Source organism: Acinetobacter sp. Marseille-Q1618 (assembly GCF_902809855.1).
GTDB lineage: Bacteria > Pseudomonadota > Gammaproteobacteria > Pseudomonadales > Moraxellaceae > Acinetobacter.
The window spans coordinates 980,417-1,095,759 of record NZ_CADDWJ010000002.1 but is presented as its reverse complement, the minus strand read 5'-3'; the positions used below and the strand labels follow the sequence as shown (position 1 = coordinate 1,095,759).

The following is a 115,343-nucleotide window of genomic DNA, read 5'->3' as shown; positions in this document are numbered from 1 at the left end:
TGAAACAATATCTCAACTCAGCAAGTCTTTTAACTTTAAGAAAAATGGCATATTAATGAATGAAATCAAGATCAACAATGAATCAGAACATGGCAAAAAATTATTATGAAGACTTAGGAGTTTCTAGAGATGCGACTCCAGACCAAATCAAAAAAGCATATCGAAAATTAGCACGCAAATATCACCCTGATGTCAGCAAAGAAGCTGATGCAGAGGAAAAAATGCAAGCCATCAATGTTGCCTATGACACATTGAGCAATGAAGAAAAGAAAAAGCAATATGATTTTGAGTTAGATCATCCTCAAGGCTTTTCTGGTGGTGGCTTTGGCGGGCAAACAGGTGGACAAGGCTTCGATGGTAGCCAGTTTTATCGTAGCAGCGCTGGCGATCAACAAGACTTTAGCGGCTTTGAAGATTTATTTGGGCGCTTTGGCGGCGGTTTTGGTGGTGGACATCAGCAAGACTTTGGACAGCGTCAGTCTCGTCAACAACGCAGCTTCCGTGGTGAAGATCAACATGCCAGCATAGAAGTCCCGATTAATGTGGCATATGAAGGCTCAACTCAAACCATTACCCTGCAAATTCCAACTTACAATGCTTATGGTGAACCAGAAGTACAACGAAAAACCTTACAGGTTAAAATCCCAAAAGGCATGAAAGAAGGTCAACAAATTCGCTTGTCTAAACAAGGGCAAGCAGGGATTAATGGCGGTGAAAATGGTGATTTATATATTGAAATCCTGTATCAAGACACAGACCGAATTCGTGTAGAAGGTGCAGATGTTTATTACACCGTAAACATTACACCTTGGGAGGCAGCACTTGGACAAAGCGTGGAAATCAATACGCCTGCGGGCAAAGTCCAAGTGAATATTCCTAAAAATGCGAAACAAAACCAGCAATTACGCTTAAAAGATAAAGGTATTCCAAATAAAACTGCGGGACATTTATATCTCGTTTTAAATATTGTATATCCAAAAGCAGATACAGCCCAAGAGCAACAAGCATATCAAGATTATGCCAATGCTTTTCCGAACTTTAAAGCGCGATAAACTTTCGACATCTTAAAGGAGCATACTCATGACAACTATACATTACCGTGAAATTGTCTGTAATGGCTATCAAGACGCTGAGATCGTCGATGAACGATTATGTTTTGATTTAACCCACTTTGCCCAAGCGTGCGGTCAAAGCCCTGAATGGGTACTACAATTATTGGAGTATGATATTTTGGCAGCCCGACCTGAAGATCGTATTCATCAATTCTTTGGTGAAGATGTAACGCGTGCTCGACGTGCCTATCGTTTACAACGTGACTTTGAAGCCAGTTTTTCAGCTGTAGCCATGATGATGGATTTGATTGATGAGGTTCAACAATTACGCAAGCAAGTAAGACATATTCATCATTAATACGATTAATTCATTTCAAATTGTTAAATACAGATGACAGGTTAATCTTTAACCTGTCATGATAGTTCTCTTATACAATCAAAACTGGTGTTAAGAGGTCATCTACCCCTATGAATTCCAAAGTTATTAATAAGAAAATCAAGCATATGTTCCCTGAACATAGCGAACTTGTGAATACACTCAAAGATGAAAATCCACATTTTTCCAAGCTCTTTCAAGAGCATGAAGAACTGGATAAAACCATTACTCATTTAGAGCTTGATCCGATTAATCATATTCATGATGATATTGAAATTTTAAAGCGTAAAAAATTAAAAATTAAAGATGAGCTTTATCTACTTTTACAAAAAGCATCAACGGTTACCGACAAATAGCTTAATCAGGAATTATTTCAATTTTGTGATTTTTTCGACTTCTTTCATGGTTTGCTTAATCGGCTCATAGTCTAAAAACCAAAGGAGATTGACGTGTTGATTTTTATGTTGCTGTGCCAACATATCAATCACACTTCTTTCTCCACGTCCGACCAAATGGCGACGATAAAAATAAACCAATAAAACCACTGTGCAGATCAGCATCGCAGACAACATGATCCAAAAACCCAGCGGACTTTTCAGCCCTGGAATAAACTCAAAGTTCATTCCATAAATTCCAGTCAGTAGCGTGAGTGGCGCAAAAACCGCAGTAATAATCGCTAAAATTCGCATATTTTCATTGGTTTGATTGGCAATCGCAGAAAAATGTAAATCAATTGCTGCTTGGATTGCACTGCTCAAGCGCGCAGTATATTTCTGAATACGTTCTACATGGCTATTTAGATCATCCACACGTACCAACATTAAGTCTTGTTTATCGGCTTTTTTCTTTCCTTTAAGGTGTGAGTAATTGTCCACGATTTCATCACGTAACTCTTGTAGAGCATCGATTTGTTCTTCACATAAGTTCTCAATTTGTTGAAATACCATCATTTCTTGGAACAATTGATGCCATTGCGCAAAACGCCGATTCCCTTGTAATAAGTCTTGCTGCCAATATTCCACACGGCGTGTTAAAGGTTTCCGCAAATCCAAATAACCATCAACCATGCTATTTAACAATCTTAATGTAAGGTCTAAAGGCGTAGAAGGTAATTTTCGAGGCTTGTTTTGCTCATTAAATCCTTTACTCATGATATTCATGATACGGTTCAAATAACTTTCAAAGGCATAATTGCCCTTTTCATGAATACTGATCAGTACTTGCGGTGTAATCACAAAACTTATCGGCGAGGAGGTTAAGCCAAATACACTTTCATGCTGCTCAACTGCTGTCTCACCACTCAAAATATGATCATCTGGTGTAATTAACTTTCTAAAAATTAATAAGTCATAATCTTCCATCGCATCAAATGCACAAGGATGCTCAAGATTTAAAATGTCACGAATATGATATTCATTTAGATAAACATCCGTTAATTCTAAAATTTCTTTTTGCCAAAGTTCACCGCGATTCACCACGTCTTCACGGGTACAATCCACCCATATAAATTGTTGTTCTGCTGCTAGATTTGGTTGATCTTGAATACAAGTCTGTTGTTGTTCTGATGGTTGAAAAAAATAAAAGGTCTGCATAAATCATATTCTCAAACACAATTTTATTTACAAAAAATTGGCGCTATTTTTAGAAAATTAATCTGGAATATCTTACTGTAAATTAAACACTGACTTTATGCTGAATCCAGCATTTTTGTAGAGAAATAACACATGGTGCAACAATTCAAAATACAAGTACTTTGAAATATAGACGAATCCGACACAATCCCATAATATATTTATGGAATAAAGAAAATCTAAACTAAATGCTTGAAGATTTATTCCAGCTAAGTCAGATGCAAGCAGAATAGAACAATATTTTCAAAACCAATGAGGATCCTATGTTTCCAGAATACCGCAGCTTAATCAGTCAACTTAAGCAAAATGATGCACATTTCTCTAAAATTTTTGAAGAGCATAATGAGCTAGATCATGAAATTATTCGCTTAGAACAAAATCCCGTCACTCAAGGTATTGATGAGATTGATGTTTTAAAAAGAAAGAAACTAAAGCTTAAAGAGGAATTATATGAGATTTTACAAAAAGCCGATCAAAATTGATCTTTTCAGTAAATCTTAAAAAATAAAAAGTCCGCATTTAGCGGACTTTTTATTTCACTTAAATATTAAGCTTGTTCGATGTCTTTCATGGTAAGTTTGATACGACCACGGTTATCTACATCTGCAACTTGTACTTTGATTTCCTGACCTTCAGCAAGAACGTCCGATACATTGGCAACACGTTCATTTGAAATTTGAGAAATGTGAAGTAAACCATCAGTACCCGGAAGGATATTTACAAACGCACCAAATTCAACGATACGAATGACTTTACCTGTATAGATTGTACCTGGTTCAACTTCAGCAGTAAGCGCTTGAATTTTAGCAATTGCAGCTTGAGCAGCCGCTTTAGACTCACCAAATACACGCACTGTACCATTATCTTCGATATCAATCGCAGCTTTGGTTTCTTCAGTGATTTGACGAATCGTTGCACCACCTTTACCAATCACATCACGGATTTTGTCTGGGTTAATGCTAATCACTTGGAAGGTTGGCGCATGCATTGAAATTTCAGGGCGCGCACGTGAAATCACTTGGTTCATTGCATTTAAGATGTGCATACGACCTGCATATGCTTGGTTCAATGCAACTTCCATAATCTCTTCAGTGATCCCTTCGATCTTGATATCCATTTGCAGCGCAGTGATCCCGTTTGCAGAACCTGCGACTTTAAAGTCCATATCACCAAGATGATCTTCGTCACCTAAGATGTCAGAAAGAACTGCGAAACGCTCGCCTTCTTTTACAAGACCCATTGCGATACCCGCAACTGGTGCTTTCAGTGGAACACCTGCATCCATAAGAGATAGTGACGCACCACATACAGAAGCCATTGAAGATGACCCGTTAGATTCAGTAATGTCAGACACGATACGAATCACATACGGGAAGCGGTCAGCGGGTGGAAGTACCGCTTGTACACCACGACGTGCCAAACGACCATGACCGATTTCACGACGTTTAGGACCAGATTCACGACCTGTTTCACCTACAGAATATGCAGGGAAGTTGTAATGCAACATAAAGTTGTCAGTTTTTGTACCTGCTAAAGTATCTACCATTAAGGCATCACGTGTATTACCCAAAGTTGTTGTAACCAACGCCTGAGTTTCACCACGTGTAAACAATGCAGAACCGTGTGCACGATCAAGTACACCTGTTTGAATATCTAAAGCACGTACAGTCTTGGTATCACGACCATCAATACGTGGTTTACCTGAAAGGATGTTGTCACGTACTGTACGGTATTTAAGGTCTTCAAATAATTCGTTTACTTCGTCAGCAATACCGGTTTCATCGCCTTCTGGAACAAATTGAGCCAATGCTTCTTCATGTAACGCATCTAATGCTGCATAACGATCATGTTTCACTGCAATGGTATATGCTTCAGAGATTTTCGCTTCAAACGCTTCTTTTAATTTTGCACGTAACTCTTCATTTTTTATTGGTGCAGTCCAAGTCGACTCGGTTGCGCCTGCCGCAGCAGCAAATTCTTTGATTGCTTGAATCGCAATTTGCATTTCGTCATGACCGAAAAGCACAGCACCCAACATTTGGTCTTCTGAAAGTTCCTTCGCCTCAGACTCAACCATCAATACAGCAGATTCTGTACCCGCAACCACTAAGTCTAGATCAGATTGAGCAAGTTGCTCTAAGTTTGGGTTAAGAACGTATTCACCGTTGATTAAACCTACACGTGCACCACCGATTGGGCCACGGAAAGGTGTACCTGCAATTGCAAGTGCAGCAGAGGTACCAAGCATCGCAGCGATATCTGCTTCCATAGTTTTGTCAGAAGACACAACCGTTGCAGTCACTTGAATTTCGTTATAATAACCTTCTGGAAATAATGGACGAATTGGACGGTCAATCAAACGTGAAATCAAAGTTTCAGCTTCAGAAGCACGACCTTCACGCTTACCATAACCACCTGGGATACGACCCGCAGCATATTGTTTTTCTTGATAGTTTACAGTTAACGGGAAGAAGTCTTGACCCGCTTTTGCTGTAGGTTGCGCAACAACAGCAACCAATACAGTTACGCCACCCATGGTGATCAATACTGTATTTGCTTGACGAGCAACACGACCTGTTTCTAATACAACTTGATGTTGACCATATTGGAATTCTTTACGAACGATATTAAACATCGACATATAATTTTCTATCCTAGTTCTTTTAAACAGTTATTCTAGTGGAGACCCCTAAGGTTTGGCATTCACTTCAAAACTCAAAGCAAGGGTAAATGACAAAGCTTAGAAGCCGACCTCACTAGACCATCATTTATAAAACCTACAATTTAGACACGAAGAAGGAGCGAATATTCGCCCCTTCCATTATCTAGCCAAGGCTAGACAGACTTTAGTTTTCATCAGTACAGCATTGGTCATGCAATAATCCGAAAATAAAATTTTAAATCGAATTAACGACGTAAACCTAAAGCAGCAATCAAATCGCTGTAACGTGTAGAATCTTTACCTTTAAGGTAGTCAAGAAGCTTACGACGTTGGTTAACCATACGAATCAAACCACGACGGCTATGATGGTCATGTTTGTGTTCTTTGAAGTGACCTTGTAAGTCATTGATTTGTGCAGTCAATAAAGCTACTTGAACTTCTGGTGAACCTGTGTCGTTTTCAGCACGAGCGAATTTTGCAATGATCTCTGCGCGATCTGCGTTTGTTAAAGCCATTCGATTTCTCCGAGATGCTTAAATTTAAATATTTGATACAAATCAAATTGATTCTTCAAAACCAATTCAACTGCCGTGCATCACTACAGCAGTCGACTATTTTAAAGGAACTACCCTCAGATTGCAAAACTATCCTGAGAATATTTCAACTTGATCACAAAACTCTTGCAAATTTATGACAATCTACAGGCAGTTCGGACACTGACAAGCTCAGAACTGAAAGGCAGACTGACAGTATAGAAAAATAAAATGGAAAAACATTGTGAAAATATTTTCAACCAATACTTGCTATGTGCCGAAAGACCTAAACAGCATCACTCAAGCCAAAGATGAAGTAAATGCTGAACTTGGGGGGATGAGTCCAAAACAAGTGCAAACCATTTGGCGCAGTGTCGAAGCACTTTATAAAACAGGTAATCATCCGCTCATTAGCGTGTGTATTCGACGTCAAGGGCAAATCATGCTGAATCGCAGCATTGGCTATGTCAAAGGAAATACCGCACAAGGCTTAAGTGGAGATGCTACGATTGCAACTCCAGATACCCCGATTTGTTTATTTTCAGCATCAAAGATGGTTACAGCCATGCTGATCCATATGTTGGATGAAACAGGGGAAATAAATCTACTTGATCCAATCAGTTATTACATTCCTGAATACGCACAAAATGGTAAACGTCGCGCCACGATTTTCCATTTACTCTCGCATCGTGGCGGTATTCCACGTATCGAAACAGAAGTCACGCCTGAACTCTTGTTTGACCGTGAACAAATTTTACAACACCTTTGTGCGGCTAAGCCGATCACAGCTGCAGGCACACACTTGGCTTATCATGCGGTAACGGCTGGTTATATTTTAGGTGAATTGATCGAACGGGTCACAGGACAAGATATTCGTCAGTTTTTACATGAACATATCGAAAAACCGATGGGCATGGATTATTTTAATTATGGTCTTAAACCTGAATTTCGTGATCAAGTCGCATTAAATACTGCAACGGGTATGCATCCAAAACTTGGCACTGATTTATATCTTGACCACGTCTTAGGCGGTGGTTTAGAACTTGCAGTCAATGTCACCAATGATCAACGCTTTATGGATACAGTTTGTCCTGCAGGAAATATTTATACCAGTGCTGAGCAAGCCAATCGTTTTTTTGAAATGTTACTCAATGGTGGACAATATAATGGCAAGCAGATCATGAGCCCACAGACGGTATTTAGGGCAACTTTACCGACTTCATCGACCAGTATAGATCGCACTTTACTTGCGCCTATGCGTTATGCACTTGGTCCAATGCTGGGAAGTAATCCTGTGGGTATTTTTGGTCCGTCTACAGGACAAGCATTTGGACATATTGGCTTCTCCAATATTTTATGCTGGGCAGATCCTGAACGAGATATTAGTGTGAGTATTTTAAATACAGGAAAATCCGTCATTGGTACACACTTGCCAACTTTGGCAAATGTACTCATGCAAATCTCTCGACAATGTCCAAAAATCTCTAAAGAACAACGTCGTGGTTTATTTGGTACAGATGCAACTGAAACTGATTTGGTTTAATACTTTAGGTCTTTAATGTTCTTGGGTTTAATAGAACTTATGCTTCTTATCAATGAATTAGGCTCACAGTAGATGTTGCCTCTCTGGCTTAGCCCTTGTAATAAAATATTTTGATTTTTAAGTTATAGTTAAGAAAAAGCCCTTAGATTACTCTAAGGGCTTTTTCATTGCGCTGTAGTTTCGTTATTTTCTGATTTTTGTTGTTTTATTTATTTTTATTCTTATTTCTTTGTTCATTTATAGATGTGTATCCATCCTTGCTTCACTCAACCCAATCTAATCTATGATTTCCCTATAGGCACATCATGCCACACTCAAAATATGATAAAAGTCGCATTTTTCTTATATTTTTGTAAGAAAAAACGTACATTATGTATACTGTGTTGATTTTATGTAAATCAAATAGACATAAAAAAGCCCTGTAGTCTCTCCCAAAACTACAAGGCTTAGCGGCTGTAAGTTTCCTCTTTATGCCCTACTTCATGTAAGTTCGCAGTCTCTCGACTTTAAATTATTGTTATTGTGCGATTTTTGCTTAGTGTTCCTTACCAAGCTCTTTATGTAGTCATCATCTCAAAATCTTTACGATAGCTCTATGCGTCAATATCTTGAATTCATGTAAGCTATTTCTTACAAAAGCTTTTTTATTAAGTAAAAATTAACAATTAATACAAGTTGTTAATTTTTTTAACCAATCCACTTTGTCGCTGTGTAGCAACGGTTAAGGCTTGGTAAAAAGCATTTGCCTGTACCAACAAACTGACTACGGATTTCGCTCGGGTAATCGCAGTATAAAGGAGTTCTTGACTCAATAATTTCTGTGCAGGTGTATCTAAAACCACCATCGTATGTTGAAATTCAGAACCTTGTGATTTATGAATCGTAAGTGCAAATGCCGTCTGAATCGACTTCGGTAAACGTGAAGCCAGTACCCATTTATTTAAACTTGGGAAATACACTTCAAACTGCTCTGCTTGTTGACGATGCTTAAAGCACACCCCAATGTCACCGTTGGATAAACCAAGCTGATAGTCGTTGTAATCCATCATTACAGGACGTCCTACATACCAGTCACCTTGTCGATATAATTGTGGAATAGCTTTAAATAAAGCTTGCTCCATTTCAATATTTACTGCGTTTAAACCCAACTCACCATGTCGTACTGCTGTTAGGATTCTATATTGATCAAAAGCTTGAATAACTTTGTCGATTTTTTCTAATGGCTCAGGATCATAGAAATACGTTTTTAGACTGTCAAAATAGCCCTGAAAACCTAAACTTAATTTTTGATAATAATCTGCATAGGCTGTATTTGGGATCTTTTCAGGTAGATATTCCAACTGAATGACATCTTGCATATCTGCTTTAAGCTCAATGTGTTGAATCTCACTTGCAGCCACAATCTCCTGTTCAAATTGCTGTAAAAGGTGTGGCATCGCGTTGTCTGTAATCGCTTCTTGTTGAATAAATTGTGCAAATTTACCAATCGCAGCATCTTGCTTAAAACGATGTGTCGTCACCAAATTTACTCGGTTATGCTCTAAGGCTGGAACCTGTTGTAAGTCTGCCAAAACCGCCCCTACATCCACAGAAGCCAATTGATTGGCATCTCCCAGTAAAATTAGACGGCAGGACTCAGGAACAGCCTCAAAAAGCATGCTTGCCAAATTTAAATCCAACATCGAAGCTTCATCCACCACGATCACGTCATAAGGCAGTGGTTGTTTTAAATGAAAACGTGGAATGTGCTGATTTCCCAAGCCTAATAATCGGTGAATCGTCACAGGATTAAACATTTCTAAACGCAGTCCAAACTGCTGTAGTTTCGGATCATTTAAGGATTTTTGTAAGGCTTCCCCCATACGCTGCGCTGCTTTACCCGTTGGTGCTGCCATCGCAATACGAATATCTGGCAAAGCTTGATGTAAAACTGCAATAATCCGTGCCAACGTATAGGTTTTTCCTGTCCCTGGTCCGCCTGTGATGATATTAAAAGCATTTTTTGCAACCATATTCAGTGCATTTTTTTGATGTACATCACTTAATAAATCATCAAAATTTTCAGTATTAATGGCTTGTATATTTTGTTGTTTTAAGCGCAAGACTTGCTGCGCTAAACGTTGTTCCAACTGCCAATAACGGTATAAATATAAATACTCATCATCAAAGACAAATGGTGCAACCTGCTGTTGTTGGGCTTGATTTTCTGTAATAAATAATGATTCTAAACCGTGTAAATCTCGATTTTGTTGCTTTAAGCAACTGTCTCCTTGTAAAGAAGCCATCAAAATATCACTGATTAATTTAGATGAATTTTCATGTATTTTTCCATCTTTGAATTGCTCTTTTAAGAGATAATTTGTCCAGTTGCTAACCCATTGAGGTAATTCATTTTCTAAATTTTGACTATTTTCCACACAGTTATCCTCAGAGTTATCTACAAGGTTTTCAACAAATTTATCCACAAGCTAGTGCTTTGTTTATATAGCGATTCATTTAAAATATCATGCAATATTGCTAAGTTTATCCTCAGCAAAATAGCCCAATATTGCATCTAAGCGAAGAATAAACTCTGAGCTTGGTCGCCAATAATGATAGCCTTGTCCCTGTTGCCCATTCATACCTCTTAAATATAAATAACTTGCACCGCCTAAGTGTTGATCAATCTGGTAATTTTCCAATTTAACACTGAGATAACGATGCAGTGCCACCAGATACAACGCCGCTTGTAGCCAATAACTGGCAAAACTCATGCTCTCCTGAATCGCGGTGCTGCTATATTGTTGCTGATCAACACCTAAGTAGTTACTTTTATAATCGGCAATATGAAATTTCTGACCATCATAAAATACAAGGTCAATTTCACCTTTTAAGTAACGTGCAGCGAAAGCGTCTTTAAACTCAGGCATTTGAATATCATATTCAGCAAATAAAGCATGAATCCGTTGAATGGTCAGCACCCGATCTGCCAATGCCAAATGAAATGGAAATTCGGCTAAGCGCTGAGTATGACTGAGTTTTTTAAGTTGAAAATCAGCCAAAATCGGTGTAGCTAAAACATCCAACAACCAATCTTGCATCATCTGAATCAATATAGACTCAATGTCTTTTTCATCTTGTGGCTCAGTAAAGGCTTTTTTATATTTCTCCAGCAATTCATCTTTAAGCTTTTGATCTTCATTGGCAAAACGACGTTTCAGTTCAGTCGCCCATGTCTCTGGATTTTGAAAATCAAGATGTTCAAAAATCTTATGTAAGAATGTTCCTGCGGTTGTTCCCATCGGAAAATTGTCTTTGATCCATGCAATCGGTACAGTTGCTTGCAGAGCTGTTTTAACACGAGGATGGATATAGCTTTCATCTTCTGCAACCGCACTGTTCGGTTCTGTGACAGCCAAAGCATCCTGAATCTGCTGACGAGTCAAATGTTGCGCCAAAGCACTAAAACTGGTTTTAGTTTTAGAGTAAAACCGCATACTTGGAAGCGGAGTTGCTTCGATTGCTTCAAACTTTTCAGTCACTTTGGCTTTAAGTGCGACTGGTCGTTGTGTTAATAAATCTTCTACAATACACCCCACATGTTGAAAAGATTGCGCAGGATGCCCTCGCCAAAATGCCAGACCTGTGCTTGATTTTCCAGCATTGTCTTGCATCATGGCATACACACGATAACTGGCACGAGTCAGCGCCACATACCAAAGACGATGATGCTCCGCCAATGCACGTTCATCATGCTGTTGAATCGCTTCGGGTTTTAAAATATTTTTATCATTCACAGCCACAACACGTTGCTGTTCAAGTTGTCCTGTTTGGGGATTTAAAATTTCTTGGGTAGAAAAATTTAAATTTTTATTGGGTTCACGAAAGTCTTTATCTGCACCCAGTAAAAATACGATTTTAAACTCCAAACCTTTGGACTGGTGAATGGTCATCAGCTGTACGCCTGCATCATTTGACAGTTTACGCTCTAACTCCCATTCTCGCTCCATCGGTGAAGTAAGCTGTTTTAAATACCAATGATAGAGATTTTGTGCGCCTTGATAGCGCTCACTATGCTGGCTCAGAAGTTCAGTTAAATGTCGTAAATTCACCACAACACGTTCATTATCACGGCTTTGTTTAGCAACCAGATTTGTCCACACCTGAAACTTGGTCAAGGCATATTGCCAAGCCGTTAAAAAGCCTTGTTTTAGCCACATCTCACGAATCAGATCAAATTGTTCAATATAGTAACTTAGACCTTCGGCTTTTTGCTCAAGTGTAATCAGTTTTTTTAAGTCAAAGCCCATTAAGCGACTCAGTAAAGCCCGTTTGACTTTGGCTTCATCATAAGGATGCATAATAGCAGTCAATACTGCGCCCACATCTTGAGCCAGTGCGCTACTAAATACACTTTTTTTAGAAGGTCGGTTGGTACGAATCCCCAAAAATTCTAAGGCAGATTGTGCTTTGTCCAGACCATCATGATTTTTAGATAAAATCGCAATATCATTTTCATCTAAAGCCCGATTGCCATTTTTTTCTTGAAAATAAAGTTCACCCTGAGTGGCTTGATTAAGCAAATCCCGAATCTTCCAAGCGACTTGTTCCGCTTCGGTATTTTTATCCTCTAATTGTAGCCAACGTAAAGGCGTAGGATTAATCTGTCCATGATCAATCAAGTCTGGATGTGGGCGACTCCCTGCTTGTACAGGTGTATAAAAAACTTGCTCACCGAAATCGATTTGACGCTGAAACAATGCATCTACGACTTCAACCAAAGGCTGAACGGAACGATGGTTATAGACCAGATTGTAGGCATTTCCATCTTTGCCAAATACGTCTTGATGTGCCTTTAAAAAGGTCAACATATCGCCACCACGGAAACCATAAATCGCTTGTTTACGGTCACCCACCATGATCATACATCCATTTTGCACCCGACTCGGATGGCGCCAAATCTGTGCCAACATATCATCTTGGTCTTGGTTGGTATCTTGGAACTCGTCCACAAGAATCAAGGGATAACGTGCATGAATAAAACTGGCAAAACGCTGCCCTTGTTCACCTTGTAATGACTCAGCAAGCGTACGAATTTGCTGGGCAAAAGTGGTTTCACCTTTTTGTTGAAGCACTTGTGGCAAACGTTTTTTGACTTCACTTGCCAGATGAAATTGCAAATAACTATCTAGTGTGTCCAAGTCACCACTGAGTTGTGACAATGCCTCAACAAATTGTTTTAAGCTTTGGATCACTACATTTTGTTCAAAACTATGCAGAATATCCTCAGAACATTTATTTAAGACTTTTTTGCTGGTTAACTCACTCAATGCTTTTAAAGTATCTGCATGTTGTGCGACAAAGATGCTATAGGCACTTTGTTGACGAATCGCTGCGATCAAACGTGGTAGCTGCTCAGTCAAAAGTGACTGCATTTTGCCGTGATCTCGCCATTTTTTGCCAACAATTTTATGGTGTTGTCCATTTTCCAAATAAAAATCCGACAAACTTTCAATCTGTGTTAAATCCAGTGTCAATAAACCCTGAACTTCCTGATCAAATTGTGAAAGATCAATGTGTGGCTGCTGAATTTCTTGTAATTTGGCTGAGGTGAAATTCAGACTATTTTCCACCACTGCCACATAGGCATCTTGAGATTTGAGTTTTTTATTTAAGATTAAATAATCAATCATATTTTGCGGTTGTTGTTGAATCCATTCTCGCAAAACATCGTGAATGAGTTGAAATGTATAACTTTTTGCATCATCGGTAATTTCGGCACGCTCAATCTTGCCACTTTCAAAAGCAAACTCACGTAACAGTTTTTGGCTAAAGCTATCCAATGTTCCGACAAACAATTCATCTAACTGATCAATCACCAATTTTAGACGTTCACAAGCATAGGCAATTTGTGTCGCAAATGTGACTAGAACTTTGGCAAACAATGGGTCAGTTTCTTGAGCCGCTTTGGCAAGAATCTCTTGTTCTGTCAGGCTACGACACCCATCAAAATAACGATAGGTTTCCTGTAATCTTGCTCGAATACGACTTTTTAACTCTGCTGCGGCTTTACGCGTAAAAGTGGTTGCAATCACTTGATTAGGTAAATATTTTTCAAGGAAAATACGCACCATTAAACTTGAAAGCGTATAAGTTTTGCCTGTCCCTGCGGACGCCTCAATCCAATGTAAACCTGCAAACTGCATATCTGCAATGGGTTGAATGGACACATTTTTATGAGTATTTAATTGGTTTTGCTGTGGTGAAACTGGGTGCATAACTTATTCCTCCACCACATACTGGTATTGATAAATTGGCTGATACAACACATAGGCAAATTGTTCACAGGCATATTTTAATAATGCAGTTGCATCTTGTTCTTGTAAGATAAATTGCCAATCAGAATGTTTTTTACTCCATTCCATATCCTCTAAAGCGAATGGTAAAAATGCATCACTTTTATTCCATTCCTTGAGTAAATCAGGCAAGTTTGCAAGTTGCATTTGAGCTTGCTCATCCTCTAACCACTCCAATGTTTTGCCTTTCTCAGCCAACAATAACAACAATGCCGCAGGCAACACCAAAGGTTCAGATTGTGCATAAGCATATGCTTTAAACCATTCTGCCAAATATGCTTTGGCTTGTTGTGAGCTTACCCCTGTATTGATAATGGTGATATCACTAAACAAAGCGATTCGTTGCAGTTTTGCCGATTGTGCATCGTCCAAATTGAGATAACTCAACCAAAGTAAATATTCGAGCCAAACTTTGGCACGCCGATTTGCGCGTCCACTCGATGCATTTAGGCTGACCCAATGCTGTGCAAATTGCTGAGGGACACTGATATTCATCACGACATCAGCAGAAACACGCCATTGCCGTTGAGTGGTCGCAGTTACACTGTCTACATATTGTTTTAAACGTGCTTTTAAGTTGTCTTGTTCCATGACGCTGATTTGCCAAGCACTGTGCTGGGCTTTACCAATCGGTAATTGATCTTGTAATAAGGCAACTTGCTCTTCGTCAGTGACAGCTTGATTTTCTTGTAAATGCTTTTTTTGTAAATAATCGCGAATTTGATAACGTGCCAATCCATCCAAGACCAAAGGTTCAACTTGTGCAGGCACATCCTGTGACTTTAAGTTTTGCACACCCAAAGTTTTTAAATACAACCTCGCAGGAAATACCATGTCCAGAATCCATTGTCCTGCATCTAAGATGGTCATACTTTCTTGTACCACAGGATAAGGCGTATTCACCCATGCTTCGCGTTGCCCTAAGTTTGATGATTGCTGTAAATATCGGGCAACACTGTACCATTGGTCTTGATAACGCACAGCAGTATTTTCCAAAAAGCCTTGTGGCTCAAAAGGTTGTAATGCATGCACATGATAGAGCGCACGAATATTCTCAGGAATTTCAATGCCATTTATACAGATAAGTTCTGGCATCTTTCCTACGGGCACATTTGGAGCATGACTAATCAAAGCAATATGGCTGATGAGTTCTTGTAAAGCACTAGATGGATCACGTACTTCACCATCATTCACATCAAAGCCATTGTAAAATAGCCATAAACTGTCCTGTGCCAACAGCAAAGTATCTAAAAATGCACCTTGATCATCTTCTAAACGCGAACGATCGCCCAATTGTGGACGTAGTATTTCCATCAAATCAAATGGAATATGTTGGTTGCGTGTTGGAAATTTACCACTGTCCAAATTCAGCATGACCACCAATTTATATGGCAATGGGCGAATTTGCCCAATTTGGCTGAACGTAATATCACCCGTCGGTAAGGTTTGAGCCAATTGTGTCGATAGTGCTGTTTGGATTTCGGCCAACACATAAGGTAAAGGCAAATGAATACCTTTTAAATGATTGGCATCTTGTTGTTGATTACCCAAACGCAAATACGAATGTCGCAGCATTTTATGTTGCAGATTTAGAGCATCAAGTACTACTTTAAGCACTTCAACGCCTGCATCAATGAACTTATAAACCTCTGTGCTTAATAAATTTAACCATTCTTCAACAGTTTTACTTTGCCCCAGTTCATGCTGAACCATCCAATCTCGATGTGCTGCAAAATCTTGGTAAATTTCGATTAAAATACCGATCAGCTCAAAATCACTGGAGAGCACATTTTCAAAACTTAAAGTATCGGCAAAAATTTGATGGGTAGGAATGGCGATACCTAAACTCAAACGATCTAAGGCAAATTTAAAACTAAAACGAAAGTCTTGATCATCCTCAGTTAAGCTTCGTTGTAAATGTGCTGCATCCAAACCTCGTTTAAAACCTGCTTGGATCAAAAGCGCTAACATGCGTTGGGTACTGGCGACATCCAAACCATAACGCAGTTGTGTCGCTTCTAAATTAAGCCAATCTGAAAAATCTTCAACCGTAAAACGCCCTTGTACCCATTCAATACTGCCCAAAACTGCACGCCAAGCATTGTCCACATCCAGCTGAGTGACACCTGCAATTTTTGCAGGCACATGAATGCTGTCCTGATGCGGAATATGTGGAAATACACTACGAATCAACGGCTCTATTTCTTTTAAATTTGGTGCTAAAACCAAAACATCACTTGGACGGCGTGGGTGTTCTTTTGTACTTTGTGAGAGCCAATGAATTAACTGCTCTTTTAAAACTTCCAACTGTCTTAAAGAGGAATGACACACATGGATTTGAATCGAATCATCTTGTGGATCTAAAGCATAAGCATGTGTTTCTGGCTCAAGCAAATACAAAATATCAGATTGTAATTTACTCAATAAATGATGTGGCTCTTCATTCACAAACGCATCGACCCACTGCCCTTCCTCACCCGAAGAAAGCTGTGACAATAATGAGAAATGATCTCGTGCTTGCTTACCAAAACGAGTCAGCAAAGGATGACGTGACTCACGGATTTCAGCATTAAAATTTAAAGTAAATTCATCAAAAAACCGCTGTACATCAGCATCTGTAGCTTTGGGGTTCTTAGCAATAAAGCGTTCTTTTACCCCCAAGTCATAGCGTTTTTTCCAGTTTGGATCGACACTGTCTGCCCAATATTCTTGGGATGGGTTGTAATGTAAAATAATAACATCGAGGTATTGCCCTAAACGTCTTAAAAAATCCAACTGCTGTGGCGGCAAATCCAATAAAGTAAACACCACTACTTTTTTAGGTAAACACTGTAAGGCTTTGTGACGTTGATCAGAATTGTCGAGGATTTCCCAAAACAATTTGTCAATCAACCCCATTTCCACAAAATCATCATGAAAAGTATGTACCCACAACCAACGTTGCCATTGTTCTAGTTCTTGTGCTTGGCTAAGCTGAAATGCAGAAAGCTGTTGATCCGTTTTAAAAAATTGCTGTTCAATGTTCAACCCACGCCCTTGTCCCCATTGTCCCAGCCAATTGCTTGGACAGGTACACAGCTCAGCACACCCACGCTGGCATTGCCCACGATAAATCATGTAGTTACTAAACAGCAAAGACACTTGCTCTGCCACCCAATACAACATGCTTTGTTTTTTGAGCTGTTTTTCTAGACCTTGTTCAAGTTGCGCTGCCGCATCATAAATACGTTGAATAATTGAATGAAGGGGATGCTCTGTAGCTAAGGCATTGTCAGGCGTTTGTATAAACTCTTTTAAAGTCTGGTAAATACGCCATTTCATGATCAAGCGTGGCACGTTGGCTTTACCCACACGGTCATCTTCACCGTTTAAAACCTGTTTATAGGCATACCATTGAAAGCCACGAATCCGTTGATGAAACACAGTATTGGCACTCACACCGCGCTGTTCAGATAGGCGTTGTGTAAGCCATTCTTGTACCGCAGGGGTTGGCACAATAAAATGTTGTGGCTTTAAAACTGAAAATGGGTCATTCGAAGCTGTACTGGCACTTTGTAGAACACCTTGAACCAATATATCAATCGATTGGCTTTGAATAACATGAATCCCCATATTTCCTCATTTTCTTAATGTAAATAAACACAAAATCATAAACTTTCATTACTATACATCTTAAACACAATATGCCATTTTTACAGTATAGTTCGCACGAAAATGTTCTAAAAAACCAAGCGAATCAGCTTTGGGACAAAATATTATAAACAGTTTGATGGAGAGTTACTTTTTATGAAAATCGACAAAATTCCAGATTCAATCGACCCAAGTTTGAACTTAGAAAATATTCGAGAGGAATGTTTAGCATTGGTCAAAAAACGGGCGTATTTTTCAGCAGGTGCTGCTGTGATCCCGATTCCTTTTTTTGATGTGGTGATTGATGTTGGTATTTTATCGCAGCTAATTCCTGAGATTAATGCACGTTTTGGCTTAGCGCCAGATCAAATCAGTGTATATGATCCAAAAACCAAACAAATCCACTGGAATGAATTACGCAAACGTGGTTTTGAGTTCTCAGGTTTAGTGGTGGCACGTACTGCGGTCAAATCATCTTTAAATAATGTGGCGGCAAAAGTCATTACCAAACAAGTGACCAAGTTTATCCCATTAGGTGGATCTCTTGTTGCAGCGAGTTTAGGTTATATCGTGATGAAAAAAGTCGCTGAGGCGCATGTGGAAGAATGTTATAAATTAGCAAAAGGGATTCAAAATAAACAAAAAGAGAAAATTGTGAAATATTCTTAGTAGCTAATAGCAAAATTTATATATTTTGAATCCACCCCAACCCTCCTTTGATAAAGGAGGGCTTTTTTACAGTTTTAAATCAACTCTCTTTAATTTGTTTTAAAATCGCCTTTAGAATCTCAATCCGAGCGGTATATTTATCATTGGTCGAAATCACATGCCAAGGCGCATAAAAAGTATGCGTACGTTGCAACATATCTGCTGCTGCCTTTAAATAATCATCCCAATGACTCCGATTACGCCAATCATCTTCCGTAATTTTAAAACGCTTATGTGGAGTTTCTTCACGTGCTTTAAAACGTGCCTCTTGTTCATCTTTACTGATGGCAAGCCAAAACTTCACGATCACATACTGATTATCGGTTAAATCTTTTTCAAAACGATTAATTTCAGCATAAGCACGTTGCCATTCAACAGGCGATGCAAAACCTTCGATCCGTTCAACTAAAACTCGTCCATACCACGTGCGATCAAAGATCGAAATCTTTTCATCTTCTAACAGCTTCGTCCAAAAACGCCACAAATAAGGTCGTGCCAATTCATATTTTTCTGGGGCTGCAATGGTATAAATACCATATTCACGTGGGTCTAATTTCTTGACAATGCGCTTAATCGCTCCACCTTTCCCTGCTGCATCCATGCCTTCAAAAGTAATAATCACTTTTCGCTCATCAAAACGCATCGCTTCAGCGACTTTTTTAGTGAGTTTCTTTAATTCAGCTTTATATTCATCCTCATCCATTTCTTCAGTAGAAGGCTTGAGTAATTCATTTGGAATTTCAGCTTGTTGCCATTTTTCTTTTACTTGGGTCACATAATTTGGCAGATGTGTTAAATTTTTTAAAATGTATTGAGCAAATTCTTGATCGCGAATTTCCTCGTCTTCACAATCAATGATCAGCCAATCATCGGTAAAACGCTGACGTAGTTTTTGCACATTGTCATATTGTTTTTTATTTCGCCAGTCCAAACCATGTAATTTATGCCAACGTTGATCTTCGGCATCCATTTTGTCTAAACGCTTTTGTAATGACTTCCAAGACAAATCAAACCAAACTTTGATAACATCAACATGATTATTTTTTAAATCTTGTTCAAATGCGTTCATTTGTGCCACATAAGCATCAAACAATGTGTCATCCATTGGTGCAGAAACATGTAAAGCTGTTGATAACAAATCACTGTACCAATTGCCAAACATCACCAAAATCTGCCCTTCCGCAGGAATATAGCGCGCATAAGGCTGCCAAAAAGCGCGATCTTTTTGCATCATGTGAGGAGGATCTGCCTTGACACGTAAATAACGTGGATCTACCCATTCACGCAATTGTTTGACTGCCTCGCCTTTTCCTGCAAGCTCAATCCCACTGACCAAAATCACCAAACTTTTGGCATTTTTCTGTCCTCGGGTATTTTTCAAAGCATATTGGGCTTCAATCAACGCTACGGAAAGTTGATCTGCATCAACCAGTTCACATGAAGATTCATTTTTTTGCATGAATTCAGCTCTTTTCTTATGTTTTCATTATACTTTTTCAAGTTTACAAAGATTTTATGAGGCTGAATACATTTTTTGTATCAGTTTTTATAACGCTTAAATCCCGACAAAGCAGCATAAAACTGTCAAAATAGCGAAACAACTGACTTAATTTCAGTCACCTTCAAGCAATACCGTCATGGTTGTTCAGATAAACTGTGATTATGATTTTGTTAAATATATGGAAATTGAGTTCATTTATGTCAAAACTCGCAGCACTCGACCAACTTTTAGAAGAATATAAACAATTTGATTATCATCAAAATCCTATCCTGAAAAAGCGTCTGCATGAAGCACAAGACTGGCTCAAAGCACGTATTTTAGATACGCATACTGAGTTATTTAATCGCCCAGAAAATAAACTCATGGCAGATTATTTTATTCATCGTTTATATGGTGGGCCTGATTTTGATCCTTTGGCAGTCCAAATTGAGCGCTTACTCAAATATGCGCATAAAGCAGAAAAGATCATTCCTGAAAATGCCATTAAAACGGGTTTAAAGTCGATTGGGCTTGCCGTATTGGCAATGCAATTAGATGAACAAGTTGCCAAACAACTACTCCATGACTACCCTGCCGATCAAACTATTGATGATGAAATGATGCGTTTGACTCTAATCAAACTAGATCAAGCCGAACAACGTCTGCAACAACTCAGTTTACTTGATGATTTAGGCGTTGCCTTGGATAAGTATATGCGTTCATTTTTAATGCATACCGCATTTAAAATGTGTAAAGGCACCGCCCATAAATATAACTTTCAACTGATGTATGAGTTTATTGGTGAAGGCTTTGTGGCAATGAAACCGATGAAATCTGCGGCTGATTTTATTCATGCGTTTACGCTAAAAGAGCGTCAAATTGTCAATAATGTACATTCAGGACAAGCCAATCCGTTTAGAATATGATAAGGTTTTAGCAACTTAATGACGGCATACACGTCATATTTTTGTATATTAATGATTGTGTCTGTTGCCAGACTTTTAAATTTTGCATGATGAACGCTGTAAAAAGTCACAAAATCTGTCATCATGCAAAAATATGACAAAATTTCTTATTTTTGTGTTCAGGAGTGACTCGAATGTCGAATGAAAACCAAAAGCCAACCGCACAAAACGAGTCGGCACAAGACACAGACAAAGTAAGTCCATTTTTAACTGAACCATTACCGCAAGGCGCACCACAAGGTCAGCAGCAATCTTTACAACAACAATTGACCGATACGCCTGTTTCAGGAAGCGTTCCAAAATATAATCTACCTCGTGGTGCAAATACAGGGAATGTCGGTGCAACCACGCATTTCGGTTATCAAACTGTGAGCAGTGAAGACAAAGCTCAAAAAGTAGCGGAAGTTTTCCACTCTGTTGCAAGCAAATACGACATCATGAATGACCTCATGTCATTTGGTATTCACCGTTTATGGAAACGCTTTGCCATCAATATGTCAGGTGTCCGTCGTGGTCAACGTGTCCTTGATATTGCTGGTGGTACAGGTGATTTAGCCAAAGTGTTTAGCCGTGAAGTTGGCCCTACAGGTCATGTCGTGCTTTCAGACATTAACGAATCTATGCTGAATGTTGGACGTGACCGTCTAATTGATGCAGGTTGTACCAATGTCGATTTCGTATTGGCAAATGCAGAAACCCTAGAACCATTTGAAGACAACAGCTTTGACCTTTTAACCATTAGTTTTGGTTTGCGTAATGTGACCGATAAAGATGCCGCATTGGCTGCGATGTATCGTGTACTTAAGCCAGGTGGTCGTTTACTTATTTTAGAGTTTTCAAAACCTGTTTTTGAGCCTTTCTCTAAACTCTATGACTTGTATTCATTCACTGCATTACCGATCATGGGCAAAATCGTGGCGAATGACTCAGAAAGTTATAAATATTTAGCTGAATCTATTCGCATGCATCCAGACCAACGTACCTTAAAAGGCATGATGGAAAATGCAGGTTTCCAAAATACCGATTACCACAACTTAACTGGTGGTATCGTTGCTGTTCACCGTGGTTTTAAACTTTAATAAGGTCAAATAGCCATGTGGTCGATTCTTGCCTTAGGCGCAGTTGAACGATTCATTCATCACCTCATTGATTTGGATGCTATTACTCGCATTCAACTCAATGCGTTGCAAGGTAAATTACTACGCGTTGTGATCAACTCACCACAACTCTCCGTTGATGTATTTTTTGATGAAAATAAAGTTCGGCTTGAGCCAACCGTAACAGGTCAAAGTACAACTCCGTCTATCTTTGAACAGCGTCCTTTTGATCAACAGCATGCGATCAGTGAAGCCACAGCGACATTACACGTAAAGAATGCGGTTGAATTAGTTAAATTACTCATCTCAGATGATATGGGCAATATCCCTTTGCAAGGTGATTATCATTTATTGCAGGATATTCAACGTATTATCCAACAGACTGAGCCTGATTTAGCTGCACACTTAAGTCCGTGGATTGGCCCTACACTTGCTCATGAACTCGCCAAAATCCAGCTTGCACCAAAGCATTTAAAGCGTTCTTTACAAAGTCATTTATTTTTTGCTGAAGACTTTTTAAAAGAAGATACAGGCTTATTTGCACCTCGCTGGCAAATGGATGATCTACAACAAGATACCCGTACACTTAACCAAAATATTGATCGACTTGAAGCAAAAATTCAACAGCTTCAAAGCCAACTCAATCAAGAACAAAATTAGGTAAGAGCATTTATGATTCCGCATATTTCCCGATTACTCGAACTGTGGCGCATAGCAGCTCACTATAGACTCGATACATTGGTTCCTGCGGAAGAATTACCTGAAAAAGCTCGTCATGCTTTGTCGATCATTCGCATGCACCCTGCAGCCTGGTCAAGCAAAGAGAAAAAAAATCCGCTAAAACTAAAAGAAGCTTTAGAGGAAATGGGGCCATTGGCCATCAAACTCGGTCAGTTGCTTTCGACTCGTCGTGATTTGATTCCACCTGAAATTTTACAGCAATTGGTATTATTACAAGATCGAGTAAAACCTTTTAGCGTCGATGTTGCCAAAATCCGTATTGAAGAATCTTTAAAAGCCAATATCAATACCTTATTCGTCCGTTTTGATGAGCAACCTTTGGCTGCTGCATCTATTGCCCAAGTGCATACTGCTGCTTTGCATGATGGACGTGAAGTGGTCGTCAAAGTGACTCGACCTGATATTCGCAGTCAAATTTTACAAGATTTTGAAATTTTAGAATGGCTCGGACATACCCTCGAAAAACGTCTTGAAGCTGCACGTGCTTTTCATTTATCTGAAATTATTCAAGATTATCGTCAAGTGATCTTAAATGAACTTGATTTAACGCTCGAAGCAGATAATACACGACGTATGCGCCATTACTTTACTGGCTCAAGCATGATGTATGTGCCAGAAGTATATATGGACAGCAAAGATGTCATGGTCGCTGAGCGCATTACAGGTGTGCCGATTTCAGATATTGCAACATTTGAAAAATTGGGAATGAATCGTCAAGACCTTGCTGAAAAAGGTCTAACGATTTTCTTTACCCAAGTGTTTCGTGACAACTTTTTCCATGCGGATATGCATCCAGGCAATGTCTTTGTTGAAACGCTCAATCCAAGTCATCCACGTTATATTGCGCTTGACTGTGCCATCATGGGCGAGTTATCGAAACACGATCAGATGACCGTTGCACGCATGTTACTGGCGGTAATGAACAGTGATTTCATGCAGCTTATTCAAATCGTGCATCAAGCTGGCTGGATTCCACCGGGAACGGATCAAGATACTCTAGCTCGTGAAATGCGTCGTACTGTAGGTCCAATGGTGTCAAAACCAATGCATGAATTGGACTTTGCAGGGATTTTGATTCAGGTCATGGATATTGCTCGTCGTTTCCATTTGGAAATTCCACCACAATTGATGTTATTGCTAAAAACCTTAGTGCATGTCGAAGGTCTAGGCACAGATTTATATCCTGAATTGGACATTTGGAAGCTTGCAAAACCGATTCTAACCGAATGGGTTAAAGCGCAAATGAATCCTCAAAAGAACTTAAAAGAATTGGGACAAAAAATTCCGGATTTACTTTTAGGCGCGCAGGATTTTCCAACATTGATGATTGACAGTTTAAATGGTCTAAAAAATCAATCTGCTTGGCATGCTAAACAGTTACATGAATTACAAATGATGCGTTTGGAAGTTGAACATCAACAAAAACGCAGTTGGATATTCGGCAGCATCATGGCGATTTTATTGTCGATTGCGATTATTGCACCGTGGTATATTTCAATTGTATTGATTGTATTGGCAAGTGTTTTAGCGGTTTGGCGAGTTGCAAAGTAAATATTTGATTGAGCATCTTGTTTAAAAGGTGCTCAATACGTTAAGATCAAAAAATAATAAATAACTTTTAAAATAACAATGAAATATAGTTTTTTGTGGGCTACTTATAGACAAAAGAAAAGTACCGCTGTGTGGTTCAGTCTATTTTTTATCATTCCTAGCTTATTTAATATTCTCAATTATTTAGATGGGCATTATCATTTTTTTAATTTTTTCCTCGCTAACCCTAAATCCTCAGTAGGAAGATTACTTGATAGCAATTATTTCTGGCAAACCACTTTATTTAACTTCATTCCATTTTTACTATTAATATTTGTACCGCAAAAAAATCTTATTCGCCTTTTTGATTTTTGGCTCATTCTTGCAACCTTGTATTCTTTAACTAATAGTTGGTATATCAATACTTACTCTATACTTTCCGTTACATATTTCTATTTTATATACCGTGACATTAATAGGAAAAATAAAGAATTAATGGATACCTATATTCAAAACTCTAAAATAATATCCAATGACTCCCAAGTCACCCACTGACACCTCTCGCCATTGCCCTGCCACGCCTCACTCTTAAAATACTGACATCTGTTTGAGTGAGTGAAACCGTGACCCAAATTCTAAAAAAACGCCCTGCTGCATTAACCATTCAGGCAGGCACACTCGCCAAACAACTGATCGAAAAAGAAGGCTTACAAGCACAGCAAGTTGATATGATCCCTGGTGCAGCAGGTGGTCCCAAAGGCATTGGGCTCATGGGTTTAGACCAAGCGATCTTCGGAGATTTACTACAACGTGCTCAACAACGCCGTTTTTTAATCGGATCATCTGTTGGCGCATGGCGTTTTGCTGGAATCATTACGCAAGGTGAAAAACTTGGTCCTGAAAAGCTTGCAGAATTGTATATCGACTTACCCTTTAAAAAAGGCATGAAAATCGCAGATATCGAAAAAATATCACGAGAAATGCTCTACGGCATCTTAGACCAGCAAACGCAGAAACTGGTCACTCATCCTGATTATCATTTGACTATTCTTGCTGCGAAAGCAGAACATATTTTCCAAAGTGATCAAAAGCTTGCATTATATAGTTCCCTTTTGGGTATTATTGGCAGTAACGCCATTTCACGTGATCATTTAAATAAATTTATGCAGCGGGTAATCTGTCAACCTTCAGATTTTCCACAATTTAAAATTCAGGATGATGCCTTTAAAACCCATTATATTCACTTTAATAGCGATAATGTCGCAGATTGGCTTATGGCATCGGGCTCGATTCCCGGTGTTGTTCCTGCGGTAAAAAATATTATAGATGCGCCACAAGGTGCATACCGTGATGGTGGACTGATTGACTACCATATTGACCTGCCATTTGGCAGTAAAGGCATTGTTTTATATCCACATTTTACTAACAGTATCACACCGGGTTGGTTCGACAAAATGTTCAAATCCCGCAAAGCCAATCCGATCAATCAAGCGCGTACTTTACTACTCTCACCTTCACAAAGTTATTTGGAATCATTGCCTTTAGGTCGTCTTCCTGATCGTAAAGATTTTGTTTTAAAAGGTCTTTCGAATAATGAGCGTAAGAGATTATGGCGGCAGTCTGTAGCAGAAAGTCAGCGTTTAGGTGATGAGTTTTTAGAGTTGGTGGAAAAACAGAATTTTGCAGAGGTAATGGTCGATTTATAAATACGAATTGCTTATTACTGAAATCTTGATTAATCTGAAAAAAGAAAAATTGAGATTCCCACCTCGCCATGCTCACAATACATTTAAATGAAAATAACTTTTTAATAAATCAAGAAGAAATTATATTTCCTATTACTATTGAAAAATTAATCTTAGTGCTTAACGCATCGCCCCGAATTATACAAAGTGCATCGAATACTATTTTAGTTTGGGATGAGTTAGGAGTTACAGCTTATGCCAAACTAAATAATCTGATTGATACGATTGAAATTTCATTTGAACTACAGAAGTATGAGAAATGCCCTAAGTCACTATTTAAGGGACAATTTTATTTCAAAGATAAAGACGCTATTTCTTATTTTTTCGCACATCCTGAGTTACGTGTTCCAATATATGAAGGTGATACTCACAAAGCTTTAGTTGCACATAATATTTCTGCATGGTTTTATGGAGATCTTAAGCAACATCAATTAAATGGAATAAGTTTTTCACATTATGAAGCACCACCTACTGCTGAAGCATTGATATTAGATACTCAATTTAGACATCTTGAAAATCTATGGAAAGAATGGATAGATGCTATTGAACAAGTTGTTCCCAAACATAACCGTTACTTCAATTTGAAACACGGCATTCAAAGCCAAGACATTATTGATCTGCAATCTATTCACGATATGGAAATGCCTGACATACTCATTAACTTTTATAAAGTACATAATGTATATTGGGATGCAGTTACTTCAGCATTTCAATTCCATGTAAATAATTGGAATTACGATTTACTATCTTTTCAAGATATTTATAAGCATTGGCAAAATAATATCGAACTCAATACAGAAGAAGACCTTGATACCTCTGATTATCTCAATTATGACCCTCGCACAAAAATAAATGATTATACCAATACACTTTGGATTCCTTTTGCCGAAGGTCGTAATGGTGACTATTTATTAATAGATTTAGATCCGAATGAAAATGGTAATTTTGGTCAAATTATTGAATTACAAAATGAATCATGGGCAAGAAATGTCATTGCAAACTCTTTAGAAGAATTGATTCAAATGACCATAAAACAACTGAAAGAATCACCAAGTGAACATTACCAATTTATTTTAGAAAATGGCTAATTTCCTCCTCTATGAATGCTAAAGACTCGTTTCATTTCGCCATCATCGGGGCAGGTACAGCAGGGCTTGCAACTGCAATCCTACTTGCCCGACAAAATATTCAGGTTACTTTATTTGAAAAAGCCGAAAAACTCGAACCTGTAGGTGCAGGCTTACTTCTGCAACCATCTGGTTTAGCTGTATTTGAACATTTAGATGTATTAAAGGATGCTTTAAAACTTGGAGCGATCGTAACAAGTTTAGAAGGACAACTTGTGAATGGTTTTAAATTGGTCAATAGCCATTATGCACAGGCACATCCTGATTTTTATGGTCTAGGAATTCATCCGGCTACGCTATGCCATGTTCTTGCAAATAAATGCCGTGAATATACCGAATTGATTACTTGGCAAATGAATACCGAGATTCAAAGACTTGAAGAATCCACGCATGAAGTCCGTGTTTATGGCGCAGTAAATAGTGAAGTATTTGATCAGGTTTTTGATTGTGTCATCATTGCCAACGGTGCAAGAAGTGAACTCAGACCTAAACCTTGGGTCAAGATTGATCAAGCTTATCCTTGGGGTGCAAAATGGACGATTGTTCCTGAGTGTTTAGACTTTGACACCCAAATTCTACATCAGTTTTATGATCGTTCTAAAATCATGATGGGAATACTTCCGACAGGTGCTATTCCAACTCAACCCAATCAACGACTTTCCAGTGTTTTTTGGAGTTTACCCACAAATCAATTGGAGAATCTTTTACAAAATAATCAAGCGCGTTCAGCTTGGCTTAAAGAAGTGGCTCAACGTTGGAAGCCTGCTGCGGATTGGTTGGAACACGTGATTGCCAACCCTGAAGAAAAGCAACAGTGGTTATCAGCTAACTATCGTGATGTGGTGATGTCCAAATTTGGTGAAGGTCGTATCGGTGTGATTGGCGATGCAGCACATGCCATGAGTCCTCAACTTGGACAAGGTGCAAATATGGCACTTTTAGATGCATGGGCACTTGGACAAGCCATACAAAATGCAAGACAAAATGAAATTTTGGATTATCCACAGCTTTGGAAAACTTATCACCAACATCGGCAAAATTCGACGGCATTTTATCAGTTTTTAAGTCGTCTACTGACACCACTTTACCAGTCTGATTTGTGGTGGGCAGGTGGATTGCGTGATCTCACATTTGCGTGGATGTATCGTATCCCCTATTTTCGTAAGGAAATGGCAATTACTGTTTCAGGTTTAAAATCTGGAATGTTGAGTCAGATGAAGTATAAGGATATTGCTAAATATAATAAATTGTCCTTATCATAACTTAGTACGTAACATCGTACTAAATAAAAAGAAAGCTTTGCTACCAAATTATGAGTTTTAATTATTATGATTGAAGTGACGATTGTTGAAGGAACTAATGATTACCCTCTAAAAACAGTATATTTTAGAAACACTAAAGGCTGGATAATACGAGAGTCTTTTTATAATCCATCAAATCAACCAATCATTGAAGAAATGGTTGAATTTGATGATAAAAATAAAATTTCTCGTCAGGTTTTGTTTCTTACAACTGATTATAAAATTATTGCTTATCGAAATTTATATCAAGCAGGCGAAAGTGAAAGATCAGATAAAAGATTAGGTTTTACAGATTACAAACTCGTAAATGGTGAGTTTAAAAAAATAAGTTGGATGATCTATGAGCCTGCTTCTAAAGAAAAACCTTTTTCAAAAAGCCTATATTACAATCAAAATGATGAACTTCTTTATTATTATGTTAATGATGATGCAACCTTCACGACAAAGTACTTTGATAAAAATAATCAAATACTCAATGATTTCTATTCTTTCTATAAAGAAAATTTTGACTCACTCGAAACATACGAAACTATCAAAAAGGATTTACTACAACAAGCTCAAGATAAATATTACGATAACCAAGAGAAATAAAATAAACAATTCAGATTATAATTCGATTAAATAATTTTCAAGATTTTTCGCAAATCACTCCAAATCACGTAAACTATAGACCTCTACGTTTCCTACGTAGAGGTCAATTAAATTAATTATCTGGTGAAATTCTATGAATAACTTGCAATGGCTCGATGAAGTAAAATTTAACGAACAAGGACTGATTCCTGCTATTGCACAGCATCATCAAACAGGACGTATTTTGATGGTGGCATGGATGAACCGCGAAGCTCTGCAACTCACCGCAGAGAAAATGCGGGGTGTTTACTTCTCACGTTCACGCAATAAACTGTGGTTTAAAGGCGAAGAATCAGGACATTTTCAAACCGTTTATGAAATCCGTTTAGACTGCGATGCCGATGTGATCGTGTTACAAATTGAACAAGAAGGTGGTATTGCTTGTCATACAGGACGTGAGTCATGCTTCTATCGTAAACTTACGCCAAACGGTTGGGAAATTGTCGATGCCCAACTCAAAGACCCAAATGCGATTTATGCTGATAAAGCCGATCAATCAACAAATCCACATACGATTGCCATGAATGCCTCAGATGCCCAGTCTGAACAAGTTGAAGTCTTAGATTACTTAGGCAAAATGATGGCTGAACGTAAAGCTGCCAATCCTGAATCGTCTTATGTAGCAAAGCTCTACCATAAAGGTTTAAATAAAGTTTTAGAGAAAATCGGCGAAGAATGTATTGAAACAATCATTGCTGCAAAAGATTTTAAATCTGAAGCCAACGAAGACAATAAAAATGATTTAATTTATGAAGTGGCAGATCTTTGGTTTCATACGATTGTGATGCTGGGTTATTTCGATCTCGATCCACAATTGGTACTCAACGAGCTTGCACGCCGTCAAGGTTTATCTGGCTTGGTCGAAAAAGCCAACCGTCAGCACTAAATATTTCCCAATAAAAATAAGCGCATGTTGCGCTTATTTTTCGATTTAATTTTTAAAAATAAAAATCTTAGCGTTTTTGCTCAATCGCTGCACCAGCACCACCGCCGATTGCACCACCGATTGCAGCACCTGTATTGCCACCGAATACACCTTTACCAATCGCAGAACCAATCGCACCACCTACACCACTGTAGGTTGCATTACGGTTTGAACCATTCGATGTTTTACTCCCAACTGCTGCACCTGCACCACCACCAATTGCAGCACCTGTACCACCACCGACATTGTTCCCCACACCACCACCGATTGCACCACCTAATGCAGCCGAAGCAACACGTTTATCATTACTTGACATGTTTTCACAGCCTGCCAACATCAAGGTTGAAAGTGATGCTACTGCCAATACTGTCATTACTTTTTTCATGTCTTTCTCCATCAGTCCTTTTTTAACTGGTTTTATCTTAATCTTATTTCATGAATCGAATCTTAGTGATCTGTTAAAAAACGCAACTTTTCACATATATTTTGTAAAAACAACATAGCATCCCAACATAAAAAAAGACGCCCTAAGGCGTCTTCTTCATTTTAAAAGTATTTAAACTTAGAAAGAATCTTCGTTTAAAGCTTGCGAGAATGCTTGGTCAACTTCAGAGAAATCATTTACAAGCTCATGTTCAGCAGCTTCCGCTTCTTGACGACGACGTTCTAAATGGTAAGCCAAACCTGTACCCGCTGGGATCAAGCGACCTACAACCACGTTTTCTTTCAAGCCACGTAACTCATCTTCTTTACCTGTTACAGCCGCTTCAGTTAACACACGTGTTGTTTCTTGGAACGATGCAGCAGAGATAAACGAGTCTGTAGAAAGCGATGCTTTGGTGATACCCATCAATTGACGTTCAAACTTCGCAGGGAACTTGTTCTGAGCCAAGATTGCTTGGTTCTCTTGAACAACACGGATGTAATCCACTTGCTCACCTTTGATGAAGCTTGTATCACCACCGTCAGTGATATCAACTTTACGCAACATTTGACGTACGATGACTTCAATATGCTTATCGTTGATTTTTACACCTTGTAAACGGTATACGTCTTGAACTTCATTCACGATGTAGTTGGTTAATGCAACTTCACCTTTCAGACGTAAAATGTCATGTGGATTTTGTGGACCATCAGAAATGGTTTCACCACGGTTCACATGCTCACCTTCGAACACATTGATTTGACGCCATTTTGGAATCAATTCTTCATAGATCTCAGAACCATCATCAGGCGTGATCACTAAACGGTTCTTACCTTTGGTTTCTTTACCGAAGCTGACGATACCAGACACTTCTGCAAGGATCGCATGCTCTTTCGGTTTACGTGCTTCGAACAAGTCAGCTACACGTGGAAGACCACCGGTAATATCACGTGTACGTGACGTTTCTTGTGGTACACGACCGATAACGTCACCCACACCAATCGTTTCACCATCACGCACAGTTACGATTGTGTTTTGTGGCAAGAAGTAGAACTGTTCACCGCCATCTGTTGTATCCAACACAATTGCAGGACGTAAATCTTTACCAGATGCAGGACGTGCAGTCACTGGCAAGATTTCAACAGTAGTCATACCTGTTGCATCATCAGTTTTCGAGGTTGCAGTTACACCATCAGCGATTTGGCTGAAACGTGCTTTACCAGCAACTTCTGTAACCAATGGATGAGTATGCGGATCCCAAGTTGCAACGATACCACCACCTTCTACAGCTTCACCATCTTTGATCAAGATGCTTGCACCGTATGGTAGTTTATAACGTTCACGTTCACGACCTAAGTCATCCGCAATACCAATCTCACCTGAACGTGAAACTGATACCAAGTGACCTTTCGCATGTTGTACAGTTTTTACATTATGGAAACGTACTGTACCTTTATTACGCACTTGAACGCTATTTGCAGCAGAAGTTCGGCTCGCAGCACCACCTACGTGGAAGGTACGCATGGTTAACTGGGTACCTGGTTCACCAATCGATTGCGCAGCCATTACACCTACAGACTCACCTGGATTCACCAAGTGACCACGTGCAAGGTCACGACCGTAACATTTCGCACATACACCGAAAGTAGATGCACAGCTCACTACTGAACGCACTTTAACTTCGTCGACACCAGCATCTTCAAGGTATTGAGCAAGTTTTTCATCAATCAATGTATTACGTGGCAAGATAACTTCGTCTGAACCTGCTTTAGTAACATCTTCAGCCGTTACACGACCCAATACACGTTGACTTAACGGCTCAATGACATCACCACCTTGAATGAATGGTGTCATAACAAGACCGTCATAAGTACCACAATCAGGCTCAGTGATCACCAAGTCTTGTGCTACGTCTACTAAACGACGTGTCAAGTAACCAGAGTTCGCAGTTTTAAGTGCGGTATCTGCCAAACCTTTACGTGCACCATGCGTCGAGATGAAGTACTGAAGTACAGTCAAACCTTCACGGAAGTTTGCTTTAATCGGTGTTTCAATGATCGAACCATCTGGTTTCGCCATCAAACCACGCATACCTGCAAGCTGACGAATCTGTGCTGCCGAACCACGGGCACCAGAGTCAGACATCATGTAGATACTGTTGAATGATTTTTGTTTCTCATCTTCACCCTGTTTGTTTTTAACAGTGGTAAATGACAAGTTATCCATCATCGCTTTTGCAACTTGGTCGTTGGTACGCGCCCAAATATCGACCACTTTATTATAACGTTCACCCGCAGTTACAAAACCTTGCTCGAACTGTTGTTCAATTTCGCGAACTTCAGTTTCTGCTTTGTCAATAATTGCTTGTTTTTGTGGTGGAATAACCATGTCTTCCATACCTACAGACACGCCTGAACGTGTTGCTTGACGGAAGCCCAAGTACATCAATTGGTCAGCAAAGATAACGGTATCTTTTAAACCGAGTTTACGGTAGCAAGAGTTAATTAACTTAGAAATGTTCTTTTTGGTCATTTCCACGTTAATTTGTTGGAAATCCATGCCTTCAGGAACAACTTCCCAAAGTAAACAACGACCTGGTGTTGTGTCTACAACAATAGTTTGATGCTCACGATTACCATTTTCATCAATTACAGTTTGATGTACACGTGCTTTAACGCGCGCGTGCAAATCCACTTGACCTGTTGCTAACGCACGGTTTACCTCATGCGTATCCGCAAACACCATGCCTTCACCTTTGGCATTGATTGCATCACGTGTGATGTAATACAAGCCCAAGACCACGTCCTGAGAAGGTACGATGATCGGCTCACCATTTGCAGGTGATAAGATGTTGTTGGTTGACATCATTAACGCACGCGCTTCTAACTGCGCTTCGAGTGTTAATGGTACGTGTACCGCCATTTGGTCACCATCGAAGTCGGCGTTAAACGCAGCACATACGAGTGGGTGAAGACGGATCGCTTTACCTTCGATCAAGGTCGGTTCAAATGCTTGCAGACCTAGACGGTGAAGTGTTGGCGCACGGTTCAACATGATTGGATGTTGACGAATTACAGATGCCAAAACGTCCCAAACTTCTGGTGTTTCACGCTCAACCATTTTCTTCGCAGCTTTAATGGTCGTCGCTTGACCTGAAGCTTGTAGTTTCGCAAAGATAAATGGTTTGAATAATTCAAGCGCCATTTTCTTCGGAAGACCACATTGGTGTAAACGTAATGATGGACCTACTGTAATTACCGAACGACCAGAGTAGTCAACACGCTTACCAAGTAAGTTTTGACGGAAACGACCTTGTTTACCTTTGATCATATCTGCCAAAGATTTAAGCGGACGTTTGTTCGAACCAGTAATTGCACGACCACGACGACCGTTATCTAACAATGCATCTACAGACTCTTGTAACATACGTTTTTCGTTACGTACGATAATGTCTGGTGCTGCAAGGTCAAGAAGACGTTTCAAACGGTTGTTACGGTTGATCACACGACGATACAAATCGTTCAAGTCAGACGTCGCAAAACGACCACCTTCAAGTGGTACAAGTGGACGAAGGTCTGGTGGAAGAACTGGAAGTACAGTTAACACCATCCATTCAGGCTTGTTATTTGAATCGTTGAATGCTTCCATCAATTTCAAACGCTTAGAAGCTTTTTTAAGCTTTGTCTCAGACGTTGTATTTGGAATTTCTTCACGAAGACGAGTAATTTCAGCTTCAAGGTCGATGTCTTTCAACAAGTCTTGAACTGCTTCAGCACCCATTTTTGCGCTGAATTCATCACCGTGTTCTTCTAACGCTGTGAAATATTCTTCATCATTGAGAAGTTGATATTTCTCAAGCGGTGTCATACCCGGATCAGTAACCACATAAGATTCGAAATACAATACACGTTCGATATCACGTAAAGTCATATCTAAAAGCAAGCCAATACGGCTTGGTAATGATTTCAAGAACCAAATATGTGCAACTGGAGATGCAAGCTCAATGTGACCCATACGTTCACGACGAACTTTTGCAGTTGTTACTTCAACGCCACATTTTTCACAAATGACGCCTTTATATTTCATACGCTTGTATTTACCACACAAGCATTCATAATCTTTGACTGGACCAAAAATTTTGGCACAGAATAAACCATCACGTTCTGGTTTGAACGTACGATAGTTAATTGTCTCAGGTTTTTTAACTTCACCATGAGACCATGACTTAATCATTTCTGGTGACGCAAGACCAATACGGATGCGATCAAACTCTACAGGAGCATGACCGTCTGAGTCCGTCTTTTTGCGCATGATATCGAGCAAGTCTTTCAATTTTTTTCTCCGTGTGTTGTGGAGATTTTCACTCTACAACTGGGTCACAAATATTGTTTTTTCACTGAGTAATCCTCCCTCAATCCCTCCTTTTTCTAAGGAGGGAAGCTCCTACCCTTTAGAGTAGAAACTCCCCCTTTCTCAAAGGGGGCTAGGGGGATTAATGGAACTAATTAGTCACCATTTTTCAGTTCAATGTTGATACCTAAAGAACGGATCTCTTTGGTCAATACGTTGAACGATTCAGGCATACCCGGATCCATATAATGGTTACCATCTACAATGTTTTTATAGATGCGAGTACGACCTTCAACGTCATCCGATTTCACAGTGAGCATTTCTTGTAGTGTATAAGCTGCGCCATAAGCTTCAAGTGCCCAAACCTCCATCTCACCGAAACGCTGACCACCAAATTGAGCTTTACCGCCCAATGGCTGCTGCGTTACAAGAGAATAAGAACCTGTAGAACGTGCATGCATCTTGTCGTCAACCAAGTGGTTGAGTTTCAACATGTACATGTAACCTACAGTAACTGGACGGTCAAAACGCTCACCTGTACGACCATCATACAAGACTGTTTGACCTGTACGTGAAATACCACCAAGCTCTAGTAAGTCTTTGATTTGCCCTTCTTCAGCACCATCAAATACAGGTGTCGCTAAAGGTACACCTTTACGCAAGTTACCGGACAATACCAAGATTTCATCATCAGTTAAACTGTCAAGATCTTCTTGCTCGCCGCCCACTTGGTTATAAATCTTGTCTAAGAATTCACGCAACTCAAGAATAGTACGTTGTTCTTGTAGCATCTTGTCAATCTTGTCACCAAGACCTTTCGCTGCCATACCCAAGTGAGTTTCAAGAATCTGACCCACGTTCATACGAGATGGTACACCCAGTGGGTTAAGTACAACATCTACAGGAACACCGTTTGCATCATGTGGCATATCTTCTACAGGCAAGATGTTAGAGACAACACCTTTGTTCCCGTGACGACCCGCCATTTTATCACCCGGTTGGATGCGACGTTTAACAGCCAAGTACACTTTAACAACTTTCAATACACCAGTTGTAAGCTCATCACCTGTAGAAAGTTTGCGTTTTTTCTCAGCAAATTTCTCATCAATTTCAAGGCTCTTCTCTTTTAAGAATACTTGAATTTGGGTTAAACGCTCTGCAACAGCTTCGTCAACAGGCTGAATTTCAAGAAGATCAACAAGCTCTAAACTCGACAATAAATCTTCAGTGATTTTTTGACCACGTTTAGTGGTACCGCCACCATTTGACTCTTGACCATTCAACAAACGAACAATACGTTCACGTGCTGCTTCTTCGAAGATTTTGTATTCTTCTTTCAAGTCCTTACGGTAAGCATCAAGCTGCGCTTTCTCAATCGCTTGAGCACGCTCATCTTTTTCAATGCCGTCACGTGTAAACACTTGAACATCGATAACTGTACCTTTCACACCAGAAGATACACGTAAAGATGAATCTTTTACGTCAGCCGCTTTTTCACCAAAGATTGCACGAAGTAATTTTTCTTCAGGTGTTAATTGTGTTTCGCCTTTCGGTGTAACTTTACCAACAAGGATATCCCCTGCTGTTACTTCTGCACCAATGTAAACAATACCTGATTCATCAAGTTTAGACAGTGCAGCTTCACCTACGTTAGGAATATCGGCAGTGATCTCTTCAGCACCCAATTTCGTATCACGTGCAACACATGACAATTCTTGGATGTGAATCGATGTCAAACGGTCTTCTTGAAGTACACGTTCAGATAATAAGATCGAGTCTTCGTAGTTATAACCATTCCAAGTCATGAATGCGACACGCATATTCTGACCAAGTGCTAATTCACCACCATCAGTTGATGGGCCATCAGCCAATACATCACCACGACCGACTTTATCACCCAAGCTCACAAGAACTTTTTGGTTAATACAGGTGTTTTGGTTTGAACGGGTGTATTTGATCAAGTTGTAGATATCTACACCTGCTTCACCTGCGATCATTTCGTCTTCATTAACACGAATCACCACACGAGAAGCATCAACATATTCAATACGTCCGCCACGTTTTGCGATCACACATACACCAGAGTCGTGTGCTACGTTTGCTTCCATACCTGTACCAACAAGCGGTTTGTCAGCAAGCAAAGTAGGAACTGCCTGACGTTGCATGTTTGAACCCATCAATGCACGGTTGGCATCATCGTGTTCAAGGAATGGAATCAATGATGCTGCTACAGATACAACTTGCTGCGCAGAAACGTCCATATGCGTCACTTTTTCAGGTGGCATACGTACGAAGTCACCTTGATGACGTACAGATACGAACTCTTCTTGTAAGTTACCGTCTTGATCTACAATAGAATCGGCCTGTGCAATGACAGTACCTACTTCTTCAATCGCAGATAAATATTCAACTTCATCTGTTACACGACCATCCACCACTTTACGGTATGGTGTTTCTAAGAAACCGAAATTATTACATTTCGCATAAACAGAAAGTGAGTTGATCAAACCAATATTTGGACCCTCAGGTGTCTCAATTGGACATACACGACCATAATGCGTTTGATGTACGTCACGCACCTCAAAGCCTGCACGCTCACGTGTTAAACCACCAGGCCCAAGCGCTGATACACGACGTTTGTGTGTAATTTCAGACAATGGGTTGTTTTGGTCCATGAACTGAGACAATTGGCTTGAACCAAAGAATTCTTTGATCGCTGCAGCAACTGGTTTTGCATTGATCAAATCTTGTGGTGACAAATTATCAGTTTCAGCTTGGCTTAAACGTTCTTTTACAGCACGCTCAACACGAACAAGACCTACACGGAATTGATTTTCTGTCATTTCACCAACAGAACGCACACGACGGTTACCTAGATGGTCGATATCGTCGACTTCGCCTTTACCGTTACGAATTTCAACCAATGTTTTTAATACATCAGTGATATCTTCGTTCGATAAGATGCCTTCAACTTCACGTGATTTTTGGTCAGTACCGACTTCATATGGACGACCTAAACGACGGTTAAACTTCATACGACCCACTGGCGATAAATCATAACGCTCAGTTGAGAAGAATAAGTTATTGAATAAGTTTTCAGCTGCTTCTTTTGTTGGTGGCTCGCCTGGGCGCATTACTTTGTAGATTTCTACAAGTGCCTCTTCACGACCTGAAGTTGTATCAGCACGTAAAGTATCCGCTACGAATGGACCACGGTCGATATCGTTGGTATACAGTACGTTAAATTGTTTAACACCACCTTCAGCGATTTTTACCATCACTTCATGGCTAAGTACTGTATTTGCAGGAACAACTTCACCATCATGCAAAGTAATGTCTTGTGCAACAATACGCTCGTACAAATATTCATCTGGAACAGGAAGTTTAGTTAAACCCGCTGCTTCCATTTGACGTACATGACGTGCATTAATACGCTTGCCTTGTTCAACGATTGCTTTACCATCATTGTCAAGGATATCAAATTGCGCCATTTCACCACGTAGGCGTTCTGGAACAAGGTCAATTTGATAACTACCCATGTCAAGATATACAGGAACTTTTTCATAGAACATGTCTAGAATTTGTTCATTGGTATAATTCAAGGCACGTAAAACCACAGTCGCAAGCAATTTACGACGACGGTCAATACGAACATAGACAAGGTCTTTGGCATCAAATTCAAAGTCTAACCATGAACCACGGTAAGGAATAATACGTGCTGAATACAACACTTTACCGCTTGAATGTGTTTTACCTTTGTCGTGATCGAAGAATACACCTGGAGAACGGTGTAACTGAGATACGATTACACGCTCAGTACCGTTAATCACAAATGTACCGTTTTCTGTCATGAGTGGCATTTCACCCATGTACACTTCTTGTTCACGAACGTCTTTGATTGATTTCGTTTCACGATCTTTAATGATCAAACGAATTTTTACGCGCATTGGTGCCGCATAAGTTGAGCCACGAAGAATACATTCACGGACATCAAACTCAGGTTTACCAAGGCTATACTCAACGAATTCTAAAGCAGCATTGCCAGAATAACTTTCTATTGGAAACACTGAACGAAATGCGGCTTGGAGACCGATATCTTCGCGGTTTTTTGGAGTTTTGCCATCTTGTAAGAATGTTCTGTACGAGTCGACTTGGATCGCGAGCAGGTACGGAGCATCCATGACTTGGGGCAATTTACCAAAATTCTTACGGATCCGTTTCTTTTCGGTATATGAGTATGCCATCTGGAGTCCTCGGAAAGAAAACTAACCCCGCCTGCAGAACGGATTTAGAAGGAATTACGCAGGTCGATATGACCACCACCTTTTACAAATGCTGCAATTTTCAGTGGTATAAAACGCTTAACAATATTTTTAAAATGGAAAAATATTGTTAAGCGTTTGATTTTGTTTGCTTATTCTTAAAATTGATGAATTTTATATCATTCAATCCAAAATCGAGCCGATTATTGTAACGCAAAAAGGCTGATAGCCCAAGAGCTATCAGCCAATTTGTGGAGTCGATTTTTAAATAATCGACTCCCTAAGCGATTACTTAAGTTTAACTTCAGCACCAGCTTCTTCAAGTTTTTTCTTAAGTTCTTCAGCTTCTTCTTTAGAAACGCCTTCTTTGATTGCAGAAGGAGCGCCTTCAACAAGATCTTTAGCTTCTTTAAGACCAAGACCAGTTGCTTCACGAACTGCTTTAATTACAGCAACTTTGTTAGCACCGAAGCTAGCAAGTTCAACTGTGAATTCTGATTGCTCTTCAGCAGCAGCAGCACCAGCACCTGGAGCAGCAGCTACAGCCACAGCAGCAGCAGATACATTGAATTTTTCTTCGAAAGCAGAAATTAATTCAACAAGTTCAAGAACAGTTTTTTCAGCAACTGCGTTTAGGATTTCTTCGTTAGTTAAAGCCATGAGAGTAACTCCAAATGGATATTGAATGGTGTGTAAAAATGTTTAAGCTTATGCAGCTTCTGACTCGTTTTTCTCTTTGAGCGCTGTAATAAGGCGACCCAATTTCGAAATAGGAGCTTGAAGAACGTTTGCAAGCATAGTAAGCGCTTTTTCTTGGTTTGGAAGATTCGCAATCACGCTAACTTCAGCACCTTGATAAACTTTGCCGTCAAATGCAGCAGCTTTAAGTTCAAATGCTTTGTTCGTTTTAGCGAATTCTTCAAACAAGCGTGCGGCTGCACCCATGTCGTCTTCAGAAGTCGAGAAAGCTAAGATTGTTGGACCAACAAGGTTATCACTCAAGATATTGAACTGAGTGTCTTGAAGCGCACGTTTTGCCAAAGTATTACGTACAACACGTGTAGCAACACCAAGTTTACGCGCTTCAACACGAAGAGCAGTTAATTGCTCAACAGTTAAGCCTTGATAGTCAGCAACAACAGCAGCATACGCAGTTGAAGCAACTTCAGTTACTTCCGCTACGATCTGTTTTTTGTCTTCGATAAGAAGAGCCATTGTAAAACCTCCTAACGGTGATTTATGCACCTACAAAAGATGCACTCCCAATTCGTAAATCTTTCGATTTACACGCGGAGGAGGAACAAATCACACCACCGCGTCTACTCAGACTGGACTTTTAAGAAGTCACTTCGAAAAGCGACCTCGCCTGAGGTCTTTGACGCTGATAAATATTTATTTATCAATTCAAAGTTCGCCTAAGTTCGCAAGTTTTCCGAAATCGATTTTCTTGCGTAAAAATCAAAGCAACGCTTTGATTTTTACTCAGGGCTTTAAAATTCTTTTATATCGTCAAATAAGCCAAAACTTATTTAGAAACGTTTTGTACATCAACTGTAAGACCAGGACCCATCGTTGAGCTCAAAGTGATCTTTTGAATGTAGATACCTTTAGAAGTTGCAGGTTTTGCTTTCTTAAGGTCAGCAACAAGTGCTTCAACGTTTGAACGAACAGCTTCAGCAGTAAAACCTACTTGACCGATCGCAGCATGGATGATACCCGCTTTGTCTACACGGTAACGTGCTTGACCAGCTTTCGCATTTTTAACAGCGTTCGCTACGTCAGGAGTTACAGTACCCACTTTAGGGTTTGGCATTAAGCCACGTGGACCAAGAATCGTACCTAATTTACCCACAACACGCATTGCGTCAGGAGCAGCAATGACTACGTCGAAATCAAGGTTACCCGCTTGGATGCTTTCAGCAAGATCATCAAAACCAACAACGTCCGCACCTTCAGCTTTTGCAGCTTCAGCTGCAGCGCCTTGTGCAAATACAGCAACACGTACAGTTTTACCCGTACCTGCAGGAAGTGTAGTCGCACCACGAACAACTTGGTCAGATTTACGAGGATCAACACCTAGATTTACAGCAATATCCAAAGACTCTTTAAATTTTACTGCAGGAAGGCCGTTAAGAACTGCAACTGCTTCTTCCAAAGTGTAAACTTTGTTTGCTTCAATAGCAGCAACAATGGCTTTTTGACGTTTAGTTAACTTTGCCATGTCTTATAGCTCCACTTCCAAGCCCATAGAACGTGCAGAACCAGCGATGGTACGAACACGTGCGTCTAAATCAGCACCAGTTAAATCTGGTTCTTTAGTAGTCGCAATTTCTTCCAATTGAGCACGAGTCAACTTACCAACTTTGGTTTTGTTCGGTACAGCTGAACCTTTTTGGATACCAGCAGCTTTCTTAAGAAGAATCGCAGCAGGTGGAGTTTTCATGATGAATGTGAACGACTTATCGTTGTACACAGTGATCACGACTGGAATTGGTAGCCCAGCTTCAACTTTTTGTGTCGCAGCATTGAATTCTTTACAGAATGCCATGATGTTCACACCACGTTGACCTAGTGCAGGACCAATCGGTGGAGATGGATTCGCTTTACCAGCTGGAACTTGCAGCTTGATATAGCCGTCAATCTTCTTAGCCATTATCTATTACCTCTGGGTAGTAACGCCGTTAGGCTCCCCATTTTATTCACACAACAAACAACTTGCTGCGATAATAACAATGCCCGATTAAATTGGGCGCTTTGCAACCACCGAGGATTAAATTGTTTTTTCGACTTGGCGAAATTCCAATTCAACTTGCGTTGGTCGATTAAACACGTTAATCGTTAAGGTTAAACGTGATTTATCGTAAATAACTTCTTCCACCACACCCTTAAAGTCTGTGAATGGACCGTCAATAACCAATAATTCTTCGCCTGGCTCAAACATCGTCTTAGGACGTGGTGCCTCACCAGTATTGCGTACACGTGCAAGAATCGCATCAGCTTCTTTTTGCGTAATCGGTGCAGGTTTTTCTGCTGTACCGCCAATGAAACCCAATACTTTTGGACATTCTTTCACGATATGCCAAGTTTCATCATTCATTTCCATTTCAACTAATACATAGCCTGGAAAGAATTTACGCTCTGATTTACGTTTCTTACCATCCTTCATTTCCACTACTTCTTCAGTAGGGACAAGGACTTCACCAAAGCTATCAGCAACAGCGCTACGCTGGATTCGATCATTAAGTGAACGCATCACTTGTTTTTCATAACCAGAATAGGCATGAATAATGTACCAACGTTTCATAGCTCTCTTACCCGATAATAAACTTCATAAACCAACCAATGATGTAGTCAAAACACCACAGAATGATTGCAGCAACTACTACTACCAGCAGGACTTGCCATGAAGTTGTGACTGTTTCATGTTTCGTAGGCCAAGTCACTCGACGTAATTCTAATCGAGCATCTTTCAACAAACGAACAAAGCCTTTGCCTTGATGGGTGGCGTATAATAAACCTAAAGCCACTACGATACAAGCTATAATCACCCCAATACGCACCCAAATACTATTTGCTGGTGCCCAATACGCTGGTAAAAACTGATTTACCAACATTGCACCGACCAATAATACCAATGCGATAATCCATAACACCACATCAAATGGTGTACCAGAACTGACTACTTCAGCAGGGTTATTTCTTTGAGGAATTGGCGCGCCGCCCATTGCGTCACGCGATTTATCATTCGACATTCTTTTACTCGTCGTAGGATTCGCGACTTATTATATGACCAGATCAGTCGGCATCAAGCTTTTTATTTAAAAAATATGGCAGGTCAGGAGGGACTCGAACCCCCAACATTCGGTTTTGGAGACCGACGCTCTACCAATTGAACTACTGACCTATAATACAAACCGAGAATCGCAACCCTCGGTTTGAGCTACAACAATTATGCAGTAACTTTAGAAACTACACCAGCACCTACTGTACGACCACCTTCACGGATCGCAAAACGTAGACCTGGGTCCATTGCGATTGGGTGGATCAATTCTACTGACATTTCAACGTTGTCACCTGGCATTACCATTTCAACGCCTTCTTTCAACTGGATCGCACCAGTTACGTCAGTTGTACGGAAATAGAATTGTGGACGGTAACCGTTAAGGAATGGTGTATGGCGACCACCTTCGTCTTTAGAAAGTACATATACTTCTGCGTCGAATTTAGTGTGTGGTTTGATTGAACCAGGTTTAGCCAATACTTGACCACGTTGTACGTCTTCACGCTTAGTACCACGTAGAAGAATACCACAGTTCTCACCCGCACGACCTTCGTCAAGAAGTTTACGGAACATTTCAACGCCAGTTACAGTTGTTTTAACTGTGTCTTTGATACCTACGATTTCAACTTCTTCGCCTACTTTCACGATACCTGATTCAACACGACCAGTTACTACTGTACCACGACCAGAGATTGAGAATACGTCTTCGATTGGCATTAAGAATGCTTTATCGATTGCACGTTCTGGTTCTGGGATGTAAGTGTCAAGTGCTTCAACAAGTTGAAGAACAGCTGGAACACCGTATTGACCATCTTCACCGTTAAGTGCAGCTAAAGCTGAACCACGGATTACTGGTGTGTCATCGCCTGGGAAGTCATAAGTAGAAAGAAGTTCACGAACTTCCATTTCAACCAATTCGATTAACTCTTCGTCATCAACGATGTCACATTTGTTTAAGAAAACAAGAATGTAAGGTACACCTACTTGGCGAGAAAGAAGGATGTGTTCACGAGTTTGTGGCATAGGACCATCAGTCGCTGAACATACAAGGATCGCACCGTCCATTTGCGCAGCACCAGTGATCATGTTTTTAACATAATCGGCGTGTCCTGGGCAGTCTACGTGAGCATAGTGACGGATTGGAGAATCGTATTCTACGTGAGAAGTATTAATTGTAATACCACGTGCTTTTTCTTCTGGCGCTGAGTCAATTGCAGCGTAGTCTTTTGCTTCACCACCGAAAGTTTTTGCACATACAGTTGCAATCGCAGCAGTTAAAGTTGTTTTACCATGGTCAACGTGACCGATTGTGCCCACGTTTACGTGTGGCTTATTACGTTCAAACTTAGCCTTAGCCATGTTTATTTTCCTCGTTTACGTCGAACACAGTTCTAAATACAACCCATCGACATATTGTCTAAAAACCAGACACCCAATACTTGAAAAGCAGACTAATAAGCCTGCTTTTTAAAAATTTTTGTAGATTTTAATCTACTAAACTGTAATCTGGAGCTCTTATCGAGATTTGAACTCGAGACCTCTCCCTTACCAAGGGAGTGCTCTACCACTGAGCTATAAGAGCAATCTTCTTCGATTGGAGCGGGAGACGAGGGTCGAACTCGCGACATGTAGCTTGGAAGGCTACCGCTCTACCAACTGAGCTACTCCCGCTTAATGTTGGTATAAACCACTTCAATCAAAGTTAATGGTGGTGAGGGAAGGATTCGAACCTTCGAAACTTTCGTGGCAGAGTTACAGTCTGCTCCCTTTGACCGCTCGGGAACCTCACCAATTACACTTACTTTCAGTGTTGAACCTTTACTACTTTATCACAAAACTTTAAGATGGTGCCGGCACACGGATTCGAACTGTGGACCTACTGATTACAAGTCAGTTGCTCTACCAACTGAGCTATGCCGGCGTTTCTTTTGTTTCGTACGTTTCGTATCGGAACGGTGTGCAGTTTAGCAAAAACAAAAATCCTTGCAAGTGTTTTTTTAAAAAAAATTGCGAAAAACCTATAAAATCAATCCATTTGATGATAATTCAACCGCTTTGATCACTGCGCGAGCTTTTATTTGGGTTTCATTCCACTCAGATTCGGGATTTGAGTCATAAACTAAGCCCGCTCCAGCCTGCACATAGACCTTATTTTCACGAATCACACAGGTGCGAATCGCAATCGACATGTCCATTTCACCATGCCAGCCTAAATAACCAACAGCACCACCAAAAATTCCACGTTTTACGGGTTCAACTTCGTCAATAATTTCCATTGCACGGATTTTTGGTGCGCCAGAAAGTGTACCTGCGGGGAAAGTTGCTTTAAAAACATCCAAAGCATCCACATCATCTAATACTTCACCTTGCACATTCGAAACAATATGCATGACATGTGAATAACGTTCGATCACCATTTGATCAGTTACTTGGACTTTACCAATTTTTGAGACACGACCAACGTCATTGCGCCCTAAATCAATCAACATTAAATGTTCTGCAATTTCTTTTTCATCTGAAAGCAAGTCTTGTTCTAATGCCAAATCTTCTTCTTTGGTTTTTCCACGTGGGCGTGTACCTGCAAGCGGCCTTACTGTAGCAATACCACTTTCCAAACGAGATAAAATTTCTGGTGAGGAACCGACAATATGAAAAGGTTGATTATCTTCTAAGGTCTGCCCTTGTACTAAAAACAAATATGGTGATGGATTTAAATGACGCAATGCGCGATACACTTGTAAAGGCTCACCATCGAAGTCCGACACCATTCGATGTCCAGGCACAACTTGCATGACATCACCTGCACGAATGTATTCTTTAACCGTTTCAATTGACTCTAAGAATTTTTCTTTGCCCGTTAAGGATTCAAAATGCGGTGCTGTGTGTTTTTTTGCTTGCAGGCTAATCGGTGTTGCCAGTAAAGCTTCTAGCTCATCTAATTGTTGCTGTGCTTTTGTATATGCTTCTGCATCATGAACATCTGCATGCACAATTAAAAACAAAGTATCTTTTAAGTTATCAAACACGATCACTGTTTTTGACAGCATCATCCATAGGTCTGGTAAACCCACAGGATCAGCTTCAGGAACATTTTTTAGACGTGGCTCGATATAGCGTACTGAGTCATACCCAAAGTAACCCACCAAACCACCTGTAAACTGTGGCAATGCTGGCATTAAGTCATGTGACGGTACTTTAAATTGTGCTTGAAAATCTCGAATATATTGAAATGGGTCTGCGCATGCTTGTTGGCTCAATTCACCATTGGCATATTGAATAGTCAACTGACCTGCATTGCAAGAGAACACAGTTGATTCACCCAAGCCAATGATCGAGTAACGTGCCCAGTTTTCCCCACCCTCCACAGACTCGAATAAATATGCTTGCTGATGGTCTTTAAGTCGTGCAAAAACTGATAATGGTGTATCTGTATCTGCTAAACGCTGACGATAGACAGGAATTAAGTTATAGCCTGCTGCTTTTAATTGCTCAAATTGATTATATGTGGTCATCAGGAAATTCTCTTTTTCGATTTTACTAAGTTGATTGAAATATGGATCATTCTTAGTGTCGCCATCGAAAAACTTTTTTACTGTTCATTCCTCTTTCCTTTTCATCAATTTATTTTGCAGCTTATTTTTGCAGGGAGTCACACGCTTTTAAGCTAATAATTCCATCACATCATCAATCACTTGTTGTGGCTGACACAACTGAATATCTTCACCATGATTATAGCCATAGCTGAGAACAACACAATCAACCTGCGCACGGCGTGCAGCCTCTACATCATTGCTTGAATCACCGATCATTAAGGTTTTTTCAGCCGATGATTGATAGTGCGCTATACAGTAGTTCAACTGTATCGGATCAGGTTTACGTTGATCAAAACGATCTCCTCCAATCACATCTACAAAGTAGTGATCCATCTTTAATATTTCTAAAATTTTTCGTGCAGGCTGTTCAGGCTTATTGGTCACACAAATCAGTTTCTTATTATTTTGTATTCCCCATTGTAAAAATTCTAAAACGCCATGAAATGGCTGGGTATCCACACATGGATCAGCATTATAAATCTCTAAAAAAGTAGCCAATAATTGCTGCTGCAAATCAGGATCAACTTTCCCTTTTAAGTAGCGTAAAGTGCTTTCACAAAATAATGCAGTCCCTTTACCAATCCAAATACGCACTTGCGCTTCTGTGACTAAAGGCAGTCCTAAGCGCTCTAAACTCAGATTCATTGCTCGGTATAAGTCAAAGGCAGAGTCAACCAACGTGCCATCCAAATCAAATAAAATAAGTTCTCGTTGATCCAACTTTGCAACATTCATACTTTACATCCAATGATCACTGATAAAACAAAGGCATGCGATTGCATGCCTTGATTGTAAATCGAAAACAAGGCTTATTTAAAAAATAGCCAAGCCATCACTGCTAAAATAACCAAAGCAATGATGGTGATTAAACCGATTTTTGCATTTTTTTGCGTTTCAGCTTCTTTCTCTACACAAACATCAGGTGTTTTAATATCACATGCTTCTGGTGTGCTTGGCGCATGAATATCAACATCCTTCGGAATTGGCGCAGGTTTTGGTACACCGATATTGGTCGGCATACCATCACGAGATAATTGAACATTTTCATCTCGTGCAGAGAGCTCAGGCATACCTTGCTCATTCATTTGTTGTGCGGCTGTCTTTTCCACAACTTTTGGCTCAATTTCTGAAGTTGCAATTGCTTCTACAGGTTGTACAATTTCTTCTACAACGTCCGGCACAACCACAGGTGTCACCTGTTCAGTAGCAATCTCTGCTTGTACAGTAGGTGCATAGACATGAAATTTTAAACTAGCAAATTGAACAATATCATTGTCTTTTAATAGTTTTTGATCATCAACACGCATATCATTTACAAATGTGCCATTTGATGATTTTAAATCTTGAACCCAAAGTGCATCATCTTTTACTAAAAAAGCAGCATGTCGGCGAGAGACTTCAGCCGATTGCAATTGAATTTCTGCATCTTGATGACGACCCACTAACATATCTTTGTCAATGAGTAATTCTTTGCCTTCAAGTTCTGCGCTAATTGCCTTTAATTTCCAAGTCATGATGATCTTCTCATTCTGATTCAAAAACATATTAACATGTGAAATTCAGTTTTTAATAGTGCCCACCACCGTACATCACACTGAATCCCACATCATTTCTACATAAAAAATAAGTTAGGCTAGAATTTAATTCACCTTTTGCTGCTGAATTTGCGACTGATCTTCTGCCACAGGCGTTGTCACAGCTTGATTTTTACCACCAGAAGGTACTTGTTGATAATTTTGTGGCGTAGGCTGCACAATCTTCGGCTGAGTTTGTGAATTAGAGGTTAATGGCAAACGCTGTTGATAGACATCTTCAACATGAGCAGGCAGTTTGGCAAAATTTCCATCTTTATCCATTGCCAATTGCAAACCATACGCTTGATCATAACGTTGCTGCGTTAAACGACGCATATCGTTATTGTCATCCACGATGGTTGGGTGAATAAAAATCAATAAATTACGTTTTTTATTGTTGTTATTGTCTGATCTAAATAAACGCCCTAAACCCGGGATCGCCCCCAAGAAAGGTACAGACTGGCGACCTAATGTCGTGTCATCTGAAATTAAACCGCCCAAAACGACTGTTTGTCCATGATCCGCCAATACTGTGGTCTTAATCGCACGCTTACTAGTAACCAAATCTGCTGCTTGACCACGATTATTTTTAACATCAGAAACCTCTTGCTCAACCGCAAGACGCACCGAACCACCCTCACCAATTTGTGGCGTTACTTTTAAGGTAATCCCGACATCTTTACGTTCAATTGAGGTATAAGGGTTTGCAGTACCCCCCGTTGTACTCACCGAACCTGTAACAAAAGGAACATTTTCACCCACCACAATATAAGCTTCTTCGTTGTCCATAGTCACAATAGAAGGAGTAGATAACAAATTAGACTTGGTCTTTTCTTTTAAAGCTTGAATCATCGCACCATAGAGTTTGCGTGAGCCATTTGCACCTTCTTTGTAGTCGCCAAGCACTAAAGATGTTCCTGCACCACCTTTTCCATTATCTAGCAAAGCAGCCCCAATACCCGCAGCACCTCCGGCTGCATAGCCTGCTGCGAGCTTAGCCAAACTTGAGCCTGCATTAGAGAAGTTAATCAAGCCTACACCTGTACTTAAATCTCCCATCGCCCACTGCACACCGAGTTGATCAGTATCACTTCCTTCAATTTCTATAATCGCAGCCTCAATCAGAACTTGTTGACGGCGCGCATCCAACTGTTGAATTGCAGCATCAATTTCACGCATGAGTTGTGGCTCAGCTTTTACGATCAACGCGTTTTGGGTACTGTCCGCAATAATACTGACGCCATTGGCATTAAAACTACTGATATTGTTTTGGTTATTATTCGAAGAATTACTATTTAAATTAATTGATGAACCTGTAGCACTTGAACCACTACTAGATGTATTACTGATTGAAGAGCCACTACTACTGCTATTGGTTAAGCTACTCATTGAAGTATTGCTTGTGCCATTATTATTGTTAGTGCTGGAATTTACTGCTTGACCTGTGACCAAACCTTGTAAAATTTCAGATAAATTTTTTGCATTGGCATATTTTAATTTAAATACTTTTAATCCGCCTAAACGATCCGCTGAAGGCACATCCAACATCTCTACCATATGACGTAAGCGTTTACGTGAGGTTGGATCACCTTTTAAGATAATGCGATTGGTACGTTTATCCGCAATAATTCGCACTCGAGAACCTGCAAAATCTTTTGAAGCGCCTGTGGCTGCCATAGAATCGAGTAAAGTAATAATTTCCTCTGCTTGGCTAGACTGCAAAGTAATTGCTTCAATATCATTTTGTCCCGTACCATCTAAGTTACGGATAATGGTCTCAATTTGATAAATATTACTAGCACGATCTGAAACGATTAGGGCATTGGTACCTTGAATCGCTGCCATATGTGCAAACTGTGGCATTAAAGGACGTAGTGCAGGAATCAAATCATTGGGATTGGTATTTTCAAGCCAAATCACCCGTGTCACGATCTGATCGCCACGTGCATTATTACGTGGATCATACTGCACACTTGAGTTACGGATATTGCTGTCTGGAATCAAGCGAATGGTATTGCCTGAAGGCACAGCGACCACACCATTGACATTCAACACACCTAAAAATAAGTCATAGACTTCGTTTTTATTTAATGGCTTGTTTGAAATCACAGTCACATTACCACGCACACGAGGATCAACCGCAAAGTTCTTACCGGTGATGTCCGCAACTTCATTAATAAAAGCGGTTAAGTCCGCATCACGTAAGTTGATTTTCCACGTTTGTGCATAGCTTGCCGTACTGATAACCGTCATTAAAGGAGCAGCAGCCACGAGAGCCCAGACTGGTCGATGATTCAAAAAAGCCATAACTTATTATCTTTCCTAGTTCTATTTGTAGTTCTGATCACTTACAAACTTTGCTGAATGGTCATCACCTGATCACCACGCTTAATTTCGATTCGTACTTTGCCATCACGCTTTGCTTGTTCTAGCAGTTGTACATCACTTTGTCCTTGACCTACAGGCTGCCCATTTAAAGAAATAATGCGATCACCCGATCTTAAGCCTAATTTATTACGGAGTGCTGAAGGAGTTTGGTCTGTAACTTCATACCCCTGCCCGCCTTGCGTATTGACACCCATATTTTTTAAATATTGATCTTTGTCTTGATTCATTTTCTCAATTGCTTGCGTCAATGCATTTTGGCTATTACTTGGCGAAGGCTCTTGAGTAGGCTGCGCTTCTTGTTGTAGAGGAGCAACGCCTGATGAACCTGCTTGATTTGGCTCAATAGGCTGGTATAAATTGCCCAAGCTATTAAATTTCAATTCACGTGTTGCACCGCTGGCTTGTCGTAAAATGACCCGATCCCAATACACTTCTGATAATTGATAGCCACTATTTTCAATATCTTGCCCCACCACAAAACGGTCAGCCACTTCATTCACCTTGATCACGGCAGAAGAATTGCGGCTTGGATAGCCCACCACAACCCCTTGCAGCTGCATAGGAATACTTTCATCTGCTTGTGCTTGATTTTTATTGGCTTCATAAAACAGCGCAAAACTTGAAATATTAGGAACTTGTGGTTGTTGCGCACCCAACTGTACGGTTTCAGGTTGCATCACTTGTGGTGGTGCAATTGTCCACCAAAACATGGCTGCTAATTTCCAACACAAAGCCAAAATAAGCAACAGTAAAACCACAGGCGCAAGATGATCTAGTTTTTTCCAAGAAATGTGTTCAAATTGTTGTTTAATATTCATCGTTATACCCCACCTTGCAATAAGGGTTGACGACTACTAATCACATAAGTATCTAAACCTGCTTTACCATCATAAGACGGAACATTAAGCAAAAAACGCTGTGTTAATTGAACATCTAACATCATGCTTGGATCAAGCGTCAGATTAACCATTTTCTGGCTACGTTGATCTTGGATATCAAAAATAAGTTTTCCAGCTTCATCTTTCAACTGACCATTCAGTGACGGCATATTCATGCGATCTTGACGTTGTGCATAGGTGTAAATCAGCTCACCGCCTGCCCATTGTAATTGTCCATCACTGTCACTAAAACCTGTGTCTTTTTTAAATTTAAAACTTACGTCTTTCAGTTGAATGGCATTGCTGGGCCATTGCCAATCTACAATAGTTTTTAGCGTTTCAGGGGCAATTTGCCCTGTCATATTTTTAATCGTAACCCGCTTCCCTAAACCATACGCAGCCACACCTTTAAGTTGTGTTTGTCCGCTATGAATTTCAATATTTGCACCCGCACGCAATAAAATCAAATCCAAAGGACGCGTGCGCCAAGTGATTGAGCCGCGTAAATTACCTTTATGCCAATCTGCTTGACCTTGCCAAATATTACCGCTGACGTTTTGTAGGCTTTGATTATTTTTATAAAATTTTGAGATTAACCATGTCGCTGGAACTTGCAATAATACAAAAACAAAAAAGGCAATGATGCCAATCATCCACCAAGTTAACTGTTTTGATTTTTTATTCATCTAGCCATACCAACATATTCATTTATTCTTCCATGCAAGATGATGCCCTAGCTACACATTATGCATAATTTTTGAATATCTCCAATTCACTCTTATAAAAAAACCAAGCAGATTTGCTTGGTTTTTGGATTTTATGGGGATTGAATGACATTAAGATGAAGATTAGATCAAGAAATCTTCTAATTTTGCACCTTTTTCGATTTCAGCAACTAACCAACGCGGTTGTTTACCACGCCCTGTCCATGTTTCTGAAGCGTCATTTTTATTACGATAACGTGGCTCTACTGCTTTACGTGTGGTTTTTTTACGTTTATGTGAGCCATACTCGATAAATTGCTCTAAAGTTAAACCTGCGGATTCAGCAATTTCTAAAATTTTATTATACGCATCTTCAATTTTTTGATCTTTTTTTGATTCAATCAATGCTTCTGCTTGTGCTGTTAAACGCTCTAACTCTTCTACTGAAAGATTACTAATATCCGGCATCATATTAACTCCATAGTCAATGTAATAATTATTCGAAATAATTCTTGGTTATAATATTTTTAATAATATTAATTAGCAATACTTAACCACAGCGATACTCACATAAATAAACAAAAAAAGAATATAGCCATTTTTTATAAAAGCCACCATTAACACTTAATATTTTAAAATATCTAGGTTTTATTTAAGCAAATTTTAATATTGATGATTTAAATAAAATATAAACCAACTTAAATTTCACACATAAACTAAAAAAATATTCTATTTTAAATGATTTCCAACCTGACTTTCTAAAACGATTATTTTCTGTCTCAAGCTTTCAGGAATCGCCATTTTCTTCATGTCCACTTTATCCACAAAGACCACCACAGCCTCACCTTCTGCAATGATTTGCTGTTGTTGTTCACTATATAAAACATAATGCATACGAATCGCACTATTTCGCATTTCATCTGTTCGTGTATATATTTTTAAATGATCTGGATAAAAAACAGGCTTTAAATATTTACATTGACTTGAAGCAACAACGGTTAGAGTTTCTTCAGCAAATACATTTAAGGCATCAAAATATTCAATTCTTGCACTTTCAATATAACGATAATATTGCACATTATTCACATGACCAAATGCATCCATATCGCCCCATGCGACTTTTTGCTTATAAATAACGGGATAATGTGATAGTTCAATCATGAATTGTCCTTAAATTTTAAATTTAACAAAATTTGCATCATTTTCAAAAATTGAATTTAACTGTAAAATCAGTGTTTCATCGCCTTTTAAAGTCGATTTAATCCTTAAATAATTCATCAGAATATCGTCTGGATATAAAGACAATAATTGTTCAGCTTGCTCAGTTTTTCCTGTTGCATTATAGATATGCCATTTGGCAAAAGCAAAAACAGGAATACCTAAATATTTTTTCTCTAGAGCATCAATTTGCTGCTCAATATATTCATAATCTGGGTTTTGACGCAATAAATGTTGTTGGAACAATAAATAAAATACATCTTGATCAAATTTTTCATTTAATAAATGCAAAGCTAGATTTTGATGTTGCTGCCCCATTTCAGGATAACGGGTTAATAATTTTAACCAGAGCACTTTGATTGCATAAGGCAACTGCTCTAAAGAAGGCTCTATATTTAAATAGCGCTGCTGAATAAGCTCATTTTCTTCCAAACTTGCATTTTCAATTTGAGATAATAATTCAGTCAACCACTGTTGTTTGGTTTCTAAACTTAATAACTTTCCAAATTGAGTAGAATGTAAATACTGAAATGGATACTGAATAGCAAAATCGCCCCATAATGCTTGTAGTTTATGTGCATATGCATCACTGACTTGATTTAACCAAGGGGAGAGTTGATGCCCATTTAAAAATTCTAAATGGGTAAGTGCTTGCTGGGCTTGATTTTGTGCCAAATGAATTTCTATACGTTGTATTTCTGCTAACTCAAACGCAGCGGTTGAGCTTTGCTCAAGTGTTTTTAATGCTGCTGCATAATCTTGCTGTCTAAACAAAAGTCGAGCCTGAACGATTTGTTTTAATAAAGCCGACTGATTAAATATCGTTTCAATAAAATCTTGTTTATCGCGTTCACCTTCTAATAACCAGACTACACCCAATTGCTCATAAGGATGTAATCGACTAAAACTCAAGGCATTTTCAATTTTACGGCGCTCTCGATTAACATAACGTTTAATCAAATACCAAGTGCTATGTGCAATAAAACTTAAAATAAGAAAGAAAAATACCACCATCCAAATATTGGTTTGGATTTGTATCGCGTGCCAATAAATATAAATATAACCCGCACCTGCGGAATAGCTAAGTAAACTCAGCAATGCCAAAATAATTAAAGCAATAAATCCATACACTAGAACAATTTGCTTCATCTACTCACCCCAATACCGTGGCTGTATTGAGTTTAGGTACTGTCAAAATTGGCATTTGCTGTATTTTGATTAACTGTTGTTTGAGCTTTTGACTTTTAGCATCAGGTAACAGGTCTAATTGTTGAATCACCAGTTTTAACATATTTTGATATTCAACATATTCACCACGCAGTAACGCTTGCTGTGCCAAAATAATTCTCAACTGACTTTCCTTTAAAATCAGTCTGCGATTCACCAATTCTGGAGCTTGTTGATCTACCCGTTGAACTTGAAACCAGCGTTGCCAGAAATGTTCAGCATTGGGTTTGGCAGGACTTAAATTTGGATGTTGAATTTCACTGTGAATATCTTGGTCTAATTGATGTAGCGCATTATTTAACTGTTGCTGTTGTTCTTGACGTGCTTGACTAAACTTTTGAATACTTTGTATATCTTGTTGAATCGCTTGATGCAAACTTCCTTTAAGTGATTCTGCTAAATTGTATTTATCAAGATTTTGATTTAGCAAAACCAATTGTTCTAAAGCAAAAATAAACTGCTGTTGCTGCAAGGCAAATTTCACCAACTCTAATTGTTGCTTAATGACGGTCGAGGCTTGAATAGTTTGAGTTTCAGGCTGTTTAGGCACACTACTATTTTGCGTATTTTTAGCAGGTGTTGCTTTGTTGGTTGAAGGATCTCGTTGTAACGCCACCACCTGATCATTTAATGTGGCATTTTTTTGCTCACTTTGATGCAAACTATTTTGAATCTCTGTGAGTTGTTTGGATACATGATAAAAGTCATAGCTAAGTTTAATCAGCCATGCCATCGCTATAAAAAATAAGAGATAGATAAACTTTTTCATACATTCCTTTGCAATTGCTGGATTTGCTGCAACACCGTACTGGCTTTTAAATTATCAAGGATGCTGATATTAAAACACATCCCTGCATTTTTCTTATATTCTTGCAAAATTTGATACAAACGTTCACCCAATACCAAATAATGACATTGCTGAACCAAGGTTAAATTAGATACATTTAAATCTAACCAGTTTAACCAGCTTGCCTCACTACTGATACAGACTACATAAGGCACACAAAAATCAGGCAATATGGATAACATCTCGACATATTTTTCCGATGTTGTTGCTGGTAAATGGCGCTCATATAAAACAAAGTTTAATACTTCAATCTGACGACTTTGGCAGTGTTGCATCATAAACTGACGTCCACCCTCACCACGCCAAAATGCTATTTTTTTTAGATTTTCTCGATTTTCAAAAATACTCAGCCCTAACATGCCTTCTGAAGTTTCCACACTAGGAACTAAACTTTCAATCTGATATTTTTTTAAGGCTTGTGCTGTCGTTTGCCCCACAGCAATCCATTCAATATGCTCTAATTGTGCTAGATGCAAGCCACTTTGTTGTAAATACTGCATGCCAATTTCAACAGCAGTTGGACTCACCACCACAATCACATCAGTATCAAATAACTGTTGATACAATATTTGCAATTCTGGTGAGAAAGAACGAGCAGACAACGCCAATAAAGGCAGCTCAACAACTGTTAACCCTGTTTGTGCCAGACATTGGGTTAATGCCTGAGCACGGTCAGTCGGTCGAGTATTTATAAATAACATTAATCTTGATGATACAGTGCTTTGAGTAAATCACCCGCACCCAATGTAAGCAATGCTTTACCTAGTTGCACACCTATTTGCTCAGCTTGATCTTCGGGTCCTTGAACTTGTTGTACCAATAATGTTTGACCATCAGGACTACCGACACGTCCTTCGAGCTGAATGGTTTGCTCATCTAAAGTTGCATAACCTGCGATCGGCACTTGGCAACCACCTTCTAAATATGCATTGAAAGCACGTTCTGCACGCACACAGACATTGGTTTCATGATGCATTAAAGGCAGGATCAAATCCAAAACCTCTTGATCATCACTACGGCACTCTAAGCCTAAAGCGCCTTGTCCTACCGCAGGCAAACTTATTTCAGGTGCAAGTGTATGACGAATACGCTCATGTAAACCTAAGCGTTTTAAGCCTGAACTGGCTAAAATAATGGCATCATATTGTCCTGCATCCAGCTTTGATAAACGTGTACCAACATTACCACGTAGATCAATCACTTCTAAATCTGGACGTTGTTTTAAGACCTGACATTTACGGCGTAAACTTGACGTACCGAGCTTTGCACCGTGTGGTAAATCTTCAAATTTTGCATACTGATTTGACACAAAAGCATCAAATGGGTCTTCTCGCTCACAGATCACTGCAAGCTCTAAGCCTTCAGGCAATTGCATTGGTACATCTTTCATCGAATGCACAGCCAAATCGGCACGCCCATCCAGTAGTGCTGCTTCTAACTCTTTAACAAATAAACCTTTTCCACCAATTTTTGCCAATGGTGTATCTAAAATTTTATCGCCCTGCGTCACAAAGGTCACCAACTCCACAGAAATGTGCGGATGAAGTGCCTCCAATCGGTCACGAATGTATTCAGCTTGCCACATCGCAAGCGGACTTTGTCTGGTCGCTATTTTCAGGGTTTTCATCATTTCAGCTTTGCCAAAGGTTTAAACACTCTAAACTTAACGTCCTGCTCTAAAAATGCAAGTAAATTATGTGAGAAAGTATAAAGCAAAGACATTATAGATTTTGCATACGCTCTCTTAAACTTGGTAAATGTCGGCGACTTACTGCTAATTTTTCGCCCAATTCACGACAGCGGACTTGGTACTGACCAGAAGCCACCATTTCCAAACCATCTAAATAATCTAAAGAAATTAAAGCATTACGATGGATACGAATAAATTTATCAGCAAACTCCTGCTCTAAATCTTTTAAAGTTTCATCGATAAGCACACTGCCATTTTTGTGGCGCACAGTGACATATTTTTGATCCGCTAAAAAATAATAAATATTTTCAATGGGTATCAACTCCAGACCACGATAAGTTTTTGCAGCAATTTGCTGTCTTTGCACTTTTTCTTCCATGAGTTCTTTTTTTTCTAAGTTAGTTATTTGGGCTTGAGTTAACTTGGTTAAACTCTCCAATACTGCGTTTAAATCGTCTTTCGCGATTGGTTTTAACAAATATCCTTTTGCTTGAGATTGAATCGCCTGTAACGCATGCTCGTCATAAGCTGTGCAAAAAATAATTGCAGGCATAGGGTCAAGTTGACTTAAATGTTTAGCACACTCCAAGCCATCCATTTCTGGCATTTGGATATCCAACAAAACCACATCGGGTGCATATTGCGCTGCGAGTTCCAATGCTTGCTGACCATGTTGCGCAGTTGCAACCACATGATGCCCCAATTGCGATACTAACCGTGACAATCGCTCAATTGCTAGAGGCTCATCATCACAAATTAGGATGTCCATTTTCCCTCCTTTTACATCATCATTATTTTAATGTATTCATCACGAATTGTATTACTTATATTGATATTGCATAACTGTGGTAAAGCGTCCATTTCCTGCAAAATTTCGAAATTGAACAGAATCCCCAAAGTGCGCATGTAAGCGCTGTTTTACATTTTCCAATGCAATACCATGTCCTTCTCTCAAATTCATTCTATCCTGTATAAATGGGTTAGTAATGACTATAGTGACTTGATTTTGCAATATTTCAACCAGTATCCCGATTTTTGCATTGATATGCTTCTTCTCAACACCATGAAAAATACTGTTTTCAACCAGCGGTTGTAGGGTTAGCAAAGGAATTTTGACTTTGTGCAACAGTTCAGGTTGTTGAATATTCCATTCGACATTTAAACGATCTCCCAGTCGAATTTGTTCAATCCCAATATATTTTTTAGATAATTCAATTTCTTCTGCCAAAGTCACCAGTTTTAACTCTTGGAAACTGACTCGAAATAATTTCGACAAATCAATCAGCATTTGCTCAGCTTTATCAGGATCAATGCTAATTAAACTCACCACACTGTTTAAGCTGTTAAATAAAAAATGTGGGTGAATACGTGCTTGCATGGCTTGTACACGCGCATTTAATTCACTATTTTGTTGTTTAAACCATTGTCCACGCATATAGATATAACGCAGACAAAACGCCCCCAAGAGTGCGCCATAACTCAAATGTAAAATGACATTTTCAAAAGCAATATCACTGTTTAATTGACTTAATGAAAAATGCCCACCCCAATGTAATACAATATTTAAAACAACTGTGGTCACCCAAACAATCAGCTCAAGCAAAACAAAACCAAATATTGCGGCTTGAACATCACTCATTTTTTTTAGTTTATGTTGAAAAAAGTCAATCCATGCCGTAAATGCCAATAACACCCAATTAATATATAAAATATATTGCAGCACATGATTTAACTGTAAATTTGACCATGACTGTGCTTCAGCCAATGCCAATAGCAAAGCCAAGACATTACTGCCAATAAAAAGCTCAACAAAATATTGCCATTGGCTGATTTTGCTAAAAAAATGTGAGCGATTTTGAGCATTTTGCATATTTAAACCAGTTTCATGTTACTGCGTTACGGAAAATAAGCTTGAATTTGCTATACTCTTTTCCAGTTCTACTGCTTTTTAAATGAGCCGACATGACCACATCTTCTAATTCCTCAAATCCGTCACAAACCCAAACTTCGGGTATGTGGGGCGGTCGTTTTTCTGAAGCAACTGATGCTTTTGTTGCTGAATTTACAGCATCTGTGCAATTTGACCAACGCTTTTATAAACAAGATATTGCAGGTTCGATTGCCCATGCTACGATGCTTGCGAAAGTTGGCGTTTTAACAGAACAAGAACGTGATGACATTATCAATGGTTTAAATACCATTAAAGCTGAAATTGAAGCAGGTCAGTTTGAATGGCGCATCGACCTTGAAGATGTGCATATGAATATCGAATCTCGTTTAACCCAACGTATTGGTATTACAGGTAAAAAACTCCATACAGGACGTAGCCGCAATGACCAAGTTGCAACCGATATTCGTCTATATGTTCGTGATGAAATTGATGAAATTTTAAAATTATTAGAAAAGTTACAAAAAGGTATTTTGGCTTTAGCGGCAAAAAATACCGATACTATTATGCCAGGTTTCACCCATTTACAAACTGCTCAGCCTGTGACGTTTGGTCATCATTTGATGGCATGGTTTGAAATGTTAGTACGGGATTCTGAACGTTTAATTGACTGTCGTAAACGCACCAACCGCATGCCGTTAGGATCTGCTGCACTTGCAGGAACTACCTACCCGATTGACCGTGCTTATACCGCTGAACTATTAGGCTTTGAAGCGGTTACAGAAAACTCACTTGATGCGGTTTCTGATCGTGATTTTGGTATTGAATTTAATGCTGCTGCATCTTTAATTATGATGCATTTATCACGCATGTCAGAAGAAATGATTTTGTGGACATCGGCACAGTTTAAATTTGTTAATATTCCTGATCGTTTCTGTACTGGTTCATCGATCATGCCACAAAAGAAAAACCCAGATGTGCCTGAGTTGATCCGTGGTAAAACAGGTCGTGTTTATGGTAATCTAATGAGCTTATTGACGCTTATGAAAGGTCAACCGCTTGCTTATAATAAAGATAACCAAGAAGACAAAGAGCCTTTGTTTGATGCAATCGATACTGTTCGTGGTTCTCTTATGGCTTTTGCGGACATGATCCCAGCGCTAGTTCCAAATATTGAAATCATGCGTGAGGCAGCGCTTCGTGGCTTCTCTACTGCGACAGACTTAGCCGATTACTTGGTTAAAAATGGCGTTGCATTCCGTGATGCGCACGAAATCGTAGGTAAAGCAGTTGCTTTAGGTGTACAAGAAGCTAAAGATTTATCGGAACTGACCCTAGAACAACTGCAACAATTTTCAGACTTAATCCAAGCGGATGTCTTTGAAAAAGCATTAACTTTAGAAGCCTCAGTGAATGCACGTAACCACATTGGCGGAACTGCACCTGCACAGGTTGCTGCGGCAATTGAACGTGCCTATGCACGTTTAGAAAAACTTTACGCTTAATCTTCTTAATTCAATCTGGAGTATTGATATGTCTCGACAAGTATTTTGCCGTAAATATCAAAAAGAAATGGAAGCTTTAGATTTTGCACCATTCCCAGGTGCAAAAGGTCAAGAGTTATTTGACACGGTGTCTAAACAAGCTTGGCAAGAATGGCTGAAACATCAAACAACTTTAATTAATGAAAAGCGCTTGAATGTATTTGAAGCTGATGCGAAAAAATTTCTTGAAGAACAGCGTGAGAAATTCTTTAACAATGATGAATCATTGGAAAAGGCTGAAGGCCTAAAGCCTGAGGCGTGATGAAGCGGAGCACTGCTCCGCCACGCCGCAAGACGAGAAACTATGCTTCGAGTGTAATTTTAAAAGTGCTGCTCTAAAAATTACGCAAGACAAAGACGAAGTCTGCGTAGTATTTGATTGAAACGTAAAAGTTTTAAAGGTACTGCTCCACCCGAACGCAAGGCGAGAAGCTATGCTTCGAGTGTAATTTTAAAAGCACTGCTCTAAAAATTACGCAAGACAAACACCGAAGGTGTACGTAGGCTTTAATCTAAAAAGAATCTCCATAATTGGGGATTCTTGTTTATATGTTGCCTTAATTTTTCTGCAAGACAAACGAAACGTTTAGTTTCTGACTTTGAAATCAATCTAAAAAGACCACCTTAAGGAAAGTCTTTTTATTCCTGTTATTTCCCTAAGATTAACGCTTTAACACCTAAATACGTTAAAATTTGTTATTCAATTCTATAATTTGGCTGTATGGAAAACTTAACTGCTTAAAAAAACTCAAAAAATATTAGAATAACAATATAATTTATTATATAATCTAACTACATAGTGATTTTAATGATGCTAATTACATGCTGAAATGCAATTTTACATTCAACACACACGAGTCATCATGATTGTTGCATAGTTTTTTCGTATTATAACTACATCAGCTAATGAAACTATTGTTCCCCCAAGGCAATAAACATTAGACAAATATTCTCCAGAATATTTCTGTTTTCTTTCCTAGATTTCCCCCCAAAGATCTAGGAATTTTTTTGTCTAAAATTTTCTATTTCTAAGCCACTTCTCATTTAAACAACATAAAAAAAGCCTTAGTATTCACTAAGGCTCTTGTACACAGGTACAAAACTGAAATTTTATTTCCCTTGTACTTTTTCTTCAATTTCTTCAATGTTGGTATGGCGCACATCCAATCCTTTTGCCATATAAATCACTTGCTCTGAAATATTTCGAGCATGATCCCCAATACGCTCTAAAGAACGTAATACCCACATTACATTGATTACACGAGAAATATGACGTGGATCTTCGATCATATAAGTCATTAAAGTGCGTGTTGCTGACTGGTATTCACGGTCAATATCAGCATCAGCAAGCAAAACTTTTAGGGCTTGTTCTGCATCAATACGTGCAAATGCATCCAAAGCATCATGAATCATCACACGCACTTGATTTCCGATATGACGGGTTTCCATATAACCGCGTGGTGACTCACCTTCTTCACATAAGGTTTGGGCAATACGTGCAATTTTTGCTGCTTCATCCCCAATACGCTCTAAGTCGGTATTGGCTTTACTCATCGCAATCACCATGCGTAAATCAATTGCAGCAGGATGACGACGTGCCAAAATCAACGTTAAAGCTTCATCAATTTCACGTTCAAACTGATTTACGGCATTGTCTTGAAATTGTACATCAATGGCAAGATTCGCATTGGTATCCAATAAAGCATGAATTGCATTCGCAACTTGTTGTTCAACCAATCCACCCATTGTCATAAATTTTGTATTTACAGCCTGTAAATCTTCATTAAATTGTGAAGAAATATGGTGTCCTAATGCAGGATTATTTGGGCTCAAAGTGTTTACTCCACAACAAGTGAAATGGCGTGATAAAGAAATTGGCATATTTAAGCATACTTATTATGAAGTTTTGATGACAGATTTTAATTATCGATATAAATACTCACGATATGATAATGAAACCGATTACTCATCCAACTCAATTCAGGATACAAAAATTACTTATTTTCTAAACACTATTATTCTTTAATTTCAAAATTACTTTAATTCTAATAATAAGTTATATTTTTCATATAAATACATTTACTCTTGTAGCGTATAATTTATTTATCGTTCAAATTTAATGCGATGTAACGCATTTACGCCATAAAGCTACAAAAGATTGCATACCTTGATGCCGTTTTAAGTGAAAATACCCTTAGTAAAAATCTCCCCCTTTTATCTCAAATGATCGCATGAATTTAAATTTATTCAATAATCTAAAGTCACTGAGTATCATTGTCAGCGTTTGTGCTGTGCTTTCGGCATGCCAAAAACCTGAACCTGAGATCGTTGCAGAAACCCAAACAGCACCTAAACCTGAAAATGTTCAACCTGATCTGACCTTAATTTGTGAGAATTTAAAAAAAGAAATGTTGGCAATGACGCCACAACGTACAACTTTGGCCATCGAACAAGTTAATCAAGACATTCGTTTATGTTTACCTTTAATGGAATGGGCTGAGCAAAAGCAGCTTATGGATTTGTCCAATCAAATGTATAAGCAGTTTTTAACGATTGAGCGCACTCCTTTAGAACAAATGGCCTTTGAAAATTATGCCTTAGATAAATCTGAATATCCTACGATTCAGCAGAGCCATTTTGAGCAACTCAATATTCGCGATCAATATCTGATTCGCCATCAAGGTCAGGCATATATCGAATTGGTAGATCAAGGACCAAAGAAAATATTTTATCGCCGCCATCCTCAGTATTTAGCTAAGGTTTTTGCACCTTATCTGCCCGAAGCAGAAAAAGTTTTTATTGAACAATTGGCATTACAAAACAGTCAACCTTTATTGCAAAATCAAAAATTGAACATCAATCCCAATGAAATTGTACAGCGAGCAATTTTTTGGGAAAGCTATATTAAAAATTATCCAAACAGTAGCTATATCAAAGATGCAAAATATCTAGAACAAACTTATCGTGCTTTACTGTTTAAAGGCACTGAGAACTCACCAACGTCTGTTCAGTATATTGATCAAAATGACATTTCAGCCTCAGTTTGGCTAGAAATTGAGGCTTTAGCGCAACAAAATGACAGCAGCTTAGCCAAACAAGCCAACCAATTTATTCAATATGTCAACATGACACCTGAACAACGCTTAGCACAGATTCCTTTGCCTGCATCTCAGCTCGAAAAAATCAAGCATGATCCGCATCAATTGGCTGTGGCGCAGTTAAATCAATTTTTAAATTTAAAAAATGTGAATGTAAACGCTCAAAATCGAGATTGTTTTAGCGACTCTATTTGCAATACCCATCCTAGTTAATATGCCTGCACTCCTCTTTTTATCATTCCATTTTAAAATATTGCTGATTATTCAACGGGTTTAATACTTGGAATTGGCATAGCGATACGTTAGGTAAAAATTTCCCTTAAAGTGATTGCTATAAATTATTTTTCAAAATAGCATGACTTTAATAGATGAATACATGCGCTTGGAAAATGAAAATGGCAAATACATTGCGTTTAGTCTACGTATTAGCAGCAGCTTGTGTATTGCCTGCATGTCAAAAAACTGAAAATCATACCACAAAGACTGAAACCCACGCGCAAAAGCCAACAATCACAACAAATCCTACCCAAGAAAATGCCCAACTCAAATGTCAAGGCATTGATTTAAAAATGAAAGCGCTGGAAAATAAATTTGCTCCAGCTAAGCTCATGGAGTTAAATCAATTATTAAAAACTTGTATTCCCCATGTTGCTTTAGAAAAACGCTATCAATGGATTCAAGACAGTGAACAAGTCTATGACAATTTATTGGCGAAATCTTCTATCGAAGTTTATCAATATATGACCGATACGACTGGTGATCGTGAAGAGCTAAAACCCGACACAAAAAAAGCCTTATACACAAAACTCAAACCTGAAGAGCAATATTTAGTAGATCATGCCAAAGCATTGTATTTAGAGAAATATTATGTTGGTGAGGGTGAATATACTTTTGTGCAGCATCCGCAATATTATGTTGATCTTTTTGTCCCTTATCTTGAAAAAGCAGATCAGATTTATTTCAAACAACTTCGCAAAGAATATACAGGTTCAAATTATATTTTAGATGCAGGACTTGCGATTAGCTTTGATGAACTCGTACAACGTTTAATGTTTTGGGAAAATTATCTACAGCACTATCCCAAAGCCCACTATAACCCACAAGTAAAAGCACTGGTTTCGAGCTATCGAGATGATTTATTTCATGGACATGAAAATACTCGGACACTTTGGTTTGATCATGACAAAATTGCGGATCATGATGCATTAAAAGCCATTGAAAAACTTGCGACCAGCCATTCATCTAGCAGCCAAACAGCACAGAAGTTTTTAAAACTGATTCAAACCAGCGAAGCACAATGGCAGCAACTGCCGCAACCTTCTGAACAAAATGATGATTATGATACTCCAGAGCAACAGCTGATTCGGACACAAAGAGCCCAGCTACAAGAGAAAATTCAAAATGCTGTTGATCAGCTATTAAAAACTAAAGCTTAAAATAAAATACTTTGGCGGATTTTGACTTAAAGTAATTTGATACAACATTCAGCACTATTTCAGTCTGTTCATGTTAGTATCTGTATATCGCTTGACGGAGCGCGAGTAATTTCTCGCTGAGATTAGATCAATTTTGCATCTCCTTGCCAAAATTTAAATCTAAGTACCGTTGAACCTGATCAGGTTAAGACCTGCGTAGGAATCAAGCATCTAAAAACCTCAGCCTTCGTTTATCTATGATTTGGATTATTTTATTTCATATCCATATAGATCAACTGCCACGTTTTTGGTCGTGCTTGATTCGTTGATGTCATTCATAAGGATCATTGAAATGAACCAATTAACGAATCTTTCTTCCCAAGAAATTTCAGCTCAACATGAGCAAGATGCCAAAGATCTCACTCGAATTTTACCTGCATCAAAAAAAGTCTACATCCAAGGCTCTCGCCCAGATATCCAAGTCCCAATGCGTGAAATTAAACTGACAGATACTCCAACAGGTTTAGGCGGTGAAAAAAATCTACCTCTTTGGGTCTATGACACGTCTGGGGTTTATACCGATCCCAATGTACAGATTGATTTAAATCAAGGCTTACCCAATGTCCGAGAAACATGGATTGCGGAGCGTGCAGACACTGAACGCTTGGACACTTTAAGCTCGGCTTTTGGTCAAGAACGCTTAAAAGATATTCGCACTGCTGAAATCCGTTTTGCACACATCCAAAAACCTCGTCGTGCCAAATCAGGAAAAAATGTCACACAGATGCATTATGCCAAACAAGGCATTATCACCCCTGAAATGGAATACATTGCGATTCGTGAAAACCAACGTCAACGTGAAGGCGTAGACATGCGTCAACATGCAGGACAAAACTTTGGTGCACGCAACTTGATGGAAATCACGCCTGAGTTTGTGCGTAAAGAAGTCGCTGAAGGTCGTGCGATTATTCCAGCCAACATTAACCATCCTGAATGTGAACCGATGATCATTGGGCGTAATTTCTTAGTCAAAATTAATGCCAATATCGGTAACTCAGCACTCGGTTCATCTATTGATGAAGAAGTGGCAAAAATGACATGGGCAACCCGTTGGGGTGCAGACACTATCATGGATTTGTCGACAGGTAAAAATATTCATGAAACCCGTGAATGGATTATCCGTAACTCTCCTGTGCCAATCGGAACTGTGCCTATTTATCAAGCACTTGAAAAAGTTGATGGTGTGGCAGAAGATTTAACTTGGGAAATTTTCAAAGACACTTTGATTGAACAAGCCGAACAAGGTGTGGACTATTTTACCATCCATGCAGGCGTGTTACTGCGTTATGTACCTTTAACTGCAAATCGTTTAACAGGCATTGTTTCTCGTGGTGGTTCAATCATGGCCCAATGGTGTTTGGCACATCATGAAGAAAATTTCCTCTATACGCATTTTGATGAAATCTGCGAAATCATGAAAGCTTATGATGTGTCGTTTAGCTTAGGTGATGGTTTACGTCCAGGTTGTATCCAAGATGCCAATGATGAGGCTCAATTTTCTGAGTTACGCACTTTGGGTGAGTTGACCCATCGTGCTTGGGAACATGATGTACAAGTAATGATCGAAGGGCCTGGACATGTGCCTATGCATATGATCAAGGAAAATATGGACTTACAACTTGAAGTTTGCAAAGAAGCCCCTTTCTATACGCTTGGACCGCTCACTACAGACATTGCACCAGGTTATGACCATATTACTTCGGCAATTGGTGCAGCCATGATTGGTTGGTATGGGACAGCTATGCTGTGCTATGTCACGCCAAAAGAGCATTTAGGTTTACCCAATAAGAAAGATGTCAAAGATGGCATTATTACTTATAAAATCGCTGCACATGCTGCAGACCTTGCCAAAGGTCATCCAGGTGCGCAAGTACGTGATAATGCACTTTCCAAAGCCCGTTTCGAGTTCCGTTGGGAAGATCAATTTAACCTGAGTCTTGATCCTGATACTGCTCGCAGCATGCACGATGAAACCATGCCAAAAGAAGCCCATAAATCAGCGCATTTTTGCTCAATGTGTGGACCTAAGTTTTGTTCAATGAAGATTACGCAAAATGTGCGCGATTATGCACAAAATCAAAATAAAGTTGAGCAAAATACTCAAGTTAATCCTGAGGTTGAAGCAGGTCTCGCTGCCATGAAAACCGCTTATCAAGAACATGGGCAAAAGTTGTACCATAAAGTTTAAATTCAGTTAAAAAATGATTTGTCTTTAATCAATTCTCCGTTAGGATGGAACGACTATGTTTCATCCTAACCCTGATTCATGAATATTATCCAACACGCAACTTATTCACACCAAGATGTCGAAGTTCAGTCACGTAAAATTCTTTATTCTGGCTTTATTCAGGTCGAAAAAGTCAGCTTAAGACATCGTTTATTTAATCAAACTGAATATACCTCAGTCATTCAGCGGGAACTCATCCAGCGCAAACAAGCTGCAGGTGTATTGATTTATAGTGACTTACAACAAAAGTTTGCTTTGATTGAACAGTTTCGTGTAGGTGCTGTAGATGATGCGATCTCACCTTGGCAACTCGAAGTGATCGCTGGGGTATTAGATGGTGATGAATCACCTGAAAGCTGTGTTCGTAGAGAAAGTTTAGAAGAATCAGGCTGCGAGCTTAAACAGTTACAGCATATTTTTAGTTTTTATCCATCCGCTGGTGCATGTGATGAGATTTTTCATTTATATACCGCACAAGCCATTTTACCAGAAACAGGGGGAGTATTTGGTGTTGCTGATGAAGGTGAAAATATCCAATTACACATTTTAGAGTATGCAGTTTTGGATGAGTTACTTGCAGGTTCACGTTTACGCAATGCCCCCATTATTATTGCGTTGCAGTGGCTAAAACAGCATATTGCATCGCTAGATATTACTTAGGAGATCACCATGTCAGCCCATCAGGTTATCTCAAATCTTAACAATCCTATTATTATTCAGATTTCAGACACCCATCTCATGACTGACCCAAATGACAGTTTTATTGGAATCAATCCCGAGCAAAACTTTCATGCCGTTATCACACAAATATTACAAGAACATTCACATATTGATGCGATTTTGCATACAGGTGATGTTGCACAGCAAGCAACTGTTGAAACTTATCAACGTTATCAAAGCTATATGCAAAGCCTAGGTATTCCTTTTTTTCAAATTCCAGGCAATCATGATGATTTGGCTTTATTTCCTTTTTTAAATCCTCATCCAGAGCCGACTGTGGTGGATTTAGGTGACTGGTGCTTAATTTTGCTAAATAGTGCAGTAAAGCATCAAGTTGATGGTTGGATTCAGTCTGAACAATTGATCCATTTAGAAAAAATCCTCAATACTGTTCAAGATAAATTTGTGATTTTGGCATGCCATCACCATCCATTTGAAATGAAGTCACAGTGGATTGATCAACATAAACTTAAAAATACCGAACAACTGACCCTTCTTTTGTCACAATTTACAAATATTAAAGCCGTATTGTTTGGGCATGTACATCAAGAATCAAAAGTACTTTGGGAAAATATTGCATTTTTATCGGTACCTGCAACATGTGCTCAATTTAAACCGCGTAGTGATGACTTTGCTTTAGATGATCTTGCACCTGGTTACCGTTATTTACATTTAAAATCCGATGGGCAAATTGAGACTGCTGTTTATCGCCTAAAAGACTATAATCAAAGTATAAATAGCGAAATTTCAGGTTATTAGCTTTTCATTTTAGTTGTTTTGCTTTAAGTTATTCCTCCTCTAAGGAAGTTTGAGCACAAAATTGAAAACTTCACTGCTTTCATCTTTGTGAAAAAGTCTATATGATGACGACCCCCGATAGCAGCATTCTATCGGTAGCGATAAAAATACTTGCATATCACCATATTTTTTACGTATAAACATACGTATATGATGAGGAATGCCCTTTATGGCGAATGACAACCAAAATCCAGTCTTGGACGAACAAACTGATGTTTTAGACGAAAAGTCTGTAAAACGTGTACGTAAAACCAAGCCAAAAGCAACTGAAGGCGGTAGCACTGCAAGCCTTTTTGGTATTGAGCCTTATCAGCCTAAGAAAAATGAAGAATACATGTCTGAGGGACAACTTGAGCATTTCCGCAGCATTCTACAAGCGTGGAAAGCAGAGCTCATGTCTGAAGTGGATCGTACTTTAAACACCATGCAAGATGAGTCTTCTTCTCTGCCTGATGTAAATGACCGTGCAACGCAAGAAGAAGAGTTTGCAATTGAATTACGTACACGTGACCGTGAACGTAAATTGATTCGTAAAATCGAGCAATCAATCGAAGCAATCAAAAATGATGACTATGGTTTCTGTGAAACTTGTGGTATCGAAATTGGTTTACGTCGTTTGGAAGCACGTCCAACTGCAACTTTATGTATCGACTGTAAAACGCTTGCTGAGATCAAAGAGAAGCAAAATAACGGTTAATACTGTGTTATCTAAAAATCCTCCCCTCTTGCGAGGGGATCCCTCTCATCCTTTATTAAAGGAGAGGGATAAAAGGAAGGCATACTCAGGTCGGTTTGCGCCATCGCCAACCGGCCCTTTGCATTTTGGCTCTTTAATTACTGCAGTTGCCAGTTATTGTGATGCCAAAGCACACCACGGTCAGTGGATCGTACGGATCGAAGATACTGATCTTCCTCGAATCTATCCCAATAGCGAACAACATATTCTTGACTGCTTAGATGCTTTTGAGCTTGAATCCGATGTTGAGATCATTTATCAAAAAGATCGTTTAGACATTTACCACGATGTCATTCAACAACTCAAACAAAAAAATCTCGTCTATGCCTGTGAATGTACCCGAAAAATATTGGGTTCAAATCATATCTATTCAGGCACTTGTCGAAATAAAGCTTTAAATTTTGAAAATCAAGCCATTCGTGTAAAAGTCACAGATCAAAACATTTGCTTTCATGATCGTTTGCAAGGACTACACTGTGCCAACTTACACCATGCGCTTGGTGACTTTGTACTCAAACGTAGAGATGGTATTATTAATTATCAGCTCGCTGTAGTGGTTGATGATTATTTGCAAGGCATAACGCATGTCGTGCGTGGCGCAGACCTTCTAGATAATACTGAACGACAAATTTGGCTCGGAGAGTTACTGGGTTATCCTCAACTGAGTTATATGCATCTTCCACTTGCTATGAATGATCAAGGGCAAAAACTCTCTAAGCAAAACTTAGCACATGCGCTTGATATTCAATATGCGCCACAACTGCTTAGACAAGCGATTTTAGCACTGGGGCAACTCCCTGTAGATCTAGATCAGCCACATAAAATGTTGGTTCAGGCAGTCGCGCAATGGGATATTCAACGTATTCCCAAAGGTACACAGATTCAAGGGACTTTTCAGTAACATGGATTAACTGGTTTTAATCAAGAACAATCCATTATATTGATCGTATCTTGTTTTTATTTGAGCATTTTTATGTTGTTTATTTTTGGAATATCACCGAAAACTGTTAAAACGGATCAAGGGCAATTTGTCTGCCCGATTTGTAAAACGCGCAGTGCTTATGAAATTAAAACGCAGCGTAATTATTTTTCATTATTTTTTATTAAACTTTTTCCAGTATCCAAACCAAGAGAAAGTGCTGTGGTATGTTTAAATTGTGGTACGCATATGCCAAAAATGGTGCTAAACCATTAAGTCATCGCACCATTTTTAAAGCAAAGTTTAAGTAAAAATTTAAAAACTCGATTGTTCTCGCGCAGGATTTGTCTGCTGTGTTGTGGCATCAATTTTTAACATTAAACTGATCATCACCGCACACATAATCAAAGATGACCCCCCATAACTAATAAATGGCAAGGTAAGACCTTTGGTAGGTAACATGCCCATGTTCATGCCTGCATTGACCAAAATCTGCAATAAGAAAATGATGCTAATCCCATACGCCAAATAACCCGCACGTAGATATTGATGTTTCAGGGCACGATGCGCAATACGGATACAACAAAACAGCATACCAAACGATAAAACCAAAACTGTGGCAATACCAAAGAAACCAAACTCTTCACCTAAAATTGCCAACATAAAGTCAGTATGTGCTTCAGGTAAATACGACATTTTTTGGATACTGTGTCCTAAACCAACCCCAGTCCATTCCCCTCGACCAAATGCCATCAAGGCATTGGAAAGCTGATAACCTGTACCTAATGGGTCTGCCCAAGGGTTAGAAAATGACATTAGTCGTTCATAACGATAAGGCTCAAAGATAATCAGGAACACAAATGCGCCAACAATCGCACCAAAAGCAATCCCGAATTGGATTAATGGTGCACCCGCCAAAAAGAATACACCAAGCATCGACACCGCAATCACCACCGTTGCCCCTAAATCTGGCTCAGCGATAATTAAACCTACAGTGAGGAGCATGATGATCCCTAAACGAATCAAGCCTTTAATGTTGTTTCTCACTTCTTCAGCACGACGTACCACATAATCAGCGGTAAAAATTGCCATCATCACTTTAGCAATCTCTGTGGCTTGCAAACTAAAGCCACCGATACTGATCCATCGGGTTGAACCATTCACCTCTCGTCCAACCACTAATACGGCAAGTAACAATGCAATCGTAATCAGCCATAAGGGAAAAGTGTTGTTAAACCAAACATTCAGTGAGACACGATATACACAAAGTGCAGCCACTGCTGCGACCACAATCGAAATCGCATGACGAATCACATAATGAAACGGTGCTTCATGCATCCGCTCTGCATAAGGCATAGATGCCGAAGCGACCATCACTGTACCAATACACAACAATGAAATGACGCAGAAAATAAGTACATTTCGAGGTGTAATTTCGGTTGGAAGTTTAGGAGTCCAACGTTCAAATACCTCAGTAATTTTACTGACCGTTGTCTGAGCTAACCCAGCCATACTGTTATCCTTATGATTTTTTTAGTTTAGTGCATTTACAAATTCTACAAAGCGATGACCACGCTCAGGATAACCTGTAAACATATCAAAACTAGCACATGCAGGCGAGAGTAAAACCACATCATGTGCATGGGTATTTTGTTGGCACAATTCTACAGCTTCTTGTAAAGACTCGGCATGTAAAAGTGTTGTAGTTCCTTCAATGGCTTTCTCGATGATTGAACGATCTTCACCGATCAATACAGCAACTTTGGCATATTGGGTTAAAGAGTCACGTAAAGCAGTAAAATCTTGCCCTTTACCCTGCCCACCTAAAATAATGGCTACTTTTCCCTTTTGCGCTTCAATCGCAGCGCCTAAACCATCCAGTGCCGCCAAAGTCGCACCAATATTGGTACCTTTTGAATCGTTATAATAACGAACATCCTGCACTTCTTTGACAAATTCACAGCGATGTTCTAAACCTTTAAAAGTTTTCAATGTTTCAAGCATGGTGTCTATTGGTAAACCAATCGCTTCCCCCAATGCCAAACATGCCAAAGCATTTGCGACATTATGTGTACCTTGAATGTACATATCAGCACTTTTCAATAAACGCTCACGACCACGTGCGAGCCAAATCGTGCCATCATTGTCTTTTAAAATACCGTATTGATTAAGGTCAGGCGCATTTAAACCAAAACTTTGCATGGGTGTTACATCAGGTACAAGTGGACGTGTCAAAGCATCATCACGATTAAACACTACTTTTTTCACGCCTTGGAAAATACGATGTTTTGCAGCATGATAACCAAACATATCGCCATGACGATCTAAATGGTCTTCACTCATGTTTAACACCACAGCCACTTCAGCATTTAAGTTTGAGGTTGTTTCGAGCTGAAAACTTGAAAGTTCAAGAATATATACATCAGGATCATCATGGGTCAGATCTAAAGCTGGACGTCCTAAATTCCCTCCGACTGCAACTTTTACTCCTGCATCTTGCGCCATTAAACCAATCAAGGTCGTGACTGTACTTTTAGCATTTGAACCTGTAATGGCTACAATCGGCTTATCGGTTACACGGCGCAAAACCTGTATTTCACTAATTACAGGAATACCTTTGGCAATTGCAGCTTGGATTTCAGGGAGTTTCGGATCAAGCCCCGGACTGATCACAATTTCTTCGGCTTGTAATAATAATTCTTGATCAAAATGCCCAAAACTGGTTTGTACTTCGTTTGGAATCTTGTCATGTCCCGGTGGTACCTCACGTGAGTCAGTTACTGCAACACGATAGCCATGTTCATGTAAAAAATTAACCGCTGAAACACCAGAAATACCTAGTCCAGCAACGACTTTTAAGCCACCACGTTGAATTAACATTATTGTCCCACTCGAAGTAAATTTTGAAACTTGCAAAATGTTAGCACTTTGCCGATTTGAAAGCTTTTTCTGTTTGAGATTTCTTGAAATTATTTTGTGTCAGTGCGTAAAAAAACAGTCATATAAAACAAAAAGCCACTCTACGATCAGAATGGCTTTCTAGAAAATTTAACTTTTTATTTCCATTTAACCGCTTGGACTTCCACTTTTTTCGGTGCTTCAGGTTCACTACTCGAACATCCACAACCGCCGCCACAACCACTTAACATGGCTGGCTGTAACCAATTGGCTAAACGTGTCCAACCTTTGGCTCTGCACGCCTGAGAAAGCCACATAAACACTTTATATGCTGTTTTTGGAAATACTTTTTTAAATACAAAAATAGTACTCCAAATCACCAAAGCTGTAATAATCAATAACTCAACCATTTCAAGCTCCTTATTCGCTTATAAGCCGAAATAACGTGTCGCAATTTGGTAAGTAAGAAATGACATTAAATACGCCAAACCAAACAAATAAACCGTCATTCCAAACACAGTTCTTAATGAACCTGTTTCACGTTTTACTGTTGCCAAAGTTGCCAAACAATGTGGTGCATAGATAAACCATACCAGCAAGGATAAGCCTGTTGCCAATGACCAGCTTAAATCACCTGTAGTAATCAAACTTTCTAAGCCTTTTGCCACTGCATCTTCATCAGTTACTGACAAGGCATATACCACACCTAATGACGACACCAATACTTCACGTGCTGCCATTGCAGGAATCAATGCAATACAAATTTGCCAATTAAAACCGAGTGGCGCAAAAATCGGTTGCATGACATGTCCTAACATCCCTGCAAATGAATAATCAATCGCAGGTAAAGTACCTCCCTCTGGCGGTTGTGGGAAAGTACACAAGAACCAAAGTAAAATGGACAAGGCAAAGATAATGCCACCGACACGTTTTAAGAAAATCTTGGCACGATCAAGCAGCCCGATCCAAACACTTTGCAGATCAGGGAAACGATAGCTTGGCAACTCCATGAGTAAAGCATGTTGTGATTTGTCTTTTTGGAAAAACTTCAGCACAGTTGCAACCAGCAATGCACTGACAATTCCTGCCATATACAAGCCAAACAACACCAAACCTTGTAGATTTAAAAATCCCCACACTGTCGTTGAGGGAATAAAAGCAGCAATCAACAACGCATACACAGGTAAGCGCGCTGAACAAGTCATCAAAGGTGCAACCAAAATCGTAACTAAACGATCTCGTGGGTCTTGAATACTGCGTGTTGCCATAATCCCAGGCACAGCACAAGCAAAACTAGAAAGTAAAGGAATAAATGCACGACCACTTAGCCCCGCTTTAAACATAAGTTTATCAAGCAAGAAAGCCGCTCGTGGTAAATAACCAGACTCTTCTAAGACTAAGATAAAGAAGAATAAAATCAAAATTTGTGGCAAGAACACCACCACACCACCAGCACCAGCAATCACACCATCCACAACCAAACTATTTAGTAATGGCTGTGAAATAACTTGCCCAACTGTTTCACCTAACCAACCAAAGAAAGCTTCGATCCAGTCCATAAATGGTGCTGCCCAAGCAAATACCGCTTGGAACACGATGAACATCATCACAGCAAGCGTGATCAAACCCCATACAGGATGTAAAAAAATCTTATCCAGCTTATCAGTGCGTTTGTCTTCATGATCTACAAAAATCACCACATCTTTTAAGATTTGCGTGACTTTCTCATGATTACTTCCTGTTAAATTAACATCACTTAACTCGGTACTTGGCTTACGAAACTTTTCTTGATCCAGTGCCGCCATCAGGTTTTCAATTCCTGCATTACGCACTGCGACCGTTTCCACCACAGGAATACCCAAACGCTGAGATAACTTTTCAGTATTGATTTGCATACCACGACGACGGGCTTCGTCCATCATGTTCAGCACAAGTAAAATGGGTTTGCCTTGTTCAATGACTTCCAAGACCAAGCCCAAATGTAGTTTTAAGTTAGTGGCATCGACCACACACAAAAAAGCATCTTGTGCTTGCTCTTCGGCAATTTTACCCAATACTACGTCACGGGTAATTGCTTCATCGGGACTGGTTGCATCTAAACTATAAGTACCTGGCAAATCCAATACACGTACCGCACGCCCAGAAGGTAAATTAAAACTACCGACCTTACGTTCTACTGTTACACCTGCATAGTTCGCCACTTTTTGACGTGTACCTGTCAGATGGTTAAATAAAGACGTTTTACCGCAGTTAGGATTTCCCACCAAAGCAATACGTAAAGTTTCGCTCATGCGGGAACTCCTTCAGTGTTTAAGTCAATTTCAACTTTTTCCGCTTCAACTTTACGCAGCGCAAAACGCGTAAAACCAATTTGAATAAGGATAGGGTCACCACCAAAAATACCTTTGGTAATTACTTGCACAGTTGTGCCTGGCACAAATCCCAAGGTTTCTAAACGACTCGCAACGAGATCGGTTTGACTTGTATTATCAGCCAATGTTCGATTGACCTTAGTGATAATAGCAGTCTGCTTTACTTTCAATTCTGACAAACGCACTGCAATTGACCCTAAAAAGAAACTGGTATTTAAATTAATTATACATACAAATGAGAATAATTACCAAGTAAGGTTTGATTACAATTCTCATTCTCTACACATATTCGACTTCTTGATTTTTTTGGTCTACATTGCCTCAATAGATGAAAAATTTAGTTCATATTAATCATGCTCAATAAAAAACCACGTACGCCTGCTGCTGTCACCATTCCAGAAAAATTGAGTTTTTTAAATGGTTATAAAGACTATTTAATTGCACAAACCGTGAGCCCACATACACGCAATGCGTATCTGTCCGACCTGATCCAGTGCAGTGAGTGTTCTAAACACTACCTACCAGAATGGTCACATGATGATATTTCCGATGTGATGATTGCGTTAACCAAACAAGGTAAAAGCCCACGCTCTATAGCCCGTTGTCTTTCAGCATTACGTTCATTTTATAAATTTTTACGTGAACAAAAAATCCGCTTAGATAACCCCATGGTGGCGCATAAAACCCCAAAGTTAGGACGCGCATTGCCTAAAGATTTATCTGAACATGATGTCGAAGCATTGATTCAGGCACCTGATTTAAGTACAGCCTTAGGCTTACGTGATCGAGCAATGCTAGAAGTGCTGTATGCTTGCGGTTTACGGGTCAGTGAGTTGCTCAATTTACGTTTAGATTTGATTAATTTAAAGCAAGGTTATTTAAGAATTTTAGGGAAAGGTAATAAAGAACGTTTGGTTCCTTTAGGACAAGTGGCTTGTGAATGGGTCGAGCAATATTTAACAGATGCACGTCCACAATTGTATAAATCCTCGACTGATTATTTATTTTTAACCCAACATGGCGGCATCATGAGCCGACAAAACTTTTGGTATGCGATTAAACGCTATGCCTTGCAAGCCAATATTCAAACGGAGCTTTCACCTCACACCTTAAGACATGCTTTTGCCACACATTTACTCAATCATGGTGCAGACTTGCGTGTGGTACAGATGTTACTTGGACACAGTGATTTATCCACCACACAAATTTATACACATGTGGCACAGGTACGCTTACAACAACTACATGCACAACATCATCCACGAGCATAATCACTTAACAATGAGGGCAATGTGGATATCGTTCATTTAGTACCCTTAATCAAGTTTTAAAGTACAAGTGATAATTTTTTGCTATGCTTAGTGATTCAAAATATATTTTCAAAAATCATGCAGAACAACCCAAAGAGTGATTTATGCAATTAAAACGTTCGAAATTGATGCTGGCGTGTATGCTCGCAAGTGGACTTGCTCTGAGTGCTTGTTCAAAATCTCCTGATACAAAAAAAGATGACACTTTAACGGCGACAGCACCTGCAACAGGTGAAGCATCGAATTTGACTGAACGTAATGCACAGCAACGCCTCATCCAAACCTTACAAGGGCATTTAAAGAAAGCCAATATTGATGCCAAAATTTTAGATGTTAAACCCACTGAAATGCCAAATTTATATTGGGTCAGTTTAGAGGGTATGAGCTCAGTTTATGCCACAGGTGATGGAAAATATTTAATCCAAGGTGATGTGATTCGCTTAGGCGATAAACAACTCAGCAGTATTGGTGACTCACTTCAAGCTGCCGAAAATAAAAAACATTTAGCACAATTAAAAACAGAAGATCTATTGGTCTACCCTGCCAAAGGCAAAACCAAACACGTGATTTATGTCTTTACAGATGCAAGTTGTCCATACTGTCACAAACTGCATGAACAAATTCCTGAGATTAATGCCAAAGGCATCGAGGTGCGTTATATCGCTTGGCCACGTGGTGAACAATTTATGCCTGCGATGGAAAGTGTCTGGTGTAGCCCCAACCGCCAAGAAGCTTTTGATCAAGCGATCGCAGGTGCACAACTTCCACCTGCAACTTGCCAAAACCCTGTACGTGCCCAATACGATCTAGGTTTGAAAATGGGTGTGAATGGTACACCAGCGATTTACAATGCAGACGGTGAACATATTGGTGCCTATATGACTGCAGATGAGTTAGCTACTCGCCTCAAATAACCAATATTTATAAGTTAATTTACTATTTTTTATAGCAAAATATAAAGATGCGCCAACCTCTAGAGTCTGGCGCATTTTTTAGCTATGATCTAATCCGAATAAAATTTTTTATATATTTTGGAGTGTGACGTGAAACCAGTACGTCTGGCAATACTCGGTCTAGGAACCGTAGGTGGTGGAGCCCTTAAACTATTACAAGAAAACGCTGCTGAAATTAGACGTCGCACCGGTCGAGAAATTGAAATTACCCACGTAGGCACACGCCGTCCACGTCCTGATTTAAATTTACCTGCAAGTGTGAAGCAAAGCGCTGATCTACTCGACATCGTGCGTCAACCTGATGTCGATGTTGTTGTAGAGGTGATGGGCGGTATTCACCCTGCTTATGAAGTGATTATGGAAGCCATCAAACATGGCAAACAAGTTGTAACAGCAAACAAAGCATTGCTCGCTGAACACGGCAATGAACTGTTTAAAGCTGCAGATGATCACCACGTCCAAATCGCCTATGAAGCTGCGGTTGCAGGTGGTATTCCGATTATTAAAGTCATCCGTGAAGGTTTGGCTGCCAACAAAATCGAATGGCTTGCAGGCATTATCAATGGTACAGGTAACTTTATCCTGACTGAAATGAGTGAAAAAGGTCGTGCCTTTGCAGATGTTTTAAAAGAAGCACAAGAATTGGGTTATGCTGAAGCAGATCCAACTTTTGACGTTGAAGGCATTGATGCTGCACATAAGCTAACAATTTTAGCGTCATGTGCATTTGGTATCCCATTACAGTTTGATAAAGTCTATACCGAAGGCATTACCAAAGTGACTGCACAAGATGTCAAATACGCAGCAGAATTAGGCTATAACATCAAACACTTAGGTATTGCGCGTCGCACGCCAAAAGGCATCGAGTTAAGAGTACATCCAACCTTGATTCCAGAAGAAGAATTGATTGCTAATGTCAATGGCGTGAAAAATGCAGTCCTTGTCCAAGCCAATGCAGTTGGTCCAACGCTGTATTATGGTGCGGGTGCGGGTGCGGGTCCGACAGCCTCTGCTGTGGTTGCGGATGTGGTTGATATCGTTCGTGACATTATTTATACAGAAGATGGCTCAGGTACGATTCCTCAACTGGCATTTGAAGCACTTTCAGATTTGCCAATCTTAGAAAGTGATGAAATGACAACAGGTTATTACATCCGTATCAATGCCGAAGACCAAACTGGTGTACTGGCAGATGTCACCACGATTTTAAGTCGTGCAGGCATTAGCATTGATGCCATTATGCAACAGCCTCGCTTGAAGGATTTGATTCCTATTGTGATTTTAACCGATCCAGTGGTTGAATCGAAAATGAACGAAGCTTTATCTCAAATACAAGCTTTACCTGTGATTCATGGCGAAATCGTAAGAATTCGTTTAGAATTGCTTGATAACTAATCGGGTTTTAAATTTTCCTAAAGCTCCTCTTATCGCAAGAGGAGTGATTATGCAAATAAATTCATTGAAAATGCGTAACTTAGGGAAATTACCAAATATCACTATTTGCTCTACACAACACTTGGAACACCCTCATGTCTAATGCAAATCGCTATACAGGACTTGTTGATCGCTATCGTGACCGCTTACCAGTATCTAAAACTACACGTGCTATCTCGTTAAATGAAGGTAATACACCACTCATTAAACTGGACAATATTCCACGTTTGATCGGTAAAAATGTTGAAATCTATGTGAAGTATGAGGGCTTAAACCCGACTGGTTCATTTAAAGACCGTGGTATGACCATGGCTGTAACGAAAGCTGTAGAAGAAGGCTCTAAAGCAATTATCTGTGCATCTACAGGGAACACATCGGCGGCGGCGGCGGCTTATGCTGCACGTGCAGGCATCAAAGCGTTTGTTTTAATCCCAGAGGGCAAAATTGCTATGGGTAAAATGGCGCAGTCAATGATGTACGGTGCTGTGACTTTACAAATTCACGGTAACTTTGATGATGGTATGCGCCTTGTTAAAGAAGTTGCAGATCAAGCACCTGTAACGATTGTAAACTCAATCAACCCTTACCGTTTGCAAGGTCAAAAAACCATCGCTTACGAAATCGTAGAAGCTTTAGGTCGTGCGCCTGATTATCACTGTCTACCTGTAGGTAATGCAGGAAACATTACTGCACACTGGATGGGTTATACTGAAGCTGTTGCTGACCAACCTGCTGAAGAATTTGAGCAAGTGGTTTATGACGCTGAAACGGATAAGTTCACAGGTCCAAACCCGGAAGGTCGTCCAATCATGGTGGGTTACCAAGCATCTGGTGCTGCACCATTCTTACGTGGTGGCCCTGTAGAGAACCCTGAAACTGTTGCAACTGCGATCCGTATCGGTAATCCACAAAGCTTTAACCATGCTAAAGCTGTGGTACGTGATTCAAACGGTTGGTTTGATGAATTGACTGATGCTGAAATCTTAGAAGCACAACGTTTACTTTCTATGTATGAAGGTGTATTCGTTGAACCTGCTTCTGCTGCATCTATCGGTGGTGCGATCCGTGATATTAAAGCAGGTAAAATTGCTGAAGGTTCTGTGATCGTATGTACTGTAACAGGTAACGGCTTGAAAGATCCTGATACTGCAATCAAACAATGTGAAGATGCAGTGATGTTATCTATTGATGCTGAACTCAACCAAGTTCGTGATTCTATTCTTTCAAATATGTAAAATTTGAATGGATGTAAAAGACCTGCCAAGTGCAGGTTTTTTATTGCAAAATCCAAATAATAAAAAAGCTCCTTGTGCGGAGCTTTTTACATTTTTAAGTTTTAAATACGTTTCGGTAAATTACTCACCCAATTCAATAAATTGGTTGCATCATTGGTACGTGATTGCGAAGTGCTTGCACCCAATAAGACCACAACCGCAGGACGACTATTTACAGTTGTATGCATCACTACACAACGACCTGCTTCATTAATATATCCTGTTTTAGAAATATTAATGTTCCAGCCACCATTACGTACCATGGCATTGGTATTGTTTGATTTTAATACACGATAACCCAAGTTAAAGTCGTAATGTGCAGTCGTTGAGAACTGACGAATCAAACCATACTGAGAAGATGCACTCACTAAAATACCAAGATCACGTGCTGAGGAAACATTACGCGGGTCTAAACCTGTGGACTCTGTGTAATAAGTTGAATGCATCCCGAGTTGACGCGCTTTTGCATTCATCGCTGCGACAAAAGCAGGACGACCACCTGGATAAGTACGTGCTAAGGCTGCTGCCGCTGGATTTTCAGATTTCATAAGTGCGAGTAATAACATCTCAGCACGATTCATGGTATCGCCAACTTTTAAAGTTGAGCTAGAGTTTTTACCACCCGCACCAGCAAAATCGATAGATTGCAAGGTAATATCTTCAGACATATTTAAACGTGCATCCGCAGTCACGACCGCAGTCATCAGCTTAGTAATCGAAGCAATTGGTAATGCAGTATTGGTATTTTTACTGTATAACACCTCACCTGTATTGGCATCCATCACCAAAGCAGCACGAGCACTAACAGAAGGCTGGTTCAGATAACGATTGGTATCTGTGATTTGAACTGATCGCTGAACGGGGGCAACGTTTGTTGTAGAATAGGATTTGCTAGGAGGAGTCGATAGATAAGTAACAGAACCTGGTGGAGATGGCTCTTCACCCTCGCTGCTGATCGAAACATCACCATTTAACAATTGGCTTGCATCGTCAGTTGACCAGCTCATAGAAGCACGTTGTGTCCCCCCTGAGGCATTCATCACAAGATCTGCGAAACTTGCTGAACTCAAACTGAGTAGCACTGCGGCAGACAGGGCATGCATTAACGTTTTTTTAGACTTTTTCACGGTAACTTACTCATTCAGGGAGGCTTTTTGCGCTATTGCTTATTGCCTCAATTATGACTTACATTTATGCCTAAACATGACTAATATTGAAGAAACAAATTAGTGACGTCATTGTGCATAAATATTTAAGAAAGATTACGACTAGCATTGCTAATTTTGTTATGGCTTTGCAAGTACTTTTTGCTTTGTGTAACAAAAAAGTTGCTTTTTGCAAAATATAAGGAGGTCTTAGTGATCACGGTTTTAGTGGTAGATGACCATGAATTAGTCCGCACGGGTATTTGTCGCATGCTTGAAGATCAGTCAGATATTCAAGTGATTGGACAAGCTGAATCTGGTGAGGAAGCAATTGCTATCGTTCGTCAGCAACATCCTAATGTAGTGTTATTGGATGTCAATATGCCAGGTATTGGGGGTGTGGAAACAACTCGCCGTTTACTACAAACCGCACCAGAAACGAAAGTCCTTGCAGTGAGTGGTTTAGCAGAAGAACCTTATCCTTCATTATTATTAAAAGCTGGCGCACGTGGTTATATTACCAAAGGTGCACCAATTTCTGAGATGGTGCGTGCGATTAACAAAGTGATGCAAGGTGGTAAATATTTCAGTGCGGATATTGCCGAACAACTTGCAAGCTCTTATTTATCAGACAATCAAAGCTCGCCTTTTGATGCTTTGTCTGAACGTGAAATGCAAGTTGCGATGATGGTGGTCAATTGTATTAGTGCGCAAGAAATTTCAGACAAACTTTTTGTCAGTGTTAAAACCGTCAATACCTATCGTTATCGTATTTTTGAAAAATTAGGCATTGATAGCGATGTTAAATTGACCCATTTAGCCATACGCTATGGGCTGATCAAACCATAAAATTGCATGAAAATGAATACAACGTGGCCTACGGCAGCAACAACCCCCTTACAACAAACTATTTATCGTCTAGGCACATTGTATTCAGTTTATCGACTTACTTTAGCGGTATGTCTGCTTCTTATTTTTGTCTTAACTGCCGAACACAATACACTCAATTATCCCCACAGTTCTTTATATTTTGATAGTTTAGCAATTTTTGTAGTTGCTAGTTTTGCTCAACTACTTCTCCTTAAATTTTTTACTAAATTTATTTCTGAACAACTCTTTGCTATTTTTTTAGTTGATATTTTATTTTTAAGTACCCTGACTTTTGCTCTGGGTGGACCCAGCCTATCCATTAGTCTACTGTTTGTGATTATGGTTTTTTCTGCCAATTTTTTACTCAAAAAAAATGAAGCTTTAATTGTTACTTTAATTTCTGTTATTGCGGTGATTTATCAGCAATTTGTCGGTAGTTTTTTTGATGTTTCTAATTTAAACAATATCAGTAACAGCGCCTTACTGGCTTTTTTATTTTTTATTGTTTATGGGATTGGGCAAATTTCAATTCAACGCTTTAGAGTGCTTGAAACCATTAACTCTTTGCAGTCGCTAGAGTTATTAAAATTACAAAATATTAACCGTTATATTTTAGAGCAAATTGAACTGGGTTATTTGGTGCTAGATGAGAATTATCGAATTGTAGTGTCGAATCCAGCAGCTTGCTCCTTGCTTGGTATTGCCCCACTCTATGCCTATGCGCATGAGCAATATTCTTTAATTAAATTTCAAAAAGAGCTGTATGAAGTTTTGCAAAACAAGCCTTTAGAAGAAGGGCAACGCTTTCAATTTAAGTCCAGTCAAAGCCATTATACTGTAGACATTCGAGTCCAAAAGCTGATCGTGCCGCATCAAGCTTTGACTTTGCTTACACTAGAGGATTCACAAAAAATTAATCAAAAAGTACAACAGTTAAAACTGGCTTCTTTAGGACAACTTTCTGCCAGTATTGCGCATGAAATTCGTAATCCTTTAGCAGCAATCGCTCAAGCCAATGAACTTAGCTTAGATGCAGAGCCAGAGCAAAGACTCATGCTCAATCAAATGATTGATAAACAAAGTCATCGAATCAATCACATTATCCAACAAACTCTAGATATGGCAAAAAATAAAAAAACCTGCATGTCAGATATTCATTTGGATGTATTCTTTAAAGATTTATTTAACAATGACTTAAATGATGTAAAAGATAAAATTGCCTTAAGTCTTAGCCAGCCTTTTGTTATTCGCTTCGATGACTCGCAATTGAGACAAGTTTTAATTAATCTCATACGAAATGCACTCCACCATAATGCACCTGACGTTGATTTTATCCAAATTCTAGTACATGCAGAGGCTCAACATCTGTATATTGATGTGATAGACTTCGGTGAAGGGATTGCGCGACAAAATCTTGCACAACTCTTTCAACCCTTTTTCACCACGGAAATTAATGGAACAGGATTGGGTTTATATTTATCACAGAGTATTTGTGAAGCAAATCAAGCAAAATTGATTTATATAGAGCAAAAACAAAAAGGGGCATGCTTCAGAATTGAGTGCCTATTGAAAACTTAATTTAGGTTATTGGGGATATGACCACAAAACAGCCATTAGTTCTACTGGTAGATGATGAACATGACTTGTGCGTACTGATGCAAATGACATTGGCACGAATGGGAATCAAAACCCATATTGCACATCATCTACAACAAGCAAAACTGTTCTTTAGTGAACACAAATACAATGCATGTATTACTGATCTCAATCTTCCTGATGGAAGTGGCTTAGATTTGGTTAAACACGTCACGCAAAATTATCCTAAAGTTCCTATAGCGGTACTTACCGCTTATGGCAACATGGAAATTGCGATTGCCTCACTCAAAGCAGGTGCTTTTGATTTTGTCAATAAACCGATTAATCAACAGCATTTACACCAACTACTGACCAAAGCTTTGCACGTACCTTTGGTCGATTATAGTGAAGAGAATTTGCAACTTGAGCATCAACTTTTAGTAGGCGAGTCTAAACCTATGCTGAAGTTGAAAGATACCATTAAAAAAGTAGCTCGCTCTCAAGCGCCTGTTTTTATTTCTGGTGAATCAGGCACAGGCAAAGAAGTGGTTGCTCACTTGATCCACAAACTCAGTAACCGCAGTGACAGTCCTTTTGTGGTGATTAATTGTGGCGCAATCTCTGAAGAGCTCATCGAAAGAGAATTATTTGGCTATGTTAGCCACAGCTTTGCAGGCGCAACTCAAGATAAATTGGGGCTGATCCAATCTGCCAATGGGGGCTGTTTATTCTTAGATGAAATTGCTGAGCTTTCCTTAACCACACAAAGTAAATTATTACGCGCCTTACAAGAAAAGAAAATTCGCCCATTAGGGTCTGAACAAGAAATTGATGTAGATTTTCGAATCATTAGCGCCACCAATCAAAACCTTGAAGAACGTGTTCAACAAGGTAAGTTCAGACAAGATTTGTTTTTCCGCATTCATGTCATGGACTTGCATTTACCGCCTTTGCGTGAACGTGGCAAAGACATCCTACTACTTGCAGAGCATTTTATAAAAAACATTTGTTTAGAATGGGATATTCCAAGCAAAGAATTAGCCGAAGAAAGTAAGCGTTTTTTACAAACCCAAAGCTATGCTGGAAATGTACGTGAACTACGCAATATGATTGAACGGGCCATTACCTTATGTGACGGTCAGATTATTGGCTTAGAACATTTACAATATTCGCAAAAACGTAATTTTAATACCGCTCCAGTAGAAGCACCTTTAAACTCAGAAACCCTTGCTAATGCGCAAGAAACCTCTAATCAAATTCCCTCTGAAGGCTTAGAACAGTTCTTAGAAAAAGTTGAAAAAGAAGTTTTATTAAATGCCTTAAATCAAACACATTGGAATAGAACCTTAGCCGCAAAAAAACTTGGCATGACCTTCCGTTCTTTGCGTTATCGGTTGAAAAAGTTTGGCTTAGACAGTGAGGATGATTAAGTTTTAACTCACGATGCTTTAATTAACGATGTTTCAATAAAAGTTCAGACACATTATTTAAATATGTGTCTTCTTTCATTTCCAAAGGCCACACATATTCTTGATTTGGTGCAATTCCAGAGCCATCAATCATACTGCCTTTCGGTGTGAAATAATGCGATACCGTCATTTGCAAAGCTGCGCCATTTGGTAATGGGAATAATTTTTGTACTACACCTTTACCATAACTTTTCTCACCGATTACCCAAGCACGTTGATGTTCTTTCATCGCTGCAGTAAATACCTCAGCCGCAGATGCTGAACGATTATTAATTAAAATTCCCATTTTAACGTTAGGAAATTCATTGCCTGGCAATGCTTGGAATTGTTGATTACCCTCTGAACGGCTTTTAGTGGAAACAATCGTGCCTTGATTTAAAAATAAATCAGCTGTTTCTACCGCTGCAGACAACAATCCACCGGGGTTATTACGCAAATCAATCAGCACAGCTTTTAACCGTGTCGTGTCATATTCTTCAAGAAGGCGCTTCACTTCATTGGCTGTGTCTTGCTGAAAAACTTTAACTTTTAAAACTAAGACTTGATTATGCAACATCACAGGTTCGATATCTGCAATTTCTAATTTTTTGTTGCGTAATAAAGTAATGGCAGGACTTTTGGGATTGAGTTGCAACTGGAAACTTGAACCGATTGAACCATGCAATAAGTCTTCCACCTGTTCGGCATTTAGATTTTTTAGTTCTTGATTATCGATTTTAAAAACACTAAAACCATTTTTAATGCCTTGTTTGGCAATATCGGTATTTTCTTTTAAGTTGCTAATTTGCCATTGATGTGTATGTGAATCAAAAATCAGTTTGAAATCAACCGTGGCCAAATCAGCCTCGGTATATTGAATCAATTGCTTATATTCTTCAGCACTAAGATAACGTGAGTAACGATCTAAACCACTGACCAAACCTTTGATTGCTTGTAAAAACAAAAAATCATCAGGCTTTTCCTGTACATAATTGTCTTTAACAATGCCATAAATTTGCACAAATTGTTCAATGGACTCGATCGGCACTTCTGCAGTGCTTTGTTCCATTTCATCATCAAAATCAAGCACTGCGGATCGCTCCGCAGCCCAAAGTGACTGGCTTGTACTTGCAAGTAAAGCGCTTAAAACAACACCATATTTCCAAGTTTGAGCCATGCACTTACCTTCTTTATTGATCTTATGTTTAGTGATGTTATGAATTTAACGTAATCAGATTACGTCCTTGCATTTCTTTTGGTGCAGGAATATTCATGAGATGTAATAGTGTTGGCGCAACATCCGCCAATACGCCACCTTCTGCAATCGTTGCAGCAGTCGGCCCGACATAAATAAATGGTACAAGTTCAGTGGTATGTTGTGTATGTACTTGTCCACTGACATAGTCTTGCATTTGTTCCACATTACCATGATCGGCAGTAATGAGCATGTGACCATGTTTTGCCATCACTGCTTCATACAAACGACCTAAGCCAGTATCGACAGCTTCAACGGCTTTCACCGCAGCATCAAATACCCCTGTATGACCAACCATATCACCATTGGCGTAATTCACCACCAATAAGTCATATTCACCTGAATTAATCGCAGCCACCAATTGCTCTGTCACTTCTGGCGCACTCATTTCAGGTTGTAGATCATAAGTTGCCACTTTTGGTGAAGGAATCAAAATACGTTTTTCACCTGGATATTCATCTTCACGCCCACCACTAAAGAAGAATGTCACATGAGCATATTTTTCAGTTTCAGCAATACGTAATTGGGTTTTACCAAGTGAAGATAAATATTCACCGATTGAATTTTTTAATTCTTCTGGCATATACGCCACAGGTGCATCAATGGTTGCTTGGTAGCGAGTCAACATCACATATTTAGATAGATTTGGTACAACTTTACGCTCAAAGCCTGCAAAGTCTTTTTCAACAAAAGCTTTGGTAATTTCACGGGCACGGTCTGCACGGAAATTCATAAATACCACGCTGTCACCATCAGAAATCTTGGCAATCTCACCAATACGTGTTGCTTTGACAAACTCGTCATTTTCATTGGCTTCATACGCTTGTTCTAAGCCTTCAACCGCAGAGTTTACAACACGAACAGCCTCACCTTCAGTCATTAAACGATACGCTTGCTCAACACGATCCCAGCGATTGTCACGATCCATGGCGAAATAGCGTCCAATCATCGTTGCGATACGACCTTGATTTGGATACTGAACAAATAACGCATCTAATTTTTCAAGTGAAGGTTGAGCGCTACGTGGTGGTGTATCACGACCATCAAGGAACGCATGCAAATACACCGTTGCACCACGTTTTAGTGCAAGTTCACACATTGCGACAATATGATCTTCATGAGAATGTACGCCACCTTGTGACAATAAGCCCATGATATGTACAGCACCACCCACAGCTTTGGCTTTTTCTACTGCATCAACAAGCACTTCATGTTCAAAGAAATCACCCGTACGAATATCTTTGGTAATACGAGTAAAGTCCTGATACAGCACACGACCTGCACCCAAGTTCATATGACCGACTTCAGAGTTACCCATTTGCCCATCAGGCAGACCGACATCTTCACCTGAACCAGAAATTAAACTATGCGGATGCTTTTCTTGCATCATGGTTAGATTTGGCGTTTTTGCTGCTAAAAACGCATTATCCTCGACCGCTTCACGATGACCCACACCATCCATGATCACAAGAACGTGAGGGATTTTGCCAGCAGTTGCATCCGTCATGATTTACACTCTTTTCTGTTTACAAATTCATCGGCATATCTTACCTTTTTTTTAGATAAGACTCTATTCTTCAAAATTGCTAATTTAAATCATGATCATCTAAGATTTGACTTAAATCATCATTCATTAGTTCATATTTTTTTAACAACAACTCAATGGTTGTCTGCGTAAAATGATGTGCATGAGGTAAATGCTGAGCTTTAGGTCCAGCAACATTTAATTCAACAATTTTATTTTTAATCACAAAAGCATAAATTTTTTCTGCGGCTCTTTCAGTTGATAACTCAACAGCATCAATAAGTACATAAGGTTTATTTTGACGAATGCACTCCAATAAAGTCAGTTCAGTACCACCTTTAGGAAATATATAGTCAAAATAGATAATCACCGTTGCATCACTGTCTATAACATTTTGTTTTGTGCGTTTTCGATAGCCACTATTTGGCAAAACTTTTACAGGATATTGATCAGGAATAACCCCATCATCTGCCATCCTATTTTCAGGACACCATCCGCCACATGCAACATTCATTGCAAGTGCAGCATCTAAAGCCCCTCGATCAACACCTGTTTGCCCACCAGAAATTATCTTTAATGACATTTAAATCACCTGATGTGTATTCGGATTAAAAATCATCTTGCTCGATACAACAAATAACTACCTACGCCAAACATCAGTACAATTGGCACAAATACAAACCATGCTGGGGATGGCGAATACACTAAACTTGCATAGCCTAAAAAATCTTGAATGTAATAGAAACCCAGCCCAACAAATAAAGCAATCACTAAACGAAAGCCCATCGACTGTTGACGTAATGGTCCAAAAATAAAAGAACACGCAATCAACACCAGCGCTAATAAAGCAAATGGCGAACCAACATTTTGCCAAAATGCCAATAAATACGTTTTCGGCACTTGGCTATATTGATCCATATAACGCATAAAACTCACCAACTGACTCGGTGCTAAATCTTCAGGATCAATCGTCACCATATGCACATATTTAGGTTGCAATGCCAAAGCTAAATTATGCTGGCTGTCTTGATTCACTGTTGCTCGTCCATCCTCTTGAAGGCTAACTTGTGTAGCTTGGGTCAAATTCCATTGCCCATTTTTGACAAAATTACCTTGCTCCGCATTTAACACGGATTGCATACGATAATTTTGATCAAAATCGACCACTTGCACCTGTTTCAGATTGCCTTTAGAGTTGGCATAGTCAATATAAATAAAGCGTTGTCCTTCACGTGACCAATAGCCTTTGACTTCACCTAAAGCTGCCACACTCTTTTTACTTTTAATACTTTTGGCTTGTTCATTGGTATACGGCACAACAAATTGACTGAGTACAAAGGACAAGACCACCAACAACATCGCAGAACGCATCACCCAACCGACAATACGCCACAGACTGATTCCTGACGCTCGCATCACGATCAGCTCACTGTTCGATGCCAAAGTCCCCAAACCGAGAACTGCACCAATCAAAGCAGAAATGGGTAAAATTTCATAGAGATATTTCGGTGCGCCCCACAATACATATTGCAACGCATTCCAAGCACTATAACCTTCTTTTAAATCACCCAATTCACCTAAATACGTGAATAAGATTTGTAACACAGACAATACCGCGGTTGCACCCAACATCGCGAGTGCTGTTGTATTGACCACATGCTTGGCGACAATTTTACGTGCTAACATTATGATTTCACTCGCTGAATTTGTTTCTTAATCTTAGGTGCTAATTTCTGCTTACGAGAAAATAGCGCAGCAGCAATCGCATAGAATAACAACACCGCTGGATATGCCCACATCCCGATTTCATCTTTACTGATTCGAGTTTTAATCGCCATCAGTGCTACGATCAGACTGGCAAAAATAAGCAGCGCAGGGAAAAGTTTTAGGTAACGTCCTTGACGTGGACTCACTTCAGACAAGGCTGTTGCTAACATAACCGCCACAATCATGCTAAATGGTACAAAGATGCGCCAACCCAATTCACTGCTTACTACAGGATCGTCTCTATTTTTTAATAACTGAGAAAATGGTAAGGCTTCTACATCAGCACTTTCAAACTTGGCTTCTTTGTCATTTTCCAAACGTAAACGATAGGACTGGAACTCAGCTTGGGTATATTTCGGTGTGCCTGGATAAATTTCATAACGACGCCCTTGTAATAAATCTACGACATTGGCGGTATCATCTGCAACTTCGACCCGAGTCGCCTCTTTTGCCAAAATCATGACATCAGGCTTCCCTGCTTTTTCTGCACGTTGATAAAAGAAAATGTCTTTTAAATTCTTACGGTCATCCGACAATGACCCTGCATAAATTGTGTACGGACCTGAGGAAATAAATTCTTTGGGTCGCACCAAATCAAAACCTGTTCGTACCGCTTGTGTGGACACTAATTTTTCATATTCACGAATTCCCCAAGGCGACATCCAAATCATTAACACACTTTGTACTGCCAAATACACTACGGTAAGCGGAATCAGTAAGCGTGATAATTGGATTTTACTCACGCCACTGCCGTTGAGTACCGCCATTTCATGATCAACATAAAGACGACCAAACACCAGCATTAAACCAATAAAAAATCCAAGAGGAAGAATTAAAGTCAAAAACTCAGGTAAACGGTAACCAATGATGCTAAATAGAATCGTGGCATCTAAGCGCCCTTGAGCTGCGACACCAAAATACTTGATCAAACGCCCACCCATCATGATCAGGGTGAGCAATGCAACAACAACCAAAGATGTTGAAACAACTTGTTTGACGAGATAACGTCTTATAATCAAGGGAATCTTCCAAAGTGAGTTGGGGGAATATCGTTTAAGTATTTTACCCGAATGTTAAAAATATAAAACCACATTGAAATTCTATCATTGGTAGTGATTCAATGGTTTAATGTTTTAAAACGTGTTTAAAAGGCATATAGATCGCATATGAAACTAAGTTTAAATACTGCACCATCCAACAGTAGCACAAGCCAAGCACTTTTTATTTTGGCAAGTACTGATAATTTAGCAGAACTAAAATCCAATTATCAAATCAATGATTTAGACAATTTAATCGCAGCAACGCAATTTAAAGCTGGCCTAGCTGAAACCCTGCCTTTGCTCGGTCAAATTGCGCAAAATCCACATAGTATGTTAGTGGGTATTGATAAAGCTGCTGAATTAAAAGCTGCAAAATTAGCAAAAATCGCACAAATCATTATCAAAGCGTCACAAAAAAAATTCAGACAAATCAGTATTGATATTTCCGCTTTGCCAAATGAGTTGCACTATCTATTTGCATTGAGTTTGACACAAGCGGCTTATGGTTACGATGAATTCAAAAGCAAAAAAAATGACTTTATCTTAGAACAAATTGAATTAATTACTGCATCAACAAGCTTAGATGCTGCACAAATCAGTTTGATCGAAGCAGTCCAACAAGGTCAAAACTTTGCACGTGACTTAGGTAACTGCCCTGCAAATATTTGCTTCCCTGAATATTTAGCGGAACAAGCCCGTGCTTTAGCTGCTGAATTCCCTGATGTTTTAAAAGTGACGGTGCTTGAAGAACAACAATTGGCGGATTTGGGCATGCATTCATTCCTTGCAGTGAGCAAAGGTTCAGAACGTCCGGGTCGTGTAATTACGCTTGAATATAAAGCCAATCCTGATCAAGCACCTGTGGTCTTAGTGGGTAAAGGAATTACCTTTGATACAGGCGGTATTTCACTCAAGCCGGGCGTAGGCATGGATGAAATGAAGTTCGATATGTGTGGTGCAGCCTCTGTATTAGGAACATTACGTGCTTTATGTGAAGCAAATTTACCCATCCATGTGGTTGGTACGATTGCTGCTGCTGAAAATATGCCATCAGGTCATGCAACTCGTCCGGGCGATATTGTAACCACAATGAGCGGGCAAACCGTTGAAATTTTAAATACCGATGCTGAAGGTCGTTTGGTACTCTGTGACACACTGACCTATGTGAAACGCTTTAATCCTGCGGTGGTGATCGATATCGCAACGCTTACAGGCGCATGTGTAGTTGCACTCGGTAAAGTGTTGAGTGGTTTATTTACGCCAGATGATGAGCTGGCACAAGAAATCAATATTGCTGGTGAAGAAAGCTTTGACCGTGTATGGCGCTTACCTGTCATTGATGATTATCAAGAAATGTTGGACTCAAACTTCGCCGACATTGGTAATATCAGTGGTGCAGGCCCACAAGCAGGCGCAATTTTAGCCGCATGTTTCTTAGAACGTTTCACCCGTGAATATCGTTGGGCACATTTAGATATCGCAGGAACAGCATGGTTATCTGGTGCAGCCAAAGGCTCAACAGGTCGTCCAGTGCCGTTGCTCATGCAATTCATTGCCAATCGTGCCAAAGCCAATGGCTAAAATTAGCTTTTATCTGTTTGAAAAAAGCCCAGAACGACGAGTGCAAAGCACTTGTCGTCTCTGCCGTAAAATTTCAAAGCAACATGCAAAAATCTGGATTCATTGCCCTGATGTAGACACACAACAGCAACTTGATGACTTATTATGGGAGTTTGACCCAAGTAGTTTCCTTGCACATGGCATTGATCAAGAGACTGCGCCGATCTGTATTTCTGCCGATTTACCCCACTCATCTGAGTGGATTGTGTTTAATTTTAACAATCAAGCACTTGAACAAGCAGCACAATTTAGTCACATTATTGAAATCGTTGAAAATGATGAGTCTGCCAAACAACTCGGTCGTGAGAAATATAAAGCATACCGACGTTTAGGTTTATCACCTCAAACATTTAAACTTTGAAATCAGTCTTTTCAAATCTCAAAAAGGAGATGCGTGGTGGCATTAAATGTAGGTCAAGATTTTAAAAAGCGTTGGCTGGATACGCCTGAGGCTGTTCGCCAAACCTATTTAGATGATCTCAATCGCATCTGCGATTTATTAACACCCGAATCCAATCTCCAAGCATGGATGGACAATGACAAGCGTGCTATGCAAGTGGCACAGCTTAAAGTTGAACAAGCCTATGCCGATCTCAAAGCACAATTAATCGAAGCAGCACGCCTACGAAAACAATTGGCTTTAGAAAAATCTTTGGCTGAAAAACGTGCACAACAACAACAATATAATCAACAGCTTTTAGATGATGAAGTACGTCAATTTCAACAACAAACTGTATCTCTTGCAGCAATGCATGAAGACATTCAGAGTGAAATTATAGAATATACTGCCCGCTATACTGAAAATCCGAAAACCCCTGCAACAGATTATGCCAACAACTATTTTAAGGTTGCAGATCATCAAATCATGTCTGAACTTGAAAGTGTACGCTTACGTTTAGAACTTGAAGCGGAAACTTTTATTGAACAAGCAGTTCAAGACTTTAGAGCAAAACTCAAAGCGGCTTCAGATGAGGAAATTAAATACATTCTCAAAAACACCCAGTTTTCAGACACCTCAGAATGACTGGAGTAGTCATAATTTAAAGTTAAAATGTCATAAAACTGACATATAAATGTCACACCATAGTCATGTCTTAAATATCTTCATGATAAAAGAACAGTTTTGAAAATTCTAAACTGAATAACTAGGAAAAAATGAATATGTTAAATAAAATCTTTGAGCAAATTGCAGTGCTTGATGCTGGTGAAAAGTGGACAGTTTCCGCTCAAGATTTACTAATCAGTCGTGCAGATTTTCATTCTATTTTTGTGTATTTACTACGTGAAACTGAAAAAGGTCTTTTTTCAATTGACCAGCAAAATCCAAAAAATCCATGGTTTGAACGAACAACTTTAACCATTATCAAAAATTAATTTTTATTTTTGACCAAGTTCAATACAATACCAAACAATAAAAATTTTATAATATATTTTTGGAATGATTTTTTGCTCCCAATCATAAATTGAGACGCGGAAAGGTCATCCACAGTTGTTTGAGGCAGGATTACTAATGATTGATAATGTTTTTGCAATACATCAATCAATTTATGGTATTTGTCGAGTTCTGTGGTGAGGAGCAACGCTCCGCAAGGTGGTTTTCTTGCGCAGTTTCACTGCTCATTTTGCCGAAACAAAAGTAGGTCGAGCCGAAGGCTAGTCTCTAAATACAAACTTTAAATGCAAGACTCCGTCGAAAACAAACCACTTATATTATGTTATTTTTCAAGAATGGTATAAATATTGGGCTTGGTTATATTTTATCTGCTTAAATTACAACACATCTATGGTATATGAAATTAAATTTCCTGTGCCATAACCGATCCCTAACAGTAAGCCAATCCAAATAATCCCACCCACTACATTGAAAAACATAAAATTACTCATTTTCATACGCCCAGCCCCTGCGGCAAAAGGCGCAAATGAACGTACAAAAGGAATAAAACGCGCCATCATAATGGTCTTACCACCATGTTTCAAAAAATAGGCATTGGTTTTTTCAATATATTCTGGTTTGAAAATTTTAGGATGCTTTTTAAAAAACCGAAAACCGAGCGCTCGCCCTGTATAGTAATTGACGATATAACCAAAAATAGACGCTATTATCAGCAAGATACCCATATAGCTTAGATGTACCGCTTCTGCTGTTGAGCACAAAGCACCAATGGCAATAAGCAAACTATCACCTGGTAAAAAGAACATAAATACAGAACCTGTTTCTGCAAAAATGATCAAAAATAAAATGGCATAAATCCACAAACCATACTGATCTAGCAATACAGGCAATAATTGTTCTATGTGCATTAAAAAGTCAATCAATAGAAAACTCTCTGCTAAGTGATCCACGAACATACTCATTGCAAGCACTGAGCAAAAATCAAAACAGCCTAAAAGTAGGCTGTAAAATACTAGTGTAAGCGAAATTTATTTCAAAAAACCATTTTGTGCTAAAAATTCCATACTCAGTTTTGACTCAGTTTTGACTTCGGCCGCTTTATCACCGAGCAATAATCGCTCAATATAACGTGCTAAAATATCCACTTCCAAGTTAACTTTTGTACCAACTTTCCATGTACCAATATTGGTGCGTTCTGCGGTATGTGGAATCAAATTTAAACTCAAAATATTTCCACGTAAGTGATTGATGGTTAAGCTAATACCATCCACTGTGATTGAACCCTTTTCTGCTAAATATTTTGCAATTTCAACAGGTGCTGTCACTTCAAAATAGAGCGAACGCGCATCACTACGCACTACAGTAATTTCGCCAACAACATCGACATGCCCACTGACGATATGTCCACCAAAACGTGTGGTCGGCAACATGGCTTTTTCGACATTTACCACTTGTCCGACTTTCCAATCTGCCAAAGTCGAACGATTTAAGCTCTCACGTGAAACATCCGCAGCGTACCAATTTTCTCCCCAATCAATCACGGTGAGACAAATACCATTGGTGGCAATCGAATCCCCTAAATGCACATCAGACATATCTAAGTCGGTATGAATACGCAAACGTACATCACCGCCTACGCTTTGTAAACTTTCTACTTTACCTAAACTTTCAATAATGCCTGTAAACATATTTCACCTTTAATTTGGGTTACAGTACTATTCTAAGCAAGAATGTTAGGTAATTCGATCTTTTCTTTGCAACTATTCTTGCTAAGCGTTGATTTAAAATATTTATAAGACTGTAGCAATTTAACAATCTACACTTACTTTACCTACTTTTTAAATGCTAACCATTGATTTCTCAACACAAAAAAAAGATGCTGTTTTCCAGCATCTCTTTGTTTCACCTTACCACAAATCTAACTGCGTACTGACCCCAGAAGTATCTACTCCGCCCAATTCAGCAAAATGATACAATTGACTGAGAAGCTGACGCAGTGGTGGGCCAGATTTGGCATGTGTATCAGTAATGACAATAAATTCTAAAACACGTGCACGCTCAGACTGACGTTGTTTACTCACCCGATAACGCGGTACATCTTGGGTCAATAAGGTCACTTTGCCACGTTTTAAATTGGCTTCAAGTAAGTCTTTTGCCTCAATATTACCGTCAGTAGAATAACTGGTTAAAATATAACGTGCGTTAATAGTCGACAATAATTTCTCATAAGCTTCTTGAGCATGTTTTGAAGAGTTATAAGGACTAGGGCGCTCTTTACGCCAAGCACGGTCAATACCACTCTTAAAACCTTTGGTGTCTGGTGTTGGTAAATCGACCTGATCCCATAAAGTTAAAGAGTTTAAAACATGATAATTACTGCTATACGCATGTTGATTATAAGGTGGATCAAGATAGGCAACATCTACCTCAAAACCACTCATTTGATTGGCTAAATGTTGTGCATCGACACACCACATTTCTGCCATTGGTGTATTTTGTTTTGCATCTGCACCGATTTCACAAAAACGACTTGGCATAAGCCACAGCAAAGATTCGATACGTTCCAATGCTGACTGCGTACGTCCGCCCCAACCATGATGGAAACTTTTAAATACTCCACTGGTATTACTGACAAAACTTGCTGAATAAAGTAATGGCGCAAGTAAGGCACTCATTTCCACATCATCAATTGCGCCTTGCGCTTGCCATGTCGCAATTTGCTGGCGAATGGCATCTATCCGCATGCCGTTACGACGTTTGAAGAATAAACGGTCACGACTCGGATCATAAACTTCATCATTTCTCGGACAAAGATTATGCGTCACCCAGCCTTTTACTTCAGGCAAGCGGTTTAAATAATCAATGGCTTTTTGATAACCGCCTAATTCTTTAAATGCAGGTGCATCAGTACACGCTAAAATTGCATGATTCAATGCATGACTGTAAGGCTCCCAATCATTGGCGATCACACGATAACCATTTTGTCGGGCCAAACGAGATACCACGCCACTGCCTGCAAAAAAATCAGCAAAGATCGGTGCACGTTTGCTTTTACGATGCAACGTTCCTGTTTGCTCAAGCGCTTCTAAAATCAGATGCAACAATCGGCGCTTATTACCCAAATAGGGCACAAGCTGATTGAAAAGATATTCATCCGTCGTACGAGCAGCGTGGCGACGTTTGTGATATACCGAAGAAGTCTCTGAATTCATACTGACTCTTGCAAAGGGGTTAATCTTAAACGGATGTCTTGACCAAGTTGGGTCACATCCTCAAGCTTAAAGCGGAGTTGTTGTGCCATCTGTTCAAAGTTTGCATTGAACATGGCGCGTGCGGATTGACCTAAAAATGTCGGTGCAACATAACTGATGATTTCATCTACCAAGTTTTCTTGTAAAAATGCCGTAGAGAGTGTTGCACCAGCTTCGATCATCACATCATAGATTTGAAAATCTTTGAGAGTCTTGAGTAAGTCTGCTAAAGATTGAATCTCTAACTGTACCACACCTAATTGTGCAAGCTCCTGACGAAAAGGTCCCATGACCATCAGCGTTTCAGGATGTTTAAGGATCTGCGCATCTAAAGGTAAACGCCCTTGACGATCTAAAATTACCCGTTGTGGTTGCACAATGTCCACAAGGTTGACATCTGTTAACTGACGTACATTCAGTTGTGGATTATCAGCTAAAACTGTTTCAATTCCTGTAACCACAGCCCCTGAAATTGCTCGCCAATGTTGCACATCTTGACGCGCTTCTGCACCTGTAATCCATTTTGATTCACCTGATGCCATTGCTGTACGACCATCTAAACTCGAAGCAACTTTTAAACGCACATAGGGCATACCTGTTGCCATCGCTTTTAAAAAGCCTTTATTTAGCGCTGCTGCATCTGCTTCACACACGCCTAATTCAACCTCTATGCCTGCATCTTTTAAAATTTGCACACCCTTTCCTGCCACCAAAGGATTGGGATCTGAACATGCCACCACTACTTTTGCCACACCTGCTTCGACCAAACCTTTGGCACAAGGTGGTGTGCGCCCGTAGTGTGCGCAGGGCTCTAGAGTCACATAAGCAGTTGCACCTTTCGCCAGTTGTCCTGCTTCACGTAGGGCAAAGACTTCTGCATGTGGCTGCCCTGCCCTTGGATGAAAACCTGTTCCTACGACTTTTCCATCTTTGACAATGACACAACCAACATTTGGATTTGGACGTGTGGAATATTGACCATGTTGCGCAAGCGCAATGGCTTGTTGCATCCAATATTGATGCTGTGCATATTGCTCAGAAGAAGTAAGGCTCATAATTTTCTCAGACATTGACCATCAATCTTGCTTTTCTTGATCTCGATGTTGCATCAGTTCAATTTGACGACGAAATGCTTCAACGTCTTGGAAATCTTGATACACCGAGGCAAAACGTACATAAGCGACATGATCGAGTGCAAATAAAGACTGCATGACGATTTCCCCAATGGTACGTGAACGTACATCACGCTCCCCCAATCGGCGAATTTTTAGTTGAATATCACTGAGCACCGTTTCAATCTGTTCTTGAGTTACAGGACGCTTTTGCAAAGCATGCATCAGTGAACGACGCAATTTTGACTCATCAAAAGGCTCACTTTTACCATCCGATTTATTTACTCGTGGCATCACGACTTCATATGTTTCAAAAGTGGTAAAACGTTCTGCACATTTAATACATTCACGACGTCGACGAATCTGACACCCTTCGGCTGCCAAACGTGAGTCGATCACTTTACTGTCTGCGGCGTTGCAAAATGGACAATGCATATGAGTTAAATAGAGCACATTTGAAAGATTTGTTTTAGTGTATCAAAAAAACTGATTGTTGTTGAGTTTTACGCAATATATAGAAAAAAAACAGCCCAATTGGGCTGTTTTACACAATATATAGTACTGCTTTGGATAAAACTCTATTTTAAACCTTATTCGATACGTTCGCCATGTTGACTTAAATCCAAGCCCATACGTTCATCATCTGTACCAACACGGATGCCGATCACCACATCAATAACTTTCAAGATGATAAAAGTCATCACTGCTGAGTAAATGATAGTCGCTAAGACACCTTCAACTTGCACCCAAAGTTGATGCATCATACTGGTTGGTGCGTTATCGCCCATGATAAACTCACTTGCAAATACTGCAGTTAAGATCGCACCAACGATACCACCTACACCATGCAAACCGAAGGCATCCAAAGAGTCGTCTGCTTTGAGTAAGCGTTTTAAACCTGAGATTCCCCAGAAACATACCACACCACCGATCAAGCCCATGATCAAAGCGCCACTCACAGTTACAAAACCTGCTGCAGGCGTGATCACGACTAAACCTGCTACTGCGCCCGATGCTGCACCCAATACAGATGCTTTACCACGAACCAGTTTTTCAACCAACAACCATGACAGTGCTGCTGCCGCTGCGGCAACTTGTGTTGTCACCAAAGCATAAGCTGCTGAACCATTTGCACCTAATGCAGAACCACCATTGAAACCAAACCAACCGATCCAAATCAAACTTGCACCAAGTACAGTTAAAGTCAAGTTGTGTGGTGCCATTGATTCTTTACCGAGCCCGATACGTTTGCCGAGTAAATATGCAGTCACTAAACCTGCCACACCTGAGTTGATATGCACCACTGTACCGCCTGCAAAATCAAGTGCGCCATCATTCATTAACCAACCACCACCCCATACCCAGTGGGCAATCGGAGCATAAACGATCACGACCCATACGGTAATAAATGCAATATAAGCCCCAAATTTCATACGTTCAGCGATAGAACCGCTGATGATCGCCACCGTAATAATGGCAAAAGTCATTTGGAAAATTACAAAGAGAATTTCAGGAATAGAGCCACTCAGTGCATCGGTTGTGATGCCTGAAAGCATGACTTTGTCTAAGTTACCAATAAAAGCATTACCACCACTAAATGCTAAGGTGTAGCCAACCACAACCCATACAATACTGACAATCGCAGCAGCCAGTAAACTATGCGCCATAGTACTTAGGACATTTTTTTTACGAACCATTCCGCCATAGAACAATGCCAAACCTGGAATGGTCATGAGTAGAACTAAAGCTGTTGAAATAAGAACCCAAGCAGTGTCGCCTGTATTTAAAGTTGGTTCTTCTTCTGTCGTTACCGCAACTTCGGTAGGAGTAATATTTTCAGTTGTTGTGACAGATGTAGATGGAGCAGCATTTGATTCAGCAACTGCTGTAGCAGTGGGTTCAGTTACGCTTTCTTCAGCCCACGCAACTGATCCACCAAGGAGTGCGCCAGACAGGCTGAGCGCAAGTAGCATTTTTTTCATTCGTATCCCCCAACCAAGTTTTTTTCTGAGTTATGTGTTACTCAGCAAACTTCATGCCAAATTAAACAGCATCCGCACCAGTTTCACCTGTACGAATACGAATGACTTGCTCTAGATTAGTGACAAAAATTTTCCCATCACCAATTTTTCCAGTGCTTGCAACACGTGTGATTGATTCAATTACTGCATCCACCATGTCATCGCTGATTGCAATTTCAATTTTTACTTTTGGTAAAAAATCAACGACATATTCAGCACCACGATAAAGTTCAGTATGACCTTTTTGGCGACCAAAACCTTTCACTTCAGTGACGGTGATCCCTTGAACGCCAATTTCAGACAATGCTTCACGGACATCGTCTAATTTGAATGGTTTTACAATTGCTGTTACGAGTTTCATGTTGTTTTCCTTCGGCTTTTCTCACCAGTAAGGTTTTATGTTCAATTTTCATGCCAAGATGTCTTAACGGTTGGGGGTGTTAAGCCACTTTGGATGAAATCGCCTTATTGCCTATTTTATACATTTTCTCGTCACTTTCGCTTTAAAAATTTTATATTTGTGATTGATTTTTTGTATTTTATTATTAATTCATCCGATGCAGTTGTGTTAACACTAGGGTCTATTACAAAGCAATGTTAAACTAAGCCGATTCTTCAAATTTTTGGACATTGCCATGATTGAAACACTATTACAAGCAATTTTGGAACAGGTTGATCACCCCAAGAAAGATTTAGAGCATAATTTACGTGCCTTACTCAATGAAGCAGTGACAAAAATGGATTTAGTGTCCCAAGATGAACTTGAACGCCAAAAAACTGCACTACAAAATGCCAATATCCGTTTGGCTGAGTTGCAAACCCAAGTGAAAACCCTAGAAGCACTGATTCAAAAGTAAAATTAGGCATTTTTGCACAAAAAAAGTGCATAAAAATAATAAAACGATTAAAAATAAAGCAAACTGGAATAATAAAATGTCTTTTGCAAAAATTTATACCCGAGGTTTACTCGGGTTACATGCCCCACAAATCGAAGTTGAAGTGCATGTCAGTGCAGGGCTACCCTCTCTTACCATTGTTGGCTTGGCTGAAGCAGCAGTAAGAGAAAGTAAAGATCGGGTGCGCTCTGCTATTATTAACAGTGGTTTTCAATTTCCTACCAAGCGTTTAACCATCAATTTAGCGCCTGCAGATTTACCCAAAGATGGTTCACGTTTGGACTTGCCAATCGCTATGGGCATTTTAATTGCAACAGGGCAAATTCCCGAAGGTCATAGCGATAATTTTGAATTTATTGGGGAATTGGCACTCGATGGACATCTAAGACCGACCACAGGCACATTAACCATTGCGATGGCATGCCAACAGGCTCAACATCGCTTAATGCTTCCCAAAGAAAATGCCGAAGAAGCTGCACAACTTCCAGATATTGAGGTATTTGCAGCCTCTCATTTAAAACAAGTCTGTGAGCATTTTACAGAAACTCAAAAAATTGCAGCTACTGAAAATGTCAGTTCTATCTTGCAACAACACTATAAGTTTGATTTGGCAGATGTGAAAGGGCAAATTCGTCCACGTCGTGCTTTGGAAATTGCAGCAGCAGGTGGACATTCGATTTTATTTAAAGGACCGCCCGGTACAGGCAAAACTTTATTAGCCTCACGTTTACCGAGTATTTTACCACCGTTAAATCATCAAGAGAATTTGGCTGTAGCGAGTATTTATTCCATCGCCAATTTACAGCACCATTTTGGACAACGCCCTTTTCGTGCCCCACATCATACCGCTTCCGCAATTGCTTTGGTCGGTGGTGGCTCTCATCCCAAACCCGGTGAAATCACTTTGGCACATTTGGGTGTGTTATTTTTGGATGAGTTGCCTGAGTTTGACCGCAAAGTTTTGGAGGTGTTACGCCAACCTTTGGAATCCAGAGAAATTGTCATCTCTAGAGCTTCACGGCAAATTACCTTTCCTGCCGATTTTCAACTTATTGCAGCTATGAATCCTTGTCCGTGTGGTTATGCGTTTAATCAAGACAGTCGTTGCCAATGTTCAACTGAAGCAATTAAGCGCTATCAAAATCGTATTTCAGGACCATTATTAGACCGTATTGATTTACATATTGATGTGCCACCTTTAAAAGCACAAGAGTTACAAAGTACAGGAAATGTCGAAAACTCAGCGACCGTCCGAGAACGGGTGCTGCAAGCGTATCATTTTCAAATCCAACGACAAGGGGTCAGTAATCAAAGCCTGTCACCACAACAACTTGAAGCACATGCACAACTCAATCAAGCCTCTAAAAATATGTTAGAAATCGCCCAACAACGTTTAAACTTATCGGCACGCGCTTACCATCGTATTTTAAGAGTTGCGCGTAGTATTGCCGATTTATCCCAAAGTGCTGATATTGAAACCGCGCATTTAAGTGAAGCGTTGTCTTATCGTCAACAAGAAATTTAAATACAACAAGCAACTTTAAAGTTTAAATATAGACATAAAAAATCCCTCCTATTGTGTAAGGAGGGATATGGAGAAGATATTTTTATGTGACACTTTTTTAAGATGCCTTTTTTATTTTTTGTTATTAGAATGCTTTGGTTAAAGTAAACACTGCACCTGTTTCTAAACCACGTTCTGTTTCATGGTCTAAACCATCTGTATCAATATTTGTACCTACAGCAGCCAATTCAGCACTCAAACCTTGTACAGATTTAAAGGCATAATTCACACCCACCTTCCAGTCGACATAATCATCTTTGCCATCTGCTAAAACAGCTTTATCCATGGTGGTATAGCCTACATTTGCCAAAGCGCCAAAACCTGTATCTGCAATCGGTGCAGAGTATCCCACATTTACATTCCAGCTTTTACCACCTACATCTGCCCAGTCGTCAGTATAGTTGACATTGGTCAGTAAACTACTGCCTTTCACTCCGACATCCGCAATGGTCAATTTAATATAACCTTCAGTCCAGTTAAAATCCTCTGTTGCACTTGGATAGTTGTAGACCACCGCCCCAATATCCAAAGTCGGTTTAAAGTTATCTGAAATATTTAAAGGAATTAAAATACCTACCGATGGGTCAAGCTCTAAATGTGGCTCAGATGCACCAAAATTTACATTTGAACCAAACGCACTAAAATACAAACCTGTTTCATGTGCCAAAGTAAAACTCGCTTGTACAGCAGGGTCTGACAAAGTTTGCGTCATCCCACGAAAGCGATAATCGCTGGTTACTGCAGCATTACCTGAAAAGCTTAAACCTAATTTTGACAATGTCGTATCTTCTGCCATAGCCATGCTTGTGCTTAGTGCCAAAATCCCGAATGCTAAAAATTTAGTGGTAAATTGCATGTCTAGTACTCCCCCATCACTCGATGTTTATTTTGCTTAGATTTGTTAACTCATTTGATATTTAGCAATTGCTATGCCAACCTGATTCAAAAGGCGTTATTTATTTTTATAAATTTAAATAAAATGATTGTTTTCAAAAATTTAAAACAATTAAAAATATAAAATTGAGGCCATCACTGAGTAATCTTATATTTTGAAGATTCATTTGTAATATTCATATTCAGCATAAACAATTCATGGAGTATTTATAAAAATGTGTAAGTGATTAGGAGGAAATATTTAATTTTTATATTTAAATTACAATTACTTATAAATTTTAAAGCTTAGTTTTTAAATATTGATTTAAAATTCCCCCTAAAAGTAAAAAAACTGTCACATTTTTAAGCATAATTTAATTTTTCAGTTCTATAGCGCATAAAAAAAGTGCATTTCCGTTGAGAAATACACTTAATCCAACTATTTTAAAATTTAAACTTCAAATAATAAATCTGCTTAGAAATGATAATTTAAACCAAAAACCACATGATTATCAAAGTCTTCACCTAAACGATCTTCACCACCTAACACATAGTCCAATGATGCAACGACACCAGAATCAGCAAGGCTTTTACTCAGCCCAATACGTGCTTCATTAAAAGCAAAGTCTTCTGTTGTTTGAATGATGTCATCATCACGACTACTGTTGTAAACAGAACCGCCCACCGAAGCATTTAAAATAAAGTTTTTAGGCAATGGATGGTTATAAGCGGCACTTAAGTACACATCACCAGCATTACCAAAAGAAGCATCTGCAAGTAGCACAGAGGCAGCCAAAGTAACTTCTTTATAGGCAAGTTCACCCAACACATCAAAAGCAGTAGTTTTACGTTTATGCTCATCCGCATAAACCGTACCACCATTTTGATAAATATATGCTGTAGCTTGTAAGTTATAGCTTAAGTCTGTGTTGATTTCATCCCCATAGGAGATATAAAGATCGTGTTCAAAGCCATGTGAACGATTTTCATCTGTTGCATCATAATCAAGCGTTGAGCCCCAATATCCGACACTGACTCCACTTTTATGGGCATATTCTAGACCTGCCTGTAATGCGACATCATCATTTTCGACCCCGCCCCGATAAATATATTTCGATACTGCACCAAAATCGCCAGATAAAACACCATTTGAAGTTACAAGTGCGGTATTTTCAGCATAGATTGAAGTAGAAACAAAGCAGAGTAATGGCAAAGCCATCATGTTTTTTAATGAAAATATTGTCATTTTTGTTGAACATGTACACAGGGAGAAAGAGAGCAAAATTCTACTGCTTTTTTTACAACTTTTGGTAAATTATTGAATAATATTTTGATTAAAAGCTATACAGGGCTTAGTCTTAAGAAAAAAACCAGAATAAGAATCACTCTCTAAAAAATAACAAAAAAATTGTTACAAATACTAGTTTTTTTGTAAATAAAATATACAATTCATACAGTTTAAATATTTTGAAACAAATACAGTAAGAGGCAAGCCGAATGCTAACCCCACAAAAACTTACATTAGCAGTGCTCATTCAGGCTGCTCTTCTTTCTTCTGCTTATGCAAGCGAGCAAAGCGAAGCGAAAGGATTTATCGAAGATGCTGAAGGATCAGTTTTATTCCGTACTGGTTTTATTCATCGTGATAAGAAAAATGGCATAGACGATCAAAGCTCTTATGCACAATCTGCAATTGTAGAATTAAACTCTGGCTTCACCCAAGGTGTTGTTGGTTTTGGCGTAGGTGTATTGGGCGATGGCTCAATCAAACTAGGTTCAAACAACAATGCTGGCAACCAAATGATCCCTTTACATAATGATGGTTCTGCATATGACCATTGGGGTCGTGGTGGTGGAAATGTAAAAGCACGTTTCTCAAATACCACTGCTGTTTATGGTACACAAGTACTTGACCTACCTGTACTTGCAAGTAACACTGGTCGTATGGTACCTGAGTATTTCGAAGGTACCTTAGTTACAAGTCGTGAGATCAAAGGCTTAGAATTAACCGCTGGTAAATTCACTAAAAATCAAATGTCTGACCAAATCAACAGCGATGGCAATGAATTAGATAGTGCGATCGTTTGGGGTGCAAAATACAAGTTTGATGATCAACTCAGTGCAGCTTATTTTGGTATAGATTCTAAAGATGCTTTAGAACGTCATTATGTCAATGCCAACTACAAACTTCCTCTTGCAGACAAAAGCTCTTTAACATTTGACTTTAGTGGTTATCATACTGAGTGGGATAAAGAGGCAAATACTTATTCTTCAACGCTTGGCAATGAAAACGTTGATGGTCGTAGCAATAATATTTGGGCATTATCAAGTACGTATAACCAAGGACCACATACTGTAATGTTGGCTTACCAACAAAATACAGGTAACACGGGTTATGACTACAACATGAATGCTGATGGTTTCCAAAGTATTTATTTACCGAATTCATATTTGTCTGACTTCATTGGCAACCATGAAAAATCAGCACAATTGCAATATAACTTAGACTTCGGTGGTTATGGCGTATCTGGTTTAAATTGGACAACTGCATTTGTTTATGGTTGGGATATTAAAACCAATGGTGTAGATGATGCACAAGAACGTGAATTCTTTAACCAAATAAAATATACCGTTCAAAATGGTTTTGCTAAAGATGCTAGCTTACGTGTACGTCACTCTTACTACCGTGCAAGCGATGCTTACCAAGACACTTACATTGGTGACACCAATGAATGGCGTTTATTCTTAGATATCCCTGTTAAATTATTTTAATTTTTAGCTCTCTAAAATACTGAACCCACATTTCGATGTGGGTTTTTTTATCACTGCATAATTTGATGTCACCATGTATTTTTCAATAAAAACCATTTGTTAATTCAAATAGTTTTCTTTGGATAACATCAATACTTTATGACTGAGCTTTTAAAATATGCACCGTCACAGTACGCCCTGCCACGAAAGCCAAAGAATCATGCGGTACGTCATCCAATACAATTTTAACAGGCACACGTTGCGCTAAACGCACCCAACTAAAAGTTGGATTTACATTGGCCAATAAACCTGATGATGTTGTGCGTTCACGATCTTCAATCCCTGACGCAATCCCTTGCACATGACCTTTATACTTTACTGAATCACCCATTAACTGTACGGAAGCAGGATCACCCAAATGAATCTTATTTAACTTAGTTTCTTCAAAATATCCCACAACGTACAATTGCTTACGATCAAGCAATGCAGCAACCGCTTGCCCAACTTTGACATAATTGCCTGCACGCATATCAAAGTTGGATAATGTACCATCGGCTGGTGCGACCACTTCAGCACGATGCATATTCAACTCAGCCAAATGTAAATTACTGGTGGATGCTTCAATCAATGCCTTTTGTTGTTTAATATTGGCTTGTGCTTGTTGAATCGCCGCTTGAAGTTGCTGATGCTCTGCATGAGATTGATCACGTACTGCAAACATTTGATCTTGTTCTTGTTTCGAAATCGCCCCATCCATTAAATCAGAATAACGGCGCGCATTTTTATCCGCAAGCTGAATATTGGCTTGTGATTTCACTAAATTGGCTTGTGCTTGCGCAAGTCCTGCTTCTGCCTCTGCTAAGCCTGATTTGGCTTTGGCTAAGTCTGATTTGGCTTGCTCGACATCTAAAGTTTGACGTGCAAGATCGATTTTAAATAAAGGCTGTCCTTTTTTTACCGTCTGATTGTCTTGTACTAAAACTTCAGTAACCAAACCTGCAATATCAGAAGACACCTGAATCACATCTCCACGTATACGCCCATCACGTGTCCAAGGCTCGGCATTGTAATAATTCCAAATATGTCTTGCACATAAAATAGCGACAATAACCACTATCGCCAAAGAAATAGGTCGTATTATTTTACGCAGATCAAACGTTTTCATTTCAGTTATCCAATCATCAAATTTTAACACACTGTTTCGCCAACAATTTTGAGCAGAACTCAATCTCTCCTTTGTTTATTCAATAACTTAAATAAACAACCAATGAATGAGCCACAATAAAATCAAATACACACCGAGATTAAAAATACTCGGTAATGCAATCCAGTCCTGTTCAATCAAACGGTCTGTACCCAAACACACCACTCGCCATACGCCATACGCCAACACCGCTTGGATAAGAAAAATAGGAACATAAACACCATAAACATTCAGTTCTCCCATTTTTACGCTCCAACTAAAATTGCTGAATTTTCAGTAGTTATCATTGGGATATGACAAATACTATTTCGAATATTATTAATAGAAATTTCAATACGATGTCGTATGTCTTCATCACCTAAACTTTGAGCTTGATGAAGGATTTGATCTAACTGTCGCACGATAGAGGTCAATAGTTGCTGATCATTTTGACCTTTTTCTTTTAAACCAAACCATTGATTTAAATATTTTTGTAGTTGAAAAATTGAAGCAACTACAGGCGACTCTGTAGAGAGTTTTTTAACCAACTCTTGTAGGCGTGTCAGGTCTATCACAGCGCTTGATTCAATCAAAGCAGCATTAATTTCTGCACTTAGGTGTTCAGATTGCACCTGCTTGGTATTTAATACCCCGATACGATCCAACATACTCCGTAGATGAATCCGAAAGCCAATTCCATAATCCATCCAAATGGTTTCTCGTATAGCTTTATAGTGCAATGCCAAAATCCGTTGCACGGTCATATCAGGCGACATAGCACGTACCATATGCACCACACAAATCGAAATAATTGGACCAATAATGGTTCCGAGGGAAAAGTCCAATACCAAGTTGGGATCCATAAAATAATGGTTTTGAACATTCGATCCCATCACTGTGCCCATAATCAAAGGCAAACCAAAACCATTTAAAGGCGGATGTAAAAACAACAACAAACAGAACATTAAAAATGGTGCAAAAACCAATACCAATTCAAAAAATGAACCGACCTGTGGAAATATGCCGAAGGCATAGATAAAAACAAATACCGCTGCCACCGTTGTCGCTTGAATAAACATTTTCAAGGCAGGCACAGGATTATCTAAAAATGTCAAAATACAGGCACTGATTGCTGCCATCTCCGCCATCATGAAGCCATATTTCCAACCGCTTAAAATCCAAAAAGCACAAGCAATGAGAATAGTAAGAAAAGCAGAAATACCACCACGAATTGCCACGCCATAATCACGATGTAAACTCGGATAAGTGGTCGTCAGGCTGACTACAGACTCAGGTAAGGTTGTTTGTCCATTTTGAATGTATTGCCAAATTAAACGCACCGTTTGCACATTTTGGATACAGTGACGAATGTCCATTTTCAAACTCCCCAAAACAATACGTTGCTCTGCTTTGGCATGTTTCACAATTTCATCAAATGCTTGATCAAAATCTGCTGGCAGATGTTTTAATTGATCTTGCTGAATCGTATGGTGAGCATCTAAGAAAGCATCCACCTGTTGATGAAAACGCTGTAAATATTGGCGATATCCCAAATCAATTTCATCGAGTTGCTTAATCCGTTCAGACATCGCCACCAAGTTTGCAAGCAACATGGTCATTTGATGTAGTAACTCTTGCAAAGGCTTGGTCATCCCCTTAAGTTTTGATTTTTCATAACTTAAGTGAATCGCCATGGTGTGAATATCGGTTGTATCACGGGTAATACTTGCCAATAACTGAGTATAGTTATCCTGATGCTTCGGATCTGACAAAATTGCATCAAAAACGCTTTTGATGTCTTTTAGACTTTTGCTGACCCGCATTTCCACCACAGGGCCAATATTCATGGGGAAAATCGTTGTAGTGACTACAGCACTACACACGACGCCTAGAGAAATTTCTAAGAAACGCCCAAGCGCCATGTCAAAGATTGAAACAGTTTCAATATAAAAAACTGCATTAAAACAAATAATAACAGCGGTGTAGCCTGCCAACATCGTAATATAACTACGTGGTGTACGATCTAACAAAGATATATACAAACACAGCGCCACCCAGCTCGCCAAAACAAAACTAAATAACCACGGTGTATTAATCAGATAAGGCGTAACAGCGACAGCAAAACATGCCCCACCTAAAGTACCCAAAATCCGATAAATACTTTTTGAGGCAGTCATACCTGAATAAGGGTTAGCAATCACAAAGACCGTACCCATCGCCCACATCGGATAACTTAAGTTCAATGAGAATGCGATATATAGAGCCAGCATTGCTGCAATAAAGGTTTTAGTTGCAAAAATCCAATCTAATTTATTGGGTCTAAAAGCCAATAACTGTCGAATAAATAACATCGTCATCCTTTATTTACTAAATGCCAGTGAATACACCTCCCTACGTTTTGTATCGGCCACTCAAGCACCGCTCTATAAAGCCGAGATCATGAGCCTAAATAAGCAAAACGATAAGGTTGAATTACGAGGAGGGAAAAATATGCGCTACACCATGATCAATATTTAATTAAACACAAAATTCATGATGAGATATTTTTAAAGTTATTTTTTCAAAAAAAATATATTTAGTCAATAAAAATATCTTATAGTGATAATATAATGATTAATTATTAGTAAATTTATCCAAATACCTTGCCTTTATGCATAAACTGCATTTTTCTTATATTTTCAAAAAAAGCAGTTGAGTGCGGTAAATAACAATGCATACTTTTGGCTAAATTTGTGATGATTTTCTAAATCAGATCGTTTTATGATGAAATTCAATTTTTTTTCATTTTTTTTTGTTATAAAGTAACATGATAAATTTTCTTTTTTGGTCTATAGGTACTAAGTAGGTAATCAATGGCGCTTTCAAGTTTTGGTAAAATTCTCACCGTATTGGATTTATTCTCGGTGTCACGCCCAGTGATTAATGTTGATGTCATTTGTCAAGAATTAAACCTATCAAAACCAACAAGTTATAGATATTTAAAAGAACTGGTTTCAGCAGATATTTTACAGCGCTTGAGTGGCACATCAGGGGACTACACCTTAGGTCCTAAAATTGCAGTGATGGATTATATTTCCAGAACTACTGATCCTTTAGTCCAAATCAGCAAACCCTTTATGCAGGAAATTTCTGAACGTACCGAACTATGCTGCCTACTGACCCAACTCAATGATCATTATTGTATTGATGTGCATCATGAAGTGTACCGTGATGAAACCTTATTAACCTATGGTCGTGGTTGTCCACGTCCTGTCTATATGGGTTCATCGCCAAAAGCGATTATGGCGCATTTATCAAAGCATCATATTCAAAATTACTATGCACGTTTTCAGGCACAACTCGCTGAAGTCGGCTTTGCCGAGAGCGAAGATATTTTCATTCAAAAAATGAAGAAAATCAAAAAACAAGGTTACTATTTTTCTCAAGGTGAACTTGATCCAAATGTGTCTGGTTTGTCGATTCCAATTAAGTTTTCAAGCAAAGAAGCGCCTTTGGCTTTAACTGTTTTAGCCTCTAAAAATCGCTTTGATTTTTTAAATTTGCAAAAGTTAATTGAAACTTTACAAGACTCGGCTGAACAAATCGAGAAACGCTATCAAGCCTTGTCTGAAAATGATCAATTGTCTGAATTAAACCCCACACCGAAACATTTTCAAGTCAACATTTAAGGTGTGAGTTGATAATCGAAAGAAATTTTACAATTTATAAGATTGTAAAATCAATCTAATTCTCATACTATGATTCTGTTCTCCAGCAGTTTATAAAGTTAGCGAAATTATTTTTACGGAAATAATTCGCACTCAGAGGAATGCCAGTTGATGTGTAATTAACTGGCATTTTTTATGTCTGTACTAAAAACTATATGCCTTGAGAATGTCGTAATTTACCTTGTAGACTTTGAAAATAAATTTTGGGTAATTGGCGATTTAGATAATTTGGTAAATAATTCCAACAAGCAATAACAACACTGTCTATAAAATTTTCGGAAAATACAGCTCATGAATATTTTGATTGTCCATGCTCATCCTGAGCCGCTTTCTTTTACCAATTCGCTAAAAACGACTGCCATTGAAGAATTACAAAAACTTGGACATGACGTTGAAGTTTCTGATTTATACGCCATGAATTTCAACCCTGTGGCATCTGCTGCGGATTTTATTGAACGTGGTAATCCTGATTATTTAAATTATGCTTTAGAACAGCGTCATGCCAGTAAACATCATGTTTTGGTAAATGACATTCAAACTGAAATTGAAAAAGTTCAAAAAGCAGATCTGTTGATTTTAAATTTCCCTATGTATTGGATGTCGATGCCTGCCCTGTTGAAAGGTTGGATTGATCGTGTATTTGTGTCAGGCATTTTTTATGGCGGTAAACGTTTTTATAATCATGGCGGCATGGCTGGCAAAAAAGCGATGCTATGCTTCACATTAGGTGGACGTGATCATATGTTTGGAGAAACTGCGATTCATGGTGCCATGGACAATATTTTGATTCCAATCCAACGGGGGACTTTGGCTTATGTCGGTTATGAAGTATTGCCCGCTTTTATTGCCTATCATGTGCCATATATTTCTGAGGAAGCCCGTGAGCAAATGTTGCGAGATTATCGTCAGCATTTACAAAATCTTGAAAATCTACAGCCGATTGAATTTCCAACTTTAGAGCAGTTTGATGATAAGCTTTATCCATTAACCAGAGCTTAACTTCTTTTTCTAACTATTTAATTTTAAAAAAAATCAATGCCATTGAAGCAACATGGATGTTGCTAGGGCTTAGGATTGATAACACTTTCAAAAATGTCTTGGATTTGCTCAAAATATTAATCGGAAATTATCAAGAAAATTTAGGGTTGAATGATTTCATTCACAATTCAAAACATTGTAGATGCTTGTGACAAAATACGTTCACAATTAGACTAAAACACATCCCAATAAAAACAAGTGTCTATGAACCTTTGGCAATTATTTGAAAAATTACGTCCTTTTGTCAGACCTTATCGTTGGTTAGTCGTTGCTACTCTAATTTTGACGCTGATTGGCTCACTCACCGCTCAGGTGAATGCCCTAACTTTGCAATATGCAGTTGATAGCATCAATAAATTAGTTGAAGCAGGACAAGGGCTTAATGCAGGCTGGCATATCCTTATCACCATCACAGTGATTTTATTGGGCAAAGAAATTATTAGTGCAATTGTGCAGTTTGGACAAAAATTTTATGGTGAAAAGCTGCGAATTTTAGTGTCGCAAGATTTGGCACAAGGCATTATTGAAAAATTCCTGACTTATCGTTTGGCTTTTTTTAACGATGATAATAACCAAGCAGGTAAATTACAGACCCGTATTGACCGCGGTATAGGTTCACTAACACGTTTGGTGCAAATCTTTTTTATTGATATTTTACCGTTATTTACCAGTGCGATTGTGGCATTGGGGCTAATGTACTATGCCAACTTTTGGGTCGGCTTGGTCGCAACAGCGATTGTGCCGATTTACTTTTGGCTGACCTATAAACAAGCCCAAAAACTTGGTGGCTGGCGTAGAAACTTACGTGATGGTCGAGAAAAGAAAAGTCAGGGAATTTTAGGTATTATCAACTCGATTACCGTGATTAAGTCGTTTAACCGTGAGTCGATCGAGGCAGAAAAACAGCTTAAACTACAAAAAGAACTGACTGAAAACCAAATGCATACCCGTCAGACCAGTTTTATATTTGACGGTTTAAAAACTTTTATTGAGCAAATTGGTATTGTACTGATCATTATTCTGACCGCTTATTTTGTTTTGGATGGGCAAATGAGTATCGGCATGATCATGTACCATGTGCTGTTATTTAATAATGTATCTGCGCCGATTCGTTCGTTACATCGTATTTATGATGAGGTGAACGATGCGATGATTTATTCCGAAAGCTTCTTCAAAATCTTGGAAGCTGATCATGAAATTGAATCCAGTGGTTCATTGAAACCACAAATTCAAGGCAAGTTTTCTTTGGAAAATGTCAATTTCAGTTATCCAAACAGACATCAAGCTTTGCATAATATTAATATGAATATTCAACCCAATAAAATCACCGCCTTGGTTGGTTTATCGGGTGCGGGCAAGTCAACGCTAATCAGTTTACTGGATAAGTTTTATGTACCTGAATCGGGTTGTATTCGTCTTGATGGTATTGATTTAGAAGATATTGATACCCAATACTTACGTGATCATATCGGTTTGGTACTACAAAAAAATCATATTTTCCAAGGCTCTATTTTTGACAATATCCGTTATGGTAAAATCGATGCAACACTTGAAGATGTGATGCAAGCAGCCAAAAAAGCCTCGATTCATGATCAGATTTTAAAGCTTCCACATGCTTATGATGCAGATGCCCTGATGTTATCAGGTGGACAACAGCAACGGATTGCATTGGCTCGTATGTTTTTGAAAAACCCACCGATTATTTTCCTTGATGAACCGACTGCAAGTTTAGATGCAATTGCGGCTGAGCAAATTAAGCAAAGTTTGGATGAGATCAAACAAGGACGTACAGTGATTATTATTTCACATAGTTTGTCGCAGATTATTGATGCTGATTATACTTATGTCATGAAAGAAGGACATATTGCAGAACATGGCGAGCATGATGATTTGTATCATCAAGATGGTGCTTATAAAGAAATTTTTGATGCGATGGCAAAGAGTTTAAATATCGAAAAAATTGCCAAAACTTTTGAAGATGATGCTGAAGAGGAAACGCATAGTTGATGTACTGCAATTAACTGATATTTTCAAATAAAACCACGCACTACCACATAATTAAAAAGCCCTTATTTCTAGGAATAAGGGCTTTTTTGAATCTTTGTATATCAAGGTTGTTTTAAATACGGCCAAGCTGCTTTTAAGTAAATAAACATCGACCACAAAGTTAGAATGACTGCGGTATACAATAATGCATAAGCAACCAATTCAAGTGGTTGCCAATTCAATAAAAACACCGTAATCGCAATCATTTGAAAGGCCGTTTTATATTTACCCACCGTTGAAACAGCAACATTGGTACGTGCACCTAATTCTGCCATCCACTCACGCAGGGCAGATACGGTTATTTCACGCGAAATAATCACAATCGCAGCAAATGCCATCGCAATACTCGGTTTCCATTGCACCAAAACGATTAAAGCTGCGGCAACCATCAACTTATCTGCCACTGGATCTAAAAAACGTCCAAATGCAGAAGTTTGATTTAAAGTTCTTGCCAGATAGCCATCAAACCAATCTGTGACTGCTGCAATCACAAAAATTGCGGTAAGAATAACATGACGTGTCATGCTACCCTCGTGCCCACCGACCCCAATCGCAGGTGGCCAATATGCAATCAACAAAAAAACTGGAATTAACGCAATACGTGCCAGCGTCAAGATATTTGGAATATTCAGGATACGACCTGTAGTCATAGACACCGCCAGTAAGTCCC

At 39.2% G+C, this 115,343-nt stretch carries 98 protein-coding genes, 5 tRNA genes and 1 riboswitch; of the genes, 42 read left to right on the top strand and 61 right to left on the bottom strand.

What is annotated here, in order from left to right; translation table 11 throughout:
- The first annotated feature begins 89 nt into the window (after positions 1-89).
- From HUS24_RS12305 to HUS24_RS12295, 3 genes are all read left to right on the top strand, one after another.
- Positions 90-1,052, top strand: coding sequence for a DnaJ C-terminal domain-containing protein (locus tag HUS24_RS12305; RefSeq protein WP_173912267.1), 963 nt, complete (start codon positions 90-92; stop codon positions 1,050-1,052).
- 28 nt (positions 1,053-1,080) lie between these two features.
- Positions 1,081-1,410: a chaperone modulator CbpM gene (locus HUS24_RS12300; protein ID WP_065994024.1), complete on the top strand. Its 330-nt coding sequence runs from the start codon at positions 1,081-1,083 to the stop codon at positions 1,408-1,410.
- Between the two features lie 110 nt (positions 1,411-1,520).
- Positions 1,521-1,784, top strand: a complete 264-nt coding sequence (locus tag HUS24_RS12295) for a YdcH family protein (protein WP_173912266.1) — start codon at positions 1,521-1,523, stop codon at positions 1,782-1,784.
- Between the two features lie 12 nt (positions 1,785-1,796).
- On the opposite strand, the gene HUS24_RS12290 is transcribed toward HUS24_RS12295, so the two are convergent.
- Positions 1,797-3,020 (bottom strand): magnesium transporter CorA family protein, encoded by a 1,224-nt coding sequence (locus HUS24_RS12290; RefSeq protein ID WP_173912265.1) that lies wholly within the window; start codon positions 3,018-3,020, stop codon positions 1,797-1,799.
- Positions 3,021-3,322: 302 nt separating this feature from the next.
- Between HUS24_RS12290 and HUS24_RS12285 the strand changes: the two genes are divergently transcribed.
- Complete coding sequence (locus HUS24_RS12285; RefSeq protein ID WP_173912264.1) at positions 3,323-3,541, top strand: YdcH family protein; 219 nt, start codon at positions 3,323-3,325, stop codon at positions 3,539-3,541.
- Between the two features lie 65 nt (positions 3,542-3,606).
- Here HUS24_RS12285 and pnp read toward each other — a convergent pair whose 3' ends face one another.
- Both pnp and rpsO read right to left on the bottom strand, forming a co-directional pair.
- Entirely contained in the window at positions 3,607-5,694 is a 2,088-nt protein-coding gene (gene pnp, locus HUS24_RS12280) for a polyribonucleotide nucleotidyltransferase (protein WP_173912568.1), read from the bottom strand.
- A gap of 272 nt (positions 5,695-5,966) precedes the next feature.
- Entirely contained in the window at positions 5,967-6,236 is a 270-nt protein-coding gene (gene rpsO / locus HUS24_RS12275) for a 30S ribosomal protein S15 (protein WP_065994019.1), read from the bottom strand.
- A gap of 262 nt (positions 6,237-6,498) precedes the next feature.
- Here rpsO and HUS24_RS12270 point away from each other — a divergent pair, with 262 nt between their 5' ends.
- Complete coding sequence (locus HUS24_RS12270) at positions 6,499-7,797, top strand: serine hydrolase (RefSeq protein ID WP_173912263.1); 1,299 nt, start codon at positions 6,499-6,501, stop codon at positions 7,795-7,797.
- 665 nt (positions 7,798-8,462) lie between these two features.
- On the opposite strand, the gene recD is transcribed toward HUS24_RS12270, so the two are convergent.
- The 3 genes from recD to HUS24_RS12255 form a co-directional block, all read right to left on the bottom strand.
- Complete coding sequence (gene recD / locus HUS24_RS12265) at positions 8,463-10,214, bottom strand: exodeoxyribonuclease V subunit alpha (protein WP_173912262.1); 1,752 nt, start codon at positions 10,212-10,214, stop codon at positions 8,463-8,465.
- A gap of 87 nt (positions 10,215-10,301) precedes the next feature.
- A complete protein-coding gene (locus HUS24_RS12260) occupies positions 10,302-14,054 on the bottom strand; it encodes a UvrD-helicase domain-containing protein (protein ID WP_173912261.1) in 3,753 nt (1,250 codons plus the stop codon).
- 3 nt (positions 14,055-14,057) lie between these two features.
- On the bottom strand, positions 14,058-17,744 hold the full coding sequence (locus tag HUS24_RS12255) for an exodeoxyribonuclease V subunit gamma (protein ID WP_173912260.1): 3,687 nt from the start codon (positions 17,742-17,744) through the stop codon (positions 14,058-14,060).
- Positions 17,745-17,918: 174 nt separating this feature from the next.
- Here HUS24_RS12255 and HUS24_RS12250 point away from each other — a divergent pair, with 174 nt between their 5' ends.
- Positions 17,919-18,431 (top strand): hypothetical protein, encoded by a 513-nt coding sequence (locus HUS24_RS12250; protein ID WP_065994015.1) that lies wholly within the window; start codon positions 17,919-17,921, stop codon positions 18,429-18,431.
- A gap of 79 nt (positions 18,432-18,510) precedes the next feature.
- On the opposite strand, the gene HUS24_RS12245 is transcribed toward HUS24_RS12250, so the two are convergent.
- Positions 18,511-19,929 (bottom strand): phosphate--AMP phosphotransferase, encoded by a 1,419-nt coding sequence (locus HUS24_RS12245; RefSeq protein WP_173912259.1) that lies wholly within the window; start codon positions 19,927-19,929, stop codon positions 18,511-18,513.
- Between the two features lie 239 nt (positions 19,930-20,168).
- Here HUS24_RS12245 and HUS24_RS12240 point away from each other — a divergent pair, with 239 nt between their 5' ends.
- The 9 genes from HUS24_RS12240 to hisIE all read left to right on the top strand — a co-directional run bounded on the left by HUS24_RS12240 (position 20,169) and on the right by hisIE (position 29,972).
- A complete protein-coding gene (locus HUS24_RS12240; protein WP_173912258.1) occupies positions 20,169-20,876 on the top strand; it encodes a hypothetical protein in 708 nt (235 codons plus the stop codon).
- Between the two features lie 173 nt (positions 20,877-21,049).
- Entirely contained in the window at positions 21,050-21,994 is a 945-nt protein-coding gene (gene ubiE / locus HUS24_RS12235; protein WP_173912257.1) for a bifunctional demethylmenaquinone methyltransferase/2-methoxy-6-polyprenyl-1,4-benzoquinol methylase UbiE, read from the top strand.
- A 15-nt stretch (positions 21,995-22,009) separates the two neighbouring features.
- On the top strand, positions 22,010-22,672 hold the full coding sequence (locus HUS24_RS12230) for an SCP2 domain-containing protein (RefSeq protein WP_173912256.1): 663 nt from the start codon (positions 22,010-22,012) through the stop codon (positions 22,670-22,672).
- A gap of 12 nt (positions 22,673-22,684) precedes the next feature.
- The gene (locus HUS24_RS12225) at positions 22,685-24,304 is read left to right on the top strand and encodes an AarF/ABC1/UbiB kinase family protein (RefSeq protein WP_173912255.1); all 1,620 of its coding nucleotides are present in this window, start codon (positions 22,685-22,687) and stop codon (positions 24,302-24,304) included.
- A 602-nt stretch (positions 24,305-24,906) separates the two neighbouring features.
- Positions 24,907-25,989, top strand: a complete 1,083-nt coding sequence (locus HUS24_RS12220; RefSeq protein WP_173912254.1) for a patatin-like phospholipase family protein — start codon at positions 24,907-24,909, stop codon at positions 25,987-25,989.
- Positions 25,990-26,057: 68 nt separating this feature from the next.
- Positions 26,058-27,116, top strand: coding sequence for an SMI1/KNR4 family protein (locus tag HUS24_RS12215; protein ID WP_173912253.1), 1,059 nt, complete (start codon positions 26,058-26,060; stop codon positions 27,114-27,116).
- 11 nt (positions 27,117-27,127) lie between these two features.
- Complete coding sequence (locus tag HUS24_RS12210; protein ID WP_173912252.1) at positions 27,128-28,417, top strand: NAD(P)/FAD-dependent oxidoreductase; 1,290 nt, start codon at positions 27,128-27,130, stop codon at positions 28,415-28,417.
- A 66-nt stretch (positions 28,418-28,483) separates the two neighbouring features.
- Positions 28,484-29,047, top strand: a complete 564-nt coding sequence (locus HUS24_RS12205; protein ID WP_173912251.1) for a hypothetical protein — start codon at positions 28,484-28,486, stop codon at positions 29,045-29,047.
- A gap of 133 nt (positions 29,048-29,180) precedes the next feature.
- Positions 29,181-29,972 (top strand): bifunctional phosphoribosyl-AMP cyclohydrolase/phosphoribosyl-ATP diphosphatase HisIE, encoded by a 792-nt coding sequence (gene hisIE / locus HUS24_RS12200; protein WP_173912250.1) that lies wholly within the window; start codon positions 29,181-29,183, stop codon positions 29,970-29,972.
- Between the two features lie 67 nt (positions 29,973-30,039).
- Here hisIE and HUS24_RS12195 read toward each other — a convergent pair whose 3' ends face one another.
- The 29 genes from HUS24_RS12195 to HUS24_RS12055 form a co-directional block, all read right to left on the bottom strand.
- On the bottom strand, positions 30,040-30,396 hold the full coding sequence (locus tag HUS24_RS12195; protein ID WP_065994002.1) for a DNA transfer protein p32: 357 nt from the start codon (positions 30,394-30,396) through the stop codon (positions 30,040-30,042).
- Between the two features lie 177 nt (positions 30,397-30,573).
- The gene (rpoC, locus tag HUS24_RS12190) at positions 30,574-34,767 is read right to left on the bottom strand and encodes a DNA-directed RNA polymerase subunit beta' (RefSeq protein ID WP_173912249.1); all 4,194 of its coding nucleotides are present in this window, start codon (positions 34,765-34,767) and stop codon (positions 30,574-30,576) included.
- Between the two features lie 173 nt (positions 34,768-34,940).
- Positions 34,941-39,029, bottom strand: coding sequence for a DNA-directed RNA polymerase subunit beta (rpoB, locus tag HUS24_RS12185; protein WP_173912248.1), 4,089 nt, complete (start codon positions 39,027-39,029; stop codon positions 34,941-34,943).
- Between the two features lie 306 nt (positions 39,030-39,335).
- Positions 39,336-39,707 carry a 50S ribosomal protein L7/L12 gene (rplL, locus tag HUS24_RS12180; RefSeq protein ID WP_065993999.1) on the bottom strand — a complete coding sequence of 124 codons (372 nt, stop codon included), beginning with the start codon at positions 39,705-39,707 and terminating at the stop codon, positions 39,336-39,338.
- A 48-nt stretch (positions 39,708-39,755) separates the two neighbouring features.
- A complete protein-coding gene (gene rplJ, locus HUS24_RS12175; protein WP_065993998.1) occupies positions 39,756-40,262 on the bottom strand; it encodes a 50S ribosomal protein L10 in 507 nt (168 codons plus the stop codon).
- 310 nt (positions 40,263-40,572) lie between these two features.
- Entirely contained in the window at positions 40,573-41,268 is a 696-nt protein-coding gene (gene rplA / locus HUS24_RS12170; RefSeq protein WP_173912247.1) for a 50S ribosomal protein L1, read from the bottom strand.
- A 3-nt stretch (positions 41,269-41,271) separates the two neighbouring features.
- Positions 41,272-41,700 (bottom strand): 50S ribosomal protein L11, encoded by a 429-nt coding sequence (gene rplK / locus HUS24_RS12165; RefSeq protein WP_004868049.1) that lies wholly within the window; start codon positions 41,698-41,700, stop codon positions 41,272-41,274.
- Positions 41,701-41,817: 117 nt separating this feature from the next.
- Positions 41,818-42,351 (bottom strand): transcription termination/antitermination protein NusG, encoded by a 534-nt coding sequence (gene nusG / locus HUS24_RS12160; protein ID WP_065993996.1) that lies wholly within the window; start codon positions 42,349-42,351, stop codon positions 41,818-41,820.
- Positions 42,352-42,358: 7 nt separating this feature from the next.
- Positions 42,359-42,799 carry a preprotein translocase subunit SecE gene (secE, locus tag HUS24_RS12155; RefSeq protein ID WP_173912246.1) on the bottom strand — a complete coding sequence of 147 codons (441 nt, stop codon included), beginning with the start codon at positions 42,797-42,799 and terminating at the stop codon, positions 42,359-42,361.
- Between the two features lie 76 nt (positions 42,800-42,875).
- A tRNA-Trp gene (locus tag HUS24_RS12150) sits at positions 42,876-42,951 on the bottom strand.
- A 45-nt stretch (positions 42,952-42,996) separates the two neighbouring features.
- Positions 42,997-44,187: an elongation factor Tu gene (tuf, locus tag HUS24_RS12145; protein WP_173912245.1), complete on the bottom strand. Its 1,191-nt coding sequence runs from the start codon at positions 44,185-44,187 to the stop codon at positions 42,997-42,999.
- Between the two features lie 148 nt (positions 44,188-44,335).
- Positions 44,336-44,410, bottom strand: a tRNA-Thr gene (locus HUS24_RS12140).
- A 13-nt stretch (positions 44,411-44,423) separates the two neighbouring features.
- Positions 44,424-44,499 (bottom strand) — tRNA-Gly (locus HUS24_RS12135).
- Positions 44,500-44,534: 35 nt separating this feature from the next.
- Positions 44,535-44,618, bottom strand: a tRNA-Tyr gene (locus HUS24_RS12130).
- A 55-nt stretch (positions 44,619-44,673) separates the two neighbouring features.
- Positions 44,674-44,749: transfer RNA gene (locus HUS24_RS12125), tRNA-Thr, on the bottom strand.
- A 97-nt stretch (positions 44,750-44,846) separates the two neighbouring features.
- Positions 44,847-46,340 carry an anthranilate synthase component I gene (gene trpE, locus HUS24_RS12120; RefSeq protein WP_173912244.1) on the bottom strand — a complete coding sequence of 498 codons (1,494 nt, stop codon included), beginning with the start codon at positions 46,338-46,340 and terminating at the stop codon, positions 44,847-44,849.
- A 147-nt stretch (positions 46,341-46,487) separates the two neighbouring features.
- On the bottom strand, positions 46,488-47,156 hold the full coding sequence (locus HUS24_RS12115) for an HAD-IA family hydrolase (protein WP_173912243.1): 669 nt from the start codon (positions 47,154-47,156) through the stop codon (positions 46,488-46,490).
- 74 nt (positions 47,157-47,230) lie between these two features.
- Positions 47,231-47,935, bottom strand: a complete 705-nt coding sequence (locus tag HUS24_RS12110; RefSeq protein ID WP_173912242.1) for an FHA domain-containing protein — start codon at positions 47,933-47,935, stop codon at positions 47,231-47,233.
- 126 nt (positions 47,936-48,061) lie between these two features.
- Positions 48,062-50,302, bottom strand: a complete 2,241-nt coding sequence (gene gspD / locus HUS24_RS12105; RefSeq protein ID WP_173912241.1) for a type II secretion system secretin GspD — start codon at positions 50,300-50,302, stop codon at positions 48,062-48,064.
- Between the two features lie 41 nt (positions 50,303-50,343).
- On the bottom strand, positions 50,344-51,201 hold the full coding sequence (locus tag HUS24_RS12100; protein WP_173912240.1) for a type II secretion system protein N: 858 nt from the start codon (positions 51,199-51,201) through the stop codon (positions 50,344-50,346).
- Between the two features lie 2 nt (positions 51,202-51,203).
- On the bottom strand, positions 51,204-51,947 hold the full coding sequence (gene gspN / locus HUS24_RS12095) for a type II secretion system protein N (protein WP_173912239.1): 744 nt from the start codon (positions 51,945-51,947) through the stop codon (positions 51,204-51,206).
- Between the two features lie 162 nt (positions 51,948-52,109).
- Positions 52,110-52,436 (bottom strand): H-NS family nucleoid-associated regulatory protein, encoded by a 327-nt coding sequence (locus HUS24_RS12090; protein ID WP_173912238.1) that lies wholly within the window; start codon positions 52,434-52,436, stop codon positions 52,110-52,112.
- A 258-nt stretch (positions 52,437-52,694) separates the two neighbouring features.
- Complete coding sequence (locus tag HUS24_RS12085) at positions 52,695-53,126, bottom strand: thioesterase family protein (RefSeq protein WP_173912237.1); 432 nt, start codon at positions 53,124-53,126, stop codon at positions 52,695-52,697.
- Positions 53,127-53,135: 9 nt separating this feature from the next.
- Positions 53,136-54,332, bottom strand: a complete 1,197-nt coding sequence (locus HUS24_RS12080) for a heme biosynthesis protein HemY (protein WP_173912236.1) — start codon at positions 54,330-54,332, stop codon at positions 53,136-53,138.
- A gap of 4 nt (positions 54,333-54,336) precedes the next feature.
- Positions 54,337-55,179: a hypothetical protein gene (locus HUS24_RS12075; protein ID WP_173912235.1), complete on the bottom strand. Its 843-nt coding sequence runs from the start codon at positions 55,177-55,179 to the stop codon at positions 54,337-54,339.
- On the bottom strand, positions 55,176-55,958 hold the full coding sequence (locus tag HUS24_RS12070; RefSeq protein ID WP_173912234.1) for a uroporphyrinogen-III synthase: 783 nt from the start codon (positions 55,956-55,958) through the stop codon (positions 55,176-55,178). Before HUS24_RS12070 ends, HUS24_RS12075 begins: the two co-directional genes overlap by 4 nt.
- The gene (gene hemC / locus HUS24_RS12065; protein ID WP_173912567.1) at positions 55,958-56,884 is read right to left on the bottom strand and encodes a hydroxymethylbilane synthase; all 927 of its coding nucleotides are present in this window, start codon (positions 56,882-56,884) and stop codon (positions 55,958-55,960) included. The genes HUS24_RS12070 and hemC overlap by 1 nt, the downstream gene beginning before the upstream one ends.
- Before the next feature lie 94 nt (positions 56,885-56,978).
- Positions 56,979-57,716: a LytTR family DNA-binding domain-containing protein gene (locus HUS24_RS12060; RefSeq protein WP_173912233.1), complete on the bottom strand. Its 738-nt coding sequence runs from the start codon at positions 57,714-57,716 to the stop codon at positions 56,979-56,981.
- Between the two features lie 51 nt (positions 57,717-57,767).
- Complete coding sequence (locus HUS24_RS12055) at positions 57,768-58,817, bottom strand: sensor histidine kinase (RefSeq protein ID WP_254433855.1); 1,050 nt, start codon at positions 58,815-58,817, stop codon at positions 57,768-57,770.
- Between the two features lie 92 nt (positions 58,818-58,909).
- Here HUS24_RS12055 and argH point away from each other — a divergent pair, with 92 nt between their 5' ends.
- Both argH and HUS24_RS12045 read left to right on the top strand, forming a co-directional pair.
- Positions 58,910-60,340, top strand: coding sequence for an argininosuccinate lyase (gene argH, locus HUS24_RS12050; RefSeq protein WP_173912232.1), 1,431 nt, complete (start codon positions 58,910-58,912; stop codon positions 60,338-60,340).
- Between the two features lie 28 nt (positions 60,341-60,368).
- The gene (locus tag HUS24_RS12045; RefSeq protein WP_173912231.1) at positions 60,369-60,641 is read left to right on the top strand and encodes an oxidative damage protection protein; all 273 of its coding nucleotides are present in this window, start codon (positions 60,369-60,371) and stop codon (positions 60,639-60,641) included.
- Positions 60,642-61,489: 848 nt separating this feature from the next.
- Here the strand turns inward: HUS24_RS12045 and phoU are convergent.
- Positions 61,490-62,212, bottom strand: a complete 723-nt coding sequence (phoU, locus tag HUS24_RS12040) for a phosphate signaling complex protein PhoU (protein WP_173912230.1) — start codon at positions 62,210-62,212, stop codon at positions 61,490-61,492.
- Positions 62,213-62,610: 398 nt separating this feature from the next.
- On the opposite strand from phoU, the gene HUS24_RS12035 reads away from it, so the two are divergent.
- From HUS24_RS12035 to HUS24_RS12000, 8 genes are all read left to right on the top strand, one after another.
- Positions 62,611-63,690: a hypothetical protein gene (locus HUS24_RS12035; protein WP_173912229.1), complete on the top strand. Its 1,080-nt coding sequence runs from the start codon at positions 62,611-62,613 to the stop codon at positions 63,688-63,690.
- Between the two features lie 182 nt (positions 63,691-63,872).
- Positions 63,873-64,913: a hypothetical protein gene (locus HUS24_RS12030; RefSeq protein ID WP_173912228.1), complete on the top strand. Its 1,041-nt coding sequence runs from the start codon at positions 63,873-63,875 to the stop codon at positions 64,911-64,913.
- Between the two features lie 85 nt (positions 64,914-64,998).
- Positions 64,999-65,132: riboswitch (TPP riboswitch) on the top strand.
- A 112-nt stretch (positions 65,133-65,244) separates the two neighbouring features.
- Positions 65,245-67,140: a phosphomethylpyrimidine synthase ThiC gene (gene thiC / locus HUS24_RS12025; protein WP_173912227.1), complete on the top strand. Its 1,896-nt coding sequence runs from the start codon at positions 65,245-65,247 to the stop codon at positions 67,138-67,140.
- 78 nt (positions 67,141-67,218) lie between these two features.
- Complete coding sequence (locus HUS24_RS12020) at positions 67,219-67,839, top strand: NUDIX domain-containing protein (protein WP_173912226.1); 621 nt, start codon at positions 67,219-67,221, stop codon at positions 67,837-67,839.
- A 9-nt stretch (positions 67,840-67,848) separates the two neighbouring features.
- A complete protein-coding gene (cpdA, locus tag HUS24_RS12015; RefSeq protein WP_173912225.1) occupies positions 67,849-68,658 on the top strand; it encodes a 3',5'-cyclic-AMP phosphodiesterase in 810 nt (269 codons plus the stop codon).
- 208 nt (positions 68,659-68,866) lie between these two features.
- Entirely contained in the window at positions 68,867-69,394 is a 528-nt protein-coding gene (gene dksA / locus HUS24_RS12010) for an RNA polymerase-binding protein DksA (RefSeq protein WP_065995149.1), read from the top strand.
- Between the two features lie 28 nt (positions 69,395-69,422).
- The gene (gene gluQRS, locus HUS24_RS12005; protein WP_254433867.1) at positions 69,423-70,334 is read left to right on the top strand and encodes a tRNA glutamyl-Q(34) synthetase GluQRS; all 912 of its coding nucleotides are present in this window, start codon (positions 69,423-69,425) and stop codon (positions 70,332-70,334) included.
- 72 nt (positions 70,335-70,406) lie between these two features.
- Positions 70,407-70,628, top strand: coding sequence for a zinc-ribbon domain-containing protein (locus HUS24_RS12000; protein ID WP_173912224.1), 222 nt, complete (start codon positions 70,407-70,409; stop codon positions 70,626-70,628).
- A gap of 39 nt (positions 70,629-70,667) precedes the next feature.
- Here HUS24_RS12000 and ftsW read toward each other — a convergent pair whose 3' ends face one another.
- The 5 genes from ftsW to HUS24_RS11975 form a co-directional block, all read right to left on the bottom strand.
- Positions 70,668-71,864: a putative lipid II flippase FtsW gene (gene ftsW / locus HUS24_RS11995; protein WP_173912223.1), complete on the bottom strand. Its 1,197-nt coding sequence runs from the start codon at positions 71,862-71,864 to the stop codon at positions 70,668-70,670.
- A 21-nt stretch (positions 71,865-71,885) separates the two neighbouring features.
- Positions 71,886-73,232: a UDP-N-acetylmuramoyl-L-alanine--D-glutamate ligase gene (gene murD / locus HUS24_RS11990; protein WP_173912222.1), complete on the bottom strand. Its 1,347-nt coding sequence runs from the start codon at positions 73,230-73,232 to the stop codon at positions 71,886-71,888.
- A gap of 176 nt (positions 73,233-73,408) precedes the next feature.
- Positions 73,409-73,660 (bottom strand): DUF6587 family protein, encoded by a 252-nt coding sequence (locus tag HUS24_RS11985; RefSeq protein ID WP_173912221.1) that lies wholly within the window; start codon positions 73,658-73,660, stop codon positions 73,409-73,411.
- A gap of 18 nt (positions 73,661-73,678) precedes the next feature.
- Complete coding sequence (gene feoB / locus HUS24_RS11980) at positions 73,679-75,541, bottom strand: ferrous iron transport protein B (protein WP_173912220.1); 1,863 nt, start codon at positions 75,539-75,541, stop codon at positions 73,679-73,681.
- The gene (locus HUS24_RS11975; RefSeq protein ID WP_173912219.1) at positions 75,538-75,807 is read right to left on the bottom strand and encodes a FeoA family protein; all 270 of its coding nucleotides are present in this window, start codon (positions 75,805-75,807) and stop codon (positions 75,538-75,540) included. Before HUS24_RS11975 ends, feoB begins: the two co-directional genes overlap by 4 nt.
- A 168-nt stretch (positions 75,808-75,975) precedes the next feature.
- Between HUS24_RS11975 and xerD the strand changes: the two genes are divergently transcribed.
- The 4 genes from xerD to thrC all read left to right on the top strand — a co-directional run bounded on the left by xerD (position 75,976) and on the right by thrC (position 80,554).
- Positions 75,976-76,893, top strand: a complete 918-nt coding sequence (xerD, locus tag HUS24_RS11970) for a site-specific tyrosine recombinase XerD (RefSeq protein WP_173912218.1) — start codon at positions 75,976-75,978, stop codon at positions 76,891-76,893.
- A 143-nt stretch (positions 76,894-77,036) separates the two neighbouring features.
- The gene (locus HUS24_RS11965) at positions 77,037-77,846 is read left to right on the top strand and encodes a DsbC family protein (RefSeq protein ID WP_173912217.1); all 810 of its coding nucleotides are present in this window, start codon (positions 77,037-77,039) and stop codon (positions 77,844-77,846) included.
- 129 nt (positions 77,847-77,975) lie between these two features.
- A complete protein-coding gene (locus tag HUS24_RS11960) occupies positions 77,976-79,280 on the top strand; it encodes a homoserine dehydrogenase (RefSeq protein WP_173912216.1) in 1,305 nt (434 codons plus the stop codon).
- Between the two features lie 134 nt (positions 79,281-79,414).
- Positions 79,415-80,554: a threonine synthase gene (gene thrC, locus HUS24_RS11955; RefSeq protein ID WP_173912215.1), complete on the top strand. Its 1,140-nt coding sequence runs from the start codon at positions 79,415-79,417 to the stop codon at positions 80,552-80,554.
- Positions 80,555-80,655: 101 nt separating this feature from the next.
- Here the strand turns inward: thrC and HUS24_RS11950 are convergent, their stop codons facing one another.
- Complete coding sequence (locus HUS24_RS11950; protein ID WP_173912214.1) at positions 80,656-81,720, bottom strand: serine hydrolase; 1,065 nt, start codon at positions 81,718-81,720, stop codon at positions 80,656-80,658.
- Between the two features lie 231 nt (positions 81,721-81,951).
- Between HUS24_RS11950 and HUS24_RS11945 the strand changes: the two genes are divergently transcribed.
- The 3 genes from HUS24_RS11945 to HUS24_RS11935 are packed head-to-tail and all read left to right on the top strand — an operon-like array spanning position 81,952 to position 85,613.
- Positions 81,952-82,587 carry a response regulator gene (locus HUS24_RS11945; RefSeq protein ID WP_065995136.1) on the top strand — a complete coding sequence of 212 codons (636 nt, stop codon included), beginning with the start codon at positions 81,952-81,954 and terminating at the stop codon, positions 82,585-82,587.
- Between the two features lie 12 nt (positions 82,588-82,599).
- On the top strand, positions 82,600-84,186 hold the full coding sequence (locus HUS24_RS11940; protein ID WP_173912213.1) for an ATP-binding protein: 1,587 nt from the start codon (positions 82,600-82,602) through the stop codon (positions 84,184-84,186).
- Positions 84,187-84,203: 17 nt separating this feature from the next.
- Positions 84,204-85,613 (top strand): sigma-54 dependent transcriptional regulator, encoded by a 1,410-nt coding sequence (locus tag HUS24_RS11935; RefSeq protein ID WP_173912212.1) that lies wholly within the window; start codon positions 84,204-84,206, stop codon positions 85,611-85,613.
- 22 nt (positions 85,614-85,635) lie between these two features.
- Here HUS24_RS11935 and HUS24_RS11930 read toward each other — a convergent pair whose 3' ends face one another.
- The 5 genes from HUS24_RS11930 to lptF form a co-directional block, all read right to left on the bottom strand.
- Positions 85,636-86,808: a S41 family peptidase gene (locus HUS24_RS11930; protein WP_173912211.1), complete on the bottom strand. Its 1,173-nt coding sequence runs from the start codon at positions 86,806-86,808 to the stop codon at positions 85,636-85,638.
- A gap of 37 nt (positions 86,809-86,845) precedes the next feature.
- Positions 86,846-88,393, bottom strand: coding sequence for a 2,3-bisphosphoglycerate-independent phosphoglycerate mutase (gene gpmI / locus HUS24_RS11925; protein ID WP_173912210.1), 1,548 nt, complete (start codon positions 88,391-88,393; stop codon positions 86,846-86,848).
- Positions 88,394-88,472: 79 nt separating this feature from the next.
- A complete protein-coding gene (locus tag HUS24_RS11920; protein WP_173912209.1) occupies positions 88,473-88,994 on the bottom strand; it encodes a putative molybdenum carrier protein in 522 nt (173 codons plus the stop codon).
- Between the two features lie 32 nt (positions 88,995-89,026).
- Positions 89,027-90,097: an LPS export ABC transporter permease LptG gene (gene lptG / locus HUS24_RS11915; RefSeq protein ID WP_173912208.1), complete on the bottom strand. Its 1,071-nt coding sequence runs from the start codon at positions 90,095-90,097 to the stop codon at positions 89,027-89,029.
- The gene (lptF, locus tag HUS24_RS11910; RefSeq protein ID WP_173912207.1) at positions 90,097-91,197 is read right to left on the bottom strand and encodes an LPS export ABC transporter permease LptF; all 1,101 of its coding nucleotides are present in this window, start codon (positions 91,195-91,197) and stop codon (positions 90,097-90,099) included. The genes lptG and lptF overlap by 1 nt, the downstream gene beginning before the upstream one ends.
- A gap of 147 nt (positions 91,198-91,344) precedes the next feature.
- On the opposite strand from lptF, the gene HUS24_RS11905 reads away from it, so the two are divergent.
- The 4 genes from HUS24_RS11905 to HUS24_RS11890 all read left to right on the top strand — a co-directional run bounded on the left by HUS24_RS11905 (position 91,345) and on the right by HUS24_RS11890 (position 94,212).
- Positions 91,345-92,799 carry a leucyl aminopeptidase gene (locus tag HUS24_RS11905; RefSeq protein ID WP_173912206.1) on the top strand — a complete coding sequence of 485 codons (1,455 nt, stop codon included), beginning with the start codon at positions 91,345-91,347 and terminating at the stop codon, positions 92,797-92,799.
- A complete protein-coding gene (locus HUS24_RS11900; protein ID WP_173912205.1) occupies positions 92,792-93,199 on the top strand; it encodes a DNA polymerase III subunit chi in 408 nt (135 codons plus the stop codon). The genes HUS24_RS11905 and HUS24_RS11900 overlap by 8 nt, the downstream gene beginning before the upstream one ends.
- Positions 93,200-93,235: 36 nt before the next feature.
- A complete protein-coding gene (locus tag HUS24_RS11895) occupies positions 93,236-93,862 on the top strand; it encodes a hypothetical protein (RefSeq protein WP_173912204.1) in 627 nt (208 codons plus the stop codon).
- A 131-nt stretch (positions 93,863-93,993) separates the two neighbouring features.
- A complete protein-coding gene (locus tag HUS24_RS11890; protein WP_173912203.1) occupies positions 93,994-94,212 on the top strand; it encodes a hypothetical protein in 219 nt (72 codons plus the stop codon).
- Between the two features lie 396 nt (positions 94,213-94,608).
- Here the strand turns inward: HUS24_RS11890 and HUS24_RS11885 are convergent, their stop codons facing one another.
- The 7 genes from HUS24_RS11885 to glnK all read right to left on the bottom strand — a co-directional run bounded on the left by HUS24_RS11885 (position 94,609) and on the right by glnK (position 100,976).
- Positions 94,609-95,154, bottom strand: coding sequence for a VTT domain-containing protein (locus tag HUS24_RS11885; protein ID WP_173912564.1), 546 nt, complete (start codon positions 95,152-95,154; stop codon positions 94,609-94,611).
- A 105-nt stretch (positions 95,155-95,259) separates the two neighbouring features.
- Positions 95,260-95,919 (bottom strand): riboflavin synthase, encoded by a 660-nt coding sequence (locus tag HUS24_RS11880; RefSeq protein WP_173912202.1) that lies wholly within the window; start codon positions 95,917-95,919, stop codon positions 95,260-95,262.
- 219 nt (positions 95,920-96,138) lie between these two features.
- Positions 96,139-97,443: a DNA adenine methylase gene (locus HUS24_RS11875; RefSeq protein ID WP_173912201.1), complete on the bottom strand. Its 1,305-nt coding sequence runs from the start codon at positions 97,441-97,443 to the stop codon at positions 96,139-96,141.
- A complete protein-coding gene (gene ribD / locus HUS24_RS11870) occupies positions 97,440-98,537 on the bottom strand; it encodes a bifunctional diaminohydroxyphosphoribosylaminopyrimidine deaminase/5-amino-6-(5-phosphoribosylamino)uracil reductase RibD (protein WP_173912563.1) in 1,098 nt (365 codons plus the stop codon). Before ribD ends, HUS24_RS11875 begins: the two co-directional genes overlap by 4 nt.
- 21 nt (positions 98,538-98,558) lie before the next feature.
- Positions 98,559-99,029, bottom strand: coding sequence for a transcriptional regulator NrdR (gene nrdR / locus HUS24_RS11865; RefSeq protein ID WP_065995122.1), 471 nt, complete (start codon positions 99,027-99,029; stop codon positions 98,559-98,561).
- A gap of 155 nt (positions 99,030-99,184) precedes the next feature.
- The gene (locus HUS24_RS11860) at positions 99,185-100,576 is read right to left on the bottom strand and encodes an ammonium transporter (RefSeq protein ID WP_173912200.1); all 1,392 of its coding nucleotides are present in this window, start codon (positions 100,574-100,576) and stop codon (positions 99,185-99,187) included.
- Between the two features lie 61 nt (positions 100,577-100,637).
- A complete protein-coding gene (glnK, locus tag HUS24_RS11855; protein ID WP_122900455.1) occupies positions 100,638-100,976 on the bottom strand; it encodes a P-II family nitrogen regulator in 339 nt (112 codons plus the stop codon).
- Between the two features lie 274 nt (positions 100,977-101,250).
- Between glnK and HUS24_RS11850 the strand changes: the two genes are divergently transcribed.
- Positions 101,251-101,472 (top strand): accessory factor UbiK family protein, encoded by a 222-nt coding sequence (locus HUS24_RS11850; RefSeq protein ID WP_173912199.1) that lies wholly within the window; start codon positions 101,251-101,253, stop codon positions 101,470-101,472.
- Between the two features lie 76 nt (positions 101,473-101,548).
- Positions 101,549-103,036, top strand: a complete 1,488-nt coding sequence (locus HUS24_RS11845; RefSeq protein WP_173912198.1) for a YifB family Mg chelatase-like AAA ATPase — start codon at positions 101,549-101,551, stop codon at positions 103,034-103,036.
- 124 nt (positions 103,037-103,160) lie between these two features.
- On the opposite strand, the gene HUS24_RS11840 is transcribed toward HUS24_RS11845, so the two are convergent.
- Positions 103,161-103,931 carry a TorF family putative porin gene (locus HUS24_RS11840; protein ID WP_173912197.1) on the bottom strand — a complete coding sequence of 257 codons (771 nt, stop codon included), beginning with the start codon at positions 103,929-103,931 and terminating at the stop codon, positions 103,161-103,163.
- A 492-nt stretch (positions 103,932-104,423) separates the two neighbouring features.
- Complete coding sequence (locus HUS24_RS11835) at positions 104,424-105,194, bottom strand: TorF family putative porin (protein WP_173912196.1); 771 nt, start codon at positions 105,192-105,194, stop codon at positions 104,424-104,426.
- Positions 105,195-105,445: 251 nt separating this feature from the next.
- Between HUS24_RS11835 and HUS24_RS11830 the strand changes: the two genes are divergently transcribed.
- The gene (locus HUS24_RS11830; protein ID WP_173912195.1) at positions 105,446-106,720 is read left to right on the top strand and encodes an OprD family outer membrane porin; all 1,275 of its coding nucleotides are present in this window, start codon (positions 105,446-105,448) and stop codon (positions 106,718-106,720) included.
- Between the two features lie 136 nt (positions 106,721-106,856).
- Here HUS24_RS11830 and HUS24_RS11825 read toward each other — a convergent pair whose 3' ends face one another.
- From HUS24_RS11825 to HUS24_RS11815, 3 genes are all read right to left on the bottom strand, one after another.
- Positions 106,857-107,864 carry an HlyD family secretion protein gene (locus HUS24_RS11825; protein ID WP_173912194.1) on the bottom strand — a complete coding sequence of 336 codons (1,008 nt, stop codon included), beginning with the start codon at positions 107,862-107,864 and terminating at the stop codon, positions 106,857-106,859.
- Between the two features lie 87 nt (positions 107,865-107,951).
- Complete coding sequence (locus HUS24_RS11820) at positions 107,952-108,146, bottom strand: DUF1656 domain-containing protein (RefSeq protein ID WP_173912193.1); 195 nt, start codon at positions 108,144-108,146, stop codon at positions 107,952-107,954.
- Positions 108,147-108,148: 2 nt separating this feature from the next.
- Positions 108,149-110,233, bottom strand: a complete 2,085-nt coding sequence (locus tag HUS24_RS11815; protein ID WP_173912562.1) for an FUSC family protein — start codon at positions 110,231-110,233, stop codon at positions 108,149-108,151.
- A gap of 501 nt (positions 110,234-110,734) precedes the next feature.
- Here HUS24_RS11815 and HUS24_RS11810 point away from each other — a divergent pair.
- The 3 genes from HUS24_RS11810 to HUS24_RS11800 all read left to right on the top strand — a co-directional run bounded on the left by HUS24_RS11810 (position 110,735) and on the right by HUS24_RS11800 (position 114,634).
- Positions 110,735-111,550 carry an IclR family transcriptional regulator gene (locus HUS24_RS11810; RefSeq protein WP_173912192.1) on the top strand — a complete coding sequence of 272 codons (816 nt, stop codon included), beginning with the start codon at positions 110,735-110,737 and terminating at the stop codon, positions 111,548-111,550.
- Between the two features lie 330 nt (positions 111,551-111,880).
- The gene (locus tag HUS24_RS11805) at positions 111,881-112,588 is read left to right on the top strand and encodes an NAD(P)H-dependent oxidoreductase (RefSeq protein WP_173912191.1); all 708 of its coding nucleotides are present in this window, start codon (positions 111,881-111,883) and stop codon (positions 112,586-112,588) included.
- Positions 112,589-112,831: 243 nt separating this feature from the next.
- A complete protein-coding gene (locus HUS24_RS11800) occupies positions 112,832-114,634 on the top strand; it encodes an ABC transporter ATP-binding protein (RefSeq protein ID WP_173912190.1) in 1,803 nt (600 codons plus the stop codon).
- A gap of 101 nt (positions 114,635-114,735) precedes the next feature.
- On the opposite strand, the gene pgsA is transcribed toward HUS24_RS11800, so the two are convergent.
- The gene (pgsA, locus tag HUS24_RS11795) at positions 114,736-115,323 is read right to left on the bottom strand and encodes a CDP-diacylglycerol--glycerol-3-phosphate 3-phosphatidyltransferase (RefSeq protein WP_173912189.1); all 588 of its coding nucleotides are present in this window, start codon (positions 115,321-115,323) and stop codon (positions 114,736-114,738) included.
- Between the last annotated feature and the right edge of the window lie 20 nt (positions 115,324-115,343).

Excerpts from the sequence above, each read along its gene's own strand:
- rplK (WP_004868049.1), bottom strand. The coding sequence starts at position 41,700 with ATGGCTAAGAAGATTGACGGCTATATCAAGCTGCAAGTTCCAGCTGGT.
- secE (WP_173912246.1), bottom strand. The coding sequence starts at position 42,799 with ATGTCGAATGATAAATCGCGTGACGCAATGGGCGGCGCGCCAATTCCT.
- thrC (WP_173912215.1), top strand. The coding sequence starts at position 79,415 with ATGTCTAATGCAAATCGCTATACAGGACTTGTTGATCGCTATCGTGAC.
- xerD (WP_173912218.1), top strand. The coding sequence starts at position 75,976 with ATGCTCAATAAAAAACCACGTACGCCTGCTGCTGTCACCATTCCAGAA.
- HUS24_RS11940 (WP_173912213.1), top strand. The coding sequence starts at position 82,600 with ATGAATACAACGTGGCCTACGGCAGCAACAACCCCCTTACAACAAACT.
- HUS24_RS11850 (WP_173912199.1), top strand. The coding sequence starts at position 101,251 with ATGATTGAAACACTATTACAAGCAATTTTGGAACAGGTTGATCACCCC.
- HUS24_RS11820 (WP_173912193.1), bottom strand. The coding sequence starts at position 108,146 with ATGGGAGAACTGAATGTTTATGGTGTTTATGTTCCTATTTTTCTTATC.
- pnp (WP_173912568.1), bottom strand. The coding sequence starts at position 5,694 with ATGTTTAATATCGTTCGTAAAGAATTCCAATATGGTCAACATCAAGTT.
- HUS24_RS11875 (WP_173912201.1), bottom strand. The coding sequence starts at position 97,443 with ATGAATTCAGAGACTTCTTCGGTATATCACAAACGTCGCCACGCTGCT.
- HUS24_RS12030 (WP_173912228.1), top strand. The coding sequence starts at position 63,873 with ATGGCAAATACATTGCGTTTAGTCTACGTATTAGCAGCAGCTTGTGTA.
- HUS24_RS12305 (WP_173912267.1), top strand. The coding sequence starts at position 90 with ATGGCAAAAAATTATTATGAAGACTTAGGAGTTTCTAGAGATGCGACT.
- HUS24_RS11845 (WP_173912198.1), top strand. The coding sequence starts at position 101,549 with ATGTCTTTTGCAAAAATTTATACCCGAGGTTTACTCGGGTTACATGCC.
- cpdA (WP_173912225.1), top strand. The coding sequence starts at position 67,849 with ATGTCAGCCCATCAGGTTATCTCAAATCTTAACAATCCTATTATTATT.
- HUS24_RS11905 (WP_173912206.1), top strand. The coding sequence starts at position 91,345 with ATGAAACTAAGTTTAAATACTGCACCATCCAACAGTAGCACAAGCCAA.
- rplJ (WP_065993998.1), bottom strand. The coding sequence starts at position 40,262 with ATGGCTCTTCTTATCGAAGACAAAAAACAGATCGTAGCGGAAGTAACT.
- tuf (WP_173912245.1), bottom strand. The coding sequence starts at position 44,187 with ATGGCTAAGGCTAAGTTTGAACGTAATAAGCCACACGTAAACGTGGGC.
- HUS24_RS12070 (WP_173912234.1), bottom strand. The coding sequence starts at position 55,958 with ATGTTATTTATAAATACTCGACCGACTGACCGTGCTCAGGCATTAACC.
- thiC (WP_173912227.1), top strand. The coding sequence starts at position 65,245 with ATGAACCAATTAACGAATCTTTCTTCCCAAGAAATTTCAGCTCAACAT.
- HUS24_RS12210 (WP_173912252.1), top strand. The coding sequence starts at position 27,128 with ATGAATGCTAAAGACTCGTTTCATTTCGCCATCATCGGGGCAGGTACA.
- HUS24_RS11815 (WP_173912562.1), bottom strand. The coding sequence starts at position 110,233 with ATGTTATTTATTCGACAGTTATTGGCTTTTAGACCCAATAAATTAGAT.
- HUS24_RS12055 (WP_254433855.1), bottom strand. The coding sequence starts at position 58,817 with ATGCAAAATGCTCAAAATCGCTCACATTTTTTTAGCAAAATCAGCCAA.
- ubiE (WP_173912257.1), top strand. The coding sequence starts at position 21,050 with ATGTCGAATGAAAACCAAAAGCCAACCGCACAAAACGAGTCGGCACAA.
- HUS24_RS11935 (WP_173912212.1), top strand. The coding sequence starts at position 84,204 with ATGACCACAAAACAGCCATTAGTTCTACTGGTAGATGATGAACATGAC.
- HUS24_RS11900 (WP_173912205.1), top strand. The coding sequence starts at position 92,792 with ATGGCTAAAATTAGCTTTTATCTGTTTGAAAAAAGCCCAGAACGACGA.
- HUS24_RS12085 (WP_173912237.1), bottom strand. The coding sequence starts at position 53,126 with ATGATTGAACTATCACATTATCCCGTTATTTATAAGCAAAAAGTCGCA.
- HUS24_RS11830 (WP_173912195.1), top strand. The coding sequence starts at position 105,446 with ATGCTAACCCCACAAAAACTTACATTAGCAGTGCTCATTCAGGCTGCT.
- HUS24_RS11880 (WP_173912202.1), bottom strand. The coding sequence starts at position 95,919 with ATGTTTACAGGCATTATTGAAAGTTTAGGTAAAGTAGAAAGTTTACAA.
- HUS24_RS12250 (WP_065994015.1), top strand. The coding sequence starts at position 17,919 with ATGAAAATCGACAAAATTCCAGATTCAATCGACCCAAGTTTGAACTTA.
- HUS24_RS12045 (WP_173912231.1), top strand. The coding sequence starts at position 60,369 with ATGTCTCGACAAGTATTTTGCCGTAAATATCAAAAAGAAATGGAAGCT.
- rplA (WP_173912247.1), bottom strand. The coding sequence starts at position 41,268 with ATGGCAAAGTTAACTAAACGTCAAAAAGCCATTGTTGCTGCTATTGAA.
- HUS24_RS12300 (WP_065994024.1), top strand. The coding sequence starts at position 1,081 with ATGACAACTATACATTACCGTGAAATTGTCTGTAATGGCTATCAAGAC.
- HUS24_RS12020 (WP_173912226.1), top strand. The coding sequence starts at position 67,219 with ATGAATATTATCCAACACGCAACTTATTCACACCAAGATGTCGAAGTT.
- HUS24_RS12245 (WP_173912259.1), bottom strand. The coding sequence starts at position 19,929 with ATGCAAAAAAATGAATCTTCATGTGAACTGGTTGATGCAGATCAACTT.
- murD (WP_173912222.1), bottom strand. The coding sequence starts at position 73,232 with ATGTTAATTCAACGTGGTGGCTTAAAAGTCGTTGCTGGACTAGGTATT.
- argH (WP_173912232.1), top strand. The coding sequence starts at position 58,910 with ATGACCACATCTTCTAATTCCTCAAATCCGTCACAAACCCAAACTTCG.
- HUS24_RS11860 (WP_173912200.1), bottom strand. The coding sequence starts at position 100,576 with ATGAAAAAAATGCTACTTGCGCTCAGCCTGTCTGGCGCACTCCTTGGT.
- lptG (WP_173912208.1), bottom strand. The coding sequence starts at position 90,097 with ATGTTAGCACGTAAAATTGTCGCCAAGCATGTGGTCAATACAACAGCA.
- gspN (WP_173912239.1), bottom strand. The coding sequence starts at position 51,947 with ATGAATAAAAAATCAAAACAGTTAACTTGGTGGATGATTGGCATCATT.
- hemC (WP_173912567.1), bottom strand. The coding sequence starts at position 56,884 with ATGAAAACCCTGAAAATAGCGACCAGACAAAGTCCGCTTGCGATGTGG.
- HUS24_RS12000 (WP_173912224.1), top strand. The coding sequence starts at position 70,407 with ATGTTGTTTATTTTTGGAATATCACCGAAAACTGTTAAAACGGATCAA.
- HUS24_RS12240 (WP_173912258.1), top strand. The coding sequence starts at position 20,169 with ATGTCAAAACTCGCAGCACTCGACCAACTTTTAGAAGAATATAAACAA.
- HUS24_RS12035 (WP_173912229.1), top strand. The coding sequence starts at position 62,611 with ATGAATTTAAATTTATTCAATAATCTAAAGTCACTGAGTATCATTGTC.
- dksA (WP_065995149.1), top strand. The coding sequence starts at position 68,867 with ATGGCGAATGACAACCAAAATCCAGTCTTGGACGAACAAACTGATGTT.
- HUS24_RS12255 (WP_173912260.1), bottom strand. The coding sequence starts at position 17,744 with ATGGGGATTCATGTTATTCAAAGCCAATCGATTGATATATTGGTTCAA.
- glnK (WP_122900455.1), bottom strand. The coding sequence starts at position 100,976 with ATGAAACTCGTAACAGCAATTGTAAAACCATTCAAATTAGACGATGTC.
- hisIE (WP_173912250.1), top strand. The coding sequence starts at position 29,181 with ATGAATAACTTGCAATGGCTCGATGAAGTAAAATTTAACGAACAAGGA.
- HUS24_RS12285 (WP_173912264.1), top strand. The coding sequence starts at position 3,323 with ATGTTTCCAGAATACCGCAGCTTAATCAGTCAACTTAAGCAAAATGAT.
- HUS24_RS12260 (WP_173912261.1), bottom strand. The coding sequence starts at position 14,054 with ATGCACCCAGTTTCACCACAGCAAAACCAATTAAATACTCATAAAAAT.
- HUS24_RS12295 (WP_173912266.1), top strand. The coding sequence starts at position 1,521 with ATGAATTCCAAAGTTATTAATAAGAAAATCAAGCATATGTTCCCTGAA.
- HUS24_RS12060 (WP_173912233.1), bottom strand. The coding sequence starts at position 57,716 with ATGGACATCCTAATTTGTGATGATGAGCCTCTAGCAATTGAGCGATTG.
- rpoB (WP_173912248.1), bottom strand. The coding sequence starts at position 39,029 with ATGGCATACTCATATACCGAAAAGAAACGGATCCGTAAGAATTTTGGT.
- trpE (WP_173912244.1), bottom strand. The coding sequence starts at position 46,340 with ATGACCACATATAATCAATTTGAGCAATTAAAAGCAGCAGGCTATAAC.
- HUS24_RS11840 (WP_173912197.1), bottom strand. The coding sequence starts at position 103,931 with ATGCAATTTACCACTAAATTTTTAGCATTCGGGATTTTGGCACTAAGC.
- HUS24_RS12080 (WP_173912236.1), bottom strand. The coding sequence starts at position 54,332 with ATGAAGCAAATTGTTCTAGTGTATGGATTTATTGCTTTAATTATTTTG.
- nrdR (WP_065995122.1), bottom strand. The coding sequence starts at position 99,029 with ATGCATTGTCCATTTTGCAACGCCGCAGACAGTAAAGTGATCGACTCA.
- nusG (WP_065993996.1), bottom strand. The coding sequence starts at position 42,351 with ATGAAACGTTGGTACATTATTCATGCCTATTCTGGTTATGAAAAACAA.
- HUS24_RS12205 (WP_173912251.1), top strand. The coding sequence starts at position 28,484 with ATGATTGAAGTGACGATTGTTGAAGGAACTAATGATTACCCTCTAAAA.
- HUS24_RS11890 (WP_173912203.1), top strand. The coding sequence starts at position 93,994 with ATGAATATGTTAAATAAAATCTTTGAGCAAATTGCAGTGCTTGATGCT.
- rpsO (WP_065994019.1), bottom strand. The coding sequence starts at position 6,236 with ATGGCTTTAACAAACGCAGATCGCGCAGAGATCATTGCAAAATTCGCT.
- pgsA (WP_173912189.1), bottom strand. The coding sequence starts at position 115,323 with ATGACTACAGGTCGTATCCTGAATATTCCAAATATCTTGACGCTGGCA.
- gpmI (WP_173912210.1), bottom strand. The coding sequence starts at position 88,393 with ATGACGGATGCAACTGCTGGCAAAATCCCTCACGTTCTTGTGATCATG.
- HUS24_RS12110 (WP_173912242.1), bottom strand. The coding sequence starts at position 47,935 with ATGACTTGGAAATTAAAGGCAATTAGCGCAGAACTTGAAGGCAAAGAA.
- gspD (WP_173912241.1), bottom strand. The coding sequence starts at position 50,302 with ATGGCTTTTTTGAATCATCGACCAGTCTGGGCTCTCGTGGCTGCTGCT.
- HUS24_RS11965 (WP_173912217.1), top strand. The coding sequence starts at position 77,037 with ATGCAATTAAAACGTTCGAAATTGATGCTGGCGTGTATGCTCGCAAGT.
- HUS24_RS11985 (WP_173912221.1), bottom strand. The coding sequence starts at position 73,660 with ATGGTTGAGTTATTGATTATTACAGCTTTGGTGATTTGGAGTACTATT.
- rplL (WP_065993999.1), bottom strand. The coding sequence starts at position 39,707 with ATGGCTTTAACTAACGAAGAAATCCTAAACGCAGTTGCTGAAAAAACT.
- HUS24_RS11835 (WP_173912196.1), bottom strand. The coding sequence starts at position 105,194 with ATGACAATATTTTCATTAAAAAACATGATGGCTTTGCCATTACTCTGC.
- HUS24_RS11810 (WP_173912192.1), top strand. The coding sequence starts at position 110,735 with ATGGCGCTTTCAAGTTTTGGTAAAATTCTCACCGTATTGGATTTATTC.
- HUS24_RS12290 (WP_173912265.1), bottom strand. The coding sequence starts at position 3,020 with ATGCAGACCTTTTATTTTTTTCAACCATCAGAACAACAACAGACTTGT.
- HUS24_RS12115 (WP_173912243.1), bottom strand. The coding sequence starts at position 47,156 with ATGAATGTTGCAAAGTTGGATCAACGAGAACTTATTTTATTTGATTTG.
- HUS24_RS12230 (WP_173912256.1), top strand. The coding sequence starts at position 22,010 with ATGTGGTCGATTCTTGCCTTAGGCGCAGTTGAACGATTCATTCATCAC.
- HUS24_RS11800 (WP_173912190.1), top strand. The coding sequence starts at position 112,832 with ATGAACCTTTGGCAATTATTTGAAAAATTACGTCCTTTTGTCAGACCT.
- HUS24_RS12100 (WP_173912240.1), bottom strand. The coding sequence starts at position 51,201 with ATGAATATTAAACAACAATTTGAACACATTTCTTGGAAAAAACTAGAT.
- HUS24_RS12075 (WP_173912235.1), bottom strand. The coding sequence starts at position 55,179 with ATGAAAAAGTTTATCTATCTCTTATTTTTTATAGCGATGGCATGGCTG.
- HUS24_RS11805 (WP_173912191.1), top strand. The coding sequence starts at position 111,881 with ATGAATATTTTGATTGTCCATGCTCATCCTGAGCCGCTTTCTTTTACC.
- HUS24_RS12195 (WP_065994002.1), bottom strand. The coding sequence starts at position 30,396 with ATGAAAAAAGTAATGACAGTATTGGCAGTAGCATCACTTTCAACCTTG.
- ribD (WP_173912563.1), bottom strand. The coding sequence starts at position 98,537 with ATGAGCCTTACTTCTTCTGAGCAATATGCACAGCATCAATATTGGATG.
- HUS24_RS12215 (WP_173912253.1), top strand. The coding sequence starts at position 26,058 with ATGCTCACAATACATTTAAATGAAAATAACTTTTTAATAAATCAAGAA.
- HUS24_RS12090 (WP_173912238.1), bottom strand. The coding sequence starts at position 52,436 with ATGATGCCGGATATTAGTAATCTTTCAGTAGAAGAGTTAGAGCGTTTA.
- feoB (WP_173912220.1), bottom strand. The coding sequence starts at position 75,541 with ATGAGCGAAACTTTACGTATTGCTTTGGTGGGAAATCCTAACTGCGGT.
- HUS24_RS11930 (WP_173912211.1), bottom strand. The coding sequence starts at position 86,808 with ATGGCTCAAACTTGGAAATATGGTGTTGTTTTAAGCGCTTTACTTGCA.
- HUS24_RS11920 (WP_173912209.1), bottom strand. The coding sequence starts at position 88,994 with ATGTCATTAAAGATAATTTCTGGTGGGCAAACAGGTGTTGATCGAGGG.
- ftsW (WP_173912223.1), bottom strand. The coding sequence starts at position 71,864 with ATGGCTGGGTTAGCTCAGACAACGGTCAGTAAAATTACTGAGGTATTT.
- HUS24_RS12225 (WP_173912255.1), top strand. The coding sequence starts at position 22,685 with ATGATTCCGCATATTTCCCGATTACTCGAACTGTGGCGCATAGCAGCT.
- HUS24_RS11825 (WP_173912194.1), bottom strand. The coding sequence starts at position 107,864 with ATGAAAACGTTTGATCTGCGTAAAATAATACGACCTATTTCTTTGGCG.